The sequence below is a fragment of the Streptococcus pluranimalium genome (assembly GCF_002953735.1).
Taxonomy (GTDB): Bacteria; Bacillota; Bacilli; order Lactobacillales; family Streptococcaceae; genus Streptococcus; species Streptococcus pluranimalium.
In genome coordinates, this window is sequence record NZ_CP025536.1 from 476,029 (window position 1) to 591,371 (window position 115,343).

Sequence of the window (115,343 nt, forward strand, 5' to 3'; positions counted from 1 at the left end):
ATTAGTTGAAAAAGTGATTTTAGCTGAGGAAATTAAGACTGAAAATCCTAATCAGTTAGAGCAGATATTAAAAAAATTAGACGCTAGTGTTGACGTTGTTTACGTTAGTCACGAAGAATTAAAAGCTCTTAATAAGCATGTCAAAGCAGTGGTTCGAACAGGTGAAGATACGCCTTATTCTAATATTATTCTGCAGTCTGGTGTGACTCTATAGCGAGGTGAAGGCATGAAAATTGAAATGAGAAACATTTCAAAATCATTTGGAAATAATAAAGTTCTTGAAAAAATTGACTTAGATTTACAGTCTGGACAGGTTCATGCTCTTATGGGAGAAAATGGTGCTGGTAAATCAACCTTGATGAATATTTTAACGGGTTTGTTTCCAGCAACGAAAGGCACGATTACTATTGACGGAAAAGAAATGGCTTTTGCCAATCCGCAAGAAGCAGAGGAATTTGGTATTAGCTTTATCCATCAAGAGATGAATACCTGGTCAGATATGACGGTCTTGGAAAACTTATTTCTAGGACGGGAAATCAAAAATAGTTTTGGTCTACTAAACCAAAAAGCTATGAAAGAAAAAGCTAATCAGGCATTTGAGCGTTTAGGGGTCTCTATTCCCTTGAATGCTGAGATTGGAAAACTTTCCGTTGGTCAACAGCAAATGATTGAAATCGCTAAATCTTTGTTATCAGAAGTTTCCATCCTTATTATGGACGAACCGACGGCAGCTCTGACTGACCGAGAGACAGAGAGCCTCTTTTCAATCATCAATAGTTTGAAAGCACAAGGGGTTGGGATTGTTTATATTTCCCATCGTATGGAAGAAATTTTTAGAATAACGGACCTAATCACGGTTATGCGCGATGGCTTAGTGGTTGACACGACACCAACCAATGAAACAACTTCAGATGAGTTGGTTAAAAAAATGGTGGGTCGAGAATTAGAAGACTATTATCCTGATAAAACAGCTAAGATTGGAGAGGTTGCTTTTGAAGTTAGTCATTTGACTGGTAATGACTTTGAAGATGTTTCCTTTCAGGTCAGAAAAGGTGAAATTCTTGGTTTTTCAGGATTGATGGGAGCTGGGCGAACCGAAGTCATGCGAGCTATTTTTGGCATTGATACCTTAAAATCTGGTCAGATAAAGATAGAGGGTCAGGAAGTTTCGCTTGCCAATCCTGTTCAAGCTATTAAAAAGGGGATTGGATTCTTGACTGAAAACCGAAAGGATGAAGGGTTAATTCTGGATTTTTCGATTAAGGATAATATGACCTTGCCAAGTACTAGAGATTTCAGTAAACACGGCTTTTTTGATGATAAGACTAGTACAGAATTTGTCAATCAGTTAATAGAACGGTTACGAGTCAAGTCTGGAACACCAAAATTGCCTGTTGGCAATCTATCGGGAGGTAACCAACAAAAAGTAGTCCTTGCTAAATGGATTGGTATTGCTCCCAAAATATTGATTTTAGACGAACCAACGCGGGGTGTCGATGTTGGGGCTAAACGAGAAATTTATCAATTGATGAATGAATTAGCAGAAAGAGGTGTTCCCATCATCATGGTATCATCAGACCTTCCAGAAATATTAGGTGTAAGCGATCGTATTATCGTTATGCATGAAGGGCGTATCAGCGGAGAGCTTAGCCAATCAGAAGCTAACCAAGAATTAGTCATGCAGCTTGCGACAGGAGGACAATAGTGTGAAACAAGTAATGAAATATGTCTCAGAATTAACAACTCTGATTGCCTTGGCGGCATTGATGGTTGTGATCACAATGCTCAATCCCAATTTTTTAACCACCAACAATTTACTCAATTTACTCTTACAAGTAACAGCTAATGGGTTTATTGCCTTTGGGATGACTTTTGTTATCTTAACAGGTGGGATTGATTTATCAGTTGGATCGATATTGGCTCTTTCTAGTGCCATATCAGCAGGTTTTATCGGTAGTGGCGTTCCAGTACCATTGGCTATTTTATTGGCACTACTCTTGGGTGGCTTATTTGGGCTGTTAAATGGTTTCTTGATTTCTTTTGGGAAATTGGCACCCTTTATCGTGACACTGGCTACAATGACTATTTTTAGAGGGGCTACCTTGGTCTATACAAACGGTAATCCTATTACAGCTGGTCTTAGTGATAGCTTTCTTTTCCAATTTCTTGGACAAGGTTATATTGTTGGAATACCGTTCCCAGTTATCTTGATGTTCCTTGTCTTTATTTTCTTATATGTGTTACTTCATAAAACAGCATTTGGGAAATCTGTATACGCTATAGGAGGTAATGAAAAAGCAGCGTATATCTCAGGTGTTAAATTAAATAAAGTAAAAATGATTATCTATACTATTTCAGGAATGATGGCAGCCGTATCCGGTTTGATCATCACTTCTCGATTAAGTTCAGCTCAACCAACTGCGGGAGCTAGCTATGAGATGGACGCTATCGCCGCTGTTGTTCTTGGGGGAACTTCTTTGTCAGGAGGTAAAGGTCGGATTATCGGAACCTTAATTGGTGCTCTTATTATCGGAGTTCTCAATAATGGTCTTAATATCATCGGTGTCTCAGCCTTCTGGCAACAAGTTGTTAAAGGTATTGTTATTCTCATCGCCGTGCTACTGGATCGCTTGAAAGTAGCCAATCAGTAAAGGAGTTTATCATGAAAATTATGAAACAGTTTGGTCGTGTACTGCTTGTTTTAAGCCTTCTTATCATCTTAGCTGCCTGTGGTAAAACAGGTTTGGATAATGGCTCAAGCAACTCAGATAAAGAAGTTACTAAAAAAGAAGCTAAAGATTTAAATTTAGGGGTATCTATTTCAACCACAAATAATCCTTATTTCGTAGCCATGAAAGAAGGTATCGATAAATATGCTAAAGATAAAGGTGTTAAGGTAAAAGTAGCGGACGCACAAGATGATGCGGCAAGACAAGCAGATGATGTGCAAAACTTTGTTAGCCAAAATGTCGATGCGATTTTGATTAATCCTGTTGATTCAGATGCTATCGTACCAGCTATCAAAGCAGCTAATTCAGCAGATATTCCAGTTATTTTGATTGACCGTGGTAGCAACGGCGGTGATGTCTTGACAACCGTTGCATCAGATAATGTTGAAGCTGGAAAAATGGCAGCTGATTACATCATCAAAGAATTGGGGAAAGATGCAAAAACTTTTGAATTGTCAGGTGTCCCCGGTGCCTCAGCGACTGTAGACCGTGGCGATGGCTTTAATAAAGTGGCTAAAGACCAACTTGATATTTTATCAAGTCAATCTGCAAACTTTGACCGTGCCAAAGCATTGAATACGGCGCAAAATATGATTCAAGGTCATAAGGATGTTCAAGCTATCTTTGCACAAAATGATGAAATGGCTATGGGAGCAGCTCAAGCAGCCAAAGCAGCTGGACTTGACAATGTCTTGATTGTTGGGATTGATGGTCAACCAGATGCTCATGAATCCATCAAAAAAGGAGCCATGTCAGCGACTATCGCGCAGCAACCAGCTAAAATGGGAGAAATTGCTATCCAAGCTGCCATTGACCACTACCAAGGAAAAAAAGTAGACAAAGAAACTGTTTCACCAATCTTCCTTGTGACAAAAGATAATGTTGATGAGCACAATTGGTAAAGGTAACGACTGTATGTCATCTTCATAACAAGCCTAAAAAATGGGGTTGGGATTTTTATCTCAGCCTTTTTTAAATATGCTATAATGGTGTCATGGCAAAAACAAGAACAAAAACAAAAGCCAAGGCTAGGAAAAAGCGTCGTCCTAGCAAGGCGGAAATCGCAAAACAAGCGGCTATTAGACGCATGATTATTAGCTTTTTAGTCGCTATTATTCTTCTCTTTGGCGTTATTCGATTGGGCGTCTTTGGTGTTACTGTTTATAACGTCATTCGTTTTTTTGTGGGAAGTTTAGCTTACCCAGCAATTCTTTTAATCTTTCTGAGTCTCTTTGGCTTTAGATGGTTCCAAAGACATGAAGGGGTTATGACAGGGATTGTTACCCTCTTTGTTGGTTTCTTATTAGAATGGCATGCTTACCTTTATACCCAACCCTTCTTACAAGGACAGGAAGTTTTCAAATCAACCTCTCGTCTCATTTATAGAGATCTTAGTCATTTTAGTGTGACACAGTTCCTCGGAGGCGGTATGTTTGGTGCCCTCTTGTACAAACCGACTGCCTTCTTATTCACGAATATTGGTTCTTTCTTTATTGGTTTTTTGATTATCGCTATTGGTATTTTCATTATTAGTTCATGGGATCTTTATGATTTGTTAGAATTTCTTCGCCAAAAACGTGACGAATGGATGGCTAAGCATGAGATTAATAAGCAAGAACGTTTTGCCCGTCGCGAAGAAAAACGACAGTTAGCCTTGGAGAAAAAAGAACAAGAGGCAGCTGAAAAAGCAGAAGCTGAGCGTTTAGCATCACTTAATGTTGATCTAGAGACAGGCGAAATCCTTGAAGACAATCCTTTTAAAGAGGAGCAATTTTCTGAAGAAACATCAGAACGCAATATTGAGATTATCGGCTACGCGCCAGAAGAAGAAACGACTGACGTGCCGAGTTTTGATGAGAGTTTATTTGAGAATCCACCAATGGATGCCTATGAGCAGGAAAATCAAGCAATGGAGATTCCGACTGAAGCCATTGATTTGGATGATTTGGATAATGATCCCGATCCACAAGTAGTTGTCGATTTTACACCAAAACAACATCTCAACTATAAATTACCTGGTATCGACCTGTTTGCAGCTGATAAACCTAAGAGTCAGGCTAAAGAGAAAAACATTGTTCGTCAAAATATTAAAATCCTAGAAGATACCTTTAAGAGTTTCAATATTGATGTCAAGGTAGAGCGAGCAGAGATCGGCCCATCTGTTACCAAGTACGAGGTTAAACCAGCTGTCGGTGTGCGTGTTAACCGTATTTCTAACTTGGCAGATGATTTAGCACTCGCTTTGGCAGCTAAGGACGTCCGTATCGAAGCGCCTATCCCTGGAAAATCCTTGGTCGGTATTGAGGTTCCTAACTCAGAAATTGCGACAGTTTCCTTCCGTGAGCTTTGGGAACAATCCAGTGCCAAACCTGAAAACCTCTTGGAGATTCCACTCGGTAAGGCTGTTAATGGTACTGCCCGTAGTTTCGATCTTTCCAAGATGCCCCATCTCCTTGTAGCGGGATCAACTGGTTCCGGTAAATCCGTCGCTGTTAATGGGATTATTTCTAGTATTTTGATGAAGGCTCGTCCGGACCAGGTTAAATTCCTTATGGTCGATCCTAAAATGGTTGAGTTGTCTGTTTACAATGATATCCCTCATCTCCTCATTCCCGTTGTGACCAATCCTCGTAAGGCTAGCAAAGCCCTACAAAAGGTTGTTGACGAAATGGAAAATCGCTATGAACTCTTTAGCAAGTTCGGTGTTCGAAATATTGCTGGTTATAATGCCAAAGTAGAGGCTTGGAATGCGACGTCAGAAGAGAAGCATATCCCACTACCTTTGATTGTTGTCATCGTTGACGAGCTAGCTGACTTGATGATGGTTGCCAGCAAGGAAGTGGAAGATGCCATTATTCGTCTGGGTCAAAAAGCGCGTGCAGCCGGCATTCACATGATTTTAGCAACGCAACGTCCATCCGTTGATGTTATCTCTGGTTTGATCAAAGCCAATGTTCCTTCTCGTGTAGCCTTTGCGGTATCATCTGGTACGGATAGCCGTACGATCTTAGACGAAAATGGCGCAGAGAAATTATTGGGACGTGGTGACATGCTCTTCAAGCCAATTGATGAAAACCACCCTGTTCGTCTGCAAGGTTCCTTTATTTCTGATGATGATGTGGAACGCATCGTAACCTTTATCAAGGATCAGGCAGAGGCTGAATACGATGAGTCATTTGATCCGGGTGAGGTCACTGAAGCAGATATGGCAGGTTCTGGTGGTGGCGGAGCTTCTGAAGGAGATCCACTCTTTGAAGAGGCGAAAGCTTTAGTGCTTGAAACGCAGAAAGCCAGTGCTTCAATGATTCAACGCCGTCTCTCGGTCGGATTCAACCGCGCGACTCGCCTCATGGAGGAACTAGAAGAAGCTGGTGTTATCGGACCAGCGGAAGGAACTAAGCCAAGAAAAGTGCTTCAACCCCCTCAATAAAAAGGAGAAATCATGAATTTTGAGTCTATTCATCATCTTGCCATCATTGGTAGCGACTATGATAAAACTCGTCATTTCTATTGTGACTTACTAGGCTTTGAACAATTGGATGAGCATATTCGCCCTGAGAAAAATGACATTTTATTCAATGTTAGAAAAGGCAATCTCGTTTTAGAAATTTTTATTAAGCCAGATGCGCCAGCTAGACCGACTCTTCCGCAACCAGAACACCAAGGACTTCGCCATCTAGCCTTTAGAGTTTCTGATGTGGAAGCTTGTTTAGCAGAATTTGACCGTCTAGGTATCCCACATGAACCTTTGCGTTGGGATGACTTTGATGGTAAAAAGATGGCCTTCTTTTTCGACCCTGATGGTCTACCTTTAGAGATTCATGAATAAAAGAGTCTGGGACAAAAGTCAGTTGACTCCATAAAAAAAGCAACGATTTTTGTCGTTGCTTTTTGCATGCTTGCGATAGTCTTGATAAAATAGAATTGACAAAAAAACACTTTAGAAAGGCTATCTCATGCATATTCACTATAACACAAATCAAACAACTTTACCATTAGAAATTGCTTGTGTCTTACCACCAGATCATATTGTCTTTACTATTGAAAAAGTGGTTAACTCACTAGAAGAATATCACTTTCAAACCTTTTATCATGACTTTGGTCGACCTTCTTATCATCCCAAGTTACTTCTATCTGCCCTTCTTTTTGCCTACACTCAAGGGGTCTTCTCTGGTCGAAAGATTGAAAAATTGATGGTAGAAAATCTAGGTATGCACTATTTGACAGGGCAGCTAGTTGTCAGTTACCGTACCATTAATCGCTTTCGTGTCTCTGATGGGATAGAAGAACTCATAAGGCAACTCTTTATTGATCTTAGTGTCCAATTAAAATTGGAAAAATTGGTGACATTAGATTGCCTTTATATTGATGGTACTAAGATTGAAGCCAATGCCAACAAGTATAGCTTCGTTTGGAAGAAAGCTGTTGATAAATTTTCTGTCACTCTCCAAGAAAAGATGCAAGTCTATTTTCAAGAAGAAATATGGCCTCTTATTCATCAAGCCATTGAGCGAGATGAACAGGAAGATATTACTTCAGAACAGTTAATGAATTTCGCTCAAGTACTAGAAGAAGAACTTTCTCATTTGAGTCAGAATATTGAGGAAAGCCCAGTCAAAGGACCAGACAACCGTAAAACTAAGCGACGTCAACTTAAGAAAGTCCTAAAGAAAGTGAAAAATGATTTTGCGGTACGGACAGAGAAATATGAGAACTATCAGATGACATTTGAAGGGCGAAACAGCTTTTCAAAAACAGATACCGATGCCACTTTCATGAGAATGAAAGAGGACCACATGAAAAAAGGTCAACTCAAACCCGGTTACAACCTCCAAATCGCTACCGAAAATCAATTTGTTCTTCACTACGATGTTTTTCCAAATCCAACAGATACGAGAACCTTACTCCCTTTTTTAGATTCCTACCCTCATGAGCTGAAAAGGATTGTCGCTGATGCAGGATATGGAAGTGAAGAGAATCTTCTGAGCTTAGATGAGATGGGAGTTGATCACCTGATTAAATACGGCCTCTTTGATAAGGAACAAAAAAGAAGTTATCACCACTCTGATAAAAATCTGAAGAATTGGTCTTATGATGCCAAAACGGATACTTATATACATCCTGACGACTGGATTTATCATTTCACGAAGAAACAAGTTCGAAAGACGGAGACAGGTTTTAAACAAGAAATAACCATTTATCAAGCAGAAGAACCAGAGCTAGCTCCTCAAAAATGTCTCTATATCAACAAGAGGTACCTGGAGTTAAAAGAAAAAGAAAGACAATCGCTTTTATCTGATGAAGGCAGTCACATCTTTGCGAAACGCAAGATTGATGTGGAACCTGTTTTTGGTCAGATAAAGGCTTGTTTGGGTTATAAACGTTGTAACCTGAGAGGAAAACGGAAAGTCAAAATTGATATGGGATTGGTCCTCATGGCCAATAACCTCCTCAAGTTTAATAAGAAAGTTGCATGAAACTAAAAAATAGAGACTCACCAAAAGTGAATCTCTATTTTTATAGCTGAGAAATCTTTTTGTCCCAGACTCTTTTACGATATTAAGATGGTAAATTGAAAATGAGTAGAATAGTCGCTAGAAAAAAGAAAAAAGTGAGGAAGAAGTTGAGGCGCCAAAAAAACTTGAACCATCTTTTATAAGTAAAGGTTTTGTTTTTTAGGAATTGCCAACAAGCAACGACAATGGCAAGGATAGAAATAGCGATTAGGTAGTAGTAAATGAAGCTATGTTTGAAAAATTGTGAGCTAGCTACTATGATTTCAAGGATATATAGGGGAACGGTGATATCCGGAAATTTAATCCCAAGCCGTCCTAGCTTGAAAAATTTGCAAATAATATAAGTGAAGATTGGGGTTAGAATGAGTAGACTCGCACTGAGCACCTTAAACATGAATATTGACATAAGTTTATTGTAACCATTATCCGGCTCAAAGTAAATCATTTTAAGAAAAAAGCATAAAAAACTTGAAATTTATTTCAGAATAAGTATAATAGAAAGGTATGCTAATGCATGCTTGTGGGAGGTAAAAATTTTTAATTACCGCCAAAACCACAATAGGAGGATTTTATTCATGGCTAAGAAAGTCGAAAACATTGTAAAACTTCAAATTCCTGCCGGTAAAGCGACACCAGCTCCACCAGTTGGACCAGCACTTGGTCAAGCAGGTATCAACATCATGGGATTCACTAAAGAGTTTAACGCTCGTACAGCAGATCAAGCTGGTATGATCATCCCTGTTGTTATCTCAGTATACGAAGACAAATCATTTGATTTCGTTACTAAAACACCACCAGCTGCTGTTCTTTTGAAAAAAGCTGCAGGTGTTGAAAAAGGTTCTGGTGAGCCAAACAAAACGAAAGTTGCATCAGTTACTCGTGCACAAGTACAAGAAATTGCTGAAACTAAAATGCCAGATTTGAATGCAGCATCAGTTGAGTCTGCTATGCGTATGATCGAAGGTACTGCTCGTTCTATGGGATTCACTGTTACTGACTAATCAGTAAGAGACCCTGGACCCGCTAAACTTCATCGTCTATTTCGATGAGTGACGTGGGAGATGAAAATCGCTATTACCACATTACAAGGAGAAATTTTATAATGGCTAAAAAAAGTAAACAAATGCGTGCTGCGCTTGAAAAAATCGACAGCACAAAAGCTTACAGCGTTGAAGAAGCTGTAGTGCTTGCTAAATCAACAAACTTCGCAAAATTTGATGCAACTGTAGAAGTATCATACAACCTTAACATCGACGTTAAGAAAGCTGACCAACAAATCCGTGGTGCAATGGTATTGCCTGCTGGAACTGGTAAAACTTCTCGCGTTCTTGTTTTCGCACGTGGTGCTAAAGCAGAAGAAGCTAAAGCAGCTGGTGCTGACTTCGTTGGTGAAGACGACCTTGTTCAAAAAATCCAAGGTGGTTGGTTAGACTTTGATGTTGTTATTGCTACACCTGATATGATGGCAGTTGTAGGTCGTCTTGGACGTGTCCTTGGACCTCGTAACCTTATGCCAAACCCTAAAACTGGTACCGTAACTATGGATGTTGCTAAAGCCGTTGAAGAGTCTAAAGGTGGTAAAATCACTTACCGTGCTGATAAAGCTGGTAACGTTCAAGCTCTTATCGGTAAAGTATCATTTGAAGATGAGAAATTGGTTGAAAACTTTAAAGCTCTTAACGATGTTATCGTTAAAGCAAAACCATCAACAGCTAAAGGTACTTACATCACAAACTTGACACTTACAACAACTCAAGGTGTTGGTATCAAAGTTGATCCTAACTCACTTTAATAAGAAATATTCATTTTCTAAAAAGAGTGTAATATACAGAAAAAGACAAGCATTAAATCGCTTGTCTTTTTCTGTACCTCGAATTAGCTATTTCAACTACTAATGCTTTAGTTATGAAGTTACTGAATAGAGGAGTTATTGATGAAAGATTGAAATTGCAAAGTTTGATTGAATTTTTGCTCATCTGATTGATTTAAGTGGTGCGTTGCATAAATAATGGTTTTATCTGGTTGTTGTAAAAGAAAGTCTAGAACTTTTTGTGCGCGATTGACATCAATAGCTGATGTTGCTTCATCAAGGAGTAGAATAGGTTTATTTTGGAGGTGAGCTCTGGCAAGTGCAATTCGTTGTTTTTGACCACCGGATAAATCACTGCCTTCTTTTATCAAAGGGCGGTCTAAATCATCATTGATAAATTCATCGAGTTGGAAATCTTTCAACGTCCGATAAAGAACAACGTCGGGAATTGGTTCTCCAAATGTAAGGTTAAAACGTAAACTGTCATCAAATAGATGTACATGGTGAGGAACAAGTTCAACAATTTGGTCTAGTGGTAAATTATTGACGGTTTGACCATCAACAAAGATATCACCGGTTTGTGGATAAAGTTGACTTGCTAATAGTTTTAAAAGAGTTGATTTTCCCTTTCCAGAAGGTGATGTGAGGGAAATTTTCTCCCCTTTTTTGAAACTTAAGGAAAAATTTTGAATGATTTTATTCTTTCCATACTGAAAAGAAATATTTTTTAAATAAAAATCAGAAACAAATGTAGAACATTTATTCTTGCTAGGAGGAGTTCTCAAAAGGTCGAACTTACTAAAAATCGCAGCTGTTGTTTTCAATTCTGAATAATTAGCGAAGAATCCGGTTAAACCTGCAAAGGTAATGGATGCAAAATACTGAGCTTGAGCAACTAAACCAATTGGAATAAGATGCCAATAAAAGAGAAGGCCAGCTTGCGTTAGTACCGTCAGTTGGCTAAAAAAGCTAGTTGCATTTTGACTCGCCATCATAGTGCCAAAAAGACGTGCATATGTTATTTTAGACATTTTGACTAGCAAGGAAGCTTTTTCAATTTTGTTGGACATATGATTACTTTTACCGGCATTTTTGAGAATATCGTAACCATTTAAAACATCGGTTATTGTTTTGGTCAATGCTTCATTCTTAGCTGAAAAATCGTTGGTTTTTTCTGCCAGTTTTACTGAAAATAATTTTGGAATAATTCCCATCAAAGCTGTTAAAAGAAGAAGGCTAACTAAGAATGATGGATGGTAAAGAGTAAGCGTTGCAGCTGCCCCGATAACATTAAGGACTTGGCTGATCATCAGTTCTAGTGTTTCAAATCCAAAATCTTGAATAGTCTGAATATCATTGGTCATCCAAGACGTATAGGTAGCTGTATCTTTTTGATGGAATGTTTGATAGTGACAGTCTGCTAAGGTTTGGCTAATATCTTTGCGAATGTTTGTATTCATCGTTTGAATAGCCTTTTCTCTAGCGGTAGTTACTTGACGAATCTGAATCATCCAAATGAAACTATTAGCTAAAATAAACGCACAATTGAGTAGGAATTGATTTAAATTGAGAGCTACAAGGTCAGTAACAGCTTGTGAGGACAAAAGTCCATGCAAAAGAAGGCAACCTGTATCGACAAGAAGCCAGAAAAGTAATGTGAGATTTTCTTTCTTTGCAGAAAGAAGATAATGTTTTAAGGTCATAAGTTCTTTCTAGGAAAACCAAGAAAACTTAAGTCGAACGGAAAAATTAATAACAATAATCAGATTTGTAGTCTTAGTTTTCCAACCAAGAGCTTAATTTGTCTTGGAGTTGTTTCTGAGATAATAATGCTACAAAACCTGCCTCATTGTTATGTCCATTATGTTTCATCATAGGTACCACTCCTTTCTTGCTCTATATTGTAAGAGATTAACGATAGAAAGTCAATGTTTGTAAAAGTATTTTGCTTGGATTAAGTTGGAAAGAAACGTAAATATTGCCATCAATTATAGGAACAGTTCTGAGTAAAAATCTTTGTGTTATACTATAAGGCAATAATCATTGTTGTTTTATAGCATCATATAAGGAGGAATTATGAAGAAAAATAGTTTAATAGTAAGTCTAGTTATTATATTAATAGTTTTTTTAATAGGAGGATGTCGTATGAAAGAAAAAGAAACATTAACAAAGCGTCAACAGGATAATGTGGTGAAAAGAATTATTAGAGTATATGATATTCATTCAATTGAATTTACAAAATTTAGTAAAGATCAAAAAACAGGTAGCTACCATCTGTTGTTTGTCATAAATGGTGATAGAAAGTATAAAACGGGTCTCACTGTATCTGAGATAGATAGATTCAATAATTCTACGGATGACATTAGTTTAAGCCCAATTGATATTTTTAATAAATTTAAACGTGACCTATCTTCACACCATTCTCAGAGGGAATTTGAGAAAGTAAAAATAACTTATTTGGAGCATTAGTATGTTAATTACAGAAGAAGAATATAATTGGTTGGCAGAACAATCATACTGGATCGAAGAAAATAGATCGGATGTTAGGTATCACCCAGAGGCAGAAAAAACATATTATTTTGACCCAGAAAAACCATCATTAGGTCAATTCCAAGTCCTCAAAGTCAAAGACAACCCTTCTAATGGCTTGCAGGCCATGGCGGTAGCACCGGTTGATAAAAATGGTAAGGCGACTTGTTGTGACATAGTACGTGAGGTTTGTAGTCTTGCTTAAGTTAATAAGTGTTTTGTTAATTTAATAAAACTATAAATGGAGGCCAATAATGAAGAAGCGGTTAATTTGGTTAATTGCAATTATTTTAATTATTACAGGAGGATTATTTTTTATGAGAAAAAACATTTTTACAGGTGAATGGGAAAATGAGTACCGTGATGAGGAAGAACGTATAGCGCTCTATTTTATCAATAATTACGAGCTTACTAATGGGGATAAGATTAAAAAAATAGAATTTACTGAGTTTGAAAAAAATAATATGACGGGCTATTGGAGGATAGTGTTGTTAGTAAATAATGAGTATCAGATTTCATTTAAAGAATCGAAAATCGGAGGTGAGTTAAGAAGTGGAAGTTATATGGGAACTGAGTTCAGAAAAATTGATGATAAAAAGAGCAATACAAAATTATATGGTATTGTTATTGATTATTTAGAGGAGTGACGCTGTGGTAACTGAACAAGATTATAATAATTTAGCTGACGATGTTTACAATGTCGAGAATAGTAAATCAGATGAGATTGTAAAAAAAGGAAGTATCGTTGGTAATGATAAATATATCGTCATTCATTCTAAAGACAACCCTGACAACGGCATGCAGGCCATGGCGGTGGCACCAGTTGATAAAAATGGTGAGGTGGATTACAGTGAGGTCGTGATTGCCTATGCGGGGCTAAATATTGCTTTATAGAATGGCCTCAGGAGGGTGATTATGAGGAAGAATAGTTTAATAGTGAGTTTAGTGATAATATTTACAGGTTTAATAATAGGAGGAATACTGATGTTTAATAGACAAGAGAATGAAAGTAAACAGAGTTACAAAAGAGAACAGAATAGAATTGTTGAGCATATTTCTAATAACTACAAAAATATAAATAAAGTAGAATTTACCAGTATAGAAGAAAATTTAAAAACCGGTTATTGGAATTTTGAAATTATTATTAATGATAATCTCTACGTTGCTTTTTCGGAAAAAGGTTTTGGTGGAGAGATTACCCATTCGGTCACTCATACTGAATTGAGTCGAGGCAATAGATTAGAAAAGCAGAATATGGAACTCACAAAGCAAAATTCAAATGTGGAAATTGTTTATTTCGAGGAGCCAAAGGATGATTAGTGAAAAAGATTATAATGGTATTGCAGATTCAGTATATTCGGTTGATAGAAAAAAGCTGATATGCCGTATGTAACAGGTGATACAATTTTGGAGGATCAGTATGTCATCCTAAAATCCGAAGACAACACTGACAACGGCATGCAGGCCATGGCGGTGGCACCAATTGATAAGTATGTTGTGTCTGGTGTAAACTGGTATATAGTCCCCTGAAGTAAAAATCTTTGTGTTATACTATAAGGCAATAATCATTGTTGTTTTATAGCATAATATAAGGAGGAATTATGAAGAAAAATAGTTTAATAGTAAGTCTAGTTATTATATTAATCGTTTTTTTAATAGGAGGGTGTCGTATGAAAGAAAAAGAAACATTAACAAAACGTCAACAGGATAATGTGGTTAGAGGAATAGCAAGAAACTACGATATAAAATCAATCAAATTTACAAAAATCAATAGAGATTCAAAAACAGGTAGCTATCATCTGCTATTTATTATAAATGATCATGAAAAGTATAAAACAGGTATTACAGTTTCAAAAATATCAGAATTTGATGAAAAACTAGATAATATTGGTTTGTCCCCTATAGATGATTTCAAATTTATAGAAAGAGATAAGCCAATTAACAATACCGATAATATTTTGAAAACAATTGAAATAACATATTTAGGAGAGTAGTATGTCAATTACGGAGGAAAATATAGGTGATTAGCAGAACAATCCTACTGGGTTGAAGAGGGAAGAGATAATGTTGACTATCATCCCAATGACGGAAAAAGATATTATTTTAATGGAAAAAATAATAAATTAGGTCAATTCCAAGTTCTCAAAGTCAAAGATAACACTGACAACAGCATGTAGGCCATGGCGGTAGCACCGGTTGATAAAAATGGTAAGGCGGGTTACAGTGAAGTTGTGATTGCTTATGCAGGGATAAATATTGCTTTATAGAGTGGCCTCAGGAGGATGATTATGAAGAAGAAAATCTTAATAGCAAGTCTAGTTACTATATTTTTAGGTTTAATAATAGGAGGATACCGTTTGAAAGAAAAGGGAACATTAACAAAGCGTCAACAGGATAATGTAGTGAGATGGATTGCACGTGGTTATGATGTAGATAAAGTCAAGTTTTTAAATTGTGAGAAAAACACTACTACAGGTACTTACAGTTTAATCTTTAGAATAGATGATAAAACAGAGACTAGTATTGTACAGGTTGAATCCTTGAAAGAATTTGATGATTCAAACGGAGATATTGGCTTGGATCCTATAGAAGATTTTATAGATTTAGAAAAATCAAATCCATTAGATAATGACGAGCCTGTAAATATTAGTGATATAGAAATTACATACTTAGGAGAATAGTATGGTAACAGAAAAACAATACAGATGGATAGTCGATCATGTTTACACTGTTGGTCACAATAAACATGATGGACAGTATACCAAAATAAAAGAAAAAACGTATTATTTTGACAGGAGAAATAAAAACTTAGGTCAATTCCAAGTCCTCAAAGTCAAAGACAGCACTTCCAACGGCATGCAGGCCATGGCGGTGGCACCAGTTGATAAAAATGGTAAGGCGGATTACAGTGAGGTCGTGATTGCTTATGCAGGAACCAATCGAGCAGATTTCAAAGATCTCGGAACTGATATTCAATCCATTGGTCTTGGTAGCGATGAGTTAAAGTTCTTTAATCTCACTGCGGATTCTCAATTCTCAACAGCATTAGACTTTGCCAAGCAAGTTGAGAAAGAGGTCAAAACGAAAAATCCCAATGTTGTTACAATAATAGGGACAATGCTAAGTAAACCTTTTGTGCTAGACTATAAGATAATAAATAAGCAGTATTGTTTTATAGGATAATATAAGGAGATTACTTATGAAGAAAAGCTTAATAGCAGGTTTGGTTACTATAATGATAGGTTTAATAATAGGAGGAGTGTTGATGTTTAATAGTCAAGAGAAGCAAAGAAAACAAAATTACAGAAGAGAACAAGATAGGATGGTTAAATATTTGGTATCCAATTATGAGGAGATAGATAAGGTTGAATTTACAGAAATAGATTATGATGAAGTTGCTGGAACGTATTCTTTCTATGCTATCATAAACGATAAAATAACTGTTGATTTTACTTTATGGAAACTAGGTGGTGAAATAGACGTGAGTGAACTTTCATCTCGTAATTCTGGGAACTACCTTGAAAAAATGAAAAAAAGTGGTGAGAAGTCTAGGATTTCTGATATTCAAATTATTTATATGAGAAATGATGGTAACTGATCAAGATTATCATAAGATTGCTAATGATGTTTACAAAGTTGATTCTAGTAAGCTCAAAATTCCACGTAGAGAAGGAGAGGAAGTAGCTGTAGGTAAGTATATCATTCTAAAATCCGAAGACAACACTGAAAACGGCATGCAGGCCATGGCGGTGGCACCAGTTGATAAGTATGTTGTGTCTGGTGTAAACTGGTATATAGTCCCCTGAAGTAAAAATCTTTGTGTTATACTATAAGGCAATAATCATTGTTGTTTTATAGCATAATATAAGGAGGAATTATGAAGAAAAATAGTTTAATAGTAAGTCTAGTTATTATATTAATCGTTTTTTTAATAGGAGGGTGTCGTATGAAAGAAAAAGAAACATTAACAAAACGTCAACAGGATAATGTGGTGAAAAGAATTGTTAGAGTATATGATATTCATTCAATTGAATTTACAAAATTTAGTAAAGATCAAAAAACAGGTAGCTACCATCTGTTATTTGTCATAAATGGTGATAGAAAGTATAAAACGGGTCTCACTGTATCTGAGATAGATAGATTCAATAATTCTACGGATGATATTAGTTTAAGTCCAGGTGATATTTTCAATAAATTTAAACGTGATCTATCTTCACACCATTCTCAGAGGGAGTTTGAGAAAGTAAAAATAACTTATTTGGAGCAGTAGTATGTCAATTACAGATGAACAATATAATAGAGTGGCAGAACAAGCTTATTGGGTTGAAAAAGGTAGAAATGATGTTGACTATCATCCAGAAGAAGGAAGAAAATATAGCTACAAAGATGATAAACCATCATTAGGTCAATTCCAAGTCCTCAAAGTAGAAGACAACACTGAAAACGGCATGCAGGCTATGGCGGTTGTCATGATGGAGGTATGTCTATGAAAATCAAGCAGGTTTTAGCAAGTTTATTTCTCGTTATTGGAATGATGAGTTTATTAGGAGGTTGTAGCATGACAAAAGAAACATTGACAAAAGAGCAACAAGATAATGTGGTGAGATGGATTGCAAGGGGATATGATGTTCATGAGGTGGAATTTTTAAAACTATCAAAAAATACTAGTACAGGTATATATTTACTATCAATTCGTGTGAATAAGAATGAATCTCTTGAAACAACAATACCAGCAGATAGTCTAAGTGATTTTGACAGCGTAGAGGGAGAATTATTATTAGGGCCAATTGATATTTTTCAAAAAATTACAAAAAGTAACCAATTAGAAAAACATGAAAAAATAGATATCAATAATATAAAAATTTCTTACTTGGAGGATTGATAATGGCAACTGATGAACAATATAAATGGTTGGCTGAACAAGTTTATTGGGTAGAACAGAAAAGAGATGATGTTCAATACCACCCGATTTCGGACTCACATTATCCATTTGATCCTAAAAATCCACAATTAGGTCAATTCCAAGTCCTCAAAGTCAAAGACAACACTTTTAATGGCATGCAGGCTATGGCGGTGGCACCAGTTGATAAAAATGGTATGGCGGATTACAGCGAGGTTGTGATTGCCTATGCAGGAACCAATCGTGAAGATTTCAAAGATATGGGAACTGATATTCAATCCATTGGTCTTGGTAGCGATGAGTTAAAGTTCTTTAATGTCACTGCGGATTCTCAATTCTCAACAGCACTTGACTTCGCCAAGCAAGTTGAGAAAGAAGTCAAAAGGAAAAATCCCAATGCTGTTATCACGACGACTGGTCACTCTTTAGGACAGTCACTTGCCATGTATGTGGGGCTAAAACAAGGTTATGCCAATGTCGGCTACAATGGTCCAGATATTCATAAGATGATTTCTGCCAAAGAAATCAAGTATATGCAAGAACATCCAGAGCAGTTCCGTAATTATCGCAATAAGCATGATGACATCGGAAATGTCATGGGCAATGTGACGAAAACAGCTATTTACCCTAAGGTCACAAAAGGCAAAGATAATATTAAGAATGCGATTCCAGATCACTTGCTGACAAATTGGCAATTTACCAAGGATGGTCAGCTAAAAGATTTGGATGGCAAAGTTGTGACGGATAAAGTCGTCAGTGCCTATGCTCAAACGATTGCCGTTATGGCTCGCATTAATGCTAAAAGCAAACAATTAGCCAAAGGTGGATACAGTAGTAGGGAACAGATTTTTCTAGATACGATTCAAGGTGCTGCCGTTGCCCAAGGCATGGCTGCTGCCGCTCAAGCTGGCGTTGATGATATTGAGCAAGTTGTCAAAGAAGGTGTCGAGAAAGCTAAAAGCTTATGGGAAGCGATTGACTTTACAGCTTACCAAGAGTTGAGTTACGATGAAGTTGTGAGTCTATTTGCAAGCCAAGGGGCTACTTATGAGAGCATTGTGACAGAGACTCAGACGACGCTTGAGGTTGGTCAGACAAATGCTGGCACGAAGGCCGAAGCCTTTACGACCTTAAAGGGACAAGTTGACCAAGTGATTCAAGCAAACATAGCCACCGATAAAAATCTAGCAAAGGATATTGAGAATTGGACAAGATAGACTTAGAGATGAAAGCCTACAGAGAGCTTTCTGCAAAAGAATGTGAATATGAGGCGTTTCTTTCTGATTATACTCGTCAACTCCAGCTATATGAAGAGGCACGCATAGAGCTTCATCAGCGTTGGGTGGATTTGGAACGGCTGGTTGAAAATGAGCGAATGGCTATGAAGCAGTTTGAGGAAACGATTGATGACACAGAAGATGATTTGATAGAGTATAAGAATGATTTAGAAATTTTAGTCGGAGAATCGGAAATTGTTTACCATCAGGAAATGTCTGATATTGACAATGAAGAAAGCTTAACGAGAGAAAACTTTCAGAAGAAACGACTTGATTACGAAGATAGTATAGAAAGGTTACGGCAAAAATATGCTAGCACCCATCAATGAGTATTATACGGAGGAGGAACATGCGCATGCTCTAAAAATGATGCGTCGTTCAATGGAGACCAAAAGAGCCATTAGTCAAGCAAAGGCTCTTGTCACCAAAAAAAATAATAATATTGAGACCTATAAAAAAAAGATTCAAGAGAAAGCCACGCAAACGAAAACAGCTATTACAAATATAAAAGGTCAGCTGGATACTGGGATTAAAGGGGATACTGCTGATAAAATCAATGAATCCGTGGATACTTTAGTGGCAGGTTATGATGACATCATTTAAATACAGAGTATTAAGAAATAGATGATCATTAAATAGTTAAATAGATAGAAACATAATCTTTGAATTTTAAGAAATCCTTTGAACTAACGTCATAGAAAATAGTTAATACCAAAAAGTAAAAACCACAATGCAATCAGGCTATTAAATCAAGACACTTTATGATAAAATGGTAAAGATGAAGATATGTTATCATGTCAACTAATATTGAGGAGAAGAACATGGTTCAACCAAAATATAAACGTGTTTTGATTAAATTATCTGGAGAAGCCCTTGCTGGTGATCGTGGTGTCGGTATTGACATTAAGACTGTACAAGAGATGGCAAAAGAAATTGCTGAAGTTCATGCGTCAGGTATCCAGATTGCTCTTGTCATTGGTGGTGGAAATCTTTGGCGTGGTGAGCCAGCTGCAGAAGCTGGTATGGATCGTGTTCAAGCAGACTACACCGGTATGCTTGGTACGGTTATGAATGCCCTAGTGATGGCAGACAGCCTTCAGCAAGAAGGTGTTGATACCCGTGTCCAAACGGCTATCGCTATGCATAACGTCGCAGAACCTTATATTCGTGGTCGTGCGCTTCGTCACCTTGAAAAAAATCGTGTGGTTATCTTTGGTGCAGGTATTGGGTCGCCGTATTTTTCAACAGATACAACAGCTGCCCTTCGTGCTGCTGAAATCGAGGCAGATGCTATCTTGATGGCTAAAAATGGCGTCGATGGTGTTTATAACGATGATCCACGTAAAAATGCTGACGCCGTTAAATTCGACGAATTGACACACGGTGAAGTGATTAAACGTGGCCTTAAGATTATGGATGCAACAGCGTCTGCTATCTCAATGGACAATGATATTGATCTGGTTGTCTTTAATATGAATGAACCAGGAAATATCAAACGTGTCGTTCTAGGTGAGCAAATCGGTACAACCGTCTCAAATAAAGCATAAAAGGATAAAGGATAAAACAATGACAAAAGAAATTATTGTAAACGCAAAAGAACGTTTTGAGCAATCACATCAATCACTAGCTCGTGAATTCGCTGGTATTCGTGCTGGTCGTGCCAATGCTAGTCTTTTAGACCGCATTCAAGTAGAATACTACGGGGCTCCAACACCACTTAACCAACTAGCATCAATCACAGTTCCTGAAGCACGTGTGCTTTTGATTTCACCGTTTGATAAATCATCAATCAAAGATATCGAACGTGCTATCAATGAATCTGACCTCGGTATCAATCCAGCTAACGATGGTTCAGTTATTCGTTTGGTCATCCCACCACTTACCGAAGAAACTCGCAAAGATCTTGCTAAAGAAGTGAAAAAAGTTGGGGAAAATGCCAAAGTTGCTATTCGTAATATCCGTCGCGATGCCATGGATGATGCTAAAAAACAAGAGAAAAATAATGAAATCACTGAGGATGAATTGCGTACTCTTGAAAAAGATATTCAAACAGCAACAGATGAAGCTGTTAAGCATATCGATAGCATGGTTGCTAATAAAGAAAAAGAACTTCTAGAAGTTTAAGATAAGAATAAAAAACTAAAAGGCGGTGTGATGAAAGACCCGATTTGGGCGATTTGTCCCATTGCCTTTTTTGTCAAAGAAATAGAGAAAAAACATGAATGAATTACTAGGTACAGTTATCAGTGGTATGGTAACAGATGAAAATAGTCACGCCTATTTTGTCCCAAAAGATGGGATAACCTTTGCACTCGCAAAAGAAGAGGGAGAACACCAGATTGGTGAGATGGTCAAAGGTTTTGTTTATACGGATATGAGACAAAAACCGCGTTTGACTACCAAGGATATCGCGTCAACTCGAACGTCTTATGGATGGGGAACAGTTACTGATGTTCGTCGCGATTTGGGAGTCTTTGTCGACACAGGCATTCCAGAAAAGGAAATTGTAGTTTCCTTGGATGTCCTTCCAGAGATGAAAGAATTATGGCCTAAAAAGGGAGACCGCCTTTATATCAAGCTTGATGTAGACCGTAAAGATCGCATCTGGGGCTTACCTGCTGAAGCAGAAGTCTTTCAAAAGATGGCTGGACCGGCATACGATAATATGCAAAATCAAACGTGGCCAGCTATTGTTTATCGCCTCAAACTCTCGGGAACCTTCGTTTACTTGCCTGAGAATAATATGTTGGGCTTTATTCACCCAAGCGAACGTTACGCTGAGCCACGTCTCGGGCAAGTTCTAGATGCTCGTGTCATTGGCTTTCGTGAGGTTGATCGCACCTTAAATTTATCGCTTAAACCGCGTTCTTTTGAGATGTTGGAAAATGATGCTCAGATGATTTTGACTTATCTAGAGTCAAATGGAGGTTTCATGACGCTTAATGACAAATCCTCCCCAGAGGACATCAAGGCAACCTTTGGGATTTCCAAAGGGCAGTTCAAAAAAGCATTAGGTGGATTGATGAAAGCTAAGAAAATTAAGCAAGATAGTCTAGGGACAGAGTTAATCAATTAGTTTTCAGAAAAAATAAAAAAATCTCAGACAATCTGGGATTTTTCTGTTACAATAAGAAAAAAATAAAACGAGGTATGAGTATGGAAAGAGCGATATTTGCAGGCGGTTGTTTCTGGTGTATGGTGCAACCTTTCGAAGAACAAGACGGCATCCTATCTGTTCGTAGTGGTTATACAGGTGGTCATGTTCCAAATCCAACTTATGAGCAAGTCTGCAGTCACACAACGGGACACACAGAGGCAGTAGAGATTATTTTTGATCCCGAAAAAGTGTCCTATAATGACTTGGTGGAACTATACTGGGCACAAACTGATCCAACAGACGCTTTTGGTCAGTTTGAAGATCGTGGCGATAACTATCGTCCCGTTATTTATTATACAACTGAAGCACAAAAGGAGATTGCGGAAGCCTCTAAGGCTGCACTAGATGCATCAGGTCGCTTTGATAAACCGATTGTGACAACGATTGAACCTGCTGAAACTTTCTATGAAGCAGAAGAATACCATCAAGGTTTCTATAAAACCAACCCTGAACGTTATGCAGCTTCAAGTGCTATTCGTCATCAGTTTCTAGAGGAGAATTGGCATTGAGAAAATCCTTTTATACTTGGTTGATGACTGAGCGAAATCCTAAGTCAAATGCGCCAGTAGCTATCTTGGCTGATTTGGCTTTTGAAGACATGACATTTCCCAAGCATACAGATGACTTTGATACCATCAGTCGCTATCTGGAAGACCAAGCTAGTTTTGCTTTCAATCTGAGTCATTTTGACCAGATTTGGGAAGATTATTTGGCACATTAAACTACAATATTCAAAAAATCCCTATTTTTAGGGATTTTTGATATAATGAAGGCAATACGATACGAAAACAAGATTATTCGGGGAGGAAAGCAGAATAACTGCCAGAGGTATTATGTAGGTAAAAAATAATGTATAGTTGATTTACTCGTGACCAAAGTGTCACCTTGTCTTGAATAAGGAATAATCTATGTTTACATTATCGTATCGACGTAATATTGCTCTTTTAGGAGCGACAGAATTTTTTGCCTTCTTTGGCATTACTACTTTTTGGCTTTTATTTCTCAGCCAACATGGCATGGCACTCTGGCAGATTGGAATTTTGGAAAGTATCTTTCATTTAACTAGCCTAATTTCAGAAGTACCTTCAGGTATGCTAGCCGATCGTTTTTCTTATAAAACCAATTTGTATCTCAGTCGTTTGGCCAGTATTTTTTCTAGTATCTTGATGTTGGTCGGCCATGGGAATTTTTGGATATATGCATTTGGAATGATTATCAACGCTTGGGCTTATAATTTTGATTCAGGTACCAGTTCTGCTATGCTCTTTGAATCGGTAAAAGAAGCGGGGATGGAATCGAAATTCTTGAAGATATCCAGTTTTTTTGGTGGTGTTGCTGAAGTGACGCGAACCTTGGGAATCTTGGTCGCTGGCTTTTTTGTCCATGGATTGCTGGATGTGACCTATGTGATTCATATAGTCTTGTCCCTTTTTGTCCTATTTTTCATTTTCCTTATGAAAGAGCCCAGTTTCAAGTTGGAAAGAGAGAAAAGTCCAACTCTAAAGATGATTATGGAGACCGTTTTTCTGACCTTTAAAAGAGAGCCTCGGTTGCTCACTTGGATGATCAAGGTGCAATTTTTATCGGTCGTTATGACCATGTTTTACTTTTATTATCAAAATGAAATGACGGCTTTGACCTCTTGGCAGATTAGTACCATGATGCTGGTTTCGAGTGTTGTCAATATTGGTTGCATTTGGTTGGCCAGTCGACTGGGGCAAGTGATCAAGGCGACAACATTATTTCCAATCATGGTTGGCTTGACAGGAATATTTTACTTGTTGTCCTGGTTTCAGTGGCCGGTGATTTACATCCTTATTTACTTAGTGACGGAAGGTTTATTCGCACTATTTGAACCAATCTTTGGCAATGACTTACAAAAGATGATTCCTAGTGGCGTTCGCGCTACCATGCTCAGTGTCGTTAGTATGCTTTTTAGCTTGGCTATGATTTTAATTTTCCCTGTGACAGGTTGGATGATTGACAGCTTTGGCTTTGCCAATAGTTTTGTCTATCTTGGAAGCTTGTTATTATTAGCGACCGTCTTTTTAAGATTTCAAAGCAAATCAAAGGTCTAAACGAATTAGAAATCCCTATTTTTAGGGATTTTTGATATAATGAAAGTAATTTAACAAAGAAAAGGATTTAAGTTTGCAAGAATATTCTGTAGAAATTACCCTTAAGCATCCCGATGATGTCTTGGCACTTTTCGGGACTAATGAACGCCATTTACGCCTTATTGAAGAGCATCTTCAGGTTATTATTCATGCTAGAACTGAACGTGTTCAGATTTTAGCTGATGAGCAAGAAGCAGTAGAACTAGCACGTATCACTATTCAAGCTCTTCTTGTCTTGGTAGAACGTGGCATGACGGTTAACACATCTGACGTGGTAACTGCCTTATCTATGGCTGAGAATGGAACCATCGATAAATTTGTAGCTCTTTATGAAGAAGAAATTATCAAGGATAGCTATGGCAAGCCCATTCGCGTTAAAACGCTAGGTCAAAAGGTTTATGTAGATAGCCTTAAGAAGCATGATGTGGTTTTCGGTATTGGTCCTGCTGGTACTGGTAAGACCTTTCTTGCGGTGACCTTGGCTGTCACAGCCCTCAAGCGTGGTCAGGTTAAGCGCATTATCTTGACGCGTCCTGCGGTGGAAGCTGGCGAGAGTTTAGGATTTTTACCGGGAGACTTAAAGGAAAAAGTCGATCCTTATCTTCGTCCTGTTTATGATGCTCTTTATCAGATTTTAGGCAAGGAGCAGACGACACGTCTCATGGAGCGTGACATCATTGAGATTGCGCCATTAGCTTACATGCGTGGACGGACCTTAGATGATGCTTTTGTCATTTTGGATGAAGCGCAGAACACGACTATCATGCAAATGAAGATGTTCTTGACACGTCTTGGCTTTAATTCTAAGATGATTGTCAACGGTGATACCAGTCAAATTGATTTGCCTCGTAATGTAAAATCAGGTTTGATTGATGCGGCTGAAAAGTTGAAACGGATCAAACAGATTGATTTTGTTCACTTCTCAGCTAGTGATGTGGTTCGTCATCCAGTGGTTGCTGAAATCATCAATGCCTATGAAACCAAACCTTTGCATGAGTCGATTCAAAAGTCAACAGAAGAAAATCAAGCTTCTAAAAAATCGGGTTTAACCACTTATGAAGTGATTGGGGAATTACCTGAGGATAAGGATTGAGTTTAGTGTTAACGTAAAGACTCTCTGATGATTCGGAGAGTCTTTTTCTTGTGTTAAAAAGCACCTCGCTTTGAGATGCTTTTGATGTTTTTAGACCTTATTTCTTGTTAAGGAAATTTTCTAATTTCTCAAGTTGACGAGCTGCAAAGTCTTTACCACCAAGACCAAAGGCAAGGGCGAAAGCAACGGCAACAGCACCAAGGATGATAGTGAATGTTGTTTGAACGATGGTTTGAGCAATGTTTAATTGATCAAGTGCCATAAAAATAGCAAGAGCAATCAAACCATAACGAACAACTTCGCCAAGAGCTTTGCTGCTTGTAGATTTAGCAATAAATCCAGCAAGAACATTACCTAGAACGATAGCAAGACCAAGAATTGCTAGTGAACTGATAACAGCAGGAAGGTAAGCAATTACTGCAAGACCGATGGTGTTAAGAACAGAAAGGTTAAGTGTTGCAAGTGCTTGTACAAAGAAGAAAACTAAGATAATAGCACTAACGATGTTAGCAAGGACAGTTGAAATTTGGTAGTCAGCTTGACCTTTAACGCTCAAATATTGTGAATATTTATCGATACCTGATGCCTTAAGCACTTTTTCAAGCAAGTTGCTAAGCAATTTAGCGATGAAGCCACCGATTGCTAAGAGAACAACAGCAACCAAGATGTTTGGAATGAAGCTGATGACTTGGTTTAATAAGCTAACAATTGGTTCAGAAAGTGATTTGATGCCAAGGGTTTCAAGAGCTAGTGTTAGGATTGGGATGAAGAGAAGAACGTAAACGATTGATGACAACACATCAGCGATTTTAATTTCGTTAACTTTAGCTTGATCCACATCTTGATCGAAGAGTTTACTCATCCATTTTTCAAATGGCAATTTCACCAAGAGGCTGCTAACGAGGTTCTTAACGAACTTGCAGAGGAAGACACCAACGAACAGGATAAGACCAGCTGCTACAGCATTTGGTAAGAAACCAAAGAATTTAGCAAACATGTTTGAGATTGGATCAACCACACTTGATACTCCAAGACCAGAAAGGATAGCTGGTAGGAAGAACACGATAACTAAGAAATAGGCAAATTGACCAAAGCCTTTAACGAGAGCTTTCTCGTCTTGTGTTGGTTTTACCAATCCCCATTTTGATAATTTAGCGACAGGAGCTAATTTTGTAAGACCTTTGATGACCAACTTTTTAACAAGAGCAGCTACGATAAGGGCTACAAGGATTAAAACGATGATACGAATGGCACCTGGAAGAGCTCCAAAGATAGATTCTGTGAATCTAGATAATGTATCCATAATGATACCTCCTAAAAATATTTCCACAACTAGCATATCATGATGCTCTATAATTCACAAAGGAAATGATTTTATTATCAAAGTATCTGTAGACGTATAGAGAGCTTCCCTAGGATTTATGGTATAATGAGAAGACTATAAGAATTTGAAAGAAAGGATAAAATCGCACTTTAGATGAAGTGATGATTAGTATCTAACATATGTATGTAGAGATGATTGACGAGACGGGACAAGTCTCCGAAGAGATCAAGAAGCAAACACTTGATTTGCTTGAATTTGCGGCTGAAAAAACTGGGAAAGCTGACAAGGAAATGGCTGTTACTTTTGTGACTAATGAGCGCAGTCACGAGTTAAATTTGGAGTATCGTGATACGGATCGCCCAACAGACGTTATCAGCTTGGAGTATAAACCAGAAAATCCTATCATTTTTGATGAGGAGGATTTGGCAGAAAATCCTGAGTTAGCTGAGATGATGGAAGAGTTTGATGCCTATATTGGTGAGCTTTTTATTTCCATCGATAAGGCGCGTGAGCAAGCTGAGGAGTATGGGCATTCTTTTGAGCGTGAAATGGGATTCTTGGCCGTTCATGGATTCCTTCATATCAATGGTTATGACCATTACACACCGGAAGAAGAAGCAGAGATGTTTGGACTACAGGAAGAGATTTTAAGCGCCTATGGACTCACAAGACAATAAGCAAAAAAAATGGAAAAACCGAACCCTAACAGCTAGCATGGAGTTTGCCATAACTGGGGTGGTCAACGCCTATAAGGAAGAGCGTAATATGCGTAAGCACATGATTTCGGCTCTTCTAGCAATTATAGCAGGACTTGTTTTTCAAATTTCAGCCCTAGAGTGGTTGTTTTTACTCCTAAGTATCTTTTTGGTAATTTCTTTTGAGATTATCAATTCAGCCATCGAAAATGTCGTGGACTTGGCGAGTGATTACCATTTCTCCATGTTGGCAAAAAATGCTAAAGACATGGCTGCGGGAGCGGTTTTGGTGATTTCGGTCTATGCCTTAATAACTGGCTTAATCATCTTTGTTCCCAAGATGTGGAACCTGGTTTTTGGATAAACTATAGAATTGTGTTTGATAGTTGACTATCAGACAGTTAGTGAATAAAAGAAAGAAAAGAATTTATGTCATTTAAAAGTGGATTTGTGGCGATTTTAGGTCGTCCAAACGTTGGAAAATCAACCTTTTTGAATTATGTCATGGGGCAAAAAATTGCTATCATGAGTGATAAGGCGCAAACAACGCGCAATAAAATCATGGGGATCTATACTACAGATACTGAACAAATCGTTTTTATCGATACGCCAGGGATTCATAAACCTAAGACAGCCTTGGGGGACTTCATGGTAGAATCTGCCTACAGTACCCTTCGTGAAGTGGAAACAGTTCTTTTTATGGTGCCAGCAGATGAAGCGCGTGGTAAGGGTGACGATATGATTATTGAACGCCTAAAAGCGGCTAAAGTTCCTGTCATCTTGGTGATTAACAAGATTGATAAGGTGCATCCTGAGCAGCTCTTGGCACAGATTGATGATTTTAAAGACCAAATGGACTTTAAAGAAATCGTTCCGATCTCAGCGACACAAGGGAATAATGTCAATCGTCTGATGGAAATCCTTAAAGATAATCTTGAGGAAGGTTTCCAATATTTCCCAGAAGATCAGATTACCGATCATCCAGAGCGTTTCTTAGTTTCCGAAATGATCCGCGAAAAAGTCCTTCATTTAACCCAACAAGAAGTTCCGCACTCTATCGCCGTGGTTGTTGATTCTATGAAACGTGATGAGGACACAGATAAGGTTCATATCCGCGCAACCATTATGGTTGAACGTGACAGCCAAAAAGGGATTGTCATCGGTAAACAAGGTGCCATGCTCAAGAAAATAGGAACCATGGCTCGTCGTGACATCGAACTCATGCTAGGAGATAAGGTTTTCCTCGAAACCTGGGTCAAGGTCAAGAAAAACTGGCGTGATAAGAAGCTTGATTTAGCAGATTTTGGTTATAATCAGAAAGAGTATTAAAAACATCTGGGAGATGTTTTTAACCCGAGCCCGAAAATGAAACAGCGAGGTCGGGGAAGTGACTTCAATAGCCCGCCGACCTTGAAATAAAAAACTGTAGCACATCGTTTTACGAGATGTTCTTGAAAGGATTCAATATGTCACAAGATTATATTTCCTATATCCGCTCCAAAGTTGGGCATGACAAGGTGATTATCAACTTTGCTGGGGGCATTTTGGCAAATCAGGACGGAAAAGTTCTTCTCCAGCTGAGAGGTGATAAAAAAACTTGGGCAATTCCGGGTGGTGCCATGGAGTTGGGGGAATCCTCACTTGATACAGCTGTTCGTGAGTTTTATGAAGAAACAGGGATTGAGGTCCAAGTCAAGCGTTTGTTGAATGTCTATACAAATTTTGACGAAGTCTATCCCAACGGTGACCAAGTCCAAACAGTTGTTTTCATTTATGAACTGACAGCGACAGAGATTGGAGATATCAGTGATTTTCATAATGAAGAAACGCTGAAAGTAGCCTTTTTTACAAAAGAAGAAATTGACCAGCTAGAGAGTATTTCTGATAAACATCGTTTGATGTTAAAAGAATATTTTGCCAATGACTTTCAGTTAGGACGATAAAGGAGTGCTGAAATCCCGCTAGATTATGTTTCCTATATCCGGTCCAAAGTGGGTCAGGATAAGATTTTTCTCAATTTTGCTGCAGGTATTTTATGTGATGAGGATGGCAGAGTTCTCTTGCAATTAAGGGGAGACAGTCAAAATTGGGGTGTTATTGCTGGCATCATGGAATTGGGCGAAAGTTCGGCAGATGCTGTGGTTCGTGAATTTTTTGAAGAAACAGGTATTCTTGTCGAACCGGTCAAACTGTTAAATGTTCACACAAACTTTGAAACAGTGTTTCCAAATGGTGATGCAGCTCAAACAGTGGGTGTTTTATACCAAGTAAGGGCGACCAAATTATATTCCATTGACCACTTTGCAAATGAGGAGACCCTTCAGTTAGCTTTCTTTTCGGCAGAAGAGATTGCAAATTTAGACCTATTCAGCTCGCAACAAAAGGTGATGCTAGAAGAGTATTTTTCAGGACAATTCCAAGTAGGACGATAGAGGAGACCTATGCCACGTAGTGAAGATGTGATTTTAACCAATATGTGTCTGGTTGAGGACAAGGACGATAATTGTGTCGTTCAAATCAGAGATCCCAAGCGTTATGATTGGTCTGGAGCTGTCTTTCCAGGTGGTCATATTGAAAAAGGTGAAAGCCTACACGATGCTGTCGTTCGTGAAGTTTTAGAAGAGACTGGTTTAACCATTTCAAATCCTGAACTGGTTGGGGTCAAACACTTTCAAACGAGGGGAGACAAGATTAGATACTTGGTCTTCTTATATCGAACATCTGATTTTTTAGGGACGCTGACTTCTTCTGAAGAAGGGGAAGTCAAGTGGGTGTCTCGCCAGGACTTATTGGCAGGCAAAATTGACTTAGCAGATTCCATGGACGAGATGTTTCCTGTTTTCTTCGATCAGACGTCATCTGAACTCTTTTATGAACGGAATGATAATGATGACTTAGTAAGGAAGTATTTTTAAGAGTTTAAAAGGGAGCAAAAATGAATAAATCGAACCAAACTATCAAGCAATCCTATAGTGACGAGCTCGCTGAAAGAAGAACAGCTCTCGCACAAAATCGTTCATTTTTAGCAACTGAAAGAACATTTGCAGCCTGGATTCGAACAGGCTTTTCTTTAGCAGGTGTTGGCATTTCGTTTGCCTCATTTTTGCAAGGGGTGACTAGTGAGCTTGTCGCTAATAGCATTGGAATTATGCTAGATTTGTTAGGAATGCTAACCTTTGTTTATGCATGGATAGAGTACAAAATGAGCTATCATTTTATTAAAAATATTTATGATGAGGCAACTATTCCTAGACAGCAATTTCGTCTTAATTTTATCTATGGAACAGTTTTAATAACTGTTCTTTTGCTAATCAGTATTTTGGGATTAATTATTATAGTTTTTTAATCTTGTATTGAACAAAACCAGCGAGTGTCATTGAAGTCGCCTACGACACTGTGAAAAAAGATCATACTTCCTAGATGCTTGAGGTATCGTCGTCAGTATTCCTATTGCTAGTAAATATTAATTTAAGAAAGGAAAGAGTATTGTAAGTTGATCTGAACCCGAGCGAAAAGCTCGGAAATTAGATAGAACTCCTTGTGTGCTGACACACTTCGGTCGTTCTCCTAAATTTCAGTCGCTTTTTTGTCGCTCTTGGTATCGTTATTATGCCTGAACTTCCTGAGGTTGAGACGGTTCGTCGTGGTTTGGAGAAGCATGTGGTTGGAAAGTCTATCCAAGACATTCGCTTTGCTTTTGCTAAGATTGCGGTGACGGGGGTAGATTCTTTTCGTCCATTAATTGATGGTCAGATGACTATTCAAGCCATGCGCCGTCGTGGAAAATATTTGATTTTTGATTTTGGTCATTTGCTATTGATTTCGCACTTGCGGATGGAGGGCAAGTATCTCATGTTTGAGAATCAAGAGAGTATTCCTAATAACAAGCATTTTCATGTCTTTTTCACCTTTACAGATCAGTCTGTCTTGATTTATCAAGATGTGCGTAAGTTTGGGACTATGGAGATACTTTTGCCGTCGCAAGAAGAAGCCTATTTCAACGCTAAGAAATTAGGTCCTGAGCCAACCAAGAAAACCTTTAAATACGCTCCTTTCGAGCGAGCTCTGCTATCGTCTCCTAAAAAAATCAAGCCCTATCTTTTGGATCAATCCCTGGTAGCAGGCTTGGGAAATATCTATGTGGATGAGGTGCTCTGGGCAGCCAAGGTGCATCCATTGCGGATCAGCTCTGGTCTCAAAAAAGCTGAAATCAAACGTCTGCATGATGAAACGATTCGTATCTTGCAGTTAGGTATTGAAAAGGGTGGGTCAACTATTCGGACTTATCGCAATGCTTTGGGCGAAGATGGAACCATGCAGCAGTTTTTAAAGGTCTATGGCATGACAGGTCAACCTTGTCCGCGTTGTGGAACTGCAATTGTTAAAATTCAAGTAGGAGGAAGGGGCAGTCACTATTGTCCCAAGTGCCAAAAACTATGACTAAGACCATTGGAATTACTGGCGGCATTGCTTCAGGCAAGTCAACGGTGACAAACTATTTACGCCAAAAAGGCTTCCAAGTCATTGATGCGGACGCTGTCGTCCATGAGCTTCAGGCTAAGGGAGGCAAACTCTATGATATCTTAGTAGATTTTTATGGGAATAAAATCCTAGCTCCTGATGGCCAATTGGATAGACAAGCTCTGTCTGAGCAATTTTTCTCGGATGATACTGTTCGTGCTCAGGTGTCAGCTTTGCAGAATACTATTATTCGGCAGGAACTGCTGGCGAGACGTGACGCCTTACTGCAAAAACATGAAGTGGTTTTCATGGATATTCCGCTCTTGTTTGAATTGGATTATCAAAGCCAGCTCGACCAAGTCTGGCTTGTTTACCTTGATCCCGCGCAGCAGTTGAACCGTCTCATGAAGCGAAATAACTATTCAGAAGAACAGGCTCGAAAACGCATAGCAACGCAGCTTTCTTTAGACGAAAAAAGGCACTTGGCTGATCGGATAATCGATAATAGTGGTGATTTATCCATGACTTATGAGCTGGTGGATGATTTGTTAGAGGAAGTGTGTCATGTCGAAAAGTAAGGTGATTCCGCTCATGCCGTGGACGGCAGAGGGTTTCTGGGATTTTAATCCTAAATCTTTGGTGGTTTTAGTGATTGGTCTGGTTTTATTTGGATTAGGAGAAGCTTGCCTGGTTCTGGCAAATCTGGGGTCAACACCCTGGACAGTCTTATCACAAGGCTTATCACAACAATTTCAGATTCCCTTAGGGTTTATGACCTTTATCATTTCTGGTTTGGCGCTTTTATCATGGATTCCGATTAGGATTAAACCGGGTATTGGAACTGTTTTGAATATGATTATCATTGCTTGGGTATTAGGCATGGTTGTCGAGACAGTTGATGGTCCAGAATCTTTGTTGGGTCGTGTGGTTTTGACCTTTATTGGAATCTTTCTGGTAGGTTTGGCCTCATCCATCTATCTGACTTGTCATATGGGTGCTGGGCCTCGTGATGGTCTCATGGTTGGTCTTTGCCAATTGACTGGCTGGCGTGTGTCGGTTGTTAGAACTGGGATTGAAGTAACTGTTAGCCTCTTAGGTTGGTTACTTGGTGGCACCTTGGGCATCGGTACCGTGCTATTTGCTATTGGTTGGGCCATGCAGTTTTCTTTAACACTTCTTTTGACATTTTTCGGGGAGACAAAGGCCTAAGCTGTCAGCCCTTGTGTTACAATAAAGATAATGAGATTCCACAGAACTATAGGAGAAAAAAGATGACAGAAATTCAGGTTGGTGTTGGGAAAGAACCGATTATGATGCAGTTGAACATGCTAAATCGTCATGGGCTTATTGCAGGTGCAACAGGTACTGGTAAAACAGTAACCTTGAAAGTTCTAGCTGAACAGTTGAGTTTAGCTGGTGTTCCAGTCTTTTTAGCAGATATTAAGGGTGATTTGACGAATATTGCTAAAGAAGGAGCTTTAACGGATAAGCTCAGTCAACGGTTGGAAAAAATTGGTTATAAGGATTTTGAACCACAAGCTTTTCCAGTACGTCTTTGGGATGTTTTAGGGCAAGCTGGACACCCAGTTAGAGCAACCATCAGCGAGATGGGGCCTTTGATGTTATCGCGCCTTTTAGGTCTCAATGATACGCAAGAAGGTATTTTAAATATTGTCTTTAAGATTGCGGATGAAAAAGGCTGGCTCTTAATTGATTTAAAAGACTTGCAGGCTATTTTAAAAGAAGTCTATGACCATGCCAGCGATTATTCAGCGATTTATGGTAATATTGCCAAGCAATCGGTTTCGGCTATCCAACGCAGTCTCTTGGTTTTAGAACAAGAAGGTGGCGAGGTCTTTTTTGGTGAGCCGGCTTTGGAGTTGACAGACTTTATCGTGACTGATGATAAAGGACAAGGGATTGTTAATATCCTCAATGCAACCAAACTTTTTCAGTCTCCAACCCTCTATGCGACCTTTCTCATGTGGATGTTGGCTGAACTCTATGAAACCTTACCAGAAGTGGGTGATTTAGACAAGCCTAAGTTTGTTTTCTTCTTCGATGAAGCTCATCTCTTGTTTAAAGATGCCCCTAAAGCATTCGTGGAAAAAGTCGAACAAATGGTCCGTTTGATTCGTTCCAAAGGTGTGGGAATTTTCTTTATCACACAAAATCCTTTGGACTTGCCAGAAAGTATCTTAGCTCAGCTGGGTAATCGTGTGCAGCACGCTCTTCGTGCCTACACACCTAAGGAAATCAAGGCGGTTAAAACGGCGGCAGATACCTTTAGACAAAATCCTGCCATTGATACTGCGGAAGCAATTACCAGTCTCGAAGTCGGGGAAGCACTGATCTCCTTCTTGACTCCGGATGCTCAACCAGCGGTAGTGGAACGAGGGTTTATCATTCCACCAAAATCCAGTTTTGATGTCTTATCAGCCATGGAAATACAGGTGTTGATAAATCAATCGGATCTGTATGATAAGTACACAGAAGCTGTTGATCGTGAATCTGCTTACGAAATCTTAGCTGCTAAAGTGGCAGACGAGGCTGCTCAAAAAGCTGCTGAAGACAAGAAAAAAGCTGATGAGAAGGCAGCTAAGGAAGCTGAGAAGGAAGAAAGACGCAGGGCGCGTAAGCCCAAGTCAGAATTTGAGAAAGCGCGTGATGCCTTTGTCAATTCAGCCATCCGAACCGTCAGCCGTGAGCTGGTTCGAGGTATCTTGGGCAGTTTGAGAAAACGGTAATGGTTTTTATGCTGTCATCTCTTGGTGATAGGATTCCGTTTTAATAGGTTGATTTCATCGCTTTTTATAGCTATTTATGGTATAATAGTGGGCGTTGTTACAACATGTAGAAAGAAGATGATTAGGATTCCTATAGCAGTTGATTGGAAAAAGAATCTCAAAATAGCTTGGTTCGGTAGTTTTCTTGCTGGAGCAAGCTTTTCACTTGTCATGCCATTTATGCCTCTTTATGTGGAGCAATTAGGTGCTAAACCCGGTTTAGTTGAATTGTACTCTGGTTTGGCAGTTTCTCTATCTGCCCTTGCATCGGGTTTATTTGCTCCTATGTGGGGAAGGTTAGCCGACCGTTATGGACGTAAACCCATGATGATTCGTGCTAGTTTTGTCATGACTTTGACCATGGGGGGATTGGCTTTTGTCCATAGTGTTTTTTGGCTACTGGTTTTACGTCTTTTAAATGGAATGTTTGCTGGTTTTATCCCCAATTCCAATGCTTTGATTGCTTCACAAGCGCCGCAAGATAAGACGGGTTATGCTTTGGGAACCTTAGCCACTGGTGTTATCGGAGGTAGCTTGATTGGGCCGCTATTTGGTGGTTTTCTGGCTGAATTGATCGGTATCAAAAATGTCTTTCTCTTAGTCGGTTTTCTTCTCTTGATGGTTTGTCTGATGACGATTTTTATGATTGAAGAGGACTTTAAACCAGTCGCTCGAGTAGATGCTTGGTCAACTAAAGAATTATTTGATCGTATTAAAGATAAACAAATGCTTGTTGGGCTCTTTGTGACTAGCATGATTATCCAAATTTCTGCCCAGTCAGTGGCTCCTATTTTGACGCTTTATATCCGTCATTTAGGGCAAACTGAGAATCTCATGTTTGTTTCAGGTGCCATTGTTTCAGCATTGGGTTTTTCAAGTATGATTTCAAGTTCGCGACTTGGTAAAGCTGGTGATAGGATTGGGAATCACCGCCTGATTTTGATGGGATTGCTCTATTGTTCCATTATTTATCTCTTTCTAGCTAGGTCTGAAACCAGTTTAGAACTTGGTATTTGGCGCTTTCTCTTTGGCTTTGGGACAGGTGCTCTTATGCCTAGTGTTAATGCTTTATTGACTCGTTTGACACCTAAGGAAGGGATTTCTCGGATCTTTTCCTATAATCAGATGTTTACTAATTTTGGCCAGGTTATCGGTCCATTCGTTGGTTCTGCAGTGGCAGCTGGTATGGGTTACCGTTCAGTCTTTTATGTCACCAGTGCTATTGTCTTTTTCAATTTTATTTGGAGTCTTATTAACTTCAGAAAATATCTGACAACAAAGGAAATTTAAGTGCGCGTTAAGATTAATTTAAAATGCAGTGAATGCGGAAGCAAGAATTATTTGACCAGTAAAAATAAGGTTACTCATCCAGACAAAATACAAGTTCCTAAATATTGTCCTAAGGAACGTAAAGTAACCTTACACCTTGAATCTTAAGGGAATATATGGTACTATTTTAAGGACAGTATTGGAGGAAAAAGATGTATAATTTGCTATTAACAGCACTCTTGGTGATTTCGGTTGTATTAGTGATTGCAATTTTTATGCAACCACAAAAAAATCCAGGCAGCAATGTATTTGATAGTGGTGGGTCTGAAGCCCTTTTTGAACGTTCTAAAGCGCGTGGCTTTGAAGCTTTTATGCAACGTTTCACAGGGATTCTCGTCTTCTTTTGGCTATTAATCGCATTTTTACTGGTAGTATTATCAAGTCGTTAAGACAATAGTGGGCCGTGGCAAGATGTCAGGCCCTTTTTAAATCGTTCCTAGAGGAACATGTAAAGTGGAACAAGGAAACTATGAAAGAACAGATTTTAAATTATTTAAAGGAGCATGGGAAGTCAAATATTAATGACTTAGCAGCTAGCTTGGATATGGCTGGTGCTAAAAAATTCCCTCTCTTGATTAAAGAAATTTCCAAAATGGAAAGTAAGCGAGAGCTTCGTTTTAATGATGACGGTATGTTGTCGCTGCGTAAACCACAAGAAAAGAAAGAGCAAATCACTATCCAAGGAGTTTTTCGTGCTAACAAGGCAGGTTTTGGCTTTCTTTTTGTCGATGACAATGAAGAGGACATGTTTATTGGCCGTAATGATGTAGGGCATGCTATTGATGGTGACACAGTTGAAGTGGTCATCAAAAAACCAGCTGATCGTCTCAAAGGAACAGCGGCAGAAGCGCGTGTGGTTAGGATTGTTGACCATGCCTTAAAAACAGTTGTTGGTAAATTTATTTTGGATGATGAAAAGCCAAAATACGCTGGTTATATCAAATCCAAAAACCAAAAAATTCAACAAAAAATCTATATTAAAAAAGAACCGGTTGTCCTAGATGGTACTGAAATTATCAAGGTCGATATTGATAAGTATCCCGTTCGAGGGCATGATTATTTTGTTGGTCATGTCCGTGATATTGTTGGTCATCAGGGTGATGTTGGGATTGATGTTCTTGAAGTCTTGGAATCTATGGATATCGTCTCAGAATTTCCAGAAGATGTTCTGGCAGAAGCTAATGCAGTACCAGAAGCGCCAACTGCTAAGGACTTAATCGAGCGTGTGGACCTTCGTAAGGAAATCACTTTTACGATTGACGGAGCTGATGCTAAGGACTTGGATGATGCGGTTCATATCAAACGTTTGGACAATGGTAACTTTGAGCTTGGTGTACACATCGCAGATGTTTCTTACTATGTGACAGAAGGATCTGCTCTTAACCGCGAAGCTGTTGCGCGTGGTACTTCAGTTTATGTCACTGATCGTGTGGTGCCAATGTTGCCAGAGCGCCTGTCTAATGGTATTTGTTCATTGAACCCAAATGTTGACCGTTTGACCCAGTCTGCGATTATGGAAATCAATCCGAAAGGCAAAGTGGTTGATTACCAAATCTGTCAATCAGTCATCAACACAACCTACCGTATGACTTATAGTGATGTCAACGCGATGCTTGATGGCAATCAGGAGCTTCTGGACAAGTACGAGGCTATTGTGGATTCAGTACAGGATATGGCAGCTCTTCACAAAATTTTAGAGGACATGCGTACTCGTCGTGGAGCGCTTAATTTTGATACGTCAGAAGCTAAAATCATTGTCAATGATAAAGGAATGCCTGTAGATATTGTTGTGCGTGAGCGCGGGGTTGCAGAGCGTATGATTGAGTCCTTTATGCTAGCGGCTAATGAATGTGTTGCGGAGCATTTTTCAAAAAATGACCTGCCATTTATCTATCGTATTCACGAAGAGCCTAAGGTTGAAAAATTACAGAAATTTATTGATTATGCTAGTGTTTTTGGAGTACAAATCCAAGGGACAGCGTCAAAAATTACCCAATCTGCCTTACAGGATTTTATGGCTAAGATAGAAGGGCAACCTGGTTCAGAAGTCCTTAGCATGATGTTGTTGCGTTCTATGCAGCAGGCACGCTATTCAGAACATAATCACGGTCATTACGGTTTGGCTGCTGAGTACTATACTCACTTTACCAGTCCTATCCGCCGTTACCCTGACCTTTTGGTACATCGCATGATTCGCGAGTACTCTAAGGGTGCCACAGCTGAAAAGCAAGACCATTTCGCAACTGTGGTTCCAGAATTGGCCTCCTCATCCTCACAATTGGAACGTCGCGCCATTGATGCCGAGCGCGTGGTAGAAGCCATGAAGAAGGCTGAGTATATGGAAGAGCATGTGGGCGAAGAGTTCGATGGTGTGGTAGCTTCTGTGGTCAAATTCGGCCTCTTTGTAGAGTTGCCAAATACCATTGAAGGGTTGATACATGTAACCACTCTACCTGAGTTTTATAACTACAACGAGCGTACCATGTCCCTTCAAGGGGAAAAATCAGGTAAAGTATTTAAGGTTGGTCAACCAATCCGTATCAAGCTAACGCGGGCGGATAAGGAAACGGGTGATATTGACTTTGAATACTTGCCAAGTGATTATGATGTGATTGAAAAGGTTGCTAAATCAGACCGAAAAGAGCGAGGAAGAGGTCGCCGTTCAGATAAGGAACGTGGTAAATCAGATGATAAGTCAGGTAAAGGTTCTTACCGTGGTGATAAATCCAAATCTGGTAACAAGCGCAGTCAATCTAACAAAGGGAAAAAAGACAAGCAACCTTTTTATAAGAGAGCGGCTAAAAAGTCGCAAGGATCTAAAAAAAGTAAATAGGAGGATTCCATGCCAAAAGGTACAGACTCCAATGTCTTAGCACAAAATAAGAAGGCGAGACACGATTACACCATCGTTGATACAGTCGAAGCAGGTATTGTTTTGACAGGAACAGAGATCAAATCGGTCCGTGCTGCTAGGATTCAACTCAAAGATGGCTTTGCCCAAATCAAAAATGGTGAAGCATGGCTAGTAAATGTCCATATTGCTCCTTTTGAGCAGGGAAATATCTGGAATCAAGATCCAGAACGGACCCGTAAACTTTTGCTCAAAAAGCGTGAAATCGACCGCCTTGCAAATGAGTTAAAAGGAAGTGGGATGACCTTAGTTCCCCTTAAAGTTTATCTCAAAAATGGCTTTGCTAAAGTTCTTATTGGCCTTGCCAAAGGAAAACACGACTATGACAAGCGTGAAAGCATCAAGCGCCGTGAGCAAGATCGTGACATCAAACGTGTCATGAAAAGTATGAATCAGAGGTAATGAAGCCTTTACTTTCTTTTTTTAAGAAGAGGTCGTTTTATGAAAGATAATATTGATAAAGCTTGGAACTATTTTCTAAAAGATAACTTACAGGCCGCTTGGGATTTAGTATCGGATGATTTTCAGTTGGAGACTTGTAGTGATTTTTCACTCTTAAATCTCATGCTTTATCTCAATTTGGCTGAAAATCCACAGGAATCCTTAGCCATCTGTCAGAGATACATTACTTTGGCTAAAAGTCAGAAGGATTTGGAAAATGAGCATATTGGCCTACATCAGCTAGCTATGGTTTATCGGGAATTGGGTCAATATGAATTAGCCTTAGCAAAAATTGAAGCTGAGCATGCCATTATTGTTGCTTATTTCCCAGAAGACCAACTAAAACTATCTGTTAACAACTATGAACAAGGTTTTCTAAGATTTAAACTTAAGCGATATGATGATGCTATTGGTTACTTAAAGATGAGCTTAGAGCAAGCTCAAAAGACAGATGATGTGATTGCCCAAGCCTGTGCTTATAGAGGATTAGGTGAGACATATCTCGCAATGAAAGACAATGATCTAGCAAAAATCCATTTGACAAAGGCATTGGCTCTCTTTATTGAAGCAGGAGATGACCTTGGTGCAGAAGAGGTGAAGCTGCTCTTACAATAATAATACATAACAAAACCACCTTGGAATCTTTTTAAGGATTCTAGAGTGGTTTTTAATATGTTTCTGTCGTTAAGGAAGAAGTTTTCTTTTAGTATAGGTGTTACAGTAGTATCTTTTTATATGATAGAACATTTAAAAAACTTGACTTGGTATGTAAATTTGGGTATAAAATAGTGAAGAAGTGAGGTGGTTGTTATGAAAGCAACAATGAAAGAAGTTGCAGAATTGGCAGGTGTTGGTCTTGGTACTGTCTCTCGTGTAGTCAACGGAGTGAAAGTGAAGGATTCAACGTTAAAAAAAGTTGAAGATGCAATAAGAGAGTTAAACTATCAACCTGATGAATATGCAAGAGGATTAAAAACGAATAGAAGCCATATTATTGCCTTAATTATTCCGACGATATGGCATCCTTTTTTTTCTGAATTTGCTTATCATGTTGAGAAAGATTTAGCCAAACGAGGTCAGAAGTTGTTTATATGCAATGCTGAGGAAGATGGACAAAAAGAATTTGAATATCTGCAAATGTTGGAAAAAAATAAAGTTGATGGCATTATAGGAATTACCTATTCTGATATTGATCAGTATGTCTCATCCAATTTACCATTTGTGAGTATTGACCGACATTTCTCAGAAAGAATCCCTTATGTAACATCTGACAACTATGGAGGTGGAAAATTAGCAGCTGAAGTGTTGATAGAAAAAGGGGCTACTCAATTTGCTTTTATTGGAGGAACGAATCAGTTTGAGAATGAAACAGAACTTAGAAAAGTAGGGTTTTCGGAGACACTTCAAAAAAAAGGTCTAGTAGTCAAAAAATTAGATATGTTGGAACCTATTGATAATCTACATGAAAAAATTGAAAAATTTTTAGTAGATAATCCAGATATAGATGGAATTTTTACAGTTAATGATTTTATGGCTTTAAATGTTATAAAAGTAAGTGAAAAATTAAATCGATTTGCTCCTGCTGATTATCAAATTATAGGTTTTGATGGTTTGAAATCTGCAGTGGATCAAGAATACTATGTTTCAACAGTTGCACAACCAATTGAATTGATGGCTAAAGAAGCGGTTCAATTACTAGTAAATGTAATCGAAAAGAAAACAGGAGAAACGAGAATTGTGCTTCCTGTTCAATTTGAAGATGGCGGCACAACAAAAGTTTAAATATTTTTTCAAAATGTCTTGACAAGCATTATGGAATCGGTTACAATTTAGTCAATAAATCGGAAACGTTTCCAAAAAAATTAGGTTTCGACCTTAATTTTTTTAAATAACATTTGAAACGTTTCCGAAAAGGAGGACTATTATAATGGTGTTAAAAAAATCGACTGCAGTCGCAGTTCTTCTCTCTAGTTTATTACTTACTGCTTGTGGCAATGAGAAAGATAGTAAGACAAAAAATAATGGCGATGATAAGACTGTGACACTTTGGGTTCAGTATTCCAAAGAGTCAGCTGAAGGAAAAGTCATGACACAATCCATTAAAGATTTTAATGAAAGTAATGACAAGGGTTATAAAGCAACTGTTGAATACATTCCAAGAAGTGGTTCCGGTGGCGGATATGAAGATAAAGTAAATGCTGCATTAACCAACAACACACTACCAGATGTTTTAACTTTGGATGGTCCAAATACTGCTGCATATGCTAAATCAGGAATCATTGCTCCAATTGATGATTACATTACAAAAAAAGACGATTTACTTCCAAGTATTATTGATGAAGGGACGTACGATAATAAGCTATATTCATTAGGCTATTCTGAATCTAGTGTTGGTATTTACTACAATAAGAAAATGTTAGCAGATGCAGGTGTGGATATCAATAGCCTTCCAACGGTTCAAAATCCATGGACTTATGATCAATATAATGAGTTATTTGAAACTTTATCAAAACATTATAAAAAACCTGCAATTGATGTTGGCTTTGATGATCATTCAGAATGGCTAATGTACGCTTTCACACCATTTGTTTGGTCGTCTGGAGGTGACGTTGTTAATGCAAAAGGAACCAAATCTTCTGGAAGTTTTGATAATTCAGGGTCTGTCGAGGCATTTACATTTATTCAAGGATTGATTAAAAATGATTATTCAACAATCACTCCTGAGAAAAATGGTTTCCAAAAAGGTATTTATCCATTAAAAATGTCTGGTTCATGGACTATGCAAGAAATGGATTCTCAGTATAAAGATGTTGAATATGGTGTTTTGCCATTGCCAATGTCTCCTAAAACTAAAAAGTTAGTATCTCCAACTGGAAGTTGGGCATATGGTATGAGTGCTACAACGGATAAGAAAGAAGCAGCAGGTGCCTTGATTGACTTTCTTGGTTCAGATCAAGAAGTTTACGATATGAGTGTTGGTAATTCGGTTTTACCTTCTCGTAAATCAACTTCTGATCGATTATCAAGTGAGGTTTCTAAACAAATGAAGGTACTATTGGATCAAAATGCTGAGACCGGTCATGCTCGTCCTGTATTGGTAAATTATCCACAAATTAGTCGAATTGTTCAAGATTCAGTAACTGAAATCACTTATGTTGATCAACATAAAGATGTTAAAGCATTCCTTGAACAAAAAGCTAAGGAAATCGATCCACTTTTGAAATAAAATGAGACGTATGGGGTGTTTAAGTAGTCATTTAAACAGCCCATATTATTTAAAAAGGAGTAAGTAAAATGAATGCTAAAGCAAAAGAGTCTATAATGGGATATTTATTCTTATCTCCTGCAATGATTATTTTGGGACTGTTTCTTTTTTTACCAACATTATTATCTATTTATTATGCTTTTACGAATTATTATCTCTTAACACCTGATGCGACTACTTTCATTGGATTAGCTAATTTCAAAAAACTATTTAGTGATCCTTTATTTATGACGAGTTTAAAAACATCGGTCAATTTGTTATTTTTATTATTCCTCTTCAATTAGGTTTGGCTTTAAGTTTAGCTTTATTAGTGAATAATAAACGAAAATCAACAATTTTCTTTAAAATTGCCTTTTTTGCACCAGTTGTAATGTCTTTAGTTGTTGTATCTGTTCTATGGTTGGTCTTGCTAAATCCCTCAAGTGGTTTAATAAATTCAATGTTGGGTATCTTGGGTATTAACCCACAACCATTCTTAACAAGCCCTAAACAAGCTATGTATGTCATTATTGTGGTATCAGCTTGGCAAGGTGCAGGTTATCAAATGCTGATTTTTCTTGCAGGTCTCCAAAATATCCCATCATCACTTTATGAAGCAGCAAGCATTGATGGGGCAAGCAAATGGAAACAATTTTTGAATATTACTTTACCAATGTTAAAACCGACCTCAATTCTAATTTTGACGACAACGCTTATTGATGCTTTCAAATTAGTTATTCAACCAATGGTTATGACACAAGGTGGCCCACTTAATTCTACATTGACACCAGTTTATTACATTTATCGAACTGGTTTTACTGATCGTTCCGTTGGCTATGCTAGCTCAATTACAGTTGTTTTCGGAGCTATCATTATTATATTCACCTTACTTCAAAGAAAAATGACAGGAGATGAAGGGTATTATGAATAAAAAAGTTAATAAGTCATTGTACTTTATTTTAACCTTGCTATTGGCAATGCTATTTATTTTTCCTTTGGTGTGGATGGTTGCATCCTCTATGAAAACAGAACAGGCTGTCTTTCAAGATTTAGGAACATGGAAATCATTTTTACCCTCTTTGAATCCAAGTGACTGGTTTAAGCCATATCAAGAGGTTTCAACAAGATTTAATCTTTTCCAATACATTGGAAATAGTATTTTTTACGCTACTTGTGTCACAATTGGTTCCATTTTAGTCAATTCGCTGGCAGGATATGCATTTGCTAAATTCGATTTTATAGGGAAAAAGGCTCTTTTTGCTCTGATGTTAGCTTTGCTAGTCATTCCGGGTGAGACAATTATAATCACTAAATTTTCAATAGTACAGCGCTTAGGGATATTAAATACTCGATTAGCGGTTATTTTACCGGCGCTATCAGCTCCCTTATTCATCTATATGTTTAGACAATTCTTTAAAGCTATCTCAAATGAAATTATTGAGGCCGCTAAAATTGAAGGTGCTTCACATTTCCGAATTTTTTGGAATATTATGTTGCCTCTTTCTAAACCGGCAATTGCCACAGTAGGAACGCTTTCGTTTATTGGAAGTTGGAATGATTATATTTGGCCATTGATGGTGTTGACGAATACAAGCGATTTTCCACTTCAAGTAGCAATTACAAATATCAATAATACACAGCCGACTTACACAAATCAAATTATGGCAATGTTAACAATATCAACAATTCCATTAATTCTGATTTATGTTTTCTTCCAAAAATATTTAGTTCAAGGATTGGGTAGTAGTGGAACAGGAGTAAAATAACAAATGACTGAAATCTATACTGTTGAACGAGCAAATCAATTTATTCAAAAAAATAAAGATGAAGTAAATCGAAAATTCAAACCAAAGCATCACTTTTCAGCTGAAATTGGTTGGATAAACGATCCGAATGGCTTTGTCTATTTTCAAGGAGAATATCATCTATTTTATCAATTTTATCCCTACGATAGTGTTTGGGGGCCAATGCATTGGGGCCATGCCAAAACAAAAGATTTTGTGAATTGGGAGCATTTACCAGTCGCACTAGCACCGGATATGCCTTATGACAAGGATGGTTGTTTTTCTGGATCAGCAATTGTCAAGGATGATGTATTATGGCTCATGTATACGGGAAATGTAGAGCAAGAGGACGGAACAATCCGTCAAATCCAGAATATGGCTTATTCTAAAGATGGTATTCATTTTGAAAAAATCGCGGAGAATCCTGTAGCTACAGGGGATATTTTGCCAGATGAACTAGTTAAGTCAGATTTTAGAGATCCAAAAATATTTGAAAAAGAAGGTAGATATTATGCTGTTGTTGCAGCAAAACACCAGGAGGATATTGGTACTATTGTTTTATTGGGATCGGATAATTTGATTGATTGGGAATTTGAATCCATTTTTCTTAAAGGTACACCAGAACAAGGTATCATGTGGGAGTGCCCAGATTATTTTAATATCGATGGAAATGATATTTTAATGATGTCACCCATGAGAGTAAAACAGAAGCATTATGATTTTAAAAATATTAATTCTTCCGTCATTATGACTGGAAAAGTAGATTGGAATACCAAAACTTTTACTTTACATAACATGAAGGAACTAGATCATGGCCATGATTTTTATGCTCCACAGTCCTTAGAGGACGATGAAGGAAGATGTATTGTCATAGCTTGGCTTCATACATGGGGGCGCCAACTTCCATCTCATGATTTAAAACACAAATGGGCTGGTAGTATGACTCTACCGCGGCAACTAACCTATAAAGATGGTCAGTTATTACAAACTATCCTTCCAGAAAGTTTACAAAGTCTATCTAAGATTGATGTGGATGACAATCCTATATCTTCAGGGGTTCTTGAAATTGATATTAATGGAAATTTGTTGATGCGGTTTGGCTCATCTGATGATTACATTGATTTTGGCTTTGATAAAGAAGAAAATCTTGTATATATTGATCGTAAAGGATTAAAAAGATTGCCAAAAGGCGATGAAACTTGGGAGATAAGTGAACGAAAAGTTCAGATCCAAGCCAAAAAATTATTGATATTATTCGATTCTAATAGCATAGAGATTATTGTAAATAATGGTGAAGAAAGTTTATCTTCCGCATTCTATATAGATGGGGAACATTATTTGCAAAATCTTTCTTAATAAGATGAATGATATTTAAATGAAATCTCAATCGCACGTATTGGGATTTTTTAATTATTCTATATTTTCCCTAAAATAAATGCTAGACGTTTGCAAACGCTTACCTAAAGTAATACAATGGAACTATTAAGTATAAAAGGAGATATTTATGGCTTACAAAACGATTTACCCTTATACCAATGAGGTGTTGCATGAGTATGATAATGTTTCAGATGCAGATGTTGAAAAAGCGCTAGAAACAGGGCATCAGCTCTATAAACAATGGCGCCGTGAAGATAACTTGGAAGATCGCAAAGCACAACTTCGTAAGGTGGCAGAATTGCTCCGTCGCGATCGTGATAGATATGCTGAAGTCATGACCAAGGACATGGGGAAACTGTTTACTGAAGCGCAAGGTGAAGTGGATCTTTGTGCGGATATTGCAGACTACTATGCTGATAAGGCTGATGAGTTTTTGAAGCCAGTTCCTTTAGAGACCGATACTGGTGAGGCTTATTATCTCAAACAGTCAACAGGTGTTATCTTAGCTGTTGAACCATGGAATTTTCCGTTCTATCAAATCATGCGCGTGTTTGCACCAAACTTTATTGGTGGGAACCCGATGGTCTTGAAACACGCGTCAAACTGTCCTGCTTCTGCCCAAGCTTTTGAGGATTTGGTTCTCGAAGCTGGAGCGCCAGAAGGAGCTTTCAAAAATCTTTTTGTTTCCTATGACCAAGTCAATACCATTATTGCCGATAAACGTGTTGCCGGTGTTTGCTTGACTGGTTCGGAGCGTGGTGGAGCATCCGTTGCCGAAGCTGCTGGACGACATCTCAAGAAATCATCACTTGAGCTTGGAGGAAATGATGCCTTTATCATTCTTGAGGATGCTGATTTTGACCTCTTGAAAGAAACTATTTTCTTTGCTCGTCTCTACAATGCGGGTCAAGTATGTACCTCTTCCAAACGCTTCATCGTTGTTGGGGAAGACAATTATAAGAAATACGTGGATATGGTTGTGGAAACCTTCAAAACCGCTAAATGGGGTGACCCAATGGAAGCTGATACAACTTTGGCTCCGCTATCATCAGCTGCAGCTAAAGAAGATGTCTTGTCACAAATTAAACTCGCTGTGGATAATGGTGCAACGGTCGAATACGGTAACGAAGCTATCGATCATCCAGGTAATTTTGTCATGCCAACCGTTTTGACCAATATTACGAAAGAAAATCCTATTTACAACCAAGAAATTTTTGGTCCAGTAGCTTCTATCTACAAAGTGGATACAGAAGAAGAAGCTATTGAATTGGCTAATGATTCTAGCTACGGACTTGGTGGTACTGTCTTTTCAAGTAATCAAGAACATGCAGAACGTGTGGCAGCCCAAATCGAAACAGGTATGAGCTTTATCAACTCAGGTTGGGCATCTCTTCCGGAATTGCCATTTGGTGGTGTGAAAAATGCTGGTTATGGACGAGAGTTGAGTGAATTAGGCTTTGCAACCTTCTTGAATGAACACCTTATCTATACACCTAAACGGTAGAAGTAAGAAGACTTTGGATAAAATAACATAAAAATCAAAAATGACTGAGTATCAACATCTTTTGAAAAAGTTGCGGCTCAGTCATTTTTTCTTATTTAAATTTTTTGTCTCTTACTATTAATCACGTCCTTCAAAGACTGGAAGGCTGATGATTTCAATTTTGTAGCCATCTGGATCTGTGAGGAAGTAGAACATTGGTTTTTGATCTGGCAATCCTTTGATGTCAGTAATGGTGTAACCGGCTTCTTCATGTGCTTTATGAAGGTCATCAATATCTTCAACGCCAAGTGCGATGTGACCATAACCGTCACCAATTTCATAGGCACCGTGGCCGTAGTTATAAGTCAATTCAAGTTCGTACTCATAACCTTCAGCACGAAGATAAACAATGGTAAATTCTTGCTCAGGGAAGTCTAAACGGCGGTCTTCAGTCAATGACAAAGCGTCTGCGTAGAATTTTAATGAAGCGTCTAAATCTTTAACGCGAACACAAGTATGTAATGGTTTCATAATAGTCTCCTTTTTGGAAATGCCAAGCATTTCTTAATTCACCCAACATTTTATCAAAAAGTCTAGTCTTTTACTAATAATAATACTTATTTATTAGTCACCTTAGTTAAAGATTGAAATAACATCCTGACGATCTTTACGTTTACGAGGGTGTTTCGGATCTTCTAAACGATAGCCTAGTGACAGCATACTGGCAATCCCTTCTTTTTCGGTGTCAATAACACCATGTTGAGCCAAAATAGCATTGACTTTAGCATAAGGGAAGCCTTCAATTGGGCAAGAGTCAATTCCCAGTAAAGCAGCAGAAGTCATCATGTTACCTAAGGCGATGTAGGTTTGTTTGGCTGTCCAATCCCAGAGGCGACGCTCATCGTCTGCGATTTCCATGTCAGATTCTTGGAAGATTTGGTATTGTTTCAAGCGAGCATCTAAGGCTTCTGGATCAGAAATACCACGGCGAACTAAACTATTGTAGACAGATTGACTATCGTAACGGGCGTTTTTCTCAGCAATCAAAAGAATAAAATGGCTGGCTGTTTCTAACTGCGATTTAGCGCCCCAAGAAACAGCTTTGATGGCCTCTTTGACGGCTGTATTTTCCAAAATGATAAAACGCCATCCCTCTAATCCGATAGATGAAGGGCTCAACCAAGCAGCGTCTAAGATAGTCTCTAGGTCTTCTTGAGGAATTTTTTTATCTTGATAGACACGCATGGCAACACGTTTTTCATAAGCATTTTGCAATTGTTGACGAATGTTTTGATTATCCATAATGTCTCCTTTTCTTTGGAGATATGATACCACTTTCTAGGCATGATGACTATGATTTACCCTTGAAAGTCTATCTTGAAACGTGATAAGATAGAGATATTTAGGATAAGACAAACAGGAGGGATTATGGACCAGCATCAAAAGGCAAGAGCGTATTTATCAGAATCAATTTTGTTTCTCATTTTTAGAGGCATTATCGTTGGCTTGATTGCAGGATTTGTGGTCAGTAGCTTCAGGTTATTGATTCAGGTACTCTATGAAAAACTTTTGCACTTATATGAATTGGCGCATGAGCATTCTATTTATCTCATCCTTATTTTGGGCTTGTATCTTCTAATATCTCTATTTGTGGGGAAATTATTACTGTCAGAACCGCAAATTAAGGGATCTGGTATTCCTCAAATTGAAGCGGAATTGAAAGGGCTTATGCATCTAAACTGGTGGAGCGTGCTCTGGAAAAAATTCGTGGCAGGTCTTTTAACCATTTCCAGTGGGATGCTCTTAGGGCGTGAAGGTCCTAGCATTCAACTGGGTGCTATGGTTGGTAAAGGGGTCGCAACTAAGTTTAGGTTGACTTCTTTTGGTGAGAAAACCTTGATTGCCAGCGGTTCGGCAGCAGGTATTGCCGCAGCTTTTGGGGCGCCGATAGCAGGTCTCCTTTTTGTCGTTGAAGAAGTCTACCACCATTTTTCGAGAACGGTCTGGATTACAACACTAACAGCTAGTTTGACGGCTGACCTTGTTTCAAAACACTTTTTTGGTATGGGATCTGTTCTAGAGTTTCCCTCCAATTTAGCGCCGCTCCCTCTAAATGTTTATTGGCTTTATCTGATAATGGGGTTAATTTTTGGCTTATTGGCTTTTGTCTATGAAAAAGTGGTATTGGTTGCTGGTGATTACTTTCAGATACTTGGAAAATTTCTTCATCTCAAACCAGCCTACTTTAGCATCCTTGCGCTGATTAGTGTTATACCTTTGACCTACTTTCTCCCCATACTATCAGGTGGAGGGCATGAGGTCATCGTGACTCTCCCAGAACTCAATCTCGGTTTTTGGGTCTTGCTGAGCTGGCTCATTATCCGCTTTGTCTATTGTATGATTTCTTATGGTAGCGGTGTTCCTGGTGGTATTTTCTTGCCAATTCTATCCTTAGGAGCCTTATCTGGTGCAGCCTTTGGAGCTTTAGCTATTCAACTTGATTTGATCGATAGTAGTATGTTCAGTATCTTTGTCATCGCAGGGATGAGTGCTTACTTTGGCGCCGTGTCAAAAGCTCCCTTGACCGCTATTGTCTTGGTCTGCGAAATGGTGGGAAACTTATCGCAACTGATGCCGCTCGCCTTCGTAACCTTAATTTCCTATACCGTCATGGATTTACTCAAAGGAGCTCCAATATATGAAGCCATGCTGGAAAAAATGTTTGTGGATAAGGAAGTCCAATTCTCTGAAAAACTCATGTTACTGCAGTGGCCAGTCTCAGATAAAATTGCTGGCAAGCAGGTCAGAGAGCTAGAACTCCCACAACAGATTTTGATTACCAACCAAGTGGTTAATGGCAAAAACGAAGTGGTATCCGGCTCATCGGTGCTTTATTTAGGCAATACCATTGATATTATCATTCGGGAGTCTGATCGACATTTAGCTGAAAAATATTTACTTTAAGTTAGGAGAATGCTATGAAATTGACGATTTTTTGTGGTGCTAGTTCAGGAAAAAATCCTGTCTATGCTGAGAAAACGAAACATTTGGCGGCTTGGATGGTAGCCAACAATCACAGTCTCGTCTTTGGCGGAGGTAAGGTTGGTTTGATGGGGATTATGGCAGATAGCCTGATCGCTGCTGGCTGTGAGACAATCGGTGTCATGCCTACCTTTCTAAAAGAGCGTGAAATTGCTCATACTGGTTTAAGTCAACTGATTGTAGTAGACGATATGCCTAGCCGCAAAGCTAAAATGATGCATTTGGGTCAAGCCTTTATTGCTCTTCCTGGCGGTCCAGGAACCCTAGAAGAGATTTCAGAAGTCATTTCCTGGTCACGGATTGGACAAAATGAGAAACCCTGTGTTTTATACAATATTGATGGCTATTTTGACTATTTGAAAGCACAATTTGACCACATGGTCCAAGAAGGCTTTCTCAGTCAAGAAGATAGAGATAAAGTCCTTTTTACAGATGATATTGATGCAATCGCCAATTTTATCAAGAACTATCAAGCACCTCAAGTTAGAGAATATTAAAAACAGCTGATCTAGGTCAGCTGTTTTTAATCTTTAATTGTTGGTATTTACCCTTCATAGTAAAGTAATTCTTTTGGTGTTTTAGTGAAAGTCTCAAAACCATTTTTAGTCACGTAGCCACAGTCTTCGATACGGACCCCGACTTTACCAGGAATATAGATACCAGGTTCAACAGAGAAACACATGCCTTCTTGGATTTCCATATCATTACCAGCCATGATAGACGGGAATTCATGGACATCCATGCCGATTCCGTGTCCAAGACGATGGTTGAAGTAGTCACCGTAGCCAGCTTTTTCAATCACCTTTCGAGCAGCAGCATCAACTTCGGCTGCTGTCACACCAGGTTTGATAAAGTCTTGTGCGGCTAATTGTGCCTCTAAACAAAGCTCGTAAATATCTTTTTTGAACTGATCTGGTTGACCAACAGCAACGGTACGCGTCATATCACTGGTATAACCACCTGTTTCAACACCTAAATCAAAAAGAAGTAGCGCATCGTTTTCAATACGATTGGTTCCAGGAATCCCATGAGGGTTAGCAGCGTTATTGCCAGTGAGAACCATAGTGTCAAAGCTCATCTTGGAAATGCCTTGTTTTTTGAGTTCAAATTCAATCTGTGCAATGATATCGGTTTCGGTTTTATTGAGTGAAATATTATCAAATCCTATTTGTACAGCCTTGTCAGCCCATTCACCAGCCACCAACATCTTGTTGATTTCATCTTGCGATTTGATTAGGCGCATGTTTTGCACCAAAGGAGTTAAGTTAACAAAGGCTCCAGTGAAGACAGTTTCTAGTCCTTTAAACTTAGTAACATTAAGATTGTCAAATTCTACTGCAACTTTAGCGAAATCAGTTTGTGGTAAGGTAGCTCTTATTTTTTCCCACGGATTTTCGGAATCTTGGTAGCCGATAACTGGAAAGTCAAGCGTATTTTCAGCGCGTGCAGCATCTAGTTCTGGTAGGAAAAGGAGAGGTTGCTTATCAGCTAGCAAAAAGAGAAACATGTAACGTTCGTGAGGGTCGCTAGCAAAACCTGTTAGGTAGTTGATAGTTACAGGATCAGAAATAACCGCAGCCGCCACATCTTGTTTGAGTAAATTTTCTAAAAGCAAATCAATTTTTGTCATATCATCCCTTCTTTCTGACTCTTATTTTTTCAGAAAACACTTTAAAAATCAAGCTTTTACAGTCTTTTTCCTCAGATTATCAAATAAATTAAAGAAAAAATAGCGTTAGACTTGAAAGTGTTTCCAAATCATGATAGTATAGATAATGAAAGCGTGATTTTCAAATAATAAAAATCAAATGAAAGGAAACGATTTATGAATACAGATGATACGATTACGATTTACGATGTTGCCAGAGAAGCTGGTGTATCGATGGCGACAGTTAGTCGAGTTGTCAATGGAAACAAAAATGTTAAAGAAAATACTCGGCAGAAAGTACTAGAGGTTATTGACCGTTTAGACTACCGTCCAAATGCCGTAGCCCGTGGTCTTGCTAGCAAAAAGACAACAACAGTTGGGGTTGTTATTCCAAATATTTCAAATGCTTACTTTGCCCTCTTAGCCAAAGGGATTGATGATATCGCTGAAATGTACAAATATAACATTGTGCTGGCATCAAGTGATGAGAACGACGATAAGGAAGTCAATGTTGTTAATACGCTTTTTGCCAAGCAGGTTGATGGCATTATCTTTATGGGACATCGCCTAACGGATAAAATTCGTGCGGAGTTCTCACGTTCAAGGACACCAGTAGTTCTTGCAGGTACCATTGACTTAGAACATCAATTACCAAGTGTTAATATTGATTATGAAAAGGCTGTTGAAGGAGTGGTATCTGACCTAGCTAAAAATCACCAAAAAATCGCCTTTGTCTCAGGACCACTTCTTGATGACATCAATGGTAAAGTTCGTCTAGCAGGCTATAAGGATGCCCTTAATGCTAATGGTATTGATTACACTGAAGGGCTTGTTTTTGAGGCTAAATACCGTTACGAAGATGGTTATGAATTGGCAGAACGTGTGATTAATTCAGGTGCTACAGCTGCTTATGTTGGAGAAGATGAACTAGCTGTGGGACTCTTGAATGGACTCTTTGCGGCTGGGAAACGTGTGCCAGAAGACTTTGAAATTATGACAAGTAATGATTCTGAAATTGTCAAATACACACGTCCTAACTTATCTTCAATCAATCAACCAATTTACGATTTGGGTGCCGTTGCTATGCGTATGTTAACTAAAATCATGAACAAAGAAGAATTAGAAGAAAAAGAAATCATTCTTAATCATGGTGTGACAAAACGTGCATCAACAAAATAAACGAACGACATGGCTTCGTTATGGAGTCATGTTTTCTTATTTCTTAAAATAGTGGTAAAATAAGCCAAATAATAAAAAGTGAGTAAACAAGATGACAAATGAAACTCTAATGCAGTATTTTGAATGGTATCTTCCAACTGATGGCAAGCATTGGCAACGACTTGTTAATGATATTGATACGTTAAAAGAGCTTGGTGTCAATAAGGTTTGGATGCCACCTGCTTTTAAGGGAACTGGCGTAGAGGATGTTGGTTATGGTGTTTATGATCTTTTTGATTTAGGTGAATTTGATCAAAAAGGAACCATTCCGACAAAATATGGCACTAAAGAAGACTATCTTCGGGCGACTGAGGCGCTCAATAAGGCAGGTATTATGCCCATTGCTGATGTCGTTTTAAATCATAAAGCAAATGGTGATGACAAAGAACGATTCAAGGTTTTAAAAATGAGTCAGACCAATCGTCAAGAGCCTCTTTCTGAACCTTACGATATTGAAGCTTGGACTCATTTTACCTTTCCAGGACGTCAGAAGCAGTACGATGAGTTTGAATGGCATTGGTATCATTTTTCAGGTATGGATTATGATGCGCTTCATAATGAGACTGGTCTCTACATGGTTATGGGAGATAATAAAGGCTGGGCTGATCAGGATAGCGTCGATGAAGAGAATGGTAATTACGATTACCTCATGTTCAATGATGTCGATTTTAGGCACCCAGAAGTAGTCGCTAATCTCAAAAAATGGGTCGAATGGTTCTTAAAAACTAGCCAAGTAGGTGGTTTTCGATTAGATGCTGTTAAGCATATTGATTCTGATTTTATGGCAGAGTTTATCCGTTATATCCGTGATCATCTCAAAGAGGACTTGTATGTCTTTGGAGAGTATTGGAAGGATGACACCGATGAAACGCTTGATTATTTAGATGATGTTGATCTGCAATTTGATCTGGTTGATGTTGTTTTACACATGAACTTTTACCAAGCTTCTCAGGACGGTCAAGAGTTTGATTTGTCACAGATTTTGGAAGGAAGCTTGATGCAGACCCGCCCAGATTTTGCAGTGACCTTTGTGGACAATCATGACTCTCAAAGAGGGCAGTCCTTGGAGTCTACGGTGGCAGACTGGTTTAAACCACTTGCTTACAGCCTTATTATGCTGCGCCAGGAAGGAAGACCTTGTCTTTTCTATGGCGATTATTATGGTATTGAGGGGGAGTTTGCTCAAGCGTCATTCAAAGATATTATTGATAAACTGGCTTATTTACGACAAAACCATGTTTACGGTAATCAGGTCGATTACTTTGATCATCCTAACTGTATCGGTTGGGTCAATCAAGGTGATGAGGCACACCCAGAACCCTTAGCAGTTGTTATGTCAAACAGCGATGCTGGTTGGAAAGACATGGAGATAGGACAGTTACACGCTGGTAGGATTTTTAGAGATTATCTCGGTCATTCTCAGGAAGAGGTTGTCTTGAATGATGCAGGCTGGGGAAGTTTTCCGGTTCAGGCAGGATCGGTTTCAGCATGGATTCCAAAAGATTAGTAAGGTCAGTCCTCGGACTGATTTTTTGATTTCTTAATGAAAATGTCTCCTGAATACGTTATAATAGGCTTTATGAAAGTATTACTGTATCTAGAAGCAGCAGACCAGCTCAGTAAGTCTGGGATTGGTCGCGCCATAAAGCACCAGCAGAAAGCGCTAGAGATAGCTGGCATTGATTATACGACAAATCCAGAGGATGATTATGATCTTGTTCATATCAATACCTATGGTATTAAAAGTTGGAAACTTCTTAAACAAGCTCAAAAAGCAGGCAAGCGCGTGATTATGCACGCTCACTCTACCAAAGAGGATTTTGAGAATTCGTTTATTGGCTCTAATCTGGTTGCGCCTCTTTTTAAGAAACATCTGATGCGTTTCTATCAAGCGGCGGATTATTTGATAACGCCAACGGACTATTCAAAGCAGCTGATTCAATCATACGGCATTACCACACCGATAGTAGCAATTTCAAATGGTATCGACCTTTCTCGTTATCAGCAAAGCGATAGCAAGGAAGCGATTTTTAGGGCACATTTCAACCTCAAAAAAGGTGATAAAGTCGTTATATCAGCAGGTCTTTTCTTTGAACGTAAGGGAATTGATGATTTTGTCAAAGTTGCTAAACTGATGCCTGATGTTACCTTTATTTGGTTCGGTCATATCAATCATTATCTGATTCCAAGTCATATCAGAAAGATTGTTGAAGGGGAACACCCAGAAAATGTCATCTTCCCTGGTTACATTAAAGGAGACATTTATGAGGGGGCGATAACAGGAGCAGATGCCTTCTTTTTCCCAAGTCGTGAAGAAACAGAAGGCATTGTTGTTTTGGAAGCTTTAGCTAGCCGACAAAATCTAGTCCTACGAGATATTCCTGTTTACCAAGGCTGGATTGACGAACGCTCAGCCTATCTGGCTAAAAATGTTGTTGGTTTTGCTTATGCTTTAGAAAAAGTTATGACCGGTAAAGAGGATAAGACTGAAGCTGGCTATCAAGTTGCTGCTAGTAAGGATATTAAGTTGGTTGCCGAACAGCTAGCCACTGTCTATCAAAAAGTATTGGAGCTCTAAGATGAGAGTTGGACTATTTACAGATACCTATTTTCCACAAATTTCAGGCGTGGCAACTAGTATCAAAACTTTGAAAACAGAGTTGGAAAAATTAGGACATGAGGTCTTTATTTTTACGGCGACAGAAAAAAATATTCGTGTTGATGAAGACCCAACCATCATCCGTTTACCAAGCGTACCTTTTGTGGCTTTTAGCGAACGTCGTGTCGTGTATTCAGGCTTGTCATCAGCTTATAAGATTGCTAAGGAACACCATCTGGATATCATTCATACCCAAACCGAATTCAGTGTTGGGACCTTTGGTTGGATGATTGGTAAAGAATTGGGCATTCCAGTTGTGCATACCTACCATACGCATTACGAAGATTATGTCCACTATATTGCCAAGGGTCGTCTGATTCGGCCAGGGATGGTCAAGTATTTTGTACGTCATTTCTTGAGGGATTGTGATGGTGTTATTTGCCCAAGCCGTATTGTTTTAAATGTTCTAGACTCTTACAAGGTTAAAATTCCTAAGCGGATTATTCCGACTGGGATTGATTTGCAACAATATGAACGCCCAGAAATCCAAGAATCTGACATTTTAGCCCTACGACAAGAGTTAGGGATTGGCAGTGATGAAACCATGCTCTTAAGTTTGTCACGTATTTCTTATGAAAAAAATATTCAAGCTCTGATACGTGCTCTTCCAGAAGTCATTTCAGAAAATCCTAAAGTTAAGTGTGTTGTTGTTGGGGATGGTCCTTATCTTGATGACCTTAAAGAGTTAGTTGCTATTTTAGATATTCAAGAATATGTGATTTTTACTGGGATGGTGGCTCAAGATAGAACAGCTTACTATTACAAGGCAGCTGATTTTCTAGTATCTGCCTCAACTAGTGAGACACAAGGCCTGACCTATACGGAGAGTTTAGCTAGTGGAACGCCCATTATCGCACATAGTAACTCTTATTTGGAAGATTTGATTGATTATCCAATGTTTGGCTATCTTTATGATGATGGTGAAGATATCAGTCAGGCTATTTTAAAGGCAATCACTGAGACGCCAGCGATGACTGAAGAGTGCCTTTCTCATAAGTTATATGAGATGTCATCGGAGCGCTTTGCCTTATCGGTCTATGAGCTTTACATTGATGCTATTATTTCAAAGAATTATCAAGTTAGTACCAGCCCATTTGCCTTGGATGGTAAGAAAAAGTACACGCATATCAAGTTAATGAGAAATACTTTCGGTGTTCCGTCAACGTTTGTTAGAACAACAGCTCAAACATCTGTTAAAGTTATGAAAACCCCAAAATTGCTCGTAGATCGTATTCGTAGTATTTCTCTTAGGGATCGTGATTGATCAAAAATAACTTTGAGCTTTCTCTTGACAAACCTGTAAAATGCAGGTATTCTAAATAACAGAAGACACGTCTGTCAGTCACCATTTTTAAGAGAGTATCCGGTTGGTGCAAGGATACAAATGGCCTGATGAGATACTACTTCTCATGATTTTATGCAAACATAAAAGGGTGGTTCCCTTATCGCCATTAGAGTTCTAGGGGCTTTTTGTCGTCTCTAGATAAACTAAGGTGGAACCACGTTACGACGTCCTTTTTGAGGGCGTCGTATTTTGTTTTTAAGAAGCTGGATCCCTTCTTAAAGTAGAAACATAACAATCACGAGTCCTGTCTTAACCAATTGCCTAATAAACTAGCAGGATGATAGGTCTTGCTTACTAAAAAACAAAAGGAGATTCTTATGATTAAGATTACTTTCCCAGATGGCGCTGTCCGCGAATTTGAATCTGGTGTATCAACAGTTGATATTGCTGAATCAATCAGCAAATCTCTTGCTAAAAAAGCTTTAGCTGGTAAATTTAACGGTCAGTTGTTGGATACTGTTCGTCCAATTACAGAAGATGGTTCGCTGGAAATCGTCACTCCAGACCATGATGATGCTTATGATGTGCTACGTCACTCAGCAGCTCACTTGTTTGCACAAGCAGCTAAACGACTCTTCCCTAACCTGCGTTTAGGTGTTGGTCCTGCCATTCAAGATGGTTTCTACTACGATACTGACAATGAAGCGGGACAAATTTCAAACGAAGACCTTCCGCGTATCGAAGAAGAAATGCAAAAAATCGTTCGTGAGAACTACCCATGTATTCGTGAAGAAATTTCAAAAGAAGAAGCACTTGAACTGTTCAAGGATGACCCTTATAAAGTGGAATTGATCAGCGAGCATGCTGACGATGCTGCAGGCTTAACCATTTACCGTCAAGGTGAGTTTGTTGACCTTTGTCGCGGCCCACACATTCCTTCAACAGGACACATCAAAGTCTTTAAACTGCTTAATGTAGCAGGTGCTTACTGGCGTGGAAATTCTGACAATGCCATGATGCAACGTGTTTATGGAACGGCTTGGTTTGATAAAAAAGATCTTAAAAATTACCTTAAAATGCGTGAAGAAGCTAAAGAACGTGACCATCGTAAACTTGGTAAAGAACTTGATCTTTTCATGATTTCACAAGAAGTTGGACAAGGATTCCCATTCTGGCTTCCAAATGGTGCGACAATCCGTCGTACTTTGGAACGTTACATCACTGATAAAGAGTTGGCTTCAGGTTATCAACACGTTTACACACCACCTCTTGCTTCAGTTGAATTGTACAAAACATCAGGTCACTGGGAACACTACCAAGAAGATATGTTCCCAACTATGGATATGGGAGACGGCGAAGAAATCGTCCTTCGTCCAATGAACTGTCCACACCACATTCAAGTTTATAAAAACCATGTCCGTTCATACCGTGAGCTGCCAGTGCGTATCGCTGAGCTTGGGATGATGCACCGATATGAAAAATCAGGTGCTCTTACTGGTCTTCAACGTGTGCGTGAGATGACCTTGAATGATGGTCACATCTTCGTAACACCTGAGCAAATTCAGGAAGAATTCCAAAAAGCACTTCAATTAATCATTGATGTTTATGGCGACTTCAATCTTACTGACTACCGTTTCCGTTTGTCATACCGTGATCCTGAAGATAAGGAAAAATACTATGACAACGATGAGATGTGGGAAAATGCGCAAAGCATGCTTAAAGCTGCCCTTGATGAAATGGAATTGGATTACTTTGAAGCAGAAGGTGAAGCAGCCTTTTACGGTCCAAAACTTGATATTCAAGTCAAAACAGCTCTTGGTAATGAAGAAACCTTGTCAACGATCCAACTTGACTTCCTTCTTCCAGAGCGCTTTAACTTGTCATACATCGGTGCTGATGGTGAAGAACACCGTCCAGTGATGATCCACCGCGGTATCATTTCAACCATGGAACGCTTTACTGCCATCTTGATTGAAACTTATAAAGGCGCTTTCCCAACATGGCTTGCACCTCATCAAGTAACCGTTATTCCAATCTCAAATGAAGCTCACGTCGACTATGCTTGGGAAGTGGCTAAGAAACTTCGTGACCTTGGTATTCGTGCAGACGTTGACGAGCGTAATGAGAAAATGCAATACAAGATTCGTCAAAGTCAAACCAGCAAAATCCCTTACCAATTGATTGTTGGGGACAAAGAGATGGAAGACAAGTCTGTTAATGTCCGCCGTTATGGTAAGAAAGAAACAGAGACAGTATCAGTTGACAGCTTTATCGAAGCTATTCAAGCAGATATCGCTAGAAAATCACGTCCAGTTGAAGAAGCAGCAGACTAAGCTATATAGTAGAACAAAGAAATCCGAAAGGGTTTCTTTGTTTTTTCTTATACTTTGAAAGCATGTTTAATTTTTTAATAAAACGTTTTGTCATTGAAAATCATTTTGAAAATGATATAATGTAAGCGTAATCATTTTTGAGATTGGGAGTAAAATGAGTTACTTTCATGAGTGATCAAATGATTTAGTCAAGTTGCCTTTTGTTAAAGATTACTTTTGACTTAAGGCTTATCTTAGAAAGGAAACCAAATGAAAAAAATTATCAATCGTCCAGAAGATGTCGTGACAGAAATGCTTGATGGGATTGCCTACGTCCATGATGACTTGGTAGAGCGTTTAGATGGCTATGATGTCATTGTTCGTAAAGCTGAAAAGACTGCTAAAGTTGCCCTTATTTCAGGTGGGGGATCTGGTCATGAACCGTCTCATGCTGGTTTTGTTGGAGAAGGCATGCTCTCAGCAGCTGTCTGTGGTGCTGTCTTTACCTCACCGACTCCTGATCAAATCTTAGAAGCTATCAAAGCAGCAGATGAAGGTGCGGGTGTCTTCATGGTTATCAAAAACTACTCTGGTGATATCATGAACTTTGAAATGGCTCAAGAAATGGCTGAAATGGAAGATATTACTGTGGATAGTGTTGTGGTGGACGATGACATCGCAGTTGAAGATAGTCTTTATACACAGGGACGTCGAGGCGTAGCTGGTACGGTACTGGTGCATAAAATTCTTGGCTACGCAGCAGCACAAGGAAAATCTCTAGAAGATATTAAGGCATTGGCTGAACAGTTGGTACCAAATATCAAAACTATCGGTTTAGCACTATCTGGGGCAACAGTTCCTGAAGTTGGGAAACCAGGATTTGTACTTGAAGATGATGAATTTGAATATGGTATCGGTATCCACGGAGAACCAGGCTATAAGAAAGAAAAATTACAACCTTCTGCGCAACTTGCCACAGAACTTGTCGATAAATTGTTGGCTGATTTTGATGCTAAAGAAGGAGATGAATTTGCTCTTCTTATCAATGGCATGGGGGCAACACCATTAATGGAACAATACGTTTTTGCTAATGATGTTTCTCAATTATTGAGTGACAAGGGTGTCAAAGTAACCTATAAAAAATTAGGAGACTACATGACCTCTATTGATATGGCTGGGCTTTCTTTAACACTGGTTAAGATTGAAGACCCAGAATGGGTAACAGCCCTAAATGCCCCAGTAACAACGGTCGCTTGGTAAGAAAGGAGTTGCTATGACACCAGAAATGGCAATTAAATGGATGCGTTTATTTAATGACAAAATTCAAGAAAACAAAGCCTATCTCAGCGAGTTAGACACGCCAATCGGCGACGGTGATCACGGGGGAAATATGGCGCGTGGAATGGCTGCGGTCATGGAAAATCTTGTTGGTAAAACATTTGCTTCGGCAGACGAAGTCTTCAAGATGGTTTCCATGCAGCTGATTAGTAAAGTCGGTGGCGCATCAGGTCCTCTCTATGGTTCTGCCTTTATGGGTTTGACTAAAGCTCTTGAAGCAGGTCAAGACTTGAAAAGTGGCTTACAAGATGGTCTTGATATGATTAAAAAACGCGGTAAGGCTGAGGTTGGTGAGAAAACAATGGTTGATGTTTGGACACCGGTTTTAGGAGCCATTAATGATGGGCAATTAACTGCTGAACTTGTGGATAAGACTGTGGAAGCAACCAAAGACTTAAAAGCGACCAAGGGACGTGCTTCATACGTTGGAGAGCGTTCTATTGGTCATATCGATCCGGGTTCTTTTTCATCAGGTTTGCTTTTTAAATCCTTGATAGAAGCGGAGGTACTCAATGGCTGATACTGGTATCATTATTGTGTCGCATTCCAAAAATATCGCTCAGGGCGTGGTTGATTTGATTTCACAAGTTGCTAAAGATGTTGCAATCACCTATGTTGGTGGTACAGAAGATGGTGATATTGGTTCAAGTTTTGAGCAGGTTCAAGAGATTATTGAGGCTAATCCCAAAGAGCAATTACTAGCTTTTTATGATTTGGGTTCTGCTCACATGAACTTAGAAATGGCTATTGATTTTTCGGACAAAGAAATCCTTATCCAAGATGTGCCTATAGTAGAAGGAGCCTACACCGCAGCAGCTCTTCTCCAAGTAGACACCCCTTTAGCAGACATTCAAAAACAATTAGCTGAGTTAGCCATTCCGAAATAATAGTAAAAGGCTAGACAAAAACTCGAAAACAGAAAAGAGCTTAGAATGACCTTGTTAGAAAACGGTGATTCTAAGCTGTTTTTCTTATTCAACTATTTAATAGAAAATCTAACAGTTAATTTTTCAAGCCGCTTGCTATTAGGTTGAAGGCTCGGATACCCTTTCAACAATTCTTTTTGATAAAATAAAGCTATGACAATCATTAAAACATTCGAAGAATTAGAGCAAGAAGGCTGGTCAAAACAATTAGTGACACTGTTTGAAAAAGACATTGCCCATCAAGGAGACTTGACCGTAGGCTCAATCCTTTTTCAGCGATTTTGGGATAAAAGTCAGTCCTTGATGACTCCTAAAGAGCGTTTAGAAGCTTTATTGAATCATATTGATATGCCAAGTGATTTGGTTGGATCATGTGAGCAGAATAAGGAATTGATCGATAAGTTCAGTATTAATTTAGAGCCAAATGCTGATTTTTGGCATGGTTTTGCTAGGCTTGTTTCAGCTGTTTTTCCTGAGGATAATCTTTCTCAGGGAGGTGATTTGCAAAGGCGTGTTCATCAATTACGCTATATTATTTCCAGTCATCAGGCTCAGTACGTCCGTTATCATTTCAAGAAAGATGGAATGACTGACCAAGAGGCTTTGGCGCATTATTTGAAAGATAAAAGACGTGCTAATCTGTTTCGTGATGGAGATTATAGTTTTAAAGAATCCGCCCGCCTGCATAATAAAATTGCCCTTAAGAAGGGACGAGTGATCTATCCAGATAAAAGACCGTCTGCTAATATCAAGGTCTTAATGGGCTTTCATACAGAATTTATCCTTGATAGTAAAGGGAATTTCTTGAATGAGAATGATGCTGAAAAAGTGACTGAAAGTGGTGTTGTCAATGGGGCGAGTTTTAATTATGGGCAAAGTGGCAAAAGGCACTGGCAATTAGATATTAGTCCAGTTCGTCGCCACGATCCTCTCTTTCGAAAAGAAATGATTCGTGGTTTTCGTGCCCCCAATCGAAGCCGTAAGTGGCCATTTGGTGAAAAAGGTGATTATGATCTCAGCTATTTTAATCCCAAAGGCAAATACAGCTTAGCTAACAAAAGTAGTAAAAAGCGTGTCTCTCGAGAAATCAAGGCTTTTAAAAGGGATATGAAGATGTTGTAACAGCTAGAAAGCGTGACTACTATTGAAAGTTACTCAATCTCGTAAATTACTTTTTCAAAAAGAATTTAACTAAGAAATGCAGAACATTTATAGAGTTTAACCTCTATATTTTTGGTGCTAAGTAGTTTATAAAAGAAAGGAAATGTCCCATGTTGAGTAAGGCGAAATGGTTAGTCTTCATAGTCTATTTCGGACTTTTCTTAGGAGGCTGTCAGATGTTCCACCCGGTAAAAGAAGAATCCGCAATCACCAACAAGTCAGAAGTAAAACAAGACAAGATGACGACAAAAGACAAGCAACTCGCCTATCTTAAGGAACATGAGCAGGAAATCATAGATTTTGTCAAGTCGCAAAATGACAAGATAGAATCTGTTCAAATTGATTGGTCGAGTATGGAAGTTGAGCAAAGCGGAAATGGTACACCTCAGGGAGGAGATTACTTTATATTACTCAGAGGAACATTTAATAATTTAGACAATACTGAACTCACGGTAGATTTTTATTTGAAAAATAAGAACGATATACCTGATATAAGAAACATAGGTATGACAAATCATCCCATGATTAATAATGGGAGTTTTTGGGATATATATGGGGATTGATGTAGGAGGATATTTTGGTTAATTGGAATTTAGAGACTTTCGATAATATTTATAGTTCTTTAGCGGAATCAGCATATACTGGTAATAGACCTAATTCTTTTCCAAAAAAATTAAAAAATAAATCAATAAAATTCAACTTTTCTAAAGATATTAAAAATGGTGCTCAAACTACCCAAGGTGGCTCAAATCTTCCCAATGATGGCGTTGTTTACCTTCAGCCCGATAAAAGTTTGACGACCGTTGAGGAAACAACATCGCTTCAAGTCCCTAATCCTAACGGCGGTTATCACACAGAGAAGTATGTTACTAATACTTATTGTCTAATGTTTCGCCATAAGGCTATCTTATTATGATTTAAGCTAGTAAAACTCTCAATTTTTTGTGTTTAAATGATAATATAATAGTAAAGGAGGCAAGGGATGAAAAAAATAACAAAATGGATTGTCCTGATGGTATGTTTAGGGCTGATATTAGGAGCTTATCAAATGTTACACTCATCAAAAAAAGAATCCGCAGTCACCAATAATTCAGAAATAAAACAAGATAAGCTGACGACAAGAGACAAGCAACTCGCCTATCTTAAGGAACATGAGCAGGAAATCATCGATTTTGTCAAGTCACAAAATGACAAGATAGAATCTGTTCAGATTGATTGGGATGAAACTCAGTGGGATGAAGCAAGTAATGGTACCCCTCAAGGTGGTGGTAAAATTATAGATATTTATGGGAAATTTAATAAAATTGAGAATTCAGGTTGGCATATCATGGTAGAAATTCATGATAATATGATTGATTTGGATACAATGTCACTTATAAATTATTTAAGTATAGAGGGAAAAGAATTTGAGTAATTGGAATTTAGAGACTTTCGATAATATTTATAGTTCTTTAGCGGAATCATCATACAATGGTAGGCCAGTCGTGTTTGCTTATCAGAAATTAACTTCAGATCAGCGCAGACTACTTGACTCAGGTGAATCACTTAAATTCAACTTTTCTAAAGATATTGAAAACGGTACTCAAACTACCCAAGGTGGCTCAACTCTTCCCAATGATGGCGTTGTTTACCTTCAGCCCGACAAAAGTTTGACGACCGTTGAGGAAACAACATCGCTTCAAGTCCCCAATCCTAACGGCGGTTATCGCACAGAGAAGTATGTTACTAATACTTATTGTCTAATGTTTCACCATAAGGCTATCTTATTATGATTTAAGCTAGTAAAACTCTCAATTTTATGTGTTTAAATGTTAATATAACAGTAAAGGAGGCAAGGGATGAAAAAAATAACAAAATGGATTGTCCTGATGGTATGTTTAGGGCTGATATTAGGAGGTTTTCAAATGTTACACTCATCAAAAAAAGAGTCAGCAGTCACCAACAAGTCAGAAGTAAAACAAGACAAGATGACGACAAAAGACAAGCAACTCGCCTATCTTAAGGAACATGAGCAGGAAATCATCGATTTTGTCAAGTCGCAAAATGACAAGATAGAATCTGTTCAGATTGATTGGGATGATGTGAGGTGGGATGAAGCTTCTTTTTTAAATGAAACAGAACATTATATAAGTATTTATGGTAGATTTAACAATATAGCAAACTCTAGCTGGGGAGTAGATATATACTTATATGAAAATCATAAAGTGAATATGGAATCTATAGGTTTAGCTCAGCAATTAAGGATTGGAGGTCAGGTATTTGACTAATTGGAATTTAGAAACATTTGAAAATATTTTTGCTAATTTATCACAAAGTACTTATACTGGTAGACCTCTAGTTTTTGATTATGCTAGATTAGGCGAAGCAGATAAAAAGAGATTAGGCAATGTCTACTCAATTGAATTTAATTTTTCTAAAGATGTTACGTACAAGAAATCTGTTACCCAAGGCGGCTCAAATCTTCCCAATGATGGCGTTGTTTACCTTCAGCCCGATAAAAGTTTGACGACCGTTGAGGAAACAACATCGCTTCAAGTCCCCAATCCTAACGGCGGTTATCGCACAGAGAAGTATGTTACCAGCACTTATCAGAAAGGACTATTGACGGATGAGAAAGAAGGCTTCAATACTTACTACTTGTCTGATACTGAAAAGATTGACAGTAGTACCAAACAGACTTATTTTGCCATTCGAGGTAGTGATGGGATACGGCTTGAAACTCTTAACGACTGGTTGGGTAACAATGCGAGATTTGCAGTAGGTAATCAGTATGTTCCACAAGCAAAGTTAGCTCACAAAGCCATGAAAGAAAAAATAACTGAATTGAACGCTCAAGCGCCAGATGCTGTTATGAATGTCACTGGTCATTCCTTAGGGACGATTGTCTCTGCTCAAGCGGTCGCGAATCTTAGTTACAAAGAGTTAGAGTCAGTTGGTGAAGTGGTCCTGTTTAATGGTCCAGATGTATCAGATAGCTTGGCTAAGATGGATGGCGTCACTGCTCGCAAGATTAGGGAAGCTGGAAAGCATATTACTTACTATGTGAATCCTTTAGATATGGTCAGCATGCTAAATCGAGAAAAACCTTGGGATGAGCAATTCGGAAAAGTTAACGTGATTGTGCCAAGTGAGTATACCTCCACCTTTGATAGCCGTTCCTCACATGATTTTGGAGCATTTCAAATGGATAGTTATGGCAATTTTTTAGTTGCTTCAGAAACTTATCATCCAGAATTATTAAAAGCTGGACAAGATTTAGCAAAGCTAGAAAAGAAGTATTTGAAGAAACTTTTAGGTGATCATTACGATTCGGACAATCTTTATCAACAAGTCGCCGGAGTTATGTCTGGTGATGCTAAGAAATTAGTTGCTACCTTGGCAGGTTTGGGGATTGCTATGACAGTAGCCGAAGCTAAAAAAATTTATGATGATTTTCAAAAAGAATACCAAGAGATTATCGATACGGCTAAAAAAGAGGGTATTGCATGGAGTCGGAATAATATATCAAGTTACCACGGAAAAATCCAAGCTTCCTCAGGTAGCCAACGTATCAAGTTAAGGACGGAACTGATTTATATGGCAGCGCAGTTAGCCGAAGCGGATATTTCTGAAAAAGTTGAAGTTGCTAAAAGTCATATTAGCGATATGAAAGAAACTATTGATCAAATCTCTGCTTCAACCATTTCTTCAGCATTTTCAATAGGCTTACATTTGAATCCAGCAGAGATTGATAGTTTAACCTCAGAGATCACCATGGCTACTGTATGGAATGAAGGAATTGAGACAGCAAATATCGAAGAGCTTCAACAGTACCAAACAAAATTGATGACCTTTACAGCTAATCTTACTAATGTTGCTCAAAATCTAACAGCGGTAGATCAAGAATTAAGTGAAGACATAGTTGCTAATTTAGCGTAATGAAGGAGGTAACTCATCCATGACAAATGACTTAAAATTACCATTAGATGAGATGTTGAAGAAACAAGAAAGGGCTGCTATAAAAGCAATTGTTGCTGCGGCTTTGACCAATATTAAAAGCAAAGGGAGCAGTTTGTCAAAGATCTTAGAAGCAGATGCTCAAGACCTAAAATCTTATACTTCTACTTACAATACCAACATCACTGATGGTCTAGAAGGCCAAGCCGCACAGAATGCTACTGATTTTCTCACTCAACTGCCCCAGCCAAATTTAAAGAGTCCTGTAAATTAGGAGAAAAATATGGTAGATAGACGCAAACTTCAAGACTTAGATGATCAATATGAAGAGAACCTGAGAGACATTCGCCAACTAAGAGATAATTTAGAAGATAATTATCAGGAGTTTATGAGTACAACAGATAGGCTTAGAGAACATGTGTATCAAGTCATCATAGGTCAAGGACTCGACATACCTCAAGAAGCTCAGTTATATCTATACGAGATGGATAGTAATCAAGAGCAATTCCAAGCTGAATGTTATCGCTTGATGGATGAGTTAGATGAGAGGCAAATAACAGTTCGTCGTGATTATGAGCGACAGGTAGAAGATTTATATATGATGGTCAAGAATCAACTAGATAACAAGGAAACTAAATAAAGAGATTGAAATCGTAAACCATTTCATCTAAAAGGAAATAGGTAGTCAATAAAGTAAAAAAGTTGACATAAAACAAGTTATGCCTTTTTAAAAGTGCTACCTACTTTCATTTATGCTACAATTAGTCTATGATTGCAATGGAAGAAATTGAAAAATTAAGCTTAAAAGGATTACCACCAATCAGTTTAGTGGCAGGTGAGGATTTAGGACAGTATAGCCAGTTGAAGGATCTTTTGCTCAGGCAAATTGGCTATGACCCAGCGGATTTAAACATGGCTTATTTTGATTTAAGTGATGTTCCTTATAGCACTGCGGCTATGGATTTGGAGAGTTTGTCCTTTTTTGCGGAAGAAAAAGTCGTTATTTTGGATCAATTTTTAGATCTGACAACGGCTAAAAAATCTTACCTTTCAGACAAGGAGCTTAAGCAGTTTGAAGCTTATGTGGAAAATCCTGTTGATACAACACGTCTCATTATTTTTGCTCCAGGAAAGTTAGATGGTCGTAGTCGACTCGTCAAGTTATTAAAGAGAGATGTTCGTATTTTTGAAGCTAATCCTCTGAAAGAAAATGAACTTAGGACTTATCTACAAGAGTATGCCAAAAATCATGCCCTTCATTTTGAAGCTGAAGCACTAGAAGCCTTATTAGTCAAATCTAATTTTGATTTTTCTGATAGCTTGAAAAATATGTCTTTTTTAGAAACCTATAAAAAACAAGGGTTAATCACAGTTGAAGATATTCAAGAAGCTATTCCAAAAACGCTTCAAGATAACATTTTTGATTTAACAAAACTGATTTTAAATCGCCAGGTTGATGCCGTTCGTGATTTGGTCCGTGATTTACGCTTGCAGGGAGAGGATGATGTCAAACTCATCGCTGTCATTTTAGGGCAATTTCGGATGTTCTTGCAAGTTAACTTATTAGCCAAGCAAGGAAAAACAGAGCAAGATATCGTTCAAGAATTATCTGACTTAATGGGACGTAAAATCAATCCCTATCAAGTGAAATTTGCACTCAGAGATTCTAGTTCACTCAGTCTTCATTTTTTACAGAAGGCACTTATTCATCTGATCGAAACCGATTATCAAATCAAACAAGGTGTGTTTGATAAAGAATACCTATTTGAAGTAGCCCTCTTAAAAATCATGACCAATCAAAAAACAAAGGCATAAACTTCTCAAGCGAACAGTTGCTAGAATGACTAAACAAACTTCTTGAAAGCATTCTCAAAAAGCGATAGAATAAGAGTATCAAATAAATGAAAGAGGTTACTAACATGGCAATTACATTACCAGAACTTCCATATGCTTACGATGCACTTGAGCCACATTTTGATGCGGAGACAATGACACTTCATCATGACAAACACCATGCAACATATGTCAATAACGCCAATGCTGCTTTGGAAAAACATCCTGAAATTGGGGAAGACCTTGAAGCGCTCATGTCAGATGTCAACAGCATTCCAGAAAACATTCGTCAAGCATTGATCAACAATGGTGGTGGACATCTTAACCATGCCCTTTTCTGGGAGCTTCTTTCACCAGAAAAAACAGAAATCACTGAAGATGTGAAAGCAGCGATTGATGAAGCGTTTGGTTCATTCGACGCTTTCCAAGAAAAATTCACTGCAGCAGCGACAACGCGTTTTGGTTCAGGTTGGGCTTGGTTAGTAGTTGATGCTGACGGCAAACTTGAAGTAACATCAACACCAAACCAAGACACCCCACTTATGGAAGGTAAAAAACCAATTCTAGGACTTGATGTTTGGGAGCATGCTTACTACCTCAACTACCGCAATGTACGTCCAAACTACATCAAAGCTTTCTTTGAAATCATCAACTGGAACAAAGTTGACGAACTTTATAAAGCAGCTAAATAATCTATATCAAAGAGCAGGGAGACCTGCTCTTTTTGTGTTACTTCAAAACGGAATGGCTATAAAAATTTGTCAAAACACTTCATCTTATTGGATTTCAAAATCTGAAAATACTTTTATTTCTTTTGTTAAGAACGATTAACATACAGACAGTGCACTTAAGGCTATCTTCAATAGAAAAAGAACTTAATCTCAATTTTTACTGTCTCTTAAACTTCTTATGGAAAAACTGAAAAATTGGTAAAAATTTTCTCGAAACAATTGAAAAATGTTAATTTTCCTTTATAATAATTAGAGGTTAGGGGAACAATTGTGAATTTAAAACGTATTAATCAAGTGCTATTAGGCGCTATCTTGATAAGCTTCATCTTATTGCTCATAGTTGGTTTTGAAGATTATATTAGACCTTTATTTGTTCCTAAAGACAATAAGTGGAAGCAAGAGGTCAAATCATCAAAGCGTCACCAACAAAAAGTAAAAAAGAAAGATAGTCGTCCTCAGAAAATAACTTTTGTTGAAAAAAGTCAAGAGGAAAAAGATGCCGCACAATTAGCTGATTCTGGTATCATGGCTACCTACGGTCTAACCTTTGATTACGCCCATATGACTCTTCCAGAAGTAGTCATAGCTTACATGGATTTTCAAGGCATAGATCATACTAATATTGCTTTTTCTTATAAGGATTTAACAACTGGTAAAACATATGCTCTAAATGATACACAGGCAATGACAGCTGGTTCAACTTATAAATTACCACTAAATATGTTAGTTGTTGATAAAGTTGCCAAAGGTGAGTTGTCCATGACAGATCGGTTTGATATTACGGATACAACCTACGAGTATAAGCCAGAACACGATTCTTACGTCGCTGCATTTAATGGGGCTATGTCAATTCCTGAAATGCAGGAGTACTCGCTTGTCTATTCTGAAAATACCCCAGCTTATGCTCTAGCAGAACGACTTGGAGGGATGATCAAGGCTTATAAGAAATTGGGGCGCTATGGTGAATCAAAAGCCAATATAAAAACGATTAGACGCGAAGGTAACAAGACAACAACTGATTATTATATCCAAGTCTTAGATTACCTATGGCATCATCAAAAGAAATATAAAGATATTCTTTACTATATTGACCAGTCATTTCCTGGACAATACTATGAAACCTATCTATCGCCTGATGTTCAAGTCTATCAGAAGCCTGGCTATGTTCGTGAAGCCTTGAATATTGATGCTATTGTGATGGAGGAGAATCCCTATATGGTTGCTCTTTATACCCGTTATCTTGGAGGGTCTGATGAAAATTCAGAAGAGATAAATCCATATGGTTATAATCAATTAACTCAAGTTGCCTATGTGATAAACCAGTGGCATCGTGTTAATATGAATGGTTTACAAGTCCATTCATAGAAAAATCTAAAAAACGAAGTTGAATTATCCAACTTCGTTTTTTGATGCTCACACTAGTCTTCTTTATAAGAACGTTTGAGGAACATGGCGTCCCCAAAGCTAAAGAAACGGTATTTATTCTCAACAGCATGCTTATAGGCGTCGAGTATAAAGTCCCGACCAGCAAAGGCTGCTACCAGCATGACTAGAGTAGATTTTGGCAAGTGGAAATTGGTTGAGAAGGCATCCACGACAGTAAAGTGATACCCAGGCTTGATGAAGATATTAGTCCAGCCAGAGTCAGCTTCTAACTTGCCGTTGAATTTGTTCCCAATGGTCTCTAAGGTACGGATGGATGTTGTCCCAACGGCAACAATTCGACCACCTTCCTGTTTGACCTGATTGAGTGTGCTGGCAGCTTCTTGGCTGAGTTGGTAAAATTCCGAATGCATCTCGTGTTCATCGACATTATCGACTGATACAGGACGAAAAGTTCCAAGACCGACATGGAGTGTTAAATAGACTAATTTAACGCCTTTGGCTTCGATTTTTTCTAGGAGCTCTGGTGTGAAATGAAGTCCAGCAGTAGGGGCAGCAGCAGAACCATTTTCTTTAGCATAAACAGTTTGGTAGCGATCGCGATCATCTAATTTTTCATGAATGTAAGGAGGCAGTGGCATTTCTCCTAAACTTTCTAACACTTCTAGGAAAATCCCATCATAAGAAAAGCGAACGATGCGGCCACCGTGCTCAAGCTCTTCAATCACTTCTGCCATGAGGCGTCCATCGCCAAAAGAAACAGTTGAGCCAACCTTAAGACGTTTGGCAGGCTTAGCTAGTACTTCCCAGTTATCTCCAGAAGTATTTTTCAAGAGTAGAAATTCAACATGACCATGGGTATCTGGTTTTTCGCCATAAAGTCGAGCTGGTAGGACGCGCGTATTATTCATGACCAAGGCATCTCCAGGATTAAGCTGGTCAATGATGTGATCGAAGTGCGTGTCGGTCATTTCCGTTGTTACGGGGTCTAAAACCAGAAGTTTAGAACTATCACGTTTTTCGAGAGGGGTCTGTGCGATTAACTCTTCTGGCAAATCAAAATCAAAATCCTTAGTATTCATAAGTCTCCTTAACTATTTTATAGTCTTGTCTTGAAATAGCATTCTTATTGTAACACTACTTACCTTATTTGTTTAGTCATAGGGTTGAAATTCTTCACTTGACAAAAATTGGTATATACCATATACTAGAGGTGTAAATTGATATAGACCAATTATAGGGAGGAAAAAGATGAAAGTCATTACCGTAAAAAATGCCCAAGAGGGTGGTAAAATTGCTTTTACCTTATTAAAAGACAAAATGGCTCAAGGTATCGAAACCCTAGGCTTAGCAACAGGATCAAGCCCAGAAACGTTTTATGAAGAAATTCGTCAATCTGATTTGGATTTTTCGCAAATGACTAGTATTAATCTTGACGAGTACGTAGGACTAGATGAAACGAATGACCAGTCTTATGCTTATTTTATGAAGCAGCACCTCTTTGAGGCTAAACCATTCAAAAAGTCTTATTTGCCCGATGGTAAAGCTATGGATTTAGAAGCTGCAGCTAAAGATTATGATCGTATTATTATCGAAAATCCTATCGATTTCCAGATTTTAGGAATTGGTCGTAATGGTCATATTGGTTTTAATGAACCAGGGACACCGTTTGATGAGACGACTCATATTGTCGATTTAGCACCTTCAACTATTGAAGCTAATAGCCGTTTCTTTGACAGTATTGAACAAGTACCAAAACAGGCTATGTCTATGGGTATTGCTTCTATTATGTCCTCAAAAACCATTGTTTTATTAGCTTTTGGTTCAGAAAAAGCTGATGCTATTAAAGGAATGGTAGATGGACCAGTTACCGAAGACTTGCCAGGTAGTGTTTTGCAAAATCATAATGATGTTATTGTCATTGCCGATGAAGCGGCAGCAAGCAAATTAGCTTAATCAAAAAGATCCCAGTCTGAATGAACAGGCTGGGTTTTATTATATTTTAAAGAGTCCAGTCAATCTCTGGACCGGTAGGGATAATACCGTTAGGATTGATGGTCTTATGGCTGCCATAATAGTGCGTTTTGATATGGTCGAAATCAACGGTTTCTGCAATCCCTGGCAGGTTGTAGATACGTTTGGTATATTCCCATAGGTTTGGATAATCCACTAGACGTTTGAGATTGCATTTGAAGTGACCAAAGTAGACAGGGTCAAATCGGACCAGGGTTGTAAAGAGTCTGATATCTGCTTCTGTTAGGCGGTCGCCAACCAACCAGTCTTGAGAAGCTAGACGGTTTTCCAACTGATCTAGTCCAGAAAAGAGGTTTTGTAACTCTTTTTCATAGACGGATTGTTCCGTAGCAAAACCAGTCTTATAAACCCCATTGTTGACCTTGTCGTATACAAATTCATTGATATGATCGATTTCAGTGCGAAGATTTTCTGGATAATAATCATCAGTATTTCCTGTGATGTCATTAAAAGCAGTATTAAACATGCGGATGATATCAGAGGATTCATTGCTGACGATGGTTTTAGTCTCTTTGTCCCAAAGGACTGGTACAGTGACACGGCCAGAATAGTTGGGATCAGCTTTTAAATAGACTTGGTACATGTACTGGTTATTAAAGAGGGAATCAGAAATAACGCCCGGATAATCTTCAAAAGACCAGCCATGTTCAAGCATGTAAGGATTGACGATGGAAAGGCTAATGTGCTCTTCTAAACCCTTGAGTTTTCGCATGATAAGTGTTCTGCTAGCCCAAGGACAGGCTAACGAAATGTAAAGGTGGTAGCGACCAGATTCAGCTTTGAAGCCTTCTTTACCTGTCGGTCCTGCACTGCCATCAGCGGTTACCCAGTTTCGAAATTGAGCTTGGGAGCGGACGAATTTACCGCCCGTTGATTTAGTATCGTACCATTGATCTTGCCATCGACCGTCTACTAAAAGTCCCATGAGTATTCTCCTTTTTGTGTTACTAGTTAGTAGTATATCATTAAAAGTTAGAGATGACTAATGATAGCCTTTGAATATCAAAAACTATGGTAAACTATGCTTATGCGTTTAGATACATTATTAGGAAAAAAAGGATTTGGTTCACGTAATCAGATCAAAAAATTATTAAAAAGCCGACAAGTTAGTATTGATGGTATCACGGTGATAGAAGCTAGCCAAATCGTTGATGCTAGGGTTCAAGATATTAGGGTTTCGGGCAAAAGAGTTGATGATGATTCCTTAGTCTATTATCTTTTGCATAAACCAGCAGGTGTCGTGACAGCTAATAGGGATCAGAATCACCAGACGGTACTTGATTTGATTGCTCCTAAAGACCGAAAGGAAGGTCTGTACCCTGTGGGGCGCTTGGATCGTGATACCGAAGGGTTGGTTTTGCTTACCAACAACGGCCCCCTTGGTTTTCGACTGTTGCATCCAAAACATCATGTGACAAAGACTTATGTCGTTGAGGCGAATGGATTTTTAGATACTGATGCGCCAGAATTCTTTAAAGCAGGTGTCACTTTTTTAGATGGAACAACATGTCAACCAGCGGATTTAGACATATTAGAATCAAGTCCGACCTTAAGTAAGGCTAAATTAAGGATCAGAGAAGGGAAATTTCATCAGGTAAAGAAGATGTTTCTGGCTTATGGGCTTAAAGTTGTTTATCTGCAACGAATTGCTTTTGGAGACTTTGACTTGGGAGACTTACCTGTTGGACATTATAGACCGTTAGAAAAAAAGGAACTTGTTGAACTTTTCTCGAAAATATAAGAAAGTCATTGTCATTTTGGCAATGCTTTTTTCGAATAGACAGATAGTAAGGGGGAGTTTATGTTAATTGCCAAAACATCTAGTGGTCAGTTGGTCAGGGCATTTGATGCTGATATGACTGAGAAAAAGTACTTTTGTCCTGCTTGTTTGGGACCGGTTCGTTTTAAAAAAGGAGCGATTAAAGCATGGCATTTTGCTCATCTTTCAACAAAAGCTTGTCGATTTAGTTTTGAGAATGAATCAGCTGAACATTTATCCTTGAAAGCTAAACTTTTTGGATCTTTGTCTCGTTGTCATCAGGTTGAAATTGAAAAATACTTTACTAACTATCAACAGATAGCAGACATTTTTATAAGGCCCAAATTAGTGTTGGAAGTGCAATGTTCTCCCATCAGTGCTCAAAAACTGAAAGAGAGAACGGATTCCTATCACAAACAAGGTCTTTATCCGATATGGTTGTTTGGAGAGAAGTTATGGTTGAAGAAACGTTTGTCTTCCTTTCAGAGAGAGGTTCTTTCTTATAACGAGCGACTGGGTTTCTATTTCTGGGAGTTGGATAATACTAAGGCGGAGTTACGATTACATTTTTTAATTCATGAAAAATTAAACGGTGAACTGGTCTATTTAACAAAATCATGCTCTTTTTCCGATGATATTATGACATTATTATGCTTTCCTTTTCAAAAAATGAAACTACAAGGTTTGTCTTCTTCTTGCATGCCAGATCCTCAAAACTTCGTCCAAAAACAACTTTTTTATAAAAACCCCAGGTGGTTAAAAGAGCAGGAACAAGCTTATCAGCGTGGTGAAAACTTGTTAACACAAGAAATGGACTATTTTTTTCCACAAATCAAGCCAGCTCGTGTCAACTGTCAGAATTATCCTAATCCAAAAGAGCTTGTCCGTTATTTTAAGGCATTTGAGGCTTATTATAAAAATCAAGGGGTGAAAACGGTTCAGACCCTATATTCGCCAATCTTTTATGATAAAATGGTAGAAAAACAAACAAGGAGATTGTCATGACAGATAACCGTAGCCATCTGAAGGAAGAAGAAACTTGGGATTTAAGCACTATTTTTGAGACAGATCAAGCTTGGGAAGTGGAACGTCAAGCCTTAGAAAACGATTTGAAAGCTTCTCAAAATGATGCGGGGCACCTTTTGGATTCAGCTAAAAGCTTGTTGGATATTACGGAAAATGCTTTAGCTTTGATGCGTCGTTTAGAGACATTATACGTCTATGCTTCCATGAAAAATGACCAAGATACGACAATCGCAGTTTATCAAGAGATGGAAGCCAAGGCGACGGCCTTATCATCTCTTTATAGTCAGACTTTTGCCTTTTATGAGCCAGAATTTTTGGCTATCACCAAAGAGCAGCTGGAAAACTATAAAGTTGACGAACCAGGCCTTCTTGCTTATGACCATTATTTTGAAAAATTGTTGGCAGCTAAAGACCATGTCTTGTCCCAAGAAGCAGAAGAATTACTAGCTGGTGCCTCTGAAATTTTTGGTTCAGCAGCTGAAACCTCCTCTATTTTTGATAATGCTGATGTCACCTATCCTTGGGTAACCAATGATGAAGGAGAATTGGTCGAATTAACCCATGGTAACTTTATCAGCCTTATGGAATCTAAAAATCGTGAGGTTCGTAAGGGTGCCTATGAAGCCTATTATGGTGTTTATGAGCAGTTCCAGCATACTTATGCTAAAACCCTTCAAACCAACGTTAAGGTGCATAATTACAAGGCTAAAGTGCGTGGGTATGAGTCTGCTCGCCAAGCTGCACTTTCAGCAAACTTTATTCCTGAGTCTGCCTATGACACTTTGTTAGCTGTTGTCAATAAGCATTTACCGCTTCTTCATCGCTATATGAAACTTCGTCAGGAGCTATTAGGACTGGATGACCTCAAAATGTACGATGTCTATACGCCACTGTCAGAGCATGATATGGCGATTACTTATCCAGAAGCTCTTGAAAAGTCACGTCAAGTGTTAACGGTATTTGGTAAAGATTATAGCGACCGCGTTGACCGTGCTTTCTCAGAGCGTTGGATTGATGTACATGTTAATAAAGGGAAACGTTCGGGTGCCTATTCAGGCGGTTCTTACGATACCAATGCTTTTATGTTGCTCAACTGGCAAGATACTTTAGACAATCTTTACACCCTTATTCATGAAACAGGCCATAGTCTGCATTCGACCTTTACACGTGAGAATCAGCCTTATGTTTATGGGGATTACAGTATTTTCCTAGCTGAAATTGCCTCAACGACTAATGAAAATATTTTGACCGAAACTCTCTTAGAAGAAGTGACTGATGATAAAGAACGTTTTGCTATTCTCAATCATTATTTGGATGGATTTAAAGGAACAATCTTCCGTCAAACACAATTCGCTGAGTTTGAACTAGCTATCCACCAAGCTGATCAAGCAGGGCAAGTCTTGACCAGCGACTTCCTCAATAAGACTTATGCTGATTTGAATGAGAAGTATTATGGCTTATCAGCTGAGGACAACCATGAGATTCAGTTTGAATGGGCTCGTATCCCACATTTCTACTATAATTTCTACGTTTATCAATACGCGACAGGGTTTGCGGCTGCTTCTTACCTAGCAGATCGTATTGTTCATGGAACAGACAAAGACCGTGATAACTACTTAGACTATCTCAAAGCTGGTAATTCGGACTATCCACTTAACGTCATTGCCAAAGCAGGTGTTGATATGACTAGTGCTGATTACCTTGAAGGGGCCTTCAAAGTCTTTGAAGAACGCTTAGAAGAATTGGAAAACTTAGTTACCAAGCTCAGCCACCGTTAAGGACAAGAAAAAGAGGACCATTGGTCATGATAAGTTTAATATTTGGAAGTCTGTTTAAAGACCAATCGCTTGTTTTGAAAAAAGCAGAGAAGCCAGTGACGATTTTAAAAAAGAAAAAGGATCGTTTCTATCTCAAAGGACATCCTGAGAAGGAGCTTACGGTTATCAAATTGACTTTTAATCCCCCTTTGCCATATTCTGGACCAGGTGTATCGAAAGGTGCAGTTGCTGGTGTGGGAGCTTATGCTACCTTGGGAAGAGATCAACTCAAGGGTGCTATTATTGGTGATTGGTTAGAAAAACGCAGGAAAGGGAATACCTCAAGTTCAGAGGTGCATCAGATGTCTTTAGTGCTGGAGTCAGATGATGGTCATCAAGAAAGAATTGACATGAGGGTGAAGCAGGATTCAGCCATTAAGATAGACCGATTTTTTAGGGAATAAGAGTAACTCTAGCATGAGAAAGTTGAAAAATGCTCGGTGATTCCACTTAACCTCTTTTCTTTAGGCGTTATCAAAACCATGCTAGATGGAGTCTATGACTATATCGCTATAAATGTCAGATAAGAAATGGAAGAGGGTGGCTTTTGTCCAACCTCTTCTTTAATACCCACAGGTTGATTTATTTTTTGAATCAGGAGAATGATTATGGAAATACGGACGATTTCATTGCAGGATGAGACTGCTTTTAGAGCCTTTCAAGATTTACTATTAGAAGAAAAGCAAGAGGGAAATCCTTTTGTTGAAACTCAAAAAGTCACAGATTTTGCTAGTTTTGTCAACAATTCGAAGCGTTTAGAAACAGAAACAACTAATCCAGATTGGTCCACACAAACCACCTATTTTGCCTTTGATAAAGGGGAAATACTTGGAAAAATTTCCTGTCGTTGGGAGATTGATAAAGGCGATTTAGCAAGAGCAGGTGGGCATATAGGCTATGTTACCTCACCAAAATACCGTCAACAAGGTATCATGATTGATTTGCTAGCATTTGCTTTAGGAAAATATCAAAAGCGTGGGATTTTAAAGGTTTTAATAACAGCACATGCGGATAATTTAGCCAGTCGGCGAACCATTGAAAAGGTAGGTGGTTCTTTAGAAAACTTGATCATGCTAGAAGACGATTATCCTAGCTCACACATGGCTGGACAAACCATTGCTCGTTATTGGATTGAATTGGAGAACAAAAAATGACTAAGAAAACATTTATCTGGGATTTTGACGGCACGTTAGTAGATTCCTATCCAGCTATTTTAGAATCTTTGGAAGTTACTTATCAACACTTTCATTTACCATTTGATAGAGTCGCTGTGGAAAAGTATATTTTAGAAAAATCGACAGGTGATTTATTATTAGACTTGGAGAAGGCATATGGCATTTCTTTTGAGGATTTAAAGAAAAAGCAAGCCTTGGAGCAGGTAGCGCGTGATGATAGCATTGTTCTTATGCCAAGTGCGATAGAAGTTCTGGAATGGACAAGAAAAGAAAAAATCCAAAATTTTATCTATACTCATAAAGGGGCAACGACAGCATCGGTTTTGAAAAGATTAGGTATTGCTGCCTATTTCACCGAAGTCATTACCTCTGCAAATGGTTTTAAACGAAAACCTCATCCACAAGCTATAGACTATCTAGTGGAAAAGTACCAATTAGTTAAAGGAGATATTGTCTATATTGGGGATCGAAAACTAGATATGGATCTAGCTTTTAAGGCTGGCATTAGTTCAATTAATCTGACACAGGGTGAAAATGAGCATAATCGAAAAATCAGTGAATTAACAGATGTTTTAAAAATTTTCATTTAAAATGTTCGTTTTTAAAAATAAAAAACAAATTATTTTACTAAAAAAACAGAACGTGATAGCATAAAATCCTAACAAATAATAAAAATATATCTAGAGGTTGGGAATTGTTGTGAAAAAAACAAATCGTTATCTTGTTGCCTGTTGTGGAGTCATTCTTCATTTGATGCTAGGCTCCACTTATGCTTGGAGTGTTTATCGTAACCCAATCATGTCTGAAAGTGGTTGGAGTCAGTCAGCTGTTGCCTTTGCTTTTTCACTAGCTATCTTTTGTTTGGGGATGTCAGCGGCCTTTATGGGAAGGCTGGTTGAAAAGTTTGGACCACGTGTGACAGGCTCTATCTCAGCTGTGCTTTATGCATTGGGAACAGTCATGACAGGTTTTGCTGTGGATCGAAAAGAATTGTGGCTTCTTTATCTTGGATATGGTGTTTTTGGGGGGCTTGGACTTGGTGCAGGCTATATCACACCAGTGTCGACGATTATTAAGTGGTTTCCTGATAAGAGAGGGCTGGCGACAGGGCTTGCTATTATGGGATTTGGTTTTGCATCATTATTGACAAGTCCAATTGCACAGTATTTGATTGATCATCAGGGTTTAGTTGAAACTTTCTACATCTTGGGAGCCATTTATTTTCTAGTGATGATTGTGGTGTCGCAATTTATTAAACGACCGACAAGAGAAGAATCGAAGCAGTTAGCTTTAGTTAGTAAGAATACAGCTGAAGCAGATATGATGACGGGGTTGACAGCTAATGAGGCTTTAAAAACCAAAACTTTCTACATCCTTTGGTTAGTCTTCTTCATCAATATTGCCTGCGGTTTGGGACTTATCTCTGTAGTTGCGCCCATGGCTCAAGATTTATCAGGAATGTCAGCAAAAGAAGCAGCAGTAACGGTCGGCCTTATGGGAATTTTTAATGGCTTTGGACGCCTTCTCTGGGCGAGTTTGTCAGATTATATCGGCCGCCCCCTTACCTACTTCATTCTTTTTGTTGTTAATATTATTATGACCATTAGTCTTATCTTCTTGACTGCTCCATTCTTCTTTGTCTTTGCAATGGCAATTTTGATGACGTGCTATGGTGCAGGTTTCTCACTTATTCCTCCTTACCTTAGTGATCTCTATGGTGCCAAAGAGTTGGCTTCGCTTCATGGTTATATACTGACAGCATGGGCCATGGCTGCCTTATTTGGACCTATGCTACTATCAGTCACTTTTGACGCTACTGGAAGTTACATTGTTACACTGAGCGTCTTCATTTTCTTATATATCTTAGCCCTAACGATGACTGCATACCTCGGTAAACAGGTTTCCAAATAAAGTAAACCTAAAAGTGTCGATGGTTATAATCACATAAAAAAACTTGGGTACAATGAGTACTCAAGTTTTTTATTAGCTGATAAGGATGGGATGCGAAATGTAGATTAGAACGGAAAAGTATATAAATGATAAAGTTAGTGTATTATCTAGTGTTTGGGACTTACTAATTATGATAGTTTTTGAATTAATTTTAGTACTCTTTGCATTTTGTCTCCTCGAGCTGGAACTCACAATCTCGCCGTTAAGCTTTGAGTTTTCAACTTTTCCGTGTGCTATGGGACAAGCTTTGCCTGTTTTATTTCTAATCTCAACCAGTTCATTAAACCGTTCGAGCTGTCTGGGTCTCAGTGTCTTGTTTGCAAATTAATTCAAAAGACTAGCTAACCGATACAATAGGAGAGAACATCGCAAATAGAGCCTATTTTCATCAAAGTGCAATTGATGGTATACTGCCTAGCTACTTAAAGAAAGGAAAGTGAGAACAAACTCATTCGTTAATATGACTAAAGTAGAAGAAGTTCCTAAAAGTGATATTACCTTAGTACTTAGATATTGTAGTAACACTTCGCGTTTAAAATAGCCGAAGCTTATTAGAGAGAGGAATAATTGATTTCTTATGTATTAGCTCAGTAAGAGATGCCCAACTCTGATAACAATTCATTTCTATCAAAGTGATTTATTTTTAACTCGTAAAGTTTCTTGAGTTTTAACGTTGTTCAGATTTGTAAAGTTATAGTTGGAAAGAGTAGAGGTATCGGTTTCCTTGACATTTACCTAGGCATAAAATATACTAAGCCTATGGTAGAAAGTTATTCACAAAATGCAAATCACAATATGAGACGTCCTGTTGTCAAAGAAGAGGTTGTCGATTATATGCGAAGTCACTTATTAGAAAATCAAGGTCATTTAGCAGAAATCGAAGCTTTTGCCCATGAGCATAATATCCCAATTATTCAGCACGAAGTTGTTGCCTATTTCCGTTTGCTAATGCAGTCTTTGGAGCCGAAAAATATCTTAGAGGTTGGCACAGCAATTGGCTTTTCAGCACTTTTAATGGCAGAATTTGCACCAAAAGCAAAAATCACAACCATTGATCGTAATCCAGAGATGATTAGCCTAGCCAAGGAAAACTTTGATAAATACGATAGTCGTAAGCAAATTACCCTTTTGGAGGGGGATGCGGTTGATGTTATCAATGATTTAGATCAGGACTATGATTTTGTCTTTATGGATTCAGCTAAATCTAAGTATATTGTTTTCTTGCCGGAGATTCTCAAGCATGTTAAAAAAGGTGGCATTATTATCTTTGATGATATTTTCCAAGGAGGGGACATTGCAAAGCCAATAGAAGATGTTCGTCGTGGTCAAAGAACAATTTACCGTGGATTGCACCGTTTATTTGATAAGACACTCAAACATCCGGGGCTAACAGCTAGCTTGATTCCTATGAGTGATGGTCTTTTGATGCTTAGAAAAAATGATGATGAAGTCATTCTTGCAGATTAAGTCACAATTAAGATAACTTATGCTATAATGTAAACTGTTAATGAGAGTGAGAGTAATCCAAATGAGATTAGCTCTCTTTTAAAGGAGTTCTATTTAAAATGAAAAAACAAACAAAACTTTACACAGGTGTTATTACCTTGATGTCTATCTTGACTTTAGCAGCCTGTTCACAAGAAGCTAGCCCTAAGGATAACCTTGTTACCATGAAGGGTGATGCTATTACAGTTTCTGATTTTTATAAACAAGCAAAGGATACAACTGCTGGGCAACAAGCTATGCTAACCCTTGTTTTAGAACGTGTTTTTGAAGAGCAATACGGTAAAAATGTTAGTGACAAAGAAGTAACCAAAGCCTACAATAAGCAGGTTGACACTTATGGTTCGAATTTCTCAGCGGCTTTAACATCTGCCGGAATGACTGAAGAAACTTACAAGCAACAAATCCGTGTTGAGAAATTAATTGAGTATGCTGTAGAAAAAGCAGCTAAAAAAGAACTTACAGATGCCAACTATCAAAAAGCTTATGAAAAATACTCTCCGGAAGTATCCACACAAGTTATCAAATTGGACGATGAGAAAAAAGCAAAATCAACTCTAGAACAAGTAAAAGCTGAAGGTGCTGATTTTGCGAAGATTGCTAAGGAAAACTCAGCTGAGAAAACGATTGACTATAAATTTGACTCATCTGATAACACCTTACCAACGGAAGTTAAAGACGCTGCTTTCAAACTAAAAGAAGGTGAGACGTCAGAAGTCGTTCAAGCAACTGATATGACAACTTATCAGCCAACATACTACATTGTTAAAACAACGAAAAAAGAAGCTAAGAATTCAGATTGGAAAACCTATAAAAAACGTTTAACCGAAACGATTCTTAATGAGAAAAAAGCTGATTCAAGTTTCCAAAATAAGGTTATCGCAGCTGCTCTTGAAAAAGCTAATGTCAAAATCAAAGACAAGAGTTTTAGCAATATCTTGGCAAACTATAATGCGACAACAGGTTCGTCATCAAGCGCTTCGAAATAGTCCTTCTTGACCAGAAGCTTGAAAATCATTATAATGTAAAGGGTAAGAATAACTTTTTAAAATCTTCTTCAGAAAGCTGATGGTTGCTGCGAATCAGTGAAGTTTGAAAAGTTTGCTACTTACTTTAGTACAATTTGACATATTAAAGAGAATGACAAGTTCATTGAATGAAGGTGGTACCGCGGTTTTTCGCCCTTCGTTTGGTGGATTTGTCTTATTTTTAGGAGGAAATCCTATGAAGAGCTTTCAAGTGAAACAAAAATTCCTATTCATAGGAGGTTGATTTACAATCTCTGATGACCTAGGTTTGCCAAGCTATCAAGTTGAAGGATCCTTTCTCAAAATCCCCAAAATATTTACGATATCAGATATGCAGGGTCAAGAAGTCAGTCGAATTGAAAAGAAACCGATTTGCTTTTTACCGCAATTTGAGGTTATCTTAGCAGATGGTACTAGCTTTACGATCAAGAAGGCATTGACTTTCTTGAAATCCCGTTATCATGTCCAAGGTTTGGACATGACTGTCAAAGGAAATATCTGGGATTGGGATTTTAGCTTACAAAAAGGTGGCCATGAGATTGCTACTATTAGCCAAAATTTAAGTTACCTAACTTTTACTTACACTGTGGACATCTACGATAAAGCTTATAGCGACCTAGTTATTTCTTTAGTGATTGCCATTGATTATGTCAAAGAACAAAATACAGCCCAATCATCATCTGGTTCTGTCTAAACGTTTAGAACGCTATTGATGTCTTGTATAGACAATACTCGCCAACCTCAAAAAAGGAGATAGAAATGAAATCATTATCATCAGCAGCAATTCGTCAAATGTGGCTTGATTTTTGGAAATCAAAAGGTCACTCCGTGGAACCATCAGCAAACTTGGTTCCCGTAAACGACCCAACCCTACTTTGGATTAACTCTGGTGTCGCTACCCTTAAAAAATATTTTGATGGTTCTGTTATTCCAGAAAATCCCCGCATTACTAATGCTCAAAAATCTATCCGTACCAACGATATTGAAAATGTTGGTAAAACTGCTCGCCATCATACCATGTTTGAAATGCTTGGAAACTTTTCAATCGGTGATTATTTCCGTGATGAAGCAATTGAATGGGGCTTTGAACTCTTAACAAGCCCAGAATGGTTTGCTTTTCCAAAAGAAAAACTTTACATGACCTACTATCCTGAAGATAAGGATTCTTACAATCGCTGGATTTCTTTGGGTGTAGAACCCGATCACCTTATCCCATTAGAAGAAAATTTCTGGGAAATCGGTGCTGGACCATCTGGACCAGATACTGAAATTTTCTTTGACCGTGGAGAAGACTTTGATCCTGAAAATATTGGCATTCGTCTTCTTGAAGAAGATTTGGAAAATGACCGTTACATTGAAATCTGGAACATCGTTTTGTCTCAATTCAACGCAGATCCAGAAGTACCGCGCTCTGAGTACAAAGAATTACCAAATAAAAATATTGATACGGGCGCAGGTTTAGAACGCTTAGCGGCAATTTTCCAAGGGGCTAAAACTAACTTTGAAACAGACCTTTTCATGCCAATTATCAATGAAGTGGAAACATTATCTGGAAAAACTTACGATCCAGATGGCGATAATATGAGCTTTAAAGTTATCGCAGACCACATTCGTGCCCTTTCCTTTGCTATCGGTGATGGTGCTCTTCCAGGAAATGAAGGTCGTGGCTATGTCCTTCGTCGTTTGCTTCGTCGTGCTGTTATGCATGGTCGTCGTCTCGGTATCACTGATGCTTTCCTTTACAAACTTGTTCCAACAGTTGGTCGCATCATGGAAAGCTACTATCCAGAAGTTCTTGAAAAACGAGACTTTATCGAAAAAATCGTTAAACGCGAAGAAGAAACCTTTGCTCGTACCATCGATGCTGGTACAGGTCACTTAGAAGATCTTTTGGCTGATCTTAAAGATGCTGGTAAGGATACCCTTGACGGTAAAGACATCTTCAAACTCTATGATACTTATGGATTCCCAGTAGAATTAACAGAAGAGTTAGCTGAAGACGCTGGCTACAAAATTGACCATGCTGGCTTCAAAGCAGCCATGAAAGAACAACAAGACCGTGCGCGTGCGGCGGTTGTCAAAGGTGGTTCAATGGGTATGCAAAACGAAACCCTTGCTGGCATCACAGAACCTTCTGAATTTGTTTATTATGTGGATAGCTTAGAATCAACACTTTCAGTTATCGTTGTGGACAATGAGCGTTCAGAAGTCGTTTCTGAAGGTCAAGCCCTTCTGGTATTTGACAAAACCCCATTCTATGCTGAAATGGGGGGACAGGTTGCTGACCATGGTGTCATCAAAAATGAGAAAGGCGATATCGTTGCCAAAGTGACTGATGTTCAAAAAGCACCGAATGGTCAAGCGCTTCATACTGTTGAAGTCCTTGCAAGTCTTGCGACTGGTACAAAATACTCACTGGAAATTGATAAAGACCGTCGCTTCTCAGTTGAGAAAAATCACACAGCAACTCACTTGCTCCATGCAGCCCTTCATCATGTTATCGGAGAACATGCGACTCAGGCTGGTTCTTTGAACGAAGAAGGTTTCCTACGTTTTGACTTCACTCACTTTGAAGCAGTAACTGCAGAAGAGCTTCGTCAACTTGAAACAGAAGTCAACGAGCAAATCTGGAATGCAATTGCCGTTCAAACTGTTGAAACTGATGTGGATAAAGCTAAAGAGATGGGCGCTATGGCACTCTTTGGTGAGAAATACGGTAAAGTTGTTCGTGTCGTTACCATTGGTGACTACTCTGTCGAACTTTGTGGTGGTACACACGTGTCAAACACTTCTGAGATTGGTCTCTTCAAGATCGTTAAAGAAGAAGGTATCGGATCAGGTACTCGTCGTATCTTGGCAGTGACTGGTAAAGAAGCTTTCCAAGCCTTCCGTGACCGCGAAGATGCTTTAAAAACTGTTGCTCAGACACTTAAAGTACCTCAAATGGATCAAGTACCAAATAAAGTGAATAGCCTCAACGAACAAGTTCGTGAGCTTCAAAAAGAAAATGCTGAGCTTAAAGAAAAAGCAGCAGCAGCTCAAGCAGGTGATGTCTTCAAAGATGTCAAAGAAAGCTCAGGTGTGCGCTACATTGCTACTCAAGTTGAAGTGGCAGACGCAGGTGCTCTTCGTACATTTGCTGATAACTGGAAACAAAAAGACTACTCTGATGTCCTTGTTCTTGTGGCAAGTATTGGCGAAAAAGTTAATGTTCTTGTAGCAAGCAAATCAAAAAACATCCATGCCGGAAATACGATCAAAGCCCTTGCTCCTATCGTAGCAGGTCGTGGTGGTGGTAAACCAGACATGGCCATGGCTGGAGGATCAGATGCTTCTAAAATGGCTGACTTATTAGCAGCAGTACCAGAACAGTTCTAATAAGACGATTAAACCAAGTTCATGTTGAACTTGGTTTTTTGTTTTGACTATTTTGCATGTCTTTTTGACAAAAATAATAATATTTTTGACTATTATCGTTGTCAAAAAACAAAATGATGTGTTCCAATAAGTTTAAGAAATCGGATATAAGGGAATGGAGGAGAAGGAGAAAGATGAGGAAAGGGATAAGATAGATGGAATATATCTTAAAAAATCGCCTTAAGGAATTGCGAGCAAGAGATGGTGTTAATCAGACCCAGATGGCAAAACTGGCAGGAGTATCGCGTCAGACCATCAGTTTGATAGAACGAGGGGAATACACGCCATCAATTGTTATTGCAATGAAAATTGCTCAGGTGTTTAAAGAGCCTGTTGAAAATGTCTTTCGATTAGAGGGGGGAGAAAATGAAAAAGAATAGTCGTTTACTTCGTGAGTTAAAAAGTTTTGATTTCTGGCTGCTAGGAGGTATGTTAGTTGGTTTATTTGGTGGCATAATTCTTAGAATCTTAACCTATCTGAGATTTGACTTTATGACCATTAATTGGTTGTGGTTATTAAAAATAGGTATCTATAGTTTGCTAGCACTTGTTTTGAGCACCAATCTCGTTACAGGTTTAATGATGGTGAAAATAAAAAAAGAGCTCCCCTTACTAAAAAAATCATCTTCTGATGATAATGATGAAAGGGAGTGCAAGCTCAATATTAGATTATCTCATGTCATCATATGGCAAAATATCAGCATGGTTATTTTACTTTCTATTTTATGTTTGTCGACGCTTTATGCTTGGAATAAAGTGTACTGGCTTCTAGGTTTAGACTTGTTATTGATTGTTCTAGTAGTGCTTAGTCAAGTTTATGCTGTTAAGTTATATAACAAACTTCGAGGAACCAATGTCTCAGCTTTACAAGACAAGAAATCTCTTATGGATAATGGAATGCAGATGAATGAGGGAGAGTTACAGGCTGAGAAGGAAACTGCTTATGAGATTTTCATAACCTTGAGTACATCACTTATACCGACGCTTTATGTTATTATTTTCTTTATAAGTGCATTTACCCAGACTTCACCAATTTTGGCAGTGAGTGTTTTAACGATTATTTATCTTTATATTAACATTGCTCAATTCAAAACAGTTCGTAACTTCTTCAAGTAGTTAATAGTCGTTTAACATGTCACAGTAACGCTGGAATATGTGATTATATTTATATCTTCTGTTAAAACCAAGTTCAAATTGAACTTGGTTTTTTCATGTAATGGTGATTTTTACTATTTTTATGATAAAATAGATAAGTTGAGTTTTCTTTTGAAAATCATAAATTTTTTAATTAAGAAGGGGAAAATAGTGTCTATTTTTCGTCAAAAAAATACCAGTCTAGATAAGACTGAAATGAAACGTCATCTTAAGGTTATTGACCTTGTCTTTCTGGGACTTGGTTCGATGGTAGGAACAGGTATTTTCACCATTACAGGTATTGGTGCAGCGCAATACGCTGGTCCTGCCTTAATTATTTCCATTGCGCTTTCTGCCATTGCTGTAGGTATTTTTGCGCTTTTTTATGCTGAATTTGCCTCACGCATTCCTGCTAATGGGGGTGCTTACTCTTATATTTATGCTACACTGGGAGAGTTTCCAGCTTGGATTGCTGGTTGGTTGATTATCATGGAATTTCTCTTTGCAGTCTCTAGTGTTGCTTCAGGGTGGGGATCTTACTTAAAAGGTTTGCTGGCTAATTATGGCATCCAGCTGCCAGCTGCAATCAACGGAACCTTTAACCCAGCTAAGGGGCAGTTTATCGATCTTCTGCCAGTTCTGGTGATGCTATTTGTGACAGCGATTGTTCTCATGGATTCTAAAAAAGCCATGCGTTTCAATAGTGCTCTGGTTGTTCTCAAGTTTTCAGCTTTGGTTCTCTTTATTGTTCTTGGTCTTTTCTTCTTAAAACCTGATAACTGGACGCCATTCTCGCCTTTTGGCTGGGGAAATCCTATTGGTGGTCGTTCAGGGATTCTTGCAGGTGCCTCCATTATGTTCTTTGCCTTTCTTGGTTTTGAATCCATTTCCATGGCAGTTGATGAAGTCCATGACCCTCAAAAGAAGGTACCTAAGGGGATTACCTTGTCATTAATGATTGTGACAGCTATTTATATGCTAGTTACCTTAATTTTAACAGGTATGGTGCATTATACCAAGCTCAATATTTCAGATGCGGTCTCTTATGCACTACGCTCTGTAGGATTGACTTGGGCTGGTAATTATGTTTCGGTTGTAGCTATTTTGACCTTGATTACGGTTTGTATTTCCATGACATTCGCCCTATCAAGAACGATTTATAGTATCAGTCGTGACGGTTTGCTTCCTAAAACTCTCAGTCAGGTGACTAAAAAATCTCGCATCCCTAGAAATGCAACACTAGTAACTGGTGTAGGAGCGATGATATTTGCTGGTATGGTGCCATTAGCTAGTTTAGCTGAGTTTGTCAATATCACAACCCTTGCTTATCTCATGCTTTTAGCCATTGCTATCATCGTTTTACGAAAACAAGCAGGTTTACCAAAAGAGGGCGAATTTAAAATGCCATTTGTGCCTGTTTTACCGATCATTGCTATTGTCATTTGTCTAGTCTTTATGAGCCAGTATCAAGCTGTGACCTGGATTGCTTTCATAGTAGCTTTAGGTTTAGGAACTTTGATTTATGTCAGTTATGGTTATCAACACTCGACGATCAATGATGGGAAATAAGGAGTAGCATGATGCAAAAAAAGTAACATTGATTGCTGTTGTTTTTATGATAATAGCAACAGTTGCACATATTGTGATGTCAATCCATGCCTTTAATGATGGTGCTAGTTTTAGTAAAAATATCTTAAATGGGATTCTAGTTCTCGTTTTTCTCAGTATTACTAAAACTTTACTAGATCTCAGAAAAACAAAATAACCAAGCAGAGTTAATGCTCTACTTGGTTTTTTAATGCCTAAAAGGCAAATTCAACAGTGACGAATTCAAAAGAATTTTGTAAATCTTCAAGGATAAGGGATTTGAGATTGACGGATTCTGAGATGAGATCTAAGTTGGCTGGGTCTAGGATGTGGACTCGAACACTGATATGAGTTCCCTGCTTGTAAATAAAAATATCCAAGTCGTGATAGTATTTATTGAAATGTGTCTGGAAAACATCGTGGATGACAGGAACAATTTGCCTATTTCGAGTAGGTGACTGTGTAAATTCTTTGAAGGAATCTGTTAAGATTGTTAAAGGTTCTTTATAGGAAAAAAGAACGAGAATTAAAGTGATAAAAAAGTCTGCAGTATAATGCAAAAAGCCAAGAGCACTTTCTATCGGGATAATTTTTAGTAGCAAGATAGAAATACCCACTCCCGCAGAAATTAGACCATCGATAAAATTTCCTTTGCTTTCAGCAGCAATAATAGTTGATAAGTGATTGATTTGACGATTTTTCTGACGATTATAAAATCCTAACCCAAAGCATAGGATGACCATCGAGATAGTATAAGGTAGTACCAAATTGGTCTCAATGACATGCCCTTCTCCGTGGATAAAAAAAGCATAGGCAGCAGCGCTTGTTTCGAGTAAGGTAATAATCAGGAGCATAAGCGTTGCGATTGATTTCAAGATGCCGTATAAGGGCTCTAAAAAGTACATGCCATTAGGAAATGTCTCAGTTTTACGGTGGCTGTTACCTGAGATAAAGACAGCTGCTAAAGTAGAGATGAAGGCTATCAGTGAGAATACGCCATCTAAAAGCAAGGCATTTAAATCGGTCACAATATAGATAATGAGACCTGCAAGCCCAATAAAGAAATTTCCGATCGTAGATACGATAAGGGATTGTCTCTCAACTTGTTTTTGTGTCATGCTAACCTCCGTAGTCTGAATGTCTTAAATTCAGTATATCAATTTTTAGAGGTCACTTCAAATACCTTTTTAATAGTCAGATAATTTCTATTCTAATCTATAACGTAAAAATCCAGGCGTGATAGCCTGGATTTAATGTTTTCATATAGTCGTGAGACCTATAGTCCCATGTTGTAATCATCATCTTGCATGGCTTCAACACTACCAAGTAGGTAACCATTACCAACCTGACTAAAGAAGTCGTGGTTAGATGTTCCTGTTGAAATACCATTCATGACAATTGGATTAACATCATTTGCTGTATCTGGGAAAAGTGGATCTTGCCCCAAGTTCATAAGAGCTTTGTTAGCATTATAGCGAAGGAAAGTCATGACTTCTTCGGTCCAGCCGACATTGTCATAGAGTGTTTCCGTATATTTTTCTTCATTTTCATAAAGCGTATAAAGAAGGTCATACATCCACTCACGGAATTCTTCTTGCTTATCTTCGGACAATTCGTTAAAGCCTAATTGGAATTTGTAACCAATGTAAGTACCGTGAACAGATTCATCACGGATGATCAATTTAATGATTTCAGCGACGTTAGCCAGTTTGTTATTCCCTAAATAGTATAAAGGTGTAAAGAAACCAGAGTAGAAGAGGAAGGTTTCCAAGAAAGTAGAAGCCACTTTTTTCTGAAGAGCATCACCGTTCTTGTAGATTTCATTGATGATTTCTGCTTTACGTTGGAGGTAAGGGTTGGTATTAGTCCATTCGAAAATATCTTCAATCTCTTTTTTAGTGTTAAGCGTTGAAAAGATGGAAGAGTAAGATTTGGCATGGACTGATTCCATAAACTGAATATTATTAAGGACAGCTTCTTCGTGTGGCGTACGAACATCGGCACGGATAGCCTCAACTCCTGTCTCAGATTGAAGAGTATCAAGAAGGGTAAGGCCACCAAAAACTTTCCCAACAAGGTCTTTTTCATCAGCAGATAGTTTACGCCAATCATCTAAATCATTAGAGAGTGGGATACGGGTGTCAAGCCAAAATTGTTCTGTCAATTTTTCCCAAGTGGATTTATCAATCACATCTTCGATTTCATTCCAGTTGATGGCTTCATAATAAGTAAATTTTGTCATGGAGACTCCTTAAAAACAGATAGTAAAAATGACGTTTAATGACTCTTTATAGTTTAACATAAACAAGCAGCCAACTTCAAAATAAGTTGGCTGAAAGTCAATGAACATCGGTGATATTGATTTGGCTAATGAAAGTGGCTGTAAAGCAAATTAGCAAATCAGGTATGTCAAAGTGTGAGAAGACTAGACAAGCTTCAATACATTACGGTGTTCTATTAGATGACACAAGATTCACACTGGTTAGCGCCAACTTCATCACCATCATCGGTGTAGGTACGTACATAGTAGATTGATTTGACACCTTTGTTGAAAGCGTAGTTACGTAAGATAGATAGATCACGAGTGGTTTGTTTGGTGGCGCTACCTTTCCATTCGTAGAGCCCCGTTGGGATTTCGCTACGCATGAAGAGGGTCAATGACAAACCCTGGTCAACATGCTCAGTAGCAGCAGCGTAAACATCGATCACTTTACGCATGTCCATATCGTAGGCTGATTTGTAGTATGGGATTGTATCTGTTGACAATCCAGCCGCTGGATAATAGATTTTACCAATTTTTTTCTCTTGACGCTCTTCAATGCGTTGTGTGATCGGATGAATGGAAGCAGAAACATCATTGATATAAGAGATAGAACCATTTGGTGCCACAGCTAGGCGATTTTGGTGGTAAAGACCATCAGCCATAACTGCCTGACGTAAAGCTTCCCAATCTTCTGCTTGAGGAATGAAATGATCTTTGAAGAGGTCTTTTACAAGGTCTGATTTCGGTACAAACTGACCTGTAACATACTTGTCAAAGTAGCTACCGTCAGCATACTTAGAATTTTCAAAACCAACGAAAGTCGTTTGACGCTCACGGGCAATTTCATTAGAAGCTACAAGTGTCCAGTAGTTGAGCAACATGAAGTAAATATCCGTAAACTCAATTGATTCCGGACTACCATATTCGATGTGCTGTTGAGCAAGGAAGGAATGAAGTCCCATAGCGCCAAGTCCGAAAGTATGAGCTTGGTCGTTACCGTTCTTAATAGATGGAACGGCTTCGATACTTGATGAATCTGTCACGAAAGTAAGGGCGCGTGTCATCGCTTTGATCGAACGTCCAAAATCAGGAGAGGTCATCATATTTACAACGTTGGTTGAACCAAGGTTACATGAAATATCTGTTCCCAGTGTAAGATAGTTTTGACCGTCGTCAATCATGCTTGGTTGTTGTACTTGTAGAATCTCTGAACACAAGTTGGACATGATGATTTTACCATCAATTGGATTAGAACGGTTGGCAGTATCAACATTGATGATATAAGGGTATCCAGACTCTTGTTGTAACTTAGAAATCTCCGTTTCTAATTCACGAGCATTGATTTTAGTCTTTGTAATCTTAGGATTAGCTACTAACTCATCATATTTTTCAGTGATGTCGATGTAGTTGAATGGGATACCGTATTCTTTTTCAATATTGTAAGGAGAAAAGAGGTACATGTCCTCGTTCTTACGAGCCAACTCGTAGAATTTATCAGGAACAGTTACACCGAGTGACAGGGTTTTAACACGCACTTTTTCATCCGCATTTTCTTTTTTGGTTGAAAGGAAAGAGATGATGTCTGGATGGAAGACATTGAGATAAACCACTCCAGCACCTTGACGTTGCCCTAGTTGGTTAGAGTAAGAGAAGCTATCCTCAAAGAGTTTCATAACAGGAACCACACCAGATGCAGCTCCAGCAAAACCTTTGATAGGAGCTCCAGCCTCACGAAGGTTAGAAAGGGAAATACCAACACCACCACCAATACGTGAGAGTTGAAGTGCAGAGTTGATTGAACGGCCGATTGAGTTCATATCATCAGTCACTTGGATCAAGAAACAAGAGACCAACTCCCCACGACGGCTACGTCCAGCATTTAAAAATGAAGGAGTAGCAGGTTGATACCGCTGGCTAATCATTTCTTTAGCTAAATCACGAGCCAATTCTTCATTACCATCTGCAAAATAGAGGGCGTTAAACATAACGCGATCTTCCATGCTTTCTAGGTAAGCCTCTCCATCATTTGTTTTAAGAGCATACTGTTGGTGGAATTTATAAGCCGCCATAAATGACTTAAATTGGAAATTCTCGTTTTTTAAGTCTTGGGCTAAGGATTCAATAAATGCTTGGCTATACTTGTTAATGAAACCTGTTTCGATGTAATCATTTTCAATCAGATAGTTGATTTTATCTGTCATTGAACCAAAAGGCATCATGTTAGGGTTGACATTTTCTTCAAAGAAAGCTGCGAGAGCTTCTTTGTCCTTATGCAGAGGAATTTGTCCATCAACGGGACGGTTAATTTCATTATTTAAACGGAAATAAGTAACATTTCCCAAATCTTTAAGACTCATGCGCTAAGATTCCTTTTACTATGTTAGTGTCTTCTACAGTACCGCTAAATTCCAATTCATGGAGCAGTGGTAGCTGATATTTTTGTGCTAATTCCTTGGCTTCACGACAAAAATCAGGGCCGAAGTTTCGATTGCCGATACCAATGATACCGTAACAATGTGCTAGATTGTCTTCAATAAAATCTTCAACATAGTCAAAATTGTCATTGTAAGTGGGAATAATGACAACAAACTTATGATGACAGTGAGGTGTTTGCCCACTTGGCATCAGTGTTATAATATCATCTTGGGCGATGTCAAGTTTGTTGATAAATCTGGCTGTCTGACCAGTAAGGGTATGAAAGGCAACCTTCAATGGCTTACCCTACTTTTAGACAATTTCTTTGAGTTTAGCAGGTTGAAATCCAGAAAAAACAACATCGCCAGCTTGGATAACTGGAGCTGCTGCAAATCCTAAACTTTTCACGTATTCGATGTGTTCAGGTTCTTCGTCAATGTTGATTTCTTTGAATGAAACACCTTCCTTTTCTAGGAATTTTTTAGTCATTTTACATTGCATGCAGTTGTTTTTTGAAAAAATAGTAATGTTACTCATCTGATAACTCTCCTTTTTAAGTACCACAATAGCATACCCAAAATTAGCTTAAAATGCAATAGATTATTACTGGTGAAACACAAAATATAGTTATATCTTTTTCTTATACCCCAATATATTGTGTTGGAATGAAAACTTAAGGAAAACAGATAGAACTAGTCTTTGAACAAATATTTTACGCTAAGTAGTGATTTTTTTCTTCAATATATAGGTTGAAAATATAGATTGAAAACAAGCCAAAATTATTTTTCCATAAGTGATGTAAGAAGGTCGAAAGTATCCTGTAAATTTTTTCAATCTAGCTTATAAAATCTTGAAAAAAAAATAGGCTTGTGTTATAATTGGAAATTGTAAGGGTTATCATGGATGACTCAAAAATTAAAAAGAGAAAAAAGGAGAACCATCATGGCTTCTAAAGATTTTCATATTGTAGCAGAAACAGGTATTCACGCTCGTCCAGCTACTTTGCTTGTTCAAACAGCTAGCAAATTTGCTTCAGACATCACTCTTGACTACAAAGGTAAAGCAGTTAACCTTAAATCAATCATGGGTGTTATGAGTCTTGGTGTTGGTCAAGGTGCTGATGTTACAATTTCTGCAGAAGGTGCAGACGCTGACGATGCTCTTGCAGCAATCGAAGAAACAATGACAAAAGAAGGATTGGCATAAGAAAATGACAGAAATGCTTAAAGGAATCGCAGCATCTGATGGTGTTGCAGTTGCTAAGGCATATCTATTGGTTCAACCGGATTTGTCATTTGAAACTGTTTCAGTTTCAGATACAGATGCAGAAGAAGCTCGTCTGGATGCAGCTCTAGCGGCGTCTCAAGACGAGCTTTCTGTTATCCGTGAAAAAGCCGTAGGTACGCTTGGTGAAGAAGCAGCATCCGTTTTTGATGCTCATTTAATGGTTCTTGCTGACCCAGAAATGATTGGTCAGATTAAAGAAACAATTCGCGCGAAACAAGTTAATGCAGAAGCTGGTTTGAAAGAAGTTACTGATATGTTCGTGATACTTTTTGAAGGTATGGAAGACAACCCATACATGCAAGAACGTGCAGCGGATATTCGTGATGTTGCAAAACGTGTCTTGGCTCACCTCCTTGGTGTGAAATTGCCAAACCCAGCAACGATTAGTGAAGAGTCAATTGTTATTGCGCATGACTTAACACCTTCAGATACAGCTCAACTTGATAAAAACTTTGTTAAAGCTTTCGTAACTAATATTGGTGGACGTACAAGTCACTCAGCTATCATGGCTCGTACTCTTGAAATCGCAGCTGTACTTGGAACTAACAACATTACTGAAATTGTAAAAGATGGTGATGTTTTGGCTGTTAATGGAATTACTGGTGAAGTTATCGTTAACCCAAGCCAAGAAGAAATCGCAGCTTTCAAAGAAGCTGGTGAAGCTTATGCCAAACAAAAAGCTGAATGGGCACTTCTTAAAGATGCACAAACTGTTACAGCTGATGGTAAGCACTTTGAATTAGCAGCTAACATTGGTACACCAAAAGATGTCGAAGGTGTTAATGATAATGGTGCTGAAGCTGTAGGACTTTACCGTACAGAATTCTTGTACATGGATTCTCAAGACTTCCCTACAGAAGATGAGCAATATGAAGCCTATAAAGCTGTGCTTGAAGGCATGAACGGTAAACCGGTTGTGGTTCGTACAATGGATATCGGTGGAGATAAGGAACTGCCTTACTTCGATCTTCCTGATGAAATGAACCCATTCCTTGGATTCCGCGCACTTCGTATCTCAATTTCTGAGACTGGTGATCAAATGTTCCGTACACAGATTCGTGCTCTTCTTCGTGCGTCTGTACACGGTCAATTGCGCATCATGTTCCCAATGGTTGCTCTACTTAAAGAATTCCGTGCAGCAAAAGCAGTCTTCGATGAAGAAAAAGCTAACTTGCTCGCTGAAGGTGTAGCAGTAGCCGATGACATTCAAGTTGGTATCATGATTGAAATCCCAGCTGCAGCAATGCTTGCTGATCAATTTGCGAAAGAAGTTGACTTCTTCTCAATTGGTACAAATGACCTTATCCAATACACAATGGCAGCAGATCGTATGAACGAACAAGTGTCATACCTTTACCAACCATATAACCCATCAATCCTTCGTTTGATTAACAATGTTATCAAAGCAGCTCATGCTGAAGGGAAATGGGCAGGTATGTGTGGTGAGATGGCTGGTGATCAACAAGCTGTACCGCTCCTTGTTGGAATGGGTCTCGACGAGTTTTCTATGTCAGCGACATCTGTACTTCGTACACGTAGCTTGATGAAAACTCTTGATTCAGCAAAAATGGAAGAGTATGCCAATCGTGCTCTTACAGAATGTTCAACTGCTGAAGAAGTTCTTGAACTTCAAAAGGAATATCTATAATTTAAGCAACTAAGAAGAGGGCAACCTCTTTTTAGTTTGTTTGAATCATCAAATAAAAATACGAAAATTCAGATATTTTATGTAGTAAATAATTGAATTCCCTAGATAAAGTGCTAGAATAGAAAACATACTAAGTGTAAAGGAGGCAAGGAATTGTCTAAACAATATAAAAACCTTGTCAACGGAGAGTGGAAACTTTCAGATAATGACATTAAAATCTACGCTCCAGCAACAGGAGAAGAACTAGGATCTGTCCCAGCTATGAGTCAAGAAGATGTTGACTACGTTTACGAAACTGCTCGCGCTGCTCAACCAGCATGGCGTGCACTTTCTTATGTAGAACGTGCAGCTTACCTTCATAAAGCTGCAGATATCCTTGTTCGTGATGCTGAAAAAATTGGGGCTGTTCTTTCTAAAGAAGTTGCTAAGGGTTATAAAGCAGCGGTTTCTGAAGTTATTCGTACAGCAGAAATTGTCCGCTATGCAGCTGAAGAAGGTGTTCGTATGGAAGGTGAGGTTCTTGAGGGCGGTAGTTTTGATGCTGCTAGCAAGAAAAAAATTGCCATCGTTCGTCGTGAACCTCTTGGTCTAGTGCTTGCTATTTCACCGTTTAACTATCCCGTTAACTTGGCAGGTTCAAAAATTGCTCCAGCCTTGATTTCAGGGAATGTTGTTGCTCTTAAACCACCAACGCAAGGATCAATTTCAGGTCTATTATTGGCTGAAGTATTTGCTGAAGCTGGTCTTCCAGCTGGTGTCTTCAGTACCATTACAGGGCGTGGTTCTGTTATTGGTGACTACATTGTAGAACATGAAGCTGTTAACTTTATTAACTTTACAGGTTCAACTCCAGTTGGTGAACGTATCGGTAAAATGGCTGGTATGCGTCCAATCATGCTTGAGCTTGGTGGTAAAGACTCAGCTATCGTTCTTAAAGATGCAGACCTTGAGAAAGCAGCTAAAAACATCGTAGATGGTGCCTTTGGTTACTCAGGTCAACGTTGTACAGCGGTTAAACGTGTTCTTGTACAAGAAGAAGTTGCTGATGAACTTGTCGAAATCATCCGTGAAAAAGTTCTTAAATTAACAATCGGTAACCCAGAAGATAATGCGGATATCACACCACTTATCGATACTGGTGCTGCAGACTTTGTTGAAGGACTTATTAATGATGCTGTTGAAAAAGGCGCTGAAGTTAAGACTGAAATCAAACGTGAAGGTAATCTTATCTGCCCAGTCCTTTTTGATAAGGTAACGACTGATATGAAATTAGCTTGGGAAGAACCATTCGGTCCTGTCCTTCCAGTTATCCGTGTTAAATCAGTTGAAGAAGCTATTGAGATTTCAAACCAATCTGAATACGGTCTTCAAGCTTCTGTATTTACAAACGACTTCCCACTTGCTTTCTCAATTGCAGAACAGCTTGAAGTTGGTACAGTACACATCAATAACAAAACACAACGCGGTACCGATAATTTCCCATTCTTGGGAGCTAAAAAATCTGGTGCTGGTGTCCAAGGGGTTAAATACTCTATTGAAGCTATGACTTCTGTAAAATCGGTTGTCTTTGATATTAAATAATCAAAAAAATCGTTCTAATTATTAGAGCGATTTTTTTGATGACATTAAGATTTTTTCTTGTCTTTTTTAATTCTTCTCTTTATAATGAAGAAAAGGAGTTGCAGATGAAGAAAATATTACTCATATTATTCTTTCTTATCGGGGGAATATTTTTAATAATGTTTTTAGGAAGAATGTTCTATACCCAATATCGACAAGAAAAAGTAACAAACTTTGTTGAGGGCTTTCAAAATAATCTTAGTCGTGATATCCCGATATCAAATGGGCAAGAAGTTTGGTCGGATAAGGAATCCTGGATTTATTTTAGCATAGGCGAAGAAGGTAACCCTGTTCAAAAAGAATTAAAGGCGCTAATGCCTAAGCAAAATCAGCTAGGGAAATATGCCAATCATGAAGTTGAGCGTCTGCACCTACTCTATCCGCAAAAAGCATCGTCTAATTTAGATGGAATTTCAGAATTAGTCTTAAAAGAAAGTAGTTATCGCATTAAGGGATTAGATATTATCAAGGAGAAAGATAAAGAACATCAACGGATACATTTTAAAGATGCTAGGTATAAGACTCCTTTTACTTTAAATGACTTAATAAGGGATAAAGCTGCTTTTCGGAAAGTTATTGAAGCGGCAACTAGCCAGGGATCTTGGTCACAAGAGAGAAAAAAAACAGTTTTAGAACCCTTCCAAAGTGATGATTGGTCAGAGATTAATTTTTCTTATAAGGATAGCCAGCTTTTTTTGACTAAGGAACTGAGTCTACCACTTACGTCTATTTTTGATGCTATTCAAGGAACATATCTCACAGGGAATGATTTAACAAGTTATCAAGATTACCAGGAGGAGAAGAAAAAGAATCTTAAGAGAGTTGCTTTAACTTTTGACGATGGGCCTAATCCTGACACAACACCTCGTGTTTTGGAAATATTAGATCAATATAATGCTAAAGCGACATTTTTTACGCTTGGTCATAAATTAGCTGGTCAGGAGACATTAGTAAAAAGAATGATTGATCAAGGTAATGAAATTGGAAATCATACTTGGTCTCATCCGAATTTGACAACTCTATCTGTTGAAGGGATCAAGCAAGAAATTACAGCTACTAATCAAGCGATTGAAAAGATTACTCATCAAAAACCAACGTTGATGCGTCCGCCTTATGGAGCTACTAACGCAACGGTACAAGCTGCTGTGGGTATGAAAGAAATTATGTGGACAGTTGATACTCTCGATTGGCAAAGTCATTCCACACCCGCCATCATGAAAAAACTTAAGGAGCAGTTGACGCCTGGAGGAATTATCTTGATGCATGATATTCACCAAACATCCGTAGATGCTTTGCCGTCAGTATTAGACTATTTAAAATCGCAAGGTTATGAGGTTGTTACAGTTAGTGAGTTATATGGTTATTGATTAGTTAAAAAATGAAAATATAAACAGGCTTAGAATAACGTTGTCAAGAAACGCTCCTTCTAAGCCTTTTTATATTGTTCAATTGTCAACAGAGCACCGAACAGGCACATTTCTACCTAACCTTATTTCTTTAATGATAGGGTCTGATTTTTGAGTTGTAATTCTTGGACAGAAGCCATCTTTTTCAATTTTTTGAGATCTTCTTTGTGAGTGACTAATGAAATAACTTGTCCTTCTTTTCCCATACGCCCAGTTCTTCCAGCACGATGGGTATAGGTTTCACGATCACGGGGGATGTCAAAATTGATGACCGTTTCAAGGTTGTTGATGTCAATTCCTCTAGCGACTAGATCAGTAGCTAGTAGTAAACTTAATTCATAGTTTTTGAATTTCTCCAAGATAACTTTTCGCATTTTAACATTGATGTCACTTGCGAGTGAGACAGCAGATGTGCCATTGAATTGTAGCCTCTCTTCAGCCGCACCCAAATCAGATAGGTTATTGAAAAACACTAGTCCACGAAAATCAGGGATGTTACTGAGTTTACGCAAAAATTCTAGGCGCTCGCGTTTTTCAAGACTAATATAATAATGAGCGATAGCACTTTGTTCCTGATCAGAAAGATCAATAATTTTGGTGTCATCAGCTAAACTATCAATGCTTATCTTTTGAGTTGCAGATAGATAGACCATTTGATGATTGCGGGGAACATGGTTACTAATCTTAGTGACAAATTGTATTTGAGAATCGCTTAAGAGTTCATCGTATTCATCAAGCACAATTGTATTGATGTTCATCATTTTAACTTTTTTAAGTTTCACTAGTTCAAAAATACGTCCGGGTGTGCCGATGATGATTTCAGGTCCTTTTTTTAGGCGTTCAATTTGTCTTTTTTGGCTAGATCCTGAAAGCAGTAGCTGCGGGGTCAATCCGATTGATTCCGCCCATGTTTTAGCAACGTCAAATAATTGACCAGCTAATTCACTATTAGGAGCTAAAATGAGTAATTGTTGTGCTTTTTTAGGCGTCAGTGTCAAGAGTAGAGGCCACATATAAGCCAATGTTTTACCAGTACCAGTTGGGCTAGTGCCTAAAACATTTTCACCAGCAGATAAGGGTGAAAATAGCTCCTTTTGGATAGGTGTTGTGTCATTAAATCCAAGATCAGCAAGTTTGTTCTGCCATTCTTTTGGGAGATGTTTAATCATGGGGATTCCTTTTATTTTTTTCTGTAGATTTGCTTTATATTATAGCATGAATTGTGATATAATAGCTAACAATGTTGTAAAAAATGGAGCGAACAATGCGTAAAAAACCTATTATTATTGGTGTTACTGGTGGTTCTGGTGGTGGAAAAACCAGTGTTTCTCGAGCAATTTTAGCTAATTTCCCAGATGAAAAAATTGCTATGATTGAACATGATTCTTATTATAAAGATCAGGCTCATCTGACCTTTGAAGAACGTGTGAAGACTAATTATGATCATCCACTTGCTTTTGATACGGATTTAATGATTGATCAGCTTAACGAACTCATTGAAGGTAGACCTGTGGATATTCCTGTCTATGATTACACTCAGCATACCCGTAGTAGTAAGACTTATCGCCAAGAGCCACAAGACGTCTTTATTGTGGAAGGTATTCTTGTTTTAGAGGATAAGCGCTTGCGTGATTTGATGGATATCAAATTATTTGTGGATACAGATGATGATATTCGTATCATCCGTCGTATTAAGCGTGATATGGAAGAGCGGGGGCGTAGTTTAGATAGTATTATCGATCAGTATACCAGCGTGGTTAAGCCCATGTATCATCAGTTTATTGAACCTACTAAGCGTTATGCTGACATTGTTATCCCAGAAGGTGTGTCTAATACCGTTGCTATTGACTTGATTAATACCAAAGTGGCGAGTATTTTAGGCGAATCTTATTAATGAAAGAGTCTTGTTGAGAAAGTTATAAAATCGGTGGATTATGTAAGGATAATTCACTGATTTTTTAGTAGGGAGAAAAATGTTAACGGTATTATTAATGGCATTGTTTATCTGGAATTTGTTTGTTTTTTTAGCCTACGGCTATGACAAGATTCAAGCAATTAAAGGAGGGTGGCGAATATCGGAACGCTTTTTACTGACCATTACCTTTTTTTTAGGTGGCCTGGGAGCTTTGATTGGTGGCAAGTTATGTCATCATAAAACACAGAAGTGGTACTTTGTCTGGTCATGGTGGTTAGGGATTTTGTTGATTTTAGGGATGATTGTTTTCATATTGTTTCTTCAAAATGTGTGAGCTGTTTTTTGTCATTAAGAAGTATTTACAATTGAAACTAATGTATAGAATAACTAAATTGTGAAAAATATTAAAGAGATTATTATTTTTAGCTTGAATTAGTAAGCTATTTGAATTATTAATAAGGTGCAGGCAATCGTTATGTCTATAATTTTCCTGTTGTCATTCGAAAAGGTCTAGACATTGATAAGATTATGATGGATCTTTCAGATTTTTTAATTCATGGAATTATCGTCAAGGAGAATATTATTGATTGATTTTTTCTGATACTTTTTCGATAATGAGTTAATAATGATGCTATTTAAGCAGAAAGTGGTGACAGTATTGCATTTATACTTTATAGATGGTCTTGGCTCAAATCACTATTACACGAAAACATTTGCTGAGCATTTGTCATCGTTCGGTATTCAATTACAATATTTAAACTTACCCGACGACTTAGCCCATTTAGTAGCTTGGTTTGAAGACATGATTTCTCAAGAAGAAGTGGTTTATTTGACAGGATTTTCCTTGGGTGCAGATATTGCTAATTATTTAGCTAACCATAGCAGAGTTGATTATTTAATTCTTTTAGATGGTGGCTTAAGGGTTCATGATATTTCCCAACAATCTTTAGAACAGGAAATTACAGATGCCTTATCTTATCTAGAAGTTTGCCAAATTTCCGATATCAATCTTGCTATTGAGGAAGAAAAAAAGAGTACCAAGCATTGGAGCAACTATCTTGAAATGGCTGTTCGTGAAAATTATGTCCAGACAACTACTGGCTACCAACTAAAACTCAACTCCGATAGGGTTATCAATCTCTTAAGGACGAGGCGAAAGTGTTGGTTGGATAATCAAGAAAGAGAGTTAAGAGTTGAGACACTCCTTATTTTAGCAGGACAACCCACAGAATATCTTGAGGTCAAAAAAGAAGCTCTTAAACCTGATGATAATGTGACTTATTGTGTCTTACAAGATGCAAGTCATCAGCTTTATTTAGATGATGTCGCAGGGCTTGTGGATGGTATTGTGGATTTTTTAAAGCCAGCATAATTATGGTATAATAATATCTATGATTAATAGTATAAAAAAAGATAATTACGAGATTTTGTTAGCTCAAGCGGAAGGCTTATTTGCCAATGAAAACAATGCATTAGCTAATCTGTCAAATGCTTCAGCCATGATTAGAACAACGCTACCCAATACCGTTTTTTCAGGTTTCTACCTGTTTGATGGGCAAGAATTAATTTTGGGTCCCTTCCAAGGTAATGTTTCCTGTGTACATATCGCCCTTGGTAAAGGTGTTTGTGGTGAATCTGCTGAAAAGAATGAAACCTTGATTGTTGACGACGTAACCAAGCATGCCAATTATATTTCCTGTGATTCAGCAGCCATGAGTGAAATTGTTGTTCCGATGGTGAAAAATGGCAAATTGATTGGTGTTCTTGACTTAGACTCAAGTGTTGTTGGTGATTATGATGAGATTGATCAAGAATACTTAGAAAAATTTGTTGCTATCTTACTTGATAAAACACGTTTTAATTTCCACATGTTTGGAGTAGAAGATTAATGTACCAAGCCCTTTATCGTAAATACCGGAGTCAACGTTTTGATGATATGGTTGGACAGACGGTTATTTCGACAACCTTGAAAAAAGCTGTCGATTCAGGTAAAATCAGCCATGCTTATCTCTTTTCTGGTCCGCGAGGAACTGGAAAAACCAGCGCAGCTAAAATTTTTGCCAAGGCTATGAACTGCCCTAATCAAGTGGATGGCGAACCTTGTAATCAATGTGATATTTGCCGTGATATTACTAAGGGAAGTCTTGATGATGTTATCGAGATTGATGCGGCATCAAATAATGGTGTTGATGAGATACGTGATATTCGAGATAAATCAACCTACGCACCAAGTCGAGCAACCTATAAGGTCTACATCATTGATGAGGTTCACATGTTATCCACAGGTGCTTTCAATGCCTTGTTGAAAACCTTGGAAGAGCCAACGGAGAATGTGGTTTTTATCTTAGCGACTACGGAGTTACATAAGATTCCAGCCACTATCTTGTCTCGTGTTCAACGATTTGAATTCAAAGCTATTAAACTAGCTGATATTCGTGAGCATATGGCAAGCGTTCTTGATGAAGAATCAGTACCTTATGATAAGGATGCACTGACGCTTATTGCCAGAAGAGCTGAGGGAGGTATGCGTGATGCTTTGTCTATTTTGGATCAAGCTCTATCCCTGTCAACTGATCAAGGTGTCTCTCGCGAAATCGCTGAGGAAATAACCGGCTCCATCAGCCTAGCGAGTTTGGATGCTTATGTTGAGAGTTTGATGATAAGTGACACAACTGCAGCCTTAAATCACTTAGAAATCATTTTTGATCAAGGTAAAAGCATGAGTCGCTTTGTAACAGATTTGTTGCAGTACCTGAGAGATCTGTTAATTGTTCAATCAGGTGGTGAGAATACCCATATCAGTCCTATTTTTGAAGCTAATCTAGCTTTGGAGTCTCAAACGATTTTTGACATGATTGATGTGGTAACAGATGGCTTACAGCAAATAAAGCAAGGAACTCATCCTAAGATTTATGCTGAAATGTTGACCATTCGTTTATCTGAAAGAATTGCTAAAGGGAGTCACGAAACGCATTTACCGGATGATGTTTGGCAACAGTTTCAGGAAATGAAAAATGAGATTGCCCAGCTTAAAGAAAAATTAGCTGAAACACTCAACCAATCATCATCAGTTTCTGTGACTAAACCAACAAAACGTACGACACGTTTTAAAGTGGATCGTGAAAAAATCATAACGATTATGCAGGAAACGGTTGAGGATTCTGAAAAATCTCGTCAGTATTTGGAAGCTTTGAAAACCTCATGGAATGAGATTTTAGATTCTATTACCCCACAGAACCGCGCCTTGCTATTAGGGTCGGAACCTGTTTTGGCTAATAGTGAGAATGCTATTTTAGCTTTTGATGCAGCCTTTAACGCGGAACAAGTTATGAAACGAACAGATTTGAATGATATTTTTGGTAATATCATGAGTAAGGCGGCTGGTTTTTCACCAAATATCATGGCTGTACCTAAATCAGATTTCAACAGCATTCGAACAGAGTTTGCCAAACGAATGAAATCAGCTAAACAGACCGAAGAAGCAGAGGAAGCACAGGCTACTATCCCAGAGAATTTTGCCTTTCTCTCTGATAAAATTTCCACAGTAGAAGACTAGCTCAAGCTGTGTTCAACCCATCGTCATTATGATGAAGATATTTATAGATCTAGCTGAGCGTAAGCGTAAAGAGGAAACGGCTTTTGGTAGCTGCTTCCTCTTTATATTTATGGTTCGATGTCTTTTATAAGAATAGACTTTTGCTCAGATTATTTCTTTTTGTTATAATATCAGCATGCCTTATTCACAATTTTTTGTCGTGGCACTAATCTGTGCACTTGAAACTTATTTTTTTAATCAAGCTATGATGACTGGTAATTATTTACTAGCCTTTTTTTGGGGATTGATGTTACTGAGAAATCTTCGTCGTGTTCAGTTAGTCTCACGATTTACAAAACGCTTGTTGGAGCAATTTACCAAGAAGAAAGACTAACCTCGCCACTAGCTAAGGTCACAATTTGACCATTGTTTGTTTCTAAAATTAAGTGTCCCTGATCAGTGATATCTGAGACTTTGGCAGTAATAACTTGGTTATCTTTTTCATAAGTCACTTGTTTATGTAAGACAAGTGATTTTTCTTTGTAAACTTTGATATGGTCATGCTCTGGGATCTTAAAGAAGAGTTTCCAAATTTCACAAATCAGATCATTACGCGTAATAGTTGGCGTTTCTGTGAAAAGAGAAGCCGCGATACCATCTAACTCATTAGGAAACGTTGATATATGGAAATTGAGACCAATGCCAATAAAGACATCAGTAACTTGCCCTGTTTCAACAGAAGTGACAGCTTCTGAGAGAATGCCAGCAATTTTTTTGCCGTCTAAGAAGATATCATTAACCCACTTAATCTCAGGAGATTTATCCGTTAGTCTTGAAATGGCTTTAACAATGCTAGATGCTACTAAAACCGTATAGGGTGGCAATTTATCATAGGATGCATTAGGTTTAAGATGGAGTGTCATGTAGATACCACCGTTTTTATCCGCGTGGAAATGGCGGCCAAGTCTCCCTCGGGCTGCCGTTTGATTAGGAGCTAGATAGAGATGAGGTGCTTGAGCTCCATTGAGAGCGGCTGTTTTAGCATCTTGTTGTGTTGATTCACTGGAAACTAGGTAGCTCACAGGGAGGTTTAAGGCATTGGAAATGACATCAGGTAACAGTAAATCCCCAGATAGAATACGGTATCCTCTTTTTTTAATAGCCTCAATCTGGATACCATTATCTTCTAAAGTTTTAATAGCTTTCCAAACAGCTGCTCTTGAGATATCCAATTCTCGAGCCAGTGTCTCACCAGTAATAAAATTTTCTTTTAATAAGCGTTGGTAAATACGTTCATAGGTTTTCATACTGTTAGTATAGTATAAGGCATTTGACTTGTCAGTAATTTTCCTAAATTTTGCTAAAAAGATTAATAAAAGTGATTTTTATGGTACAATATTAGGCGTTATTAAGTCCCGATAAGATAGTCTGGATGATTAAAAGATTTCTAGTCTTCGTTAGTCGACTTCGGTGAACTCTAGTTCTACCTTCAGATCATCTGCCTCGATTAGAAAACTTTTTCTGCATTCACACTCTGTTTTGAGTATGAAAGGCTAGTTCTTTGTAACCTAGTAACATGTCGCAGGACATTTCCTGTAGTAAACATTTTTTAAGGGGGACATTTTTTATGTCAGAACGTAAACTTTTCACGTCTGAGTCAGTTTCGGAAGGACATCCGGACAAGATTGCAGACCAGATTTCGGATGCTATTTTAGATGCTGTTTTAGAGCAAGATCCAGATGCCCACGTGGCTGCAGAAACGGTTGTTTACACAGGATCAGTTCATGTTTTCGGTGAAATTTCAACATCAGCCTATGTGGATATTAACCGAGTGGTTCGTGATACCATTGCTGAGATTGGATACACTAATGCAGAGTATGGCTTTGCAGCTGAATCTGTTGGTGTTCATCCATCACTGGTTGAACAGTCAGCAGATATCGCTCAGGGTGTTAACGAAGCGCTTGAGGTTCGTGAAGGGGATAAAGATGATCTAAGCTTGATTGGAGCAGGTGATCAGGGTCTTATGTTTGGATTTGCTATTGATGAAACCCCTGAATTCATGCCATTACCGATTTCGCTATCTCATCAATTGGTTCGTAAATTAGCAGAATTACGCAAGTCTGGCGTAATCTCATATCTTCGTCCTGACGCTAAGTCACAAGTGACAGTCGAATACGATGAAAATGATAAGCCAGTTCGCGTTGATACTGTTGTTATCTCAACCCAACATGACCCGGAAGCAACCAATGAGCAAATCCGTGAAGATATTATTAATCAGGTTATCAAAGCTGTTATTCCTGAACAGTATCTTGATGATGAAACGAAATTTTTCATCAATCCAACTGGACGCTTTGTTATCGGTGGTCCACAAGGGGATTCTGGTTTGACAGGACGAAAGATCATTGTCGATACTTATGGTGGTTATAGTCGTCATGGCGGTGGGGCATTCTCCGGAAAAGATGCTACTAAGGTAGACCGCTCAGCTTCATACGCAGCTCGTTATATCGCTAAAAATATTGTAGCAGCAGGTTTAGCCAAGAAAGCAGAAGTTCAGTTGGCTTATGCCATCGGTGTGGCACAGCCAGTATCTGTTCGTGTTGATACTTTTGGTACTTCAACGGTTTCAGAAGCAACACTAGAAAAAGCAGTTCGGCAGATTTTTGATCTGCGTCCTGCAGGCATTATCAAAATGTTAGATTTGAAACGACCAATCTACAAACAAACAGCTGCCTATGGCCACATGGGACGTACCGATATTGACCTTCCGTGGGAAAGATTAGATAAAGTAGAAGTCTTAAAAGCTGCAGTTGAAAAAATTAAAATCGAGATTTAACATCAACTGCCTCAAACAGTTAAACAAATTATTATTGAAAGGGTTTAGTTCTGTAGTGAATAGAACGAAACCCTTTTAGTTTTGTTTTAGATTGTTTATTCTTGCAGTAAAAATACAGTTAGTAAGGCTTGTTTGATCTTATTAAAAATCTGAATGCTTTACGGGGTTATTCAAAAAAAGCTATTTGAAGTAATAATTCAGCAGCAGTTAGGTTAAAATAAAGTGAAAAAACCAGCTGTCTTAAGACGCTGGTCGGTAATGTAGATTGATAGTTTTTGTTTAAGCGATCATGAGATGAATGGTTACGATGGTTGATAAGAATTATGATCATAAACTTTTGGGGGAATAAGTTCTTCTTTAAACTTATTCTATCGTATCGTCGTTGTGGAGATTAGCATTCTGGAAAAGGGAATTGTAGTTTTCTTCGTCTTCTTGGTTGTCGCGTATAACTTTAGAGACCGTAAAAGATGAAGAAATGAGTCCGACAGATCCCATGAGATAGTATCCTTTAACCATAAGTGGTTCTTTTAAAGTGTATAATCCAATCAACATTAAACCAAGGAAGAAAAGGAATGATCCCCAAGCCATCATGGTAAATGCAGGGGTATTGCGATAGATTTTTTTCTTAACTTTATTCATAATGAACTCCTGTTTCTCTTTAATTTTAAAAAAATTATATCATATTAGATTGTTATTTTCAAAAATATTAGAGAAATAACAATTAATTAGGTATTGAAATACTAAATTTTTTGTATTTGGCACTCTTCTAAAATTGTGATAAAATAGAGGGGATGAATTCATGTATTAGTATAAGAAAGTATTAGTTTATGCGTAAAATTGTTATTAATGGGGGGAAACCTCTGCAAGGTGACGTTGCCGTTTCGGGTGCTAAAAATAGTGTTGTCGCTTTGATTCCGGCTGTTATTTTAGCTGATGATGTCGTCATATTAGATGGTGTTCCTGCAATCTCAGATGTTGATAGCCTGGTTGAGATTATGGAAATCATGGGAGCAAGAATCAAACGTTATGATGATACACTTGAGATTGATCCCCGTGGTGTTAAAAATATTCCAATGCCATACGGTAAAATCAACAGTCTTCGTGCTTCTTATTATTTTTATGGTAGTCTTTTAGGACGTTTTGCTGAAGCTACTGTTGGTTTACCTGGTGGTTGTGATCTTGGTCCTCGTCCGATTGATTTACATCTAAAAGCTTTTGAAGCAATGGGAGCGAAGGTCTCTTATGAAGGTGAGTCAATGCGTCTTGCTACTGAAAATAGCGAGCCTATTCATGGAACACATATTTATTTTGATACTGTAACTGTTGGAGCGACGATTAATACCATGCTTGCAGCGGTGAAAGCTCAAGGGCGTACAGTTATTGAAAATGCAGCTCGCGAACCTGAAATTATTGATGTAGCAACTTTATTAAATAATATGGGAGCTCGTGTTCGTGGCGCTGGTACAGATGTTATTACCATTGACGGAGTGGATCGTTTAAATGGTACACGTCACCAAGTTATTCCAGATCGTATTGAAGCTGGCTCTTATATTGCTTTGGCAGCGGCAGTAGGTAGTGGTGTTAGAATTACAAATGTTCTATACGAGCATTTAGAGTCATTCATTGCTAAGCTGGAAGAAATGGGCGTGCGAATGACAGTTGAGGAAGATTCCATTTTTGTTGAAAAACAAGATAAACTAAAAGCAGTCTCTATTAAAACGTCTCCTTATCCAGGATTTGCTACAGATTTACAACAGCCTCTGACACCTCTATTGTTGAAGGCAGAAGGTCGTGGCACAATCTTTGATACGATTTATGAAAAGCGTGTCAACCATGTACCAGAATTAGCTCGTATGGGCGCAAAAATCTCTGTGCTTGGTGATCAGGTTGTCTATGATGGTCCAAATCAACTCACTGGTGCAGAAGTGAGAGCAACTGATTTGCGTGCGGGAGCAGCTCTTGTGACAGCTGGTTTGATGGCTAAAGGACGTACGGAAATTTCAAATATTGAGTTCATTCTGCGTGGTTATTCTAATATCATTGAGAAACTACGCGCTCTAGGTGCTGATATCACATTAATTGAAGAATAAAATAAAGGTTGAGGATAGAAATCCCAGCCTTTTTCTGGTGGGTATTATTATCAGATAGGACAATGCCATATCATGATGATTGAGCTTTAGATGCAGTGACGGCTCTTGTGAAAAGATATCTGTTTTATAATTAACTTTGTCCTCTGATATAGCAACAGTTTAACTGTTATGCTATAATTTTAGTATGTCAGTAGCACTTAAATTAGCGCAGTTTGCCACCTTTGAAACTGAAAGGCTCTTTTTTCGCCCTTTTTCTTATCCAGACTTAGACGATTTTGCAGATATTGTTTTAAACCCTCGTGTGACAAGGTTCATACATCCGAGCTATCAAAACAAGCAGGAAGCGGCAGAATTGCTAATAGAAGCCTTTATGAAAGAACCTTTGGGAAAATGGGCTATTGTTAACCAAAAAACGAGTACAGTGATTGGTGCAATTCGCCTAGAAAATAGAGATGACCGACACAAGCGCGTAGAGATAAGTTATTTTTTATCAGAAGAATTCTGGCACCAAGGTTTTATGTCAGAGAGCCTTAGGGCCCTACTCAATCTCTGTTTCAAGGAATTCGAGATTCGTGTTATTGATATTATTGTTCATGAGGAGAATATAGCGAGCCAAGCTTTAGCGGAAGCGTGTGGGTTCAAAATAAAAGAGCGTTTCAAGGGAAGCGATCGCTACACTCATAAAATGAGGCGGTATACCCGTCTGGAATTACAAGGTGAGGATTATCATTATGAGTAAGCATAAGGAAATTCTTGATTATTTAGAAAATTTAAGAATTGGTAAACGTGTCAGTGTCCGCAGTATTTCCAATCATTTAAATGTTAGTGATGGAACAGCGTATCGTGCAATCAAAGAGGCTGAAAATAGAGGGATTGTTGAAACAAGACCCAGAAGTGGGACTGTACGCGTTGAAAATAAGAAAAAAATTAGTCTTGAAAAAATAACGTTTGCTGAAATTGCTCGTATTAGCGATTCGGAAGTGGTGGCAGGAAAAGACGGTTTATCTCAAGAATTTAGTAAGTTTTCAATTGGTGCCATGACGCGAGAAAATATCTTGGATCATTTGGTTTCTGGAGGTTTGCTTATCGTTGGTGATCGTGAAGATATTCAGTTATTAGCCTTGGAACACGGTAATGCTATTTTGGTGACAGGTGGTTTTGCAATTTCTGAGATAGTTAAGGATACGGCTGATAAATTAGCCATTCCTGTTATGGTAACGGCCTATGATACTTTTAGTGTTGCAACTTTAATTAATAAAGCTATTTCGAATGCTAAAATCAAAACAGATATCAAAACAGTAGGGCAAATTTATTTATCTAAGGAAGATTATGGCTTTTTAATAGAGACGGATTTAGTATCTACTTATCATGATTTAGTAAAAGAAACAAATCATGTACGTTTTCCAGTTATAGACAGTAAGAATCGTGTCGTTGGCATTGTCAGCATGCGAGATGTTATTGGGAAAGATCAGCAGTTACAAATTCGAAAAGTGATGGCAAAAACACCAGTAACAACGAGTCCTAATATTAGTTTGGCGACTGTTAGCCAAAAGATGGTTTTTGAAGATTTTGACATGCTTCCAGTTGTGGATAAATCGAAAAATTTTCTAGGTGTTGTAACACGTCGGCATGTGATGGAAACCTTGAAAAATCTTTCTAAGACACATATCCATAGTTATAGTGAGCAATTTGTTTCAAACTTAGAAGTTCTAAAAGACGGTCGTTTTCAGTTTGTGGTTGAGCCACATATGATTGACAATTCGGATAGCTTGGCTTACGGTGTATTAACAGAATTTTTGAAAGAAGCGACCATGAACCTTTTAACTAAGCGCCATCAAAAGAATATCATTATTGAACAAATGATGGTATACTTTTTACAGGCTTTACAAATTGATGACTTTTTGACCATTACACCCAAAGTTATTGCGGAAAGTCGTCGTAGCATGACTCTTGATATTGATGTAACATCAGCAGAACAACTAGTCGCTAAAGCAATCGTCACTACGAAGATGACTTAGAGAAAAAGATTGAATAGTAGGAGAATAATGTAAACATGATAACATTAAAATCAGCGCGTGAAATTGAAGCGATGGATCGTGCAGGGGACTTTTTAGCAAGTATTCACATTGGCTTGAGAGAGATCATTAAGCCGGGTGTTGATATGTGGGAAGTTGAAGAGTATGTTCGTCGACGCTGTAAAGAAGATAATGTTCTTCCATTACAGATAGGGGTAGATGGTCATCTTATGGATTACCCATATGCGACTTGTTGTGGGCTAAACGATGAGGTTGCTCATGCCTTTCCACGTCATTATATTTTACAAGACGGTGATCTTTTAAAAGTAGACATGGTTTTAAGTGAACCTTTAGATAAATCAATTATTGACGTATCAAAGCTTAATTTTGATAATGTTGCTGAGATGAAGAAACACACCCAATCTTATGCTGGTGGATTAGCGGATTCTTGTTGGGCTTATGCAGTAGGCGATGTTTCAAATGATGTGAAGCAGTTGATGGATGTTACCAAAGAAGCTATGTACATTGGTATTGAGAAAGCTGTTGTTGGTAATCGTATCGGTGATATTGGTGCAGCCATTCAAGAGTATGCTGAGAGTCATGGCTACGGCGTTGTTCGAGATCTTGTTGGGCATGGTGTTGGGCCGACGATGCATGAAGCACCCAATGTCCCACATTACGGTACGGCAGGTAAAGGTCTTCGCTTAAAAGAAGGAATGGTCCTGACCATTGAACCAATGATCAATACAGGAACTTGGGAAATTGATACAGATATGAAAACTGGTTGGGCACATAAAACCCTTGATGGTGGTCTATCTTGTCAATACGAACATCAGTTTGTGATTACAAAAGATGGTCCAGTGATTTTGACCAGTCAAGGTGAAGAGAGAACTTACTAGAGAGAGTTTCCGTGAAAAAACTAATTTCAAGACTACAGTCCAGTGATTTTGTTAAATATTTTTTAGAATTGTTTCGCACTGCAGAAATGGATTTATCCAGTATTGCTGTGGCTTACTATCTTCTTTTAACCATATTTCCTTTCTTTGTGCTCCTAGCTAATATTTTTCCATATATCAATATCAATACAGATCAGATACTGATGTTCTTACAAGAAAATTTACCGGAAGAATTATATCAGACAACATCTGGTATTGTTATTAACATTTTCAATGAGCCTAATACTGGCTTGGTTTGGATTTCGATTGCGACTGGGTTATGGACTATGTCACGAAGTATGACCTTTTTGCAAAAATCCATTAACAAGGCTTACGGTGTTCAGGATCACAGAGATATTGTCTTAGGTTACCTCTTTGGTTTTTTATCCAGTCTTGTAGTCATTTTATTTTTAGCGATTGCTATTTTGTTATCAACATTTGGTAAGGCTGCCCTGCATTTGCTCTATTCGAATTACCCATTTGATCCCAAATTGTTTGATCTTTTGATGAGTTTAACTCAGCCGGTTACAGCGGCAGTGTTTTTCATTGCTTTAGGGGTTCTTTATTACATTTTGCCTAATGTTCATATTCGTAAAATGAGATACATCATGCCAGGAACTATTTTTACAACTTTTGTATTTATGACAATGACAAGTATTTTTGGACGTTATGTGACCTCTATGATGGATCGATTGGACAATCTTAGAATGTTTGGTTCCATTACGATTTTAGCAGTTATGCTTTGGTTTACTGTTTTTGCTAAAGTCATTATTTTCGGAGCTATTTTAAATGCATCCTACCAAAAAAAACACATGGATGACTTTGAAACACGTGATGGCAATCTGATTACTCTGATTAAAAATACTTTCCAAAAAGCTAAAAAAGCCAATGATTAGGCGAGGAATGACTAAATTAGCTTACAAGTAACAATACATTTGAGACTAGTTTCTTGTGTTGAACAAGAGGCTAGTCTCTTCATTTTTTTGAATACCGATAGCGTTATAGACTGTCATGGGATGTGAATAGTAATACTCATTGAAAATCAAAATCTGACGTTGTCAAGTATACCTTGAAGAACTTTAGTTCTATCTGTGGCACCTTTCCTAGTCAGATATTGATTTTCTTCTAGTATATAGCCTTTTGAATTACCGTTGATACATCGCCGCTTTCAACTTACCGTGCTCGTACTCCAGTACTATCTACGGCTTAGTTCCCTGTCTGAAAGTTAATTCATTTGACTGTATTTCTCTTGTGTTTCTTTCATTTTGAAGATAGAAGATTTTAGATTTTGGTGTTGAAAAACGTTTAGATCATTTGATCTGATGGTGTAAAGATATGGTTGGATAAAAAAAGACCCCCGTTTTCTATTTATCTAGAATATAACGGAAGGTTATTATCATATCACTTTATAAAGATAGCAGCTGATTCAACTGGTTTTCTTGTTTTTAAAGACTAAATATTTACTAATGACGTAATTGACAATGATAATGATGACTTGTGCCATGAGAGATTCAATTAGGTTGACTCTAGCTAAATCATGGTTGACGAATTGTCCAATCAGGTTAGGAAATTTTTCTACAAAGGTAACAACTAATACTAAATCAATCAGTAGTGTAAAAAGTCGAGCTCCAACAAAGGACACCAGACGTTTTTGCCAACCAGCTTTCTCTTGTTTGAAAACAATACTATCATTGGTGAAAAAAGCAAAGAGAATAGCAATAGCGTTAGCTATAACCGCAGATAGAGTTGCTTGTTGGCTGATTGAAAACACAATAGTCCTGACAATCAAGTAGACAAGTGTTGTTAGAACACCGAAGATGAGGTAAGAAATCACTTCATTGTTGAGTAATTTTTTGATAGTCTTCATTCTAATACTCCTTCGTAGCAATAGCATCAATGATTTCTTGGAAAATTTGGTCATTTTCTTCTGAACTGTAGGAATTTGCACCGCTAGCTAGGGGATGACCGCCTCCGTCATGTTTTTGAGCAATAGTGTTAATGACAACCTCTTTACTACGCATACGAACGCGATATGATTTGCCGTCAGCTTGTTGGACGAAGATAGCCCAAGCTTTGACACTATCAATTTTTCCAGGAGTTCCAACAATGGCAGAGGATTCTGCTTCGGTAACGTTTAAAGATTGGAGAATTTCTTGTGTCAGTGTGACACGAGCAGCACCATTTTCTGAAACCTCTAAGTTATCAAAAACGTAGCCTTGTAGTTTAGCGATTTTAAAGGGAAATGAATCCATTTGACGAGCCATAGCTGCAAAATCCACATTGAACTCCCTAAGTTCGGCTGCAATGCGCATGGTTTTAGCGCTAGTAGCTGGGTAAAGGAAACGGCCAGTATCTCCAACGATACCTGAGTATAGGAGGCGAGCAGCTTCATCGGTTAATATTAATCCGGTTTCAAGAGCAAATTCAGTAATGATTTCGCTGGCACTAGAAGCTTTAGTATCAACATAGGATAAATCACCGTAGACATCTTCATCGGGATGATGGTCAATTTTAAT

At 38.3% G+C, this 115,343-nt stretch carries 125 protein-coding genes and 2 pseudogenes (2 of these 127 only partly in view); 109 read left to right on the top strand and 18 right to left on the bottom strand.

Annotated elements, in window-relative coordinates:
- The 7 genes from rbsD to C0J00_RS02440 form a co-directional block, all read left to right on the top strand.
- Window positions 1–214, top strand: partial view of a D-ribose pyranase gene (gene rbsD / locus C0J00_RS02410; RefSeq protein ID WP_104967401.1) — the 3' portion only. The gene continues 185 nt to the left of window position 1, outside the view; the window shows 214 of its 399 coding nt (coding positions 186–399); its start codon lies off the left edge, out of view; the stop codon is at window positions 212–214.
- Between the two features lie 12 nt (window positions 215–226).
- Window positions 227–1,705: a sugar ABC transporter ATP-binding protein gene (locus C0J00_RS02415; RefSeq protein ID WP_104967402.1), complete on the top strand. Its 1,479-nt coding sequence runs from the start codon at window positions 227–229 to the stop codon at window positions 1,703–1,705.
- A 1-nt stretch (window position 1,706) separates the two neighbouring features.
- The gene (locus tag C0J00_RS02420) at window positions 1,707–2,651 is read left to right on the top strand and encodes an ABC transporter permease subunit (RefSeq protein ID WP_160543729.1); all 945 of its coding nucleotides are present in this window, start codon (window positions 1,707–1,709) and stop codon (window positions 2,649–2,651) included.
- Window positions 2,652–2,662: 11 nt separating this feature from the next.
- The gene (locus C0J00_RS02425) at window positions 2,663–3,631 is read left to right on the top strand and encodes a substrate-binding domain-containing protein (protein ID WP_104967403.1); all 969 of its coding nucleotides are present in this window, start codon (window positions 2,663–2,665) and stop codon (window positions 3,629–3,631) included.
- Between the two features lie 92 nt (window positions 3,632–3,723).
- Entirely contained in the window at window positions 3,724–6,159 is a 2,436-nt protein-coding gene (locus tag C0J00_RS02430; RefSeq protein ID WP_104967404.1) for a DNA translocase FtsK, read from the top strand.
- Between the two features lie 12 nt (window positions 6,160–6,171).
- Window positions 6,172–6,558 (top strand): SMU1112c/YaeR family gloxylase I-like metalloprotein, encoded by a 387-nt coding sequence (gloA2, locus tag C0J00_RS02435; RefSeq protein ID WP_104967405.1) that lies wholly within the window; start codon window positions 6,172–6,174, stop codon window positions 6,556–6,558.
- A gap of 127 nt (window positions 6,559–6,685) precedes the next feature.
- Complete coding sequence (locus tag C0J00_RS02440; protein ID WP_104967157.1) at window positions 6,686–8,206, top strand: IS1182 family transposase; 1,521 nt, start codon at window positions 6,686–6,688, stop codon at window positions 8,204–8,206.
- 82 nt (window positions 8,207–8,288) lie between these two features.
- Here C0J00_RS02440 and C0J00_RS02445 read toward each other — a convergent pair whose 3' ends face one another.
- Window positions 8,289–8,690 carry a DUF3397 domain-containing protein gene (locus C0J00_RS02445; protein WP_306293911.1) on the bottom strand — a complete coding sequence of 134 codons (402 nt, stop codon included), beginning with the start codon at window positions 8,688–8,690 and terminating at the stop codon, window positions 8,289–8,291.
- 130 nt (window positions 8,691–8,820) lie between these two features.
- Here C0J00_RS02445 and rplK point away from each other — a divergent pair, with 130 nt between their 5' ends.
- Together rplK and rplA are read left to right on the top strand one after the other, a co-directional pair.
- A complete protein-coding gene (gene rplK / locus C0J00_RS02450) occupies window positions 8,821–9,246 on the top strand; it encodes a 50S ribosomal protein L11 (RefSeq protein ID WP_018380860.1) in 426 nt (141 codons plus the stop codon).
- 101 nt (window positions 9,247–9,347) lie between these two features.
- Entirely contained in the window at window positions 9,348–10,037 is a 690-nt protein-coding gene (gene rplA, locus C0J00_RS02455) for a 50S ribosomal protein L1 (RefSeq protein ID WP_017770022.1), read from the top strand.
- 119 nt (window positions 10,038–10,156) lie between these two features.
- Here the strand turns inward: rplA and C0J00_RS02460 are convergent, their stop codons facing one another.
- The gene (locus tag C0J00_RS02460) at window positions 10,157–11,758 is read right to left on the bottom strand and encodes an ATP-binding cassette domain-containing protein (RefSeq protein ID WP_104967406.1); all 1,602 of its coding nucleotides are present in this window, start codon (window positions 11,756–11,758) and stop codon (window positions 10,157–10,159) included.
- Between the two features lie 442 nt (window positions 11,759–12,200).
- Here C0J00_RS02460 and C0J00_RS02465 point away from each other — a divergent pair, with 442 nt between their 5' ends.
- The 23 genes from C0J00_RS02465 to C0J00_RS02580 all read left to right on the top strand — a co-directional run bounded on the left by C0J00_RS02465 (window position 12,201) and on the right by C0J00_RS02580 (window position 25,128).
- Window positions 12,201–12,524: a hypothetical protein gene (locus tag C0J00_RS02465; RefSeq protein WP_158667301.1), complete on the top strand. Its 324-nt coding sequence runs from the start codon at window positions 12,201–12,203 to the stop codon at window positions 12,522–12,524.
- Between the two features lies 1 nt (window position 12,525).
- On the top strand, window positions 12,526–12,789 hold the full coding sequence (locus C0J00_RS10515; RefSeq protein WP_233995857.1) for a hypothetical protein: 264 nt from the start codon (window positions 12,526–12,528) through the stop codon (window positions 12,787–12,789).
- Between the two features lie 49 nt (window positions 12,790–12,838).
- On the top strand, window positions 12,839–13,231 hold the full coding sequence (locus C0J00_RS02475) for a hypothetical protein (protein WP_104967408.1): 393 nt from the start codon (window positions 12,839–12,841) through the stop codon (window positions 13,229–13,231).
- A gap of 4 nt (window positions 13,232–13,235) precedes the next feature.
- Complete coding sequence (locus C0J00_RS02480; RefSeq protein ID WP_104967409.1) at window positions 13,236–13,478, top strand: hypothetical protein; 243 nt, start codon at window positions 13,236–13,238, stop codon at window positions 13,476–13,478.
- 21 nt (window positions 13,479–13,499) lie between these two features.
- Window positions 13,500–13,904 carry a DUF1433 domain-containing protein gene (locus C0J00_RS02485; RefSeq protein ID WP_104967410.1) on the top strand — a complete coding sequence of 135 codons (405 nt, stop codon included), beginning with the start codon at window positions 13,500–13,502 and terminating at the stop codon, window positions 13,902–13,904.
- Window positions 13,905–14,254: 350 nt separating this feature from the next.
- On the top strand, window positions 14,255–14,578 hold the full coding sequence (locus tag C0J00_RS02495; RefSeq protein WP_039827329.1) for a hypothetical protein: 324 nt from the start codon (window positions 14,255–14,257) through the stop codon (window positions 14,576–14,578).
- Between the two features lie 294 nt (window positions 14,579–14,872).
- Window positions 14,873–15,265: a hypothetical protein gene (locus C0J00_RS02500; protein WP_233995858.1), complete on the top strand. Its 393-nt coding sequence runs from the start codon at window positions 14,873–14,875 to the stop codon at window positions 15,263–15,265.
- Window position 15,266: 1 nt separating this feature from the next.
- Window positions 15,267–15,767 (top strand): hypothetical protein, encoded by a 501-nt coding sequence (locus C0J00_RS02505; protein ID WP_104967411.1) that lies wholly within the window; start codon window positions 15,267–15,269, stop codon window positions 15,765–15,767.
- A gap of 16 nt (window positions 15,768–15,783) precedes the next feature.
- Entirely contained in the window at window positions 15,784–16,182 is a 399-nt protein-coding gene (locus C0J00_RS02510) for a hypothetical protein (RefSeq protein ID WP_104967412.1), read from the top strand.
- On the top strand, window positions 16,172–16,390 hold the full coding sequence (locus C0J00_RS02515) for a hypothetical protein (protein ID WP_104967413.1): 219 nt from the start codon (window positions 16,172–16,174) through the stop codon (window positions 16,388–16,390). The genes C0J00_RS02510 and C0J00_RS02515 overlap by 11 nt, the downstream gene beginning before the upstream one ends.
- Before the next feature lie 140 nt (window positions 16,391–16,530).
- Complete coding sequence (locus tag C0J00_RS02520) at window positions 16,531–16,854, top strand: hypothetical protein (protein WP_158667302.1); 324 nt, start codon at window positions 16,531–16,533, stop codon at window positions 16,852–16,854.
- A gap of 1 nt (window position 16,855) precedes the next feature.
- Window positions 16,856–17,074, top strand: coding sequence for a hypothetical protein (locus tag C0J00_RS02525; RefSeq protein WP_104967415.1), 219 nt, complete (start codon window positions 16,856–16,858; stop codon window positions 17,072–17,074).
- Window positions 17,071–17,466, top strand: coding sequence for a hypothetical protein (locus C0J00_RS02530; protein ID WP_233995859.1), 396 nt, complete (start codon window positions 17,071–17,073; stop codon window positions 17,464–17,466). The genes C0J00_RS02525 and C0J00_RS02530 overlap by 4 nt, the downstream gene beginning before the upstream one ends.
- A gap of 2 nt (window positions 17,467–17,468) precedes the next feature.
- On the top strand, window positions 17,469–18,701 hold the full coding sequence (locus tag C0J00_RS02535) for an alpha/beta hydrolase family protein (protein ID WP_104967416.1): 1,233 nt from the start codon (window positions 17,469–17,471) through the stop codon (window positions 18,699–18,701).
- An 8-nt stretch (window positions 18,702–18,709) separates the two neighbouring features.
- Window positions 18,710–19,090, top strand: a complete 381-nt coding sequence (locus C0J00_RS02540; RefSeq protein WP_158667303.1) for a PHP domain-containing protein — start codon at window positions 18,710–18,712, stop codon at window positions 19,088–19,090.
- On the top strand, window positions 19,071–19,364 hold the full coding sequence (locus C0J00_RS02545) for a hypothetical protein (protein ID WP_158667304.1): 294 nt from the start codon (window positions 19,071–19,073) through the stop codon (window positions 19,362–19,364). Before C0J00_RS02540 ends, C0J00_RS02545 begins: the two co-directional genes overlap by 20 nt.
- A gap of 218 nt (window positions 19,365–19,582) precedes the next feature.
- Window positions 19,583–20,308, top strand: a complete 726-nt coding sequence (pyrH, locus tag C0J00_RS02550) for a UMP kinase (RefSeq protein ID WP_104967419.1) — start codon at window positions 19,583–19,585, stop codon at window positions 20,306–20,308.
- 19 nt (window positions 20,309–20,327) lie between these two features.
- Window positions 20,328–20,885 carry a ribosome recycling factor gene (frr, locus tag C0J00_RS02555; RefSeq protein WP_104967420.1) on the top strand — a complete coding sequence of 186 codons (558 nt, stop codon included), beginning with the start codon at window positions 20,328–20,330 and terminating at the stop codon, window positions 20,883–20,885.
- A 94-nt stretch (window positions 20,886–20,979) separates the two neighbouring features.
- On the top strand, window positions 20,980–21,837 hold the full coding sequence (gene cvfB / locus C0J00_RS02560) for an RNA-binding virulence regulatory protein CvfB (RefSeq protein ID WP_104967421.1): 858 nt from the start codon (window positions 20,980–20,982) through the stop codon (window positions 21,835–21,837).
- 80 nt (window positions 21,838–21,917) lie between these two features.
- Entirely contained in the window at window positions 21,918–22,427 is a 510-nt protein-coding gene (gene msrA / locus C0J00_RS02565) for a peptide-methionine (S)-S-oxide reductase MsrA (protein ID WP_104967422.1), read from the top strand.
- Entirely contained in the window at window positions 22,424–22,639 is a 216-nt protein-coding gene (locus C0J00_RS02570; RefSeq protein WP_104967423.1) for a YozE family protein, read from the top strand. The genes msrA and C0J00_RS02570 overlap by 4 nt, the downstream gene beginning before the upstream one ends.
- 187 nt (window positions 22,640–22,826) lie before the next feature.
- Window positions 22,827–23,996: an MFS transporter gene (locus C0J00_RS02575; protein ID WP_104967424.1), complete on the top strand. Its 1,170-nt coding sequence runs from the start codon at window positions 22,827–22,829 to the stop codon at window positions 23,994–23,996.
- 73 nt (window positions 23,997–24,069) lie between these two features.
- Window positions 24,070–25,128: a PhoH family protein gene (locus tag C0J00_RS02580; RefSeq protein ID WP_104967425.1), complete on the top strand. Its 1,059-nt coding sequence runs from the start codon at window positions 24,070–24,072 to the stop codon at window positions 25,126–25,128.
- A 97-nt stretch (window positions 25,129–25,225) separates the two neighbouring features.
- On the opposite strand, the gene C0J00_RS02585 is transcribed toward C0J00_RS02580, so the two are convergent.
- Entirely contained in the window at window positions 25,226–26,431 is a 1,206-nt protein-coding gene (locus tag C0J00_RS02585) for a mechanosensitive ion channel (RefSeq protein ID WP_104967426.1), read from the bottom strand.
- A gap of 200 nt (window positions 26,432–26,631) precedes the next feature.
- Between C0J00_RS02585 and ybeY the strand changes: the two genes are divergently transcribed.
- The 23 genes and pseudogenes from ybeY to C0J00_RS02700 all read left to right on the top strand — a co-directional run bounded on the left by ybeY (window position 26,632) and on the right by C0J00_RS02700 (window position 46,984).
- Window positions 26,632–27,129, top strand: a complete 498-nt coding sequence (gene ybeY, locus C0J00_RS02590; RefSeq protein ID WP_104967427.1) for an rRNA maturation RNase YbeY — start codon at window positions 26,632–26,634, stop codon at window positions 27,127–27,129.
- On the top strand, window positions 27,110–27,511 hold the full coding sequence (locus C0J00_RS02595) for a diacylglycerol kinase family protein (protein ID WP_104967428.1): 402 nt from the start codon (window positions 27,110–27,112) through the stop codon (window positions 27,509–27,511). Before ybeY ends, C0J00_RS02595 begins: the two co-directional genes overlap by 20 nt.
- 65 nt (window positions 27,512–27,576) lie before the next feature.
- Window positions 27,577–28,476, top strand: a complete 900-nt coding sequence (era, locus tag C0J00_RS02600) for a GTPase Era (RefSeq protein ID WP_104967429.1) — start codon at window positions 27,577–27,579, stop codon at window positions 28,474–28,476.
- A gap of 137 nt (window positions 28,477–28,613) precedes the next feature.
- The gene (locus tag C0J00_RS02605) at window positions 28,614–29,090 is read left to right on the top strand and encodes an NUDIX hydrolase (protein ID WP_104967430.1); all 477 of its coding nucleotides are present in this window, start codon (window positions 28,614–28,616) and stop codon (window positions 29,088–29,090) included.
- 12 nt (window positions 29,091–29,102) lie between these two features.
- Window positions 29,103–29,579, top strand: coding sequence for an NUDIX hydrolase (locus C0J00_RS02610; RefSeq protein WP_104967431.1), 477 nt, complete (start codon window positions 29,103–29,105; stop codon window positions 29,577–29,579).
- Window positions 29,580–29,588: 9 nt separating this feature from the next.
- Window positions 29,589–30,062 (top strand): 8-oxo-dGTP diphosphatase, encoded by a 474-nt coding sequence (locus tag C0J00_RS02615; RefSeq protein WP_104967432.1) that lies wholly within the window; start codon window positions 29,589–29,591, stop codon window positions 30,060–30,062.
- 20 nt (window positions 30,063–30,082) lie between these two features.
- Window positions 30,083–30,493, top strand: a complete 411-nt coding sequence (locus tag C0J00_RS02620; RefSeq protein ID WP_104967433.1) for a YidH family protein — start codon at window positions 30,083–30,085, stop codon at window positions 30,491–30,493.
- Between the two features lie 263 nt (window positions 30,494–30,756).
- Window positions 30,757–31,587 carry a DNA-formamidopyrimidine glycosylase gene (gene mutM / locus C0J00_RS02625; RefSeq protein ID WP_104967434.1) on the top strand — a complete coding sequence of 277 codons (831 nt, stop codon included), beginning with the start codon at window positions 30,757–30,759 and terminating at the stop codon, window positions 31,585–31,587.
- Window positions 31,584–32,186, top strand: a complete 603-nt coding sequence (coaE, locus tag C0J00_RS02630; protein ID WP_199773975.1) for a dephospho-CoA kinase — start codon at window positions 31,584–31,586, stop codon at window positions 32,184–32,186. The genes mutM and coaE overlap by 4 nt, the downstream gene beginning before the upstream one ends.
- Complete coding sequence (yczE, locus tag C0J00_RS02635; protein WP_104967436.1) at window positions 32,173–32,817, top strand: membrane protein YczE; 645 nt, start codon at window positions 32,173–32,175, stop codon at window positions 32,815–32,817. The genes coaE and yczE overlap by 14 nt, the downstream gene beginning before the upstream one ends.
- 62 nt (window positions 32,818–32,879) lie before the next feature.
- Window positions 32,880–34,355, top strand: a complete 1,476-nt coding sequence (locus tag C0J00_RS02640; protein ID WP_104967437.1) for a helicase HerA-like domain-containing protein — start codon at window positions 32,880–32,882, stop codon at window positions 34,353–34,355.
- Between the two features lie 117 nt (window positions 34,356–34,472).
- On the top strand, window positions 34,473–35,684 hold the full coding sequence (locus C0J00_RS02645; protein WP_104967438.1) for a multidrug efflux MFS transporter: 1,212 nt from the start codon (window positions 34,473–34,475) through the stop codon (window positions 35,682–35,684).
- Window positions 35,685–35,831, top strand: a complete 147-nt coding sequence (gene rpmG, locus C0J00_RS02650; RefSeq protein ID WP_104967439.1) for a 50S ribosomal protein L33 — start codon at window positions 35,685–35,687, stop codon at window positions 35,829–35,831.
- 44 nt (window positions 35,832–35,875) lie between these two features.
- A complete protein-coding gene (gene secG / locus C0J00_RS02655) occupies window positions 35,876–36,112 on the top strand; it encodes a preprotein translocase subunit SecG (RefSeq protein WP_104967440.1) in 237 nt (78 codons plus the stop codon).
- A gap of 80 nt (window positions 36,113–36,192) precedes the next feature.
- Entirely contained in the window at window positions 36,193–38,556 is a 2,364-nt protein-coding gene (gene rnr, locus C0J00_RS02660; protein ID WP_104967441.1) for a ribonuclease R, read from the top strand.
- A 9-nt stretch (window positions 38,557–38,565) separates the two neighbouring features.
- The gene (smpB, locus tag C0J00_RS02665) at window positions 38,566–39,036 is read left to right on the top strand and encodes an SsrA-binding protein SmpB (protein WP_104967442.1); all 471 of its coding nucleotides are present in this window, start codon (window positions 38,566–38,568) and stop codon (window positions 39,034–39,036) included.
- A gap of 39 nt (window positions 39,037–39,075) precedes the next feature.
- Window positions 39,076–39,690: a tetratricopeptide repeat protein gene (locus tag C0J00_RS02670; protein ID WP_104967443.1), complete on the top strand. Its 615-nt coding sequence runs from the start codon at window positions 39,076–39,078 to the stop codon at window positions 39,688–39,690.
- 195 nt (window positions 39,691–39,885) lie between these two features.
- A complete protein-coding gene (locus tag C0J00_RS02675; RefSeq protein ID WP_104967444.1) occupies window positions 39,886–40,857 on the top strand; it encodes a LacI family DNA-binding transcriptional regulator in 972 nt (323 codons plus the stop codon).
- A gap of 145 nt (window positions 40,858–41,002) precedes the next feature.
- Entirely contained in the window at window positions 41,003–42,301 is a 1,299-nt protein-coding gene (locus C0J00_RS02680) for an ABC transporter substrate-binding protein (protein WP_104967445.1), read from the top strand.
- Between the two features lie 68 nt (window positions 42,302–42,369).
- A pseudogene (locus C0J00_RS02685) lies at window positions 42,370–43,250 on the top strand (carbohydrate ABC transporter permease).
- Entirely contained in the window at window positions 43,243–44,085 is an 843-nt protein-coding gene (locus C0J00_RS02690; RefSeq protein ID WP_104968810.1) for a carbohydrate ABC transporter permease, read from the top strand. Before C0J00_RS02685 ends, C0J00_RS02690 begins: the two are co-directional and overlap by 8 nt.
- A gap of 3 nt (window positions 44,086–44,088) precedes the next feature.
- Complete coding sequence (locus tag C0J00_RS02695; RefSeq protein ID WP_104967446.1) at window positions 44,089–45,459, top strand: glycoside hydrolase family 32 protein; 1,371 nt, start codon at window positions 44,089–44,091, stop codon at window positions 45,457–45,459.
- A gap of 148 nt (window positions 45,460–45,607) precedes the next feature.
- Window positions 45,608–46,984 (top strand): NAD-dependent succinate-semialdehyde dehydrogenase, encoded by a 1,377-nt coding sequence (locus C0J00_RS02700; RefSeq protein ID WP_104967447.1) that lies wholly within the window; start codon window positions 45,608–45,610, stop codon window positions 46,982–46,984.
- Window positions 46,985–47,101: 117 nt separating this feature from the next.
- Here C0J00_RS02700 and gloA read toward each other — a convergent pair whose 3' ends face one another.
- A complete protein-coding gene (gloA, locus tag C0J00_RS02705) occupies window positions 47,102–47,494 on the bottom strand; it encodes a lactoylglutathione lyase (RefSeq protein WP_104967448.1) in 393 nt (130 codons plus the stop codon).
- Window positions 47,495–47,596: 102 nt separating this feature from the next.
- Window positions 47,597–48,265 (bottom strand): NAD(P)H-dependent oxidoreductase, encoded by a 669-nt coding sequence (locus tag C0J00_RS02710; RefSeq protein WP_104967449.1) that lies wholly within the window; start codon window positions 48,263–48,265, stop codon window positions 47,597–47,599.
- A 126-nt stretch (window positions 48,266–48,391) separates the two neighbouring features.
- Between C0J00_RS02710 and C0J00_RS02715 the strand changes: the two genes are divergently transcribed.
- Together C0J00_RS02715 and C0J00_RS02720 are read left to right on the top strand one after the other, a co-directional pair.
- The gene (locus tag C0J00_RS02715) at window positions 48,392–49,927 is read left to right on the top strand and encodes a ClC family H(+)/Cl(-) exchange transporter (protein WP_104967450.1); all 1,536 of its coding nucleotides are present in this window, start codon (window positions 48,392–48,394) and stop codon (window positions 49,925–49,927) included.
- A gap of 14 nt (window positions 49,928–49,941) precedes the next feature.
- The gene (locus tag C0J00_RS02720) at window positions 49,942–50,502 is read left to right on the top strand and encodes an LOG family protein (protein WP_104967451.1); all 561 of its coding nucleotides are present in this window, start codon (window positions 49,942–49,944) and stop codon (window positions 50,500–50,502) included.
- 47 nt (window positions 50,503–50,549) lie between these two features.
- Here the strand turns inward: C0J00_RS02720 and C0J00_RS02725 are convergent, their stop codons facing one another.
- Complete coding sequence (locus tag C0J00_RS02725) at window positions 50,550–51,635, bottom strand: M24 family metallopeptidase (protein WP_104967452.1); 1,086 nt, start codon at window positions 51,633–51,635, stop codon at window positions 50,550–50,552.
- 195 nt (window positions 51,636–51,830) lie between these two features.
- Between C0J00_RS02725 and ccpA the strand changes: the two genes are divergently transcribed.
- The 20 genes from ccpA (at window position 51,831) to C0J00_RS02825 (ending at window position 70,417) form a co-directional block, all read left to right on the top strand.
- Window positions 51,831–52,832, top strand: a complete 1,002-nt coding sequence (gene ccpA / locus C0J00_RS02730) for a catabolite control protein A (protein ID WP_104967453.1) — start codon at window positions 51,831–51,833, stop codon at window positions 52,830–52,832.
- A gap of 91 nt (window positions 52,833–52,923) precedes the next feature.
- Window positions 52,924–54,378, top strand: coding sequence for an alpha-amylase (locus tag C0J00_RS02735; RefSeq protein ID WP_104967454.1), 1,455 nt, complete (start codon window positions 52,924–52,926; stop codon window positions 54,376–54,378).
- Between the two features lie 72 nt (window positions 54,379–54,450).
- Window positions 54,451–55,449, top strand: coding sequence for a glycosyltransferase (locus C0J00_RS02740; RefSeq protein ID WP_104967455.1), 999 nt, complete (start codon window positions 54,451–54,453; stop codon window positions 55,447–55,449).
- A 1-nt stretch (window position 55,450) separates the two neighbouring features.
- Complete coding sequence (locus C0J00_RS02745) at window positions 55,451–56,794, top strand: glycosyltransferase family 4 protein (RefSeq protein ID WP_104967456.1); 1,344 nt, start codon at window positions 55,451–55,453, stop codon at window positions 56,792–56,794.
- Window positions 56,795–57,192: 398 nt separating this feature from the next.
- Window positions 57,193–59,148, top strand: coding sequence for a threonine--tRNA ligase (gene thrS, locus C0J00_RS02750; protein WP_104967457.1), 1,956 nt, complete (start codon window positions 57,193–57,195; stop codon window positions 59,146–59,148).
- A gap of 249 nt (window positions 59,149–59,397) precedes the next feature.
- The gene (gene dhaK / locus C0J00_RS02755; protein ID WP_104967458.1) at window positions 59,398–60,387 is read left to right on the top strand and encodes a dihydroxyacetone kinase subunit DhaK; all 990 of its coding nucleotides are present in this window, start codon (window positions 59,398–59,400) and stop codon (window positions 60,385–60,387) included.
- Window positions 60,388–60,400: 13 nt separating this feature from the next.
- Window positions 60,401–60,985, top strand: a complete 585-nt coding sequence (gene dhaL, locus C0J00_RS02760) for a dihydroxyacetone kinase subunit DhaL (protein ID WP_104967459.1) — start codon at window positions 60,401–60,403, stop codon at window positions 60,983–60,985.
- Window positions 60,978–61,352, top strand: a complete 375-nt coding sequence (dhaM, locus tag C0J00_RS02765; protein ID WP_104967460.1) for a dihydroxyacetone kinase phosphoryl donor subunit DhaM — start codon at window positions 60,978–60,980, stop codon at window positions 61,350–61,352. Before dhaL ends, dhaM begins: the two co-directional genes overlap by 8 nt.
- Before the next feature lie 192 nt (window positions 61,353–61,544).
- The gene (locus C0J00_RS02770; RefSeq protein WP_104967461.1) at window positions 61,545–62,513 is read left to right on the top strand and encodes a DUF3114 domain-containing protein; all 969 of its coding nucleotides are present in this window, start codon (window positions 61,545–61,547) and stop codon (window positions 62,511–62,513) included.
- Window positions 62,514–62,662: 149 nt separating this feature from the next.
- Window positions 62,663–63,115: a hypothetical protein gene (locus C0J00_RS02775; protein ID WP_104967462.1), complete on the top strand. Its 453-nt coding sequence runs from the start codon at window positions 62,663–62,665 to the stop codon at window positions 63,113–63,115.
- Between the two features lie 14 nt (window positions 63,116–63,129).
- On the top strand, window positions 63,130–63,468 hold the full coding sequence (locus C0J00_RS02780) for a hypothetical protein (RefSeq protein WP_104967463.1): 339 nt from the start codon (window positions 63,130–63,132) through the stop codon (window positions 63,466–63,468).
- Window positions 63,469–63,534: 66 nt separating this feature from the next.
- Window positions 63,535–63,966 (top strand): hypothetical protein, encoded by a 432-nt coding sequence (locus C0J00_RS02785; protein WP_104967464.1) that lies wholly within the window; start codon window positions 63,535–63,537, stop codon window positions 63,964–63,966.
- Window positions 63,959–64,324, top strand: a complete 366-nt coding sequence (locus C0J00_RS02790) for a hypothetical protein (protein ID WP_104967465.1) — start codon at window positions 63,959–63,961, stop codon at window positions 64,322–64,324. Before C0J00_RS02785 ends, C0J00_RS02790 begins: the two co-directional genes overlap by 8 nt.
- A gap of 66 nt (window positions 64,325–64,390) precedes the next feature.
- Complete coding sequence (locus tag C0J00_RS02795; RefSeq protein ID WP_104967466.1) at window positions 64,391–64,819, top strand: lipoprotein BUG3; 429 nt, start codon at window positions 64,391–64,393, stop codon at window positions 64,817–64,819.
- Window positions 64,812–66,470, top strand: a complete 1,659-nt coding sequence (locus C0J00_RS02800; RefSeq protein ID WP_104967467.1) for a cutinase family protein — start codon at window positions 64,812–64,814, stop codon at window positions 66,468–66,470. Before C0J00_RS02795 ends, C0J00_RS02800 begins: the two co-directional genes overlap by 8 nt.
- Window positions 66,471–66,489: 19 nt before the next feature.
- Window positions 66,490–66,762, top strand: coding sequence for a hypothetical protein (locus C0J00_RS02805; RefSeq protein ID WP_104967468.1), 273 nt, complete (start codon window positions 66,490–66,492; stop codon window positions 66,760–66,762).
- A gap of 9 nt (window positions 66,763–66,771) precedes the next feature.
- Entirely contained in the window at window positions 66,772–67,128 is a 357-nt protein-coding gene (locus C0J00_RS02810; RefSeq protein ID WP_104967469.1) for a hypothetical protein, read from the top strand.
- A gap of 128 nt (window positions 67,129–67,256) precedes the next feature.
- On the top strand, window positions 67,257–68,303 hold the full coding sequence (holA, locus tag C0J00_RS02815; protein ID WP_104967470.1) for a DNA polymerase III subunit delta: 1,047 nt from the start codon (window positions 67,257–67,259) through the stop codon (window positions 68,301–68,303).
- A gap of 104 nt (window positions 68,304–68,407) precedes the next feature.
- Window positions 68,408–69,013 carry a superoxide dismutase SodA gene (sodA, locus tag C0J00_RS02820; RefSeq protein WP_104968811.1) on the top strand — a complete coding sequence of 202 codons (606 nt, stop codon included), beginning with the start codon at window positions 68,408–68,410 and terminating at the stop codon, window positions 69,011–69,013.
- A 309-nt stretch (window positions 69,014–69,322) separates the two neighbouring features.
- Window positions 69,323–70,417, top strand: a complete 1,095-nt coding sequence (locus C0J00_RS02825; protein ID WP_104967471.1) for a serine hydrolase — start codon at window positions 69,323–69,325, stop codon at window positions 70,415–70,417.
- A gap of 53 nt (window positions 70,418–70,470) precedes the next feature.
- Here the strand turns inward: C0J00_RS02825 and queA are convergent, their stop codons facing one another.
- Entirely contained in the window at window positions 70,471–71,517 is a 1,047-nt protein-coding gene (gene queA / locus C0J00_RS02830) for a tRNA preQ1(34) S-adenosylmethionine ribosyltransferase-isomerase QueA (RefSeq protein ID WP_104967472.1), read from the bottom strand.
- A 169-nt stretch (window positions 71,518–71,686) separates the two neighbouring features.
- Between queA and C0J00_RS02835 the strand changes: the two genes are divergently transcribed.
- Window positions 71,687–72,391 (top strand): glucosamine-6-phosphate deaminase, encoded by a 705-nt coding sequence (locus C0J00_RS02835; protein ID WP_104967473.1) that lies wholly within the window; start codon window positions 71,687–71,689, stop codon window positions 72,389–72,391.
- A gap of 46 nt (window positions 72,392–72,437) precedes the next feature.
- Here the strand turns inward: C0J00_RS02835 and C0J00_RS02840 are convergent, their stop codons facing one another.
- A complete protein-coding gene (locus C0J00_RS02840; protein ID WP_104967474.1) occupies window positions 72,438–73,394 on the bottom strand; it encodes a glutathione S-transferase family protein in 957 nt (318 codons plus the stop codon).
- A 102-nt stretch (window positions 73,395–73,496) separates the two neighbouring features.
- Between C0J00_RS02840 and C0J00_RS02845 the strand changes: the two genes are divergently transcribed.
- The 14 genes from C0J00_RS02845 (at window position 73,497) to C0J00_RS02910 (ending at window position 88,847) form a co-directional block, all read left to right on the top strand.
- Window positions 73,497–74,210 (top strand): pseudouridine synthase, encoded by a 714-nt coding sequence (locus C0J00_RS02845; RefSeq protein ID WP_104968812.1) that lies wholly within the window; start codon window positions 73,497–73,499, stop codon window positions 74,208–74,210.
- A 60-nt stretch (window positions 74,211–74,270) separates the two neighbouring features.
- Window positions 74,271–75,233 carry a competence protein CoiA gene (locus C0J00_RS02850; protein ID WP_104967475.1) on the top strand — a complete coding sequence of 321 codons (963 nt, stop codon included), beginning with the start codon at window positions 74,271–74,273 and terminating at the stop codon, window positions 75,231–75,233.
- The gene (gene pepF / locus C0J00_RS02855) at window positions 75,230–77,032 is read left to right on the top strand and encodes an oligoendopeptidase F (RefSeq protein ID WP_104967476.1); all 1,803 of its coding nucleotides are present in this window, start codon (window positions 75,230–75,232) and stop codon (window positions 77,030–77,032) included. Before C0J00_RS02850 ends, pepF begins: the two co-directional genes overlap by 4 nt.
- Window positions 77,033–77,058: 26 nt before the next feature.
- Complete coding sequence (locus C0J00_RS02860) at window positions 77,059–77,475, top strand: hypothetical protein (RefSeq protein ID WP_233995860.1); 417 nt, start codon at window positions 77,059–77,061, stop codon at window positions 77,473–77,475.
- Between the two features lie 204 nt (window positions 77,476–77,679).
- A complete protein-coding gene (locus tag C0J00_RS02865; RefSeq protein ID WP_104967477.1) occupies window positions 77,680–78,225 on the top strand; it encodes a GNAT family N-acetyltransferase in 546 nt (181 codons plus the stop codon).
- Entirely contained in the window at window positions 78,222–78,836 is a 615-nt protein-coding gene (locus C0J00_RS02870; RefSeq protein WP_104967478.1) for an HAD-IA family hydrolase, read from the top strand. Before C0J00_RS02865 ends, C0J00_RS02870 begins: the two co-directional genes overlap by 4 nt.
- A gap of 109 nt (window positions 78,837–78,945) precedes the next feature.
- On the top strand, window positions 78,946–80,157 hold the full coding sequence (locus tag C0J00_RS02875; protein WP_104967479.1) for an L-lactate MFS transporter: 1,212 nt from the start codon (window positions 78,946–78,948) through the stop codon (window positions 80,155–80,157).
- Window positions 80,158–80,955: 798 nt separating this feature from the next.
- Window positions 80,956–81,663: an O-methyltransferase gene (locus tag C0J00_RS02880; RefSeq protein WP_104968814.1), complete on the top strand. Its 708-nt coding sequence runs from the start codon at window positions 80,956–80,958 to the stop codon at window positions 81,661–81,663.
- A 98-nt stretch (window positions 81,664–81,761) separates the two neighbouring features.
- The gene (locus tag C0J00_RS02885; RefSeq protein ID WP_104967480.1) at window positions 81,762–82,688 is read left to right on the top strand and encodes a peptidyl-prolyl cis-trans isomerase; all 927 of its coding nucleotides are present in this window, start codon (window positions 81,762–81,764) and stop codon (window positions 82,686–82,688) included.
- A 289-nt stretch (window positions 82,689–82,977) separates the two neighbouring features.
- Window positions 82,978–83,421: an LURP-one-related/scramblase family protein gene (locus C0J00_RS02890; protein WP_233995885.1), complete on the top strand. Its 444-nt coding sequence runs from the start codon at window positions 82,978–82,980 to the stop codon at window positions 83,419–83,421.
- Window positions 83,422–83,486: 65 nt separating this feature from the next.
- Window positions 83,487–86,105, top strand: coding sequence for an alanine--tRNA ligase (gene alaS / locus C0J00_RS02895; protein ID WP_104967481.1), 2,619 nt, complete (start codon window positions 83,487–83,489; stop codon window positions 86,103–86,105).
- A 194-nt stretch (window positions 86,106–86,299) separates the two neighbouring features.
- Window positions 86,300–86,524: a helix-turn-helix transcriptional regulator gene (locus C0J00_RS02900; protein WP_104967482.1), complete on the top strand. Its 225-nt coding sequence runs from the start codon at window positions 86,300–86,302 to the stop codon at window positions 86,522–86,524.
- Window positions 86,511–87,260 (top strand): DUF3169 family protein, encoded by a 750-nt coding sequence (locus C0J00_RS02905; protein ID WP_104967483.1) that lies wholly within the window; start codon window positions 86,511–86,513, stop codon window positions 87,258–87,260. The genes C0J00_RS02900 and C0J00_RS02905 overlap by 14 nt, the downstream gene beginning before the upstream one ends.
- 186 nt (window positions 87,261–87,446) lie before the next feature.
- Window positions 87,447–88,847, top strand: a complete 1,401-nt coding sequence (locus C0J00_RS02910) for an amino acid permease (RefSeq protein WP_199773987.1) — start codon at window positions 87,447–87,449, stop codon at window positions 88,845–88,847.
- A gap of 233 nt (window positions 88,848–89,080) precedes the next feature.
- Here C0J00_RS02910 and C0J00_RS02915 read toward each other — a convergent pair whose 3' ends face one another.
- The 5 genes from C0J00_RS02915 to nrdH form a co-directional block, all read right to left on the bottom strand.
- The gene (locus tag C0J00_RS02915) at window positions 89,081–89,983 is read right to left on the bottom strand and encodes a cation transporter (RefSeq protein WP_104967485.1); all 903 of its coding nucleotides are present in this window, start codon (window positions 89,981–89,983) and stop codon (window positions 89,081–89,083) included.
- Between the two features lie 158 nt (window positions 89,984–90,141).
- Complete coding sequence (gene nrdF, locus C0J00_RS02920; RefSeq protein ID WP_104967486.1) at window positions 90,142–91,107, bottom strand: class 1b ribonucleoside-diphosphate reductase subunit beta; 966 nt, start codon at window positions 91,105–91,107, stop codon at window positions 90,142–90,144.
- A 215-nt stretch (window positions 91,108–91,322) separates the two neighbouring features.
- Window positions 91,323–93,485, bottom strand: a complete 2,163-nt coding sequence (gene nrdE / locus C0J00_RS02925) for a class 1b ribonucleoside-diphosphate reductase subunit alpha (protein ID WP_104967487.1) — start codon at window positions 93,483–93,485, stop codon at window positions 91,323–91,325.
- The gene (locus C0J00_RS02930; RefSeq protein ID WP_104967488.1) at window positions 93,475–93,840 is read right to left on the bottom strand and encodes a ribonucleotide reductase stimulatory protein; all 366 of its coding nucleotides are present in this window, start codon (window positions 93,838–93,840) and stop codon (window positions 93,475–93,477) included. The genes nrdE and C0J00_RS02930 overlap by 11 nt, the downstream gene beginning before the upstream one ends.
- 15 nt (window positions 93,841–93,855) lie before the next feature.
- Window positions 93,856–94,080 carry a glutaredoxin-like protein NrdH gene (nrdH, locus tag C0J00_RS02935; protein ID WP_104967489.1) on the bottom strand — a complete coding sequence of 75 codons (225 nt, stop codon included), beginning with the start codon at window positions 94,078–94,080 and terminating at the stop codon, window positions 93,856–93,858.
- Between the two features lie 405 nt (window positions 94,081–94,485).
- Between nrdH and C0J00_RS02940 the strand changes: the two genes are divergently transcribed.
- The 4 genes from C0J00_RS02940 to C0J00_RS02955 all read left to right on the top strand — a co-directional run bounded on the left by C0J00_RS02940 (window position 94,486) and on the right by C0J00_RS02955 (window position 99,465).
- The gene (locus tag C0J00_RS02940) at window positions 94,486–94,749 is read left to right on the top strand and encodes a phosphocarrier protein HPr (RefSeq protein WP_003064009.1); all 264 of its coding nucleotides are present in this window, start codon (window positions 94,486–94,488) and stop codon (window positions 94,747–94,749) included.
- A 4-nt stretch (window positions 94,750–94,753) separates the two neighbouring features.
- Complete coding sequence (gene ptsP, locus C0J00_RS02945) at window positions 94,754–96,478, top strand: phosphoenolpyruvate--protein phosphotransferase (protein WP_104967490.1); 1,725 nt, start codon at window positions 94,754–94,756, stop codon at window positions 96,476–96,478.
- A 153-nt stretch (window positions 96,479–96,631) separates the two neighbouring features.
- Window positions 96,632–98,059, top strand: a complete 1,428-nt coding sequence (locus C0J00_RS02950; RefSeq protein ID WP_104967491.1) for an NADP-dependent glyceraldehyde-3-phosphate dehydrogenase — start codon at window positions 96,632–96,634, stop codon at window positions 98,057–98,059.
- 104 nt (window positions 98,060–98,163) lie between these two features.
- Window positions 98,164–99,465: a polysaccharide deacetylase family protein gene (locus C0J00_RS02955; RefSeq protein ID WP_104967492.1), complete on the top strand. Its 1,302-nt coding sequence runs from the start codon at window positions 98,164–98,166 to the stop codon at window positions 99,463–99,465.
- Window positions 99,466–99,587: 122 nt separating this feature from the next.
- Here the strand turns inward: C0J00_RS02955 and C0J00_RS02960 are convergent, their stop codons facing one another.
- Window positions 99,588–100,673 carry a DEAD/DEAH box helicase gene (locus C0J00_RS02960; RefSeq protein WP_104967493.1) on the bottom strand — a complete coding sequence of 362 codons (1,086 nt, stop codon included), beginning with the start codon at window positions 100,671–100,673 and terminating at the stop codon, window positions 99,588–99,590.
- A gap of 95 nt (window positions 100,674–100,768) precedes the next feature.
- On the opposite strand from C0J00_RS02960, the gene udk reads away from it, so the two are divergent.
- The 7 genes and pseudogenes from udk to C0J00_RS02995 all read left to right on the top strand — a co-directional run bounded on the left by udk (window position 100,769) and on the right by C0J00_RS02995 (window position 105,348).
- Window positions 100,769–101,398, top strand: coding sequence for a uridine kinase (gene udk / locus C0J00_RS02965; protein WP_104967494.1), 630 nt, complete (start codon window positions 100,769–100,771; stop codon window positions 101,396–101,398).
- Window positions 101,399–101,477: 79 nt separating this feature from the next.
- Window positions 101,478–101,753 (top strand): DUF1294 domain-containing protein, encoded by a 276-nt coding sequence (locus C0J00_RS02970; RefSeq protein ID WP_104967495.1) that lies wholly within the window; start codon window positions 101,478–101,480, stop codon window positions 101,751–101,753.
- A gap of 125 nt (window positions 101,754–101,878) precedes the next feature.
- Window positions 101,879–102,006: pseudogene (locus C0J00_RS02975) on the top strand (translation factor (SUA5)); the annotation flags it as partial.
- Between the two features lie 38 nt (window positions 102,007–102,044).
- Window positions 102,045–102,791, top strand: coding sequence for an alpha/beta fold hydrolase (locus C0J00_RS02980; protein ID WP_104967496.1), 747 nt, complete (start codon window positions 102,045–102,047; stop codon window positions 102,789–102,791).
- A gap of 19 nt (window positions 102,792–102,810) precedes the next feature.
- Complete coding sequence (locus C0J00_RS02985; RefSeq protein ID WP_104967497.1) at window positions 102,811–103,308, top strand: GAF domain-containing protein; 498 nt, start codon at window positions 102,811–102,813, stop codon at window positions 103,306–103,308.
- The gene (gene dnaX, locus C0J00_RS02990) at window positions 103,308–104,975 is read left to right on the top strand and encodes a DNA polymerase III subunit gamma/tau (RefSeq protein ID WP_104967498.1); all 1,668 of its coding nucleotides are present in this window, start codon (window positions 103,308–103,310) and stop codon (window positions 104,973–104,975) included. Before C0J00_RS02985 ends, dnaX begins: the two co-directional genes overlap by 1 nt.
- A 175-nt stretch (window positions 104,976–105,150) precedes the next feature.
- On the top strand, window positions 105,151–105,348 hold the full coding sequence (locus C0J00_RS02995; RefSeq protein ID WP_104967499.1) for a DUF3272 family protein: 198 nt from the start codon (window positions 105,151–105,153) through the stop codon (window positions 105,346–105,348).
- On the opposite strand, the gene birA is transcribed toward C0J00_RS02995, so the two are convergent.
- Window positions 105,329–106,261: a bifunctional biotin--[acetyl-CoA-carboxylase] ligase/biotin operon repressor BirA gene (gene birA, locus C0J00_RS03000; protein ID WP_104967500.1), complete on the bottom strand. Its 933-nt coding sequence runs from the start codon at window positions 106,259–106,261 to the stop codon at window positions 105,329–105,331. The two genes, C0J00_RS02995 and birA, sit on opposite strands and share 20 nt — an antisense overlap.
- Window positions 106,262–106,581: 320 nt before the next feature.
- On the opposite strand from birA, the gene metK reads away from it, so the two are divergent.
- Entirely contained in the window at window positions 106,582–107,787 is a 1,206-nt protein-coding gene (gene metK / locus C0J00_RS03005) for a methionine adenosyltransferase (protein ID WP_104967501.1), read from the top strand.
- 363 nt (window positions 107,788–108,150) lie between these two features.
- On the opposite strand, the gene C0J00_RS03010 is transcribed toward metK, so the two are convergent.
- Complete coding sequence (locus C0J00_RS03010; protein WP_104967502.1) at window positions 108,151–108,426, bottom strand: YiaA/YiaB family inner membrane protein; 276 nt, start codon at window positions 108,424–108,426, stop codon at window positions 108,151–108,153.
- Between the two features lie 188 nt (window positions 108,427–108,614).
- On the opposite strand from C0J00_RS03010, the gene C0J00_RS03015 reads away from it, so the two are divergent.
- The 5 genes from C0J00_RS03015 (at window position 108,615) to C0J00_RS03035 (ending at window position 113,723) form a co-directional block, all read left to right on the top strand.
- On the top strand, window positions 108,615–109,877 hold the full coding sequence (locus tag C0J00_RS03015) for a UDP-N-acetylglucosamine 1-carboxyvinyltransferase (RefSeq protein ID WP_104967503.1): 1,263 nt from the start codon (window positions 108,615–108,617) through the stop codon (window positions 109,875–109,877).
- 184 nt (window positions 109,878–110,061) lie between these two features.
- Window positions 110,062–110,616 (top strand): GNAT family N-acetyltransferase, encoded by a 555-nt coding sequence (locus C0J00_RS03020; protein ID WP_104967504.1) that lies wholly within the window; start codon window positions 110,062–110,064, stop codon window positions 110,614–110,616.
- The gene (spxR, locus tag C0J00_RS03025) at window positions 110,609–111,895 is read left to right on the top strand and encodes a CBS-HotDog domain-containing transcription factor SpxR (RefSeq protein WP_104967505.1); all 1,287 of its coding nucleotides are present in this window, start codon (window positions 110,609–110,611) and stop codon (window positions 111,893–111,895) included. The genes C0J00_RS03020 and spxR overlap by 8 nt, the downstream gene beginning before the upstream one ends.
- Window positions 111,896–111,930: 35 nt before the next feature.
- Complete coding sequence (locus C0J00_RS03030; protein ID WP_104967506.1) at window positions 111,931–112,791, top strand: methionyl aminopeptidase; 861 nt, start codon at window positions 111,931–111,933, stop codon at window positions 112,789–112,791.
- Window positions 112,792–112,802: 11 nt separating this feature from the next.
- Complete coding sequence (locus C0J00_RS03035; RefSeq protein ID WP_104967507.1) at window positions 112,803–113,723, top strand: YihY/virulence factor BrkB family protein; 921 nt, start codon at window positions 112,803–112,805, stop codon at window positions 113,721–113,723.
- Window positions 113,724–114,253: 530 nt separating this feature from the next.
- Here the strand turns inward: C0J00_RS03035 and C0J00_RS03040 are convergent.
- Both C0J00_RS03040 and C0J00_RS03045 read right to left on the bottom strand, forming a co-directional pair.
- The gene (locus C0J00_RS03040; RefSeq protein ID WP_104967508.1) at window positions 114,254–114,694 is read right to left on the bottom strand and encodes a GtrA family protein; all 441 of its coding nucleotides are present in this window, start codon (window positions 114,692–114,694) and stop codon (window positions 114,254–114,256) included.
- A 1-nt stretch (window position 114,695) separates the two neighbouring features.
- Window positions 114,696–115,343 carry the 3' portion of a DHH family phosphoesterase gene (locus tag C0J00_RS03045; protein WP_104967509.1) on the bottom strand. The gene runs 294 nt beyond the window's last position, so 648 of the gene's 942 nt are visible here — the last part of the coding sequence; its start codon lies off the right edge, out of view; the stop codon is at window positions 114,696–114,698.

Coding starts and splice junctions, on each gene's coding strand:
- C0J00_RS02415 (WP_104967402.1), top strand. CDS start 227: ATGAAAATTGAAATGAGAAACATTTCAAAATCATTTGGAAATAATAAA.
- C0J00_RS02425 (WP_104967403.1), top strand. CDS start 2,663: ATGAAAATTATGAAACAGTTTGGTCGTGTACTGCTTGTTTTAAGCCTT.
- C0J00_RS02430 (WP_104967404.1), top strand. CDS start 3,724: ATGGCAAAAACAAGAACAAAAACAAAAGCCAAGGCTAGGAAAAAGCGT.
- gloA2 (WP_104967405.1), top strand. CDS start 6,172: ATGAATTTTGAGTCTATTCATCATCTTGCCATCATTGGTAGCGACTAT.
- C0J00_RS02440 (WP_104967157.1), top strand. CDS start 6,686: ATGCATATTCACTATAACACAAATCAAACAACTTTACCATTAGAAATT.
- C0J00_RS02445 (WP_306293911.1), bottom strand. CDS start 8,690: ATGATTTACTTTGAGCCGGATAATGGTTACAATAAACTTATGTCAATA.
- rplK (WP_018380860.1), top strand. CDS start 8,821: ATGGCTAAGAAAGTCGAAAACATTGTAAAACTTCAAATTCCTGCCGGT.
- rplA (WP_017770022.1), top strand. CDS start 9,348: ATGGCTAAAAAAAGTAAACAAATGCGTGCTGCGCTTGAAAAAATCGAC.
- C0J00_RS02460 (WP_104967406.1), bottom strand. CDS start 11,758: ATGACCTTAAAACATTATCTTCTTTCTGCAAAGAAAGAAAATCTCACA.
- C0J00_RS02465 (WP_158667301.1), top strand. CDS start 12,201: ATGAAAGAAAAAGAAACATTAACAAAGCGTCAACAGGATAATGTGGTG.
- C0J00_RS10515 (WP_233995857.1), top strand. CDS start 12,526: ATGTTAATTACAGAAGAAGAATATAATTGGTTGGCAGAACAATCATAC.
- C0J00_RS02475 (WP_104967408.1), top strand. CDS start 12,839: ATGAAGAAGCGGTTAATTTGGTTAATTGCAATTATTTTAATTATTACA.
- C0J00_RS02485 (WP_104967410.1), top strand. CDS start 13,500: ATGAGGAAGAATAGTTTAATAGTGAGTTTAGTGATAATATTTACAGGT.
- C0J00_RS02495 (WP_039827329.1), top strand. CDS start 14,255: ATGAAAGAAAAAGAAACATTAACAAAACGTCAACAGGATAATGTGGTT.
- C0J00_RS02500 (WP_233995858.1), top strand. CDS start 14,873: ATGAAGAAGAAAATCTTAATAGCAAGTCTAGTTACTATATTTTTAGGT.
- C0J00_RS02505 (WP_104967411.1), top strand. CDS start 15,267: ATGGTAACAGAAAAACAATACAGATGGATAGTCGATCATGTTTACACT.
- C0J00_RS02510 (WP_104967412.1), top strand. CDS start 15,784: ATGAAGAAAAGCTTAATAGCAGGTTTGGTTACTATAATGATAGGTTTA.
- C0J00_RS02515 (WP_104967413.1), top strand. CDS start 16,172: ATGGTAACTGATCAAGATTATCATAAGATTGCTAATGATGTTTACAAA.
- C0J00_RS02520 (WP_158667302.1), top strand. CDS start 16,531: ATGAAAGAAAAAGAAACATTAACAAAACGTCAACAGGATAATGTGGTG.
- C0J00_RS02525 (WP_104967415.1), top strand. CDS start 16,856: ATGTCAATTACAGATGAACAATATAATAGAGTGGCAGAACAAGCTTAT.
- C0J00_RS02530 (WP_233995859.1), top strand. CDS start 17,071: ATGAAAATCAAGCAGGTTTTAGCAAGTTTATTTCTCGTTATTGGAATG.
- C0J00_RS02535 (WP_104967416.1), top strand. CDS start 17,469: ATGGCAACTGATGAACAATATAAATGGTTGGCTGAACAAGTTTATTGG.
- C0J00_RS02540 (WP_158667303.1), top strand. CDS start 18,710: ATGAAAGCCTACAGAGAGCTTTCTGCAAAAGAATGTGAATATGAGGCG.
- C0J00_RS02545 (WP_158667304.1), top strand. CDS start 19,071: ATGCTAGCACCCATCAATGAGTATTATACGGAGGAGGAACATGCGCAT.
- pyrH (WP_104967419.1), top strand. CDS start 19,583: ATGGTTCAACCAAAATATAAACGTGTTTTGATTAAATTATCTGGAGAA.
- frr (WP_104967420.1), top strand. CDS start 20,328: ATGACAAAAGAAATTATTGTAAACGCAAAAGAACGTTTTGAGCAATCA.
- cvfB (WP_104967421.1), top strand. CDS start 20,980: ATGAATGAATTACTAGGTACAGTTATCAGTGGTATGGTAACAGATGAA.
- msrA (WP_104967422.1), top strand. CDS start 21,918: ATGGAAAGAGCGATATTTGCAGGCGGTTGTTTCTGGTGTATGGTGCAA.
- C0J00_RS02575 (WP_104967424.1), top strand. CDS start 22,827: ATGTTTACATTATCGTATCGACGTAATATTGCTCTTTTAGGAGCGACA.
- C0J00_RS02585 (WP_104967426.1), bottom strand. CDS start 26,431: ATGGATACATTATCTAGATTCACAGAATCTATCTTTGGAGCTCTTCCA.
- ybeY (WP_104967427.1), top strand. CDS start 26,632: ATGTATGTAGAGATGATTGACGAGACGGGACAAGTCTCCGAAGAGATC.
- C0J00_RS02595 (WP_104967428.1), top strand. CDS start 27,110: ATGGACTCACAAGACAATAAGCAAAAAAAATGGAAAAACCGAACCCTA.
- era (WP_104967429.1), top strand. CDS start 27,577: ATGTCATTTAAAAGTGGATTTGTGGCGATTTTAGGTCGTCCAAACGTT.
- C0J00_RS02605 (WP_104967430.1), top strand. CDS start 28,614: ATGTCACAAGATTATATTTCCTATATCCGCTCCAAAGTTGGGCATGAC.
- C0J00_RS02615 (WP_104967432.1), top strand. CDS start 29,589: ATGCCACGTAGTGAAGATGTGATTTTAACCAATATGTGTCTGGTTGAG.
- C0J00_RS02620 (WP_104967433.1), top strand. CDS start 30,083: ATGAATAAATCGAACCAAACTATCAAGCAATCCTATAGTGACGAGCTC.
- mutM (WP_104967434.1), top strand. CDS start 30,757: ATGCCTGAACTTCCTGAGGTTGAGACGGTTCGTCGTGGTTTGGAGAAG.
- coaE (WP_199773975.1), top strand. CDS start 31,584: ATGACTAAGACCATTGGAATTACTGGCGGCATTGCTTCAGGCAAGTCA.
- yczE (WP_104967436.1), top strand. CDS start 32,173: ATGTCGAAAAGTAAGGTGATTCCGCTCATGCCGTGGACGGCAGAGGGT.
- C0J00_RS02640 (WP_104967437.1), top strand. CDS start 32,880: ATGACAGAAATTCAGGTTGGTGTTGGGAAAGAACCGATTATGATGCAG.
- C0J00_RS02645 (WP_104967438.1), top strand. CDS start 34,473: ATGATTAGGATTCCTATAGCAGTTGATTGGAAAAAGAATCTCAAAATA.
- secG (WP_104967440.1), top strand. CDS start 35,876: ATGTATAATTTGCTATTAACAGCACTCTTGGTGATTTCGGTTGTATTA.
- rnr (WP_104967441.1), top strand. CDS start 36,193: ATGAAAGAACAGATTTTAAATTATTTAAAGGAGCATGGGAAGTCAAAT.
- smpB (WP_104967442.1), top strand. CDS start 38,566: ATGCCAAAAGGTACAGACTCCAATGTCTTAGCACAAAATAAGAAGGCG.
- C0J00_RS02670 (WP_104967443.1), top strand. CDS start 39,076: ATGAAAGATAATATTGATAAAGCTTGGAACTATTTTCTAAAAGATAAC.
- C0J00_RS02675 (WP_104967444.1), top strand. CDS start 39,886: ATGAAAGCAACAATGAAAGAAGTTGCAGAATTGGCAGGTGTTGGTCTT.
- C0J00_RS02680 (WP_104967445.1), top strand. CDS start 41,003: ATGGTGTTAAAAAAATCGACTGCAGTCGCAGTTCTTCTCTCTAGTTTA.
- C0J00_RS02690 (WP_104968810.1), top strand. CDS start 43,243: ATGAATAAAAAAGTTAATAAGTCATTGTACTTTATTTTAACCTTGCTA.
- C0J00_RS02695 (WP_104967446.1), top strand. CDS start 44,089: ATGACTGAAATCTATACTGTTGAACGAGCAAATCAATTTATTCAAAAA.
- C0J00_RS02700 (WP_104967447.1), top strand. CDS start 45,608: ATGGCTTACAAAACGATTTACCCTTATACCAATGAGGTGTTGCATGAG.
- gloA (WP_104967448.1), bottom strand. CDS start 47,494: ATGAAACCATTACATACTTGTGTTCGCGTTAAAGATTTAGACGCTTCA.
- C0J00_RS02710 (WP_104967449.1), bottom strand. CDS start 48,265: ATGGATAATCAAAACATTCGTCAACAATTGCAAAATGCTTATGAAAAA.
- C0J00_RS02715 (WP_104967450.1), top strand. CDS start 48,392: ATGGACCAGCATCAAAAGGCAAGAGCGTATTTATCAGAATCAATTTTG.
- C0J00_RS02720 (WP_104967451.1), top strand. CDS start 49,942: ATGAAATTGACGATTTTTTGTGGTGCTAGTTCAGGAAAAAATCCTGTC.
- C0J00_RS02725 (WP_104967452.1), bottom strand. CDS start 51,635: ATGACAAAAATTGATTTGCTTTTAGAAAATTTACTCAAACAAGATGTG.
- ccpA (WP_104967453.1), top strand. CDS start 51,831: ATGAATACAGATGATACGATTACGATTTACGATGTTGCCAGAGAAGCT.
- C0J00_RS02735 (WP_104967454.1), top strand. CDS start 52,924: ATGACAAATGAAACTCTAATGCAGTATTTTGAATGGTATCTTCCAACT.
- C0J00_RS02740 (WP_104967455.1), top strand. CDS start 54,451: ATGAAAGTATTACTGTATCTAGAAGCAGCAGACCAGCTCAGTAAGTCT.
- C0J00_RS02745 (WP_104967456.1), top strand. CDS start 55,451: ATGAGAGTTGGACTATTTACAGATACCTATTTTCCACAAATTTCAGGC.
- thrS (WP_104967457.1), top strand. CDS start 57,193: ATGATTAAGATTACTTTCCCAGATGGCGCTGTCCGCGAATTTGAATCT.
- dhaK (WP_104967458.1), top strand. CDS start 59,398: ATGAAAAAAATTATCAATCGTCCAGAAGATGTCGTGACAGAAATGCTT.
- dhaL (WP_104967459.1), top strand. CDS start 60,401: ATGACACCAGAAATGGCAATTAAATGGATGCGTTTATTTAATGACAAA.
- dhaM (WP_104967460.1), top strand. CDS start 60,978: ATGGCTGATACTGGTATCATTATTGTGTCGCATTCCAAAAATATCGCT.
- C0J00_RS02770 (WP_104967461.1), top strand. CDS start 61,545: ATGACAATCATTAAAACATTCGAAGAATTAGAGCAAGAAGGCTGGTCA.
- C0J00_RS02775 (WP_104967462.1), top strand. CDS start 62,663: ATGTTGAGTAAGGCGAAATGGTTAGTCTTCATAGTCTATTTCGGACTT.
- C0J00_RS02785 (WP_104967464.1), top strand. CDS start 63,535: ATGAAAAAAATAACAAAATGGATTGTCCTGATGGTATGTTTAGGGCTG.
- C0J00_RS02795 (WP_104967466.1), top strand. CDS start 64,391: ATGAAAAAAATAACAAAATGGATTGTCCTGATGGTATGTTTAGGGCTG.
- C0J00_RS02805 (WP_104967468.1), top strand. CDS start 66,490: ATGACAAATGACTTAAAATTACCATTAGATGAGATGTTGAAGAAACAA.
- C0J00_RS02810 (WP_104967469.1), top strand. CDS start 66,772: ATGGTAGATAGACGCAAACTTCAAGACTTAGATGATCAATATGAAGAG.
- holA (WP_104967470.1), top strand. CDS start 67,257: ATGATTGCAATGGAAGAAATTGAAAAATTAAGCTTAAAAGGATTACCA.
- sodA (WP_104968811.1), top strand. CDS start 68,408: ATGGCAATTACATTACCAGAACTTCCATATGCTTACGATGCACTTGAG.
- queA (WP_104967472.1), bottom strand. CDS start 71,517: ATGAATACTAAGGATTTTGATTTTGATTTGCCAGAAGAGTTAATCGCA.
- C0J00_RS02835 (WP_104967473.1), top strand. CDS start 71,687: ATGAAAGTCATTACCGTAAAAAATGCCCAAGAGGGTGGTAAAATTGCT.
- C0J00_RS02840 (WP_104967474.1), bottom strand. CDS start 73,394: ATGGGACTTTTAGTAGACGGTCGATGGCAAGATCAATGGTACGATACT.
- C0J00_RS02845 (WP_104968812.1), top strand. CDS start 73,497: ATGCGTTTAGATACATTATTAGGAAAAAAAGGATTTGGTTCACGTAAT.
- C0J00_RS02850 (WP_104967475.1), top strand. CDS start 74,271: ATGTTAATTGCCAAAACATCTAGTGGTCAGTTGGTCAGGGCATTTGAT.
- pepF (WP_104967476.1), top strand. CDS start 75,230: ATGACAGATAACCGTAGCCATCTGAAGGAAGAAGAAACTTGGGATTTA.
- C0J00_RS02860 (WP_233995860.1), top strand. CDS start 77,059: ATGATAAGTTTAATATTTGGAAGTCTGTTTAAAGACCAATCGCTTGTT.
- C0J00_RS02865 (WP_104967477.1), top strand. CDS start 77,680: ATGGAAATACGGACGATTTCATTGCAGGATGAGACTGCTTTTAGAGCC.
- C0J00_RS02870 (WP_104967478.1), top strand. CDS start 78,222: ATGACTAAGAAAACATTTATCTGGGATTTTGACGGCACGTTAGTAGAT.
- C0J00_RS02880 (WP_104968814.1), top strand. CDS start 80,956: ATGGTAGAAAGTTATTCACAAAATGCAAATCACAATATGAGACGTCCT.
- C0J00_RS02885 (WP_104967480.1), top strand. CDS start 81,762: ATGAAAAAACAAACAAAACTTTACACAGGTGTTATTACCTTGATGTCT.
- alaS (WP_104967481.1), top strand. CDS start 83,487: ATGAAATCATTATCATCAGCAGCAATTCGTCAAATGTGGCTTGATTTT.
- C0J00_RS02900 (WP_104967482.1), top strand. CDS start 86,300: ATGGAATATATCTTAAAAAATCGCCTTAAGGAATTGCGAGCAAGAGAT.
- C0J00_RS02905 (WP_104967483.1), top strand. CDS start 86,511: ATGAAAAAGAATAGTCGTTTACTTCGTGAGTTAAAAAGTTTTGATTTC.
- C0J00_RS02915 (WP_104967485.1), bottom strand. CDS start 89,983: ATGACACAAAAACAAGTTGAGAGACAATCCCTTATCGTATCTACGATC.
- nrdF (WP_104967486.1), bottom strand. CDS start 91,107: ATGACAAAATTTACTTATTATGAAGCCATCAACTGGAATGAAATCGAA.
- nrdE (WP_104967487.1), bottom strand. CDS start 93,485: ATGAGTCTTAAAGATTTGGGAAATGTTACTTATTTCCGTTTAAATAAT.
- nrdH (WP_104967489.1), bottom strand. CDS start 94,080: ATGAGTAACATTACTATTTTTTCAAAAAACAACTGCATGCAATGTAAA.
- C0J00_RS02940 (WP_003064009.1), top strand. CDS start 94,486: ATGGCTTCTAAAGATTTTCATATTGTAGCAGAAACAGGTATTCACGCT.
- ptsP (WP_104967490.1), top strand. CDS start 94,754: ATGACAGAAATGCTTAAAGGAATCGCAGCATCTGATGGTGTTGCAGTT.
- C0J00_RS02955 (WP_104967492.1), top strand. CDS start 98,164: ATGAAGAAAATATTACTCATATTATTCTTTCTTATCGGGGGAATATTT.
- C0J00_RS02960 (WP_104967493.1), bottom strand. CDS start 100,673: ATGATTAAACATCTCCCAAAAGAATGGCAGAACAAACTTGCTGATCTT.
- udk (WP_104967494.1), top strand. CDS start 100,769: ATGCGTAAAAAACCTATTATTATTGGTGTTACTGGTGGTTCTGGTGGT.
- C0J00_RS02970 (WP_104967495.1), top strand. CDS start 101,478: ATGTTAACGGTATTATTAATGGCATTGTTTATCTGGAATTTGTTTGTT.
- C0J00_RS02980 (WP_104967496.1), top strand. CDS start 102,045: ATGATGCTATTTAAGCAGAAAGTGGTGACAGTATTGCATTTATACTTT.
- C0J00_RS02985 (WP_104967497.1), top strand. CDS start 102,811: ATGATTAATAGTATAAAAAAAGATAATTACGAGATTTTGTTAGCTCAA.
- dnaX (WP_104967498.1), top strand. CDS start 103,308: ATGTACCAAGCCCTTTATCGTAAATACCGGAGTCAACGTTTTGATGAT.
- C0J00_RS02995 (WP_104967499.1), top strand. CDS start 105,151: ATGCCTTATTCACAATTTTTTGTCGTGGCACTAATCTGTGCACTTGAA.
- birA (WP_104967500.1), bottom strand. CDS start 106,261: ATGAAAACCTATGAACGTATTTACCAACGCTTATTAAAAGAAAATTTT.
- metK (WP_104967501.1), top strand. CDS start 106,582: ATGTCAGAACGTAAACTTTTCACGTCTGAGTCAGTTTCGGAAGGACAT.
- C0J00_RS03010 (WP_104967502.1), bottom strand. CDS start 108,426: ATGAATAAAGTTAAGAAAAAAATCTATCGCAATACCCCTGCATTTACC.
- C0J00_RS03015 (WP_104967503.1), top strand. CDS start 108,615: ATGCGTAAAATTGTTATTAATGGGGGGAAACCTCTGCAAGGTGACGTT.
- C0J00_RS03020 (WP_104967504.1), top strand. CDS start 110,062: ATGTCAGTAGCACTTAAATTAGCGCAGTTTGCCACCTTTGAAACTGAA.
- spxR (WP_104967505.1), top strand. CDS start 110,609: ATGAGTAAGCATAAGGAAATTCTTGATTATTTAGAAAATTTAAGAATT.
- C0J00_RS03030 (WP_104967506.1), top strand. CDS start 111,931: ATGATAACATTAAAATCAGCGCGTGAAATTGAAGCGATGGATCGTGCA.
- C0J00_RS03040 (WP_104967508.1), bottom strand. CDS start 114,694: ATGAAGACTATCAAAAAATTACTCAACAATGAAGTGATTTCTTACCTC.